The sequence below is a fragment of the Chitinophaga sp. 01L420 genome (assembly GCF_056399985.1).
The window spans coordinates 173,015-288,357 of the sequence record NZ_JBFTSK010000006.1 but is presented as its reverse complement, the minus strand read 5'-3'; the positions used below and the strand labels follow the sequence as shown (position 1 = coordinate 288,357).

Below are 115,343 nucleotides of genomic sequence, written 5' to 3'. Positions count from 1 at the left end.
ATAAAACCTACAAAGGAAGCGCGGAGCCCACATTGAAAGGACTTACGTTTCAGTTTGGGGAAGGAAAGATTGCCGGTTTGCTGGGACCTAACGGAGCAGGTAAAACAACAACTATTTCTATTTTGTGTGGCATTGTACGTGGAGACGGCGGAGAAGTAGTGATTCATGGCTTAAAACAGGATGCTGCACACAGGGAAGCCATTAAGCAGATTATTGGTATTGTTCCGCAGCAAATTGCATTATATCCGCAACTGTCGGCAGTAGAAAACCTCACTTACTTTGGTAACCTGTATGGTTTCAAAGGAAAGGCATTGCAGCAAAAAATTATGCATTACCTGGAGTTGTTTGGATTGGAGAAGAGCGCACATAAAGAGATTCATAAATATTCCGGTGGCATGAAGCGGCGCGCAAATATTATCGCCGCCATATTGCACGACCCCAAATTACTGGTACTGGATGAACCTACCGCAGGTGTAGATGTGCAATCCCGCAGTATGATATTGCAGTTTCTGCGTGACTACAACCGGCAGGGCGCCAGTATCCTGTATACTTCCCACTTGCTGGAAGAAGCACAATCATTATGTGAAGAAGTAGTGATTATGGACGAAGGAAAGATGATTGTACAGGGAAATCCGCTTGCCCTGATTCATGCACATCCGGCATGCAATAACCTGGAAGATGTATTTCTGCATTTTACCGGTAATGCAGTCAGGGATTAGTTGTTAGCGAGCAAGCAGCAGAATGGAATTCCGGAAAAATAGATTAAAAGAACACTAAAAGCTAAAGCAGAGAGCTAAAGGCTATGTTAAGATTACTGGCAACAATTAGGAAAGAATGGCAACTGCTGTTACGTGATAAAACAGGATTAATACTGCTGTTTGTGATGCCACTGGTATTAATCACGGTGATGGCGCTGATCCAGGACGCTCCGTTTAAAGATTACCAGGATATCAAATTTGACATATTAACGGTCGATAATGACCACGGTCGTTTGGGTCGTTATGTAAAAGAAGGGCTTGAATCCGGTGGACAGTTTAATATTATTGATTCGCTGGAAGGCCAGCCGATAACGGCAGAACGGGCCAAGCAGCTGGTGAATGAAGGAAAGTACAAGATCAGTATCATTGTGCCTGCGGGAGCTACGGCTGCTATTGTCAGTAATGCGAACCGTATTGTTAACGACATTTCCCAGCGTATGGGCATGTCGGTATCTTTACCGGTAAAGAAGACCGCTGATTCGCTGAATGTGATCATTTATTTTGATCCTGCGGCCAAGAAAGCATTCAAAGGGGCTATACATCAGGCGTTGGATAATTTTCTTACACAGGTGGAAACAGATATGTTGCTGGACCGCATTAAGCACCAGCTACGTAGTAAAGATTCAACAGCCGCCAGTACAGATACTTTACCGATCCGGCTGCAGGCCGTTGGATTAAAGGAGCATAGCACAGGTACAGGTAAACAGCTGGATGTAATCTCCAATTCTGTGCAGCACAATGTGCCGGCATGGAGCATCTTTGCCATGTTTTTTATCGTAATTCCTATTGCAGGCAATATGATCCGGGAAAGAGAAGACGGTAGTTTATTGCGGATGAAGCTGATACCGGGATCTTACCTGGCTATTCTGGCGGGCAAGATGTTGTTTTTTGTAGGCATTTGCGTGTTGCAGTTTTATGCGATGATGTTGGTGGGTATCTATATATTGCCACAGCTGGACTTACCCAGACTCGTCATGGGACACCATCACGGCGCTACCGTTCTGGTAGCTTCGGGAATAGGACTGGCAGCAACAGCTTACGGTATCCTGATTGGCACGATATTTAAAACGCCTAACCAGGCATTGAACTTCGGGGCGATCTCTATCGTAATATTGTCTGCCATCGGTGGTATATGGATTCCGCTGGAAGTGATGCCAGCCAAGATGCAGTTACTGGGGCATCTATCGCCGCTTAGCTGGGGACTGGATGCTATCAATGACGTATACCTCCGCAATGGGGATATTGATTATGTATGGAAGAATGTGTTGAGATTAATACTCACAGGATTGGCTATGCTGGCCATAGCCGGGTGGGTGGAAAAAAGAAGAATGAACTGATAAATGTTTTCAAAACAATAGTAAAACTGTATTTTTACTCCCCACAAGGGCATTCGCCTGTTGTGAACAACAGGTGATAAACCTACAACATTATGGAAGAATTAAAAAAGAAACTGAAAGAACAAATCATCGAGGCGCTGAATCTTCAGGATACCAAACCGGAAGATATTGATGACAACGCACCATTATTCGGAGATGGACTGGGACTTGACAGTATTGATTCACTGGAATTGATGGTGTTGCTGGAAAGACAGTATCATATCAAAGTAGAAGATCCACGTGAAGGTCGTAAGATCTTACAGTCTGTTCAGTCTATGGCAGAATTTATCGAATCAAAACAACCGGCATAAGTAAACTGGCTGCATGGCGGAAAGAGTGTTTATAACAGGGGTAGGAATGATCACCGCTATTGGTGATAATGTAGCCGGAAATTTATATAACCTGCGGGCACAGCACAGTGGCCTGGGTTATAGCAGTTACATAGATACTATTTACAAAAGCGTGCTTCCGGTAGCGGAAGTAAAGCATCCCAGCGAAGCATTGTTTGCGTTGGCCGGTATTCCGGTGAAGGACGGGTTTACCCGCACTACTTTACTGGGGATGGCTGCTATGCGGGAAGCATTGCAGGATGCTGGTATCACGGATGTACAATCGGCTCCCACCGGTTTTATCAACGCCAGTACAGTAGGCGGGATGTGTGATACGGAGAAGTTATACTTCGATATTATTGACCGCGATAAAACAGGTACTTTTTTACAATATATAGATACCCTGGATTGCGCGGATTGTACGCAACGTATAGCCGACATCGTAGGATTCACAGAACATATTGCCACTATTAGTACCGCGTGTTCTTCTTCTGCCAACGCACTGATGTTTGGTGCACGTATGATTAAGCAGGGCATGCTGCCACGGGTAGTATGCGGAGGTACAGAAGCACTTACCCGCTTTACGCTGAATGGGTTTAACTCCCTGAAAAATGTGGATAAGCAGTTTTGCCGTCCCTTTGATCAGCAACGTACGGGCCTTAATCTGGGTGAGGGCGCTGCCTACCTGGTACTGGAAGGTGAATCTTTTGCAAAGGCCAACAACAGCCGTATTCTGGCGGAACTGAGCGGTTACTGTAATACCAATGAAGCTTTCCATCCTACGTCTCCTTCACCTGAAGGTGATGGCGCCTATGAAGCAATGAAGCTGGCACTCGCTATGAGTGGCAGATCATTGGAGGAGGTAAGCTATGTCAACGTACACGGTACTGCCACGCTGAATAATGATGTTTCTGAAGGGAAGGCACTGGAGCGCCTGTTTGGGGACAAAGTGCCCTTATTCAGCTCTACAAAGCCATTTACAGGGCATACATTGGCGGCAGCTGGTGCAATAGAAGCTATTTATGCTATCTTGGCTATACAACATGGGTTAATATTCCCTAATCTCAATTTCTCCGAAAGAATGGAGGAACTGCGTATCAGCCCGGTAACGGAACTGATAGAGGGACACCCGGTAAATAATGTTATTTCAAACTCATTCGGCTTTGGGGGCAATAATGCTTCCCTGGTGATCAGCAAATATGAAGGGTAACTGTTACATACAAGGAATGGCGGCTATTTCCCCGCAGCTAACTTTCGAGGGGGATATTTTTTCGGCGCCACTGATACATACAGATAGTAACCTGCTTGCCTGTATTGAACCCGACTATAAACCATTTATTCCAGGCAACAGTCTGCGCCGCATGACACGTGTGCTCAAAATAGGGCTGACTGCTGCGCTCAGATGTATACAGGATAGTGGACTGGATACACCTGGTCCTATTGTTACCGGCACCGGTAAAGGCAGTTTACAGGATACCGAGAAGTTCATCAAGGAAATTGTTGAGTACAAAGAAACCGCCTTAAATCCTACTCCATTTATTCAGTCTACCTACAATTCTGTAAATGGGCTTATCGCCCTACAGCAGAAGTGCACTGCCTATAACAATACATTTGTACACCGTGGTTTCTCTTTTGAGAATGCATTACTGGACAGCATGATGCTGATACAGGAAGGTGCTTCTCATACATTGACCGGCGCTTTTGAAGAAATTACAGCGGAGCATTTTTATATTAAGAGCCGTATCGGTTTCTGGAAAGAAGCACCAGTGAACAGCGCGGAGCTGTATCAACATTTGTCTCCCGGTACTATTGCAGGAGAAGGAGCTACTTTTTTTGCCCTCACCGGTACACCATCGTCCCATACTTACGCAGCTATTTCCGGTTTTAAAATGCTGTATAAACCTGCGCCAGGCAAGCTGACTGCTGCCCTGAAAGATTTTAGTGCAGGCGCAGATCTGATTATCACCGGCCGTAATGGCGACAGCCATCATGAGCATTTTTATGAAGAACTGGATAGTTGTTATCCGGGTGTTCCGCAAATATCTTTTAAGCACTTATGTGGTGAGTATGATACTGCGGGTGCTTTTGGTGTATGGCTCGCAGCACAAATAATAAAAGCACAGCAACTGCCACAACAGTGGTTTCCCCAGCTGCAGTCATTGTCTGCGCCTGTTAATTCCATTTTATTTTATAATCATTTTTACGGAGAACAGCATGTAATGCTGCGGTTGGAAAGGGTTTAGTTTTCGCATCTTCTCAGTTCTGCTGCCAGGCACTGCTGCAATTCCTCTACAGTAGGCAGTTGTACGGCATAGGTAGAAATGAACATTTGCTGATCCATTCCTGCCGGAATAGCATATTTGGCTAGTGCTTCATCTTTGTCTCTTTCTGTCACCAACAAAATACCAATGGGCGGGTTATCGCCGGGTTCCGTCATTTCTGCCTTGAAATAATTCAGATAAGTGGTCAGTTGACCTGTATCTGCATAACTGAATTTACCAACCTTCAATTCTATCAGTACATGACATTTCAGGATACGGTGATAAAACACCACATCTACAAAGTAATATTCCTGTCCTATCAGTATTCTTTTCTGTCGCCCTTCGAGGCAAAAGCCATGACCCATTTCGAGCAGGAATTCCTCCAGATGATCCAGTAATTTTTCTTCTACTTTGCTTTCTTTTTCTATTGCTTTTTGAGGAAGATCGAGGAACTCAAAAGCGTATAAGTTTTTAATCAGATCTGCCGGCGTTATAGGACTTTCGGCTGATTGCTGCACTAGTCTGGAAAGTTTTTGTGGGTCGGCGGTAAAGCCCATGCGTTCGAAATAGCCGGTGTGGATCTGACGTTTTAGTTCCCGTAGGCTCCAGTTGCCTTTGATAGATTCTACTTCATAGAAAGTGCGTCGTAATATGTCATCTATGCGTAGAAGCAAGGAGATATGAGAGAGAAGGAAAGGTTATTGACTATTTTTTTTCCTGGCACGCGATTGATTAACAATTGATCACTTGGTGAGGCCCCAATCTTTTTCTTTGAAGATTTTAGTTTATGAGGCATTAACTGATGAATCTTATCTGATTGATTATTAGTTGTTTGTAATTCGTCAGACAGTGTCTGACGAATTCGCATGTTGATTTTTTTCAAATTCGTCAGAGACTTCTTTTCCGACTTGTGGATAATATTGATAAAACTGTCGGCACAATTTTAAATTAGTGGCAGATAGCTTTAAATCAGGCAATCCTTTGGAAATATGCTCCAATAATTGCGTTCCATATTTCGCCCTGTCTACACCATTCTGTTCGTATTCTACAATATAACAACCGATCATCCAGTTACGGATGGTAAGCGAGCGGTTAATAGCTTTGGCGGCTACTTCCTGGAAATGTACATGTGTAGTTTCAATGCTGTTAAGCAGGTGATTAAACTTCATTGTTGATATGGTTTATGTGGTTAATATTTGTTGTAATTGAAGGATGTTAATAAACGTGATATTGATGTTGAATCAATTTTTTCTGATTGCTTAGTGAGGAGAGAAAGAGGTTTATATCACGTAATTGAAGATAGCTAGCAAACGTGTAAACGGGCACGAATTTAACGGTTACAAACAAACATGAATTGTTCATTTTGTTCATTGACAAAATGAGCTGTTCATTATCAATTTAATTGCGCCGTCACTGACGGCGTAATTAAAAATAAAAAGCGGAGATACGAGTTCCGCTCATATCTCCGCTTCCATCATCTTACAAAATTATTTTACTCTATATACCGGATAGCGCATGTATTCCGGTTCTGCATAAGGAGAATTTCTGTATATAAAATTCAGTTGAGCGCTGGCACTATTTGCAAAAGCGGTATCACTTGCCCTCTTCTTATTTAATGAATCCTGTAATTCAGGATGTTGTTGCAGATAAGCGGCGCCGGTATCTTCAAAAACATAAGGAGAATAACCTTCTTTTTGTGCGAGGATGGCATCAAAAAAATTCCAGGCAAAATACGAATCACCAGCAGTAGGTTCCAGTGTTTCTATCAGGAAACGATTGGCCGTTTGATCCATCGGAATGTAAACATCGCCTTTGCGAAAACGGATAGAATCCATGCTGCTGCTCACTTTTATATTGGTGTGCAGGTAATGTTTTTCATATGGTTTGGAATTGGTCTGGAAGTCTGCAATATGATATACTTCTACATACACCGTTGTATCATGTGCTAACGGTTGCAGCTGTACGTTATTATTTTTCAGGAGATGAATAACGGCCCACCAGCCTTGTGGTATAATATACGCGCGTGGTTTCTCCACAAAATTTTCTTCCGTGGCGGTGTTATAAAATTTTATCTGCCTGGTGTAGGGCTTTGTGCGATCGTAGTATAGTCGTGGTAAGCCGGATATGCCGCTGGGCTTGTGTCCTGACTCAAACCCACGAAAGGTGATCAGGCTATATTTATTCATATCAAATTGCCACGATAGTGGAAATGTTTTTTGTGTAATAGCGGTTTGCTTAGCCTGTTCGCGCAGTTGTTTAATCGTTTCGCTGTGTGTGGACGTAAACTGTATGAAGCATTCCATCAGGGCGTAGGTGGCTTTTACGCGTAATGGATAGGGCTTCAGCATATGCGTTTCCGGTACAAATCCAAAGGTATGAAACAGTGTCGTATAGCCGGTAGAGTAGCGGGGAGCATCTGCAAATTCCACCCATCCGCTGTCGGGTGTTTCACCAAAATGATTTACATAAGGAACGAGGTCATAGCCTTTTGTTTTCATGAGGGCATATAATCCGGGTTCAAATGTTTTATTCATGAATTCGCCCATGGCGCCACCGAGTTTATTATGCTGGGTGGTCAGCAGGGTCATGATATGCTGGTAGTCTGCCCCGTTGCTTACGTGGTTATCCACAAATACGTCCGGATCCGTGAGTTGGTAGATTTGCTGGAAGGCGAGGGCATTTTTTGAATCTGTTTTGATGAAGTCGCGGTTAAGGTCCAGGTTCTGGGCGTTTCCGCGGGAGCCAAAGGCATCGGGGCCGTTCTGATCTACCCGGTACCATGGGGAGCGGTTCAGCATGCCGCCGATGTTATATACCGGAATAACGGCAAGAATGATGTTATCGGGGAGTTTGATTTTGCCGAGGGCCAGGTCGCGGAGCATCATCATGCTGGCGTCTATCCCATCAGGTTCTCCCGGGTGGATACCGTTGTTGATGAGGATAATGCGTTTATTCTTTTTATGGAGACTTTTAAAGTCGAAATCCTTTTGAGGGGAGTAGGTCACCAGGTGAAGCGGAAATCCGGCATCTGTGGAACCGATGGCCTCCATATGGATTTGGGGGAAGCGTTTGGCGAGTAGCTGGTAGTATTGAATGACTTCCGGGTAAGTAGCGGTTTCCTGACCGGCTGTCTTTTCGTAGCGGGTAGTAAGGTCCTGGGCGGAAGACAGTAGCGGTAGCAGGCAGGCGAGGAGGATAGCTATTTTTTTCATTATACGAAAGTGAATAGAAAAACAAAAAGCCCTTCCTTTGGGAGGAAGAGCTGTAAATATTGTTACTGAAACAATTAAGCCAACGCTAAAACGCGCTTAGCCAGCTTGCTTTTCAGATTTGCTGCTTTGTTCTTGTGAATAACGTTACGTTTAGCTAATTTATCCAGCATAGAAGCTACCTCTGCTAAATCTTTCTCCGCTGTTGCTTTCTCAGTCACCGCTTTCAGGTCACGGATGGCATTACGAGTAGTTTTACCGTAGTAACGGTTACGCTCATTACGCTTTCTGCTTTGACGTACGTCTTTTTTCGTTGCTTTATGGTTTGCCATTTTTCAAATTTCAAGTTTCGGACGGCAAAGGTAACTATTTCCCATTTAGAAAACAAACTAAATGTAGTTTTTCCGTCGAAGAGCAAATATAAGGGTCTTTCATCACAGATAATCAGTTGATTTTTTCTAATTTTTTCCATCCGGCGTATCAAAAAACGAGCGATATTTGCAATCCCATATATTAATATATTGGGACCAACAGAAAAGTATTTGAACTGAAGATCAGCAAAACTCGTTGTAAATGAAGGACTTCTCATTCGTCACCAACTCACATCCTGCTTACATAGAATCGTTATATCAGGATTTCCGCAAAGATCCCAACTCTGTAGACCCGGATTGGGTTAAATTTTTCGAAGGATTTGATTTTGCAGTATCCAGTGTAAACGGCAACAAGGCGGCAGCATCAGCGCCTGTAGCAGGGGGCAGCACTTCGTTGCCTGTGAGCGACGACCAGTTGGCAAAAGAACTGGGCGTATACCGCCTGATACAGGCGTATCGCAAAAAAGGCCACCTGATTGCTAAAACCAACCCCATTCGTGAAAGAAAAGACAGGAAAGCCAATCTCGATCTGGCCAGCTTTGGATTAGGGGACGCTGATCTCAAAACAGAATTCTTTGCAGGAACTACCATCGGTGTCGGCAAAGCTTCCCTCGAAAAGATTGTTGCCTATCTGACCCAGATTTATGCCAGCTCAGTAGGATTACAATACACTTACATCAATGCCCGCGACAAGGCTAAATGGCTGGAAAAGGAATTTGAGGCAGTAATGACACAACCTTTGTCACTGGAACAGCGCCGCCGCATTTTGCAGAAGCTGAACCAGGGTGTTATTTTCGAAAAATTTCTCCACACAAAATATATCGGGCAAAAGCGTTTTGGTCTGGAAGGTGGTGAATCCACTATTCCGGCACTGGATGCTATCCTTAATGTAGCCGCAGAATATGGTGTACAGGAATCTGTGATTGGAATGGCGCACCGTGGCCGTTTAAACGTACTCGCCAATATCCTGGGTAAAACCTACGAGCAGATCTTCAATGAATTTGAAGGACTGGCCGTACCGGATATGACCATGGGTAGCGGTGATGTGAAATATCACCTTGGTTTCCGTTCCCAGGTAACCACTCCATCCGGCAAGCCGGTAAATCTGCAACTGATGCCTAATCCTTCCCACCTGGAAGTGGTAGATCCGATTGTGATCGGTTTTGCGCGCAGTAAAGCAGATGTAATTTATGACAGCGATTACGACAAAATATTGCCTATCCTCATTCATGGTGATGCTGCCGTAGCCGGTCAGGGCATTGTGTATGAAGTAGAGCAGATGAGCAAACTGAAAGGTTACTACGTAGGTGGTACCATTCACTTTGTGATCAATAACCAGATTGGTTTTACCACTGACTTTGATGATGCACGTTCTTCAGACTACTGTACCAGCGTAGCTTCTATCGTTCAGGCACCGGTATTCCACGTGAATGGCGATGATGCAGAAGCGGTGGTGAAAGTATCACAGCTGGCTGCCCGTTACCGTCAGGAATTCAATGAAGACGTATTCATTGATATGGTTTGTTACCGCAAACATGGCCACAACGAAGGTGATGAACCTAAGTTCACCCAGCCAAGCTTGTATGCATTGATTGAAAAACACGCTAATCCGCGTGAAGTATATACCCAGTTCCTGCTGAATAACGGCGAGTCTGATGCAGCAGCATTGGCGAAGGAAATGGAAAAAGGATTCTGGGATGAATTACAGGCCCGCCTGGATGAAGTAAAACAACATCCGCTGCCGTATGCCAACCAGAAACCGGAACAATGGTGGCAGGCCCTGCGCAAATCTACGCCGCAGGACTTCGAATCTTCCCCGGTAACCGCTATCAAGGAAGAAGATTTCAAACGCCTGTTTGACGGGCTGATGAAATGGCCTGAGAATTTTGTTCCCCTGCGCAAAGTGAGCAAATTACTGCAGGATAAGATCAAGTTGTACCAGGAAGAAGGCAAGGTAGACTGGGCAACCGGTGAACTGTTAGCTTACGCCAGTCTCCTGATCGAAGGCAAAGATGTTAGAATGAGTGGAGAAGATGTAAAACGTGGTACTTTCTCTCATCGCCATGCGGTGTTGTTTGATGAAAATACCAACGAAACTTACAACCGTCTCAGTCATTTCCAGGAGAAACAGGGTAAATTCAGAATTTATAACTCTTTACTGAGTGAATATGGTGTATTGGGTTTTGAATATGGTTATGCCATGGCCAACCCCAACAGCCTGGTATTGTGGGAAGCGCAGTACGGCGACTTTGTAAACGGTGCACAAACAGTGATTGATCAGTATATTACCAGCGCAGAACAGAAATGGACTACGCAGAATGGACTGGTGATGTTATTGCCTCATGGTTATGAAGGTGGTGGACCAGATCACTCCAATGCCCGTCCGGAACGTTTCTTACAGCAATGTGCGGAAGAGAATGTAGTGATCACCAATATTACTACTGCCGCTAACTTCTTCCACGCGTTACGCCGTCAGTTGACCTGGCAGTTCCGCAAACCACTGATTAACTTCTCTCCGAAAGCGAATCTGCGCCATGTGGGTGCTTATTCTACTACGGAAGAATTTACACAGGGAGGATTTAAAGAAGTGCTGGATGATCCATTCATCGATGATGCTTCAGTGGTAAAGAAAGTGTTACTGTGTTCAGGTAAAATGTATTTTGACCTGAGTGACAAGCAAGGTAAAGATGACCGCAAAGATGTGGCCATTGTTCGCCTGGAGCAACTGTATCCGCTGCCAATCAAACAGCTGGAAGCTATTTCTCAGAAGTATAAAGGTGCCACCTTCTTCTGGGTACAGGAAGAGCCGCTGAATATGGGTGCCGCCGCGTTCCTGCAAATGAACCTGAAGCAGATCAATTATGGTGTTATCAGCCGCAATCCAAGTGCGTCTACTGCTACCGGTTATGCGAAAGTACATGCACGTGAGCAGCAACAGATTATTGATACGGCTTTTAACATCTAAAAAAAATAAAAGTATAAACAGAATAACCTGGTTTAACGTTAAGCTAAAGACTAAAAGCTAAAGGCTAACCTGGTATCACCATCAACTGATTAAATATGGTTATCGAAATCAAAGTCCCTACGGTAGGAGAATCTATTAGCGAGGTAACAATTGCAAAGTGGTTGAAGAAAGACGGAGATTATGTGCAGCAGGACGAGGTATTATGTGAAATGGAATCAGAGAAGGCAACCTTCGAACTGAATGCAGAGAAAGCAGGTGTCCTGAAGATTGCTCCGGCAGCTCAGGAAGGCGCTACTTTGAAGATCGGTGATGTAGCCTGCAGCATTGATACAGATGCAGCCGCACCAACCGGTGATGCCGCTCCTGCAGCAGCAGCTCCCGCTGCCCCTGTTGCAGCAACCGCACCGGCAGCTGAAGCAGCACCGGCCGCACCTGCAGTGAACAAAGGGACGATTGAAATGAAAGTGCCTACAGTAGGAGAGTCTATAAGTGAAGTAACACTGGTAAAGTGGATCAGGAATAATGGTGATTATGTAGAGCGTGATGAAGTGGTATGTGAACTGGAATCAGAGAAAGCTACGTTCGAACTGAATGCAGAAGAAGCGGGTGCGCTGATTACTGTAGCAAAAGAAGGAGATACTTTAAAAATAGGCGATGTTGCCTGTAAAATAGATACCAGTGTTGCAAGACCTGCGGGTAAAGCAGCACCGGCAGCCGCTCCGGCTGCTCAGGCATCAAAAGCTACTCCGCAGCCACAACAGGCGCCTGTTACCAGCATCCCGAATGATTTGAAAGCATCTCCGGTAGCAGCAGCAGTGATTGCAGACAAACATGTGGATGCCTCCAGCATCAAAGGTTCCGGTGCACATGGTAAAATCATGAAAGATGATGTACTGGCTGCCCTGCAAAATCCAGGGGTAGCTATTGGTCAGGAAATGTTTACCCGTCAGGAACGCCGCGAAAAGATGAGCAACCTGCGTAAAACTGTTTCCCGCCGCCTCGTGGAAGCCAAAAATACAACGGCTATGCTCACTACCTTCAACGAGGTAGACATGACCGAGATTATGGCGCTGCGTGCCAAATACAAGGAAGTATTCAAGAAACAGCATGAAGTAAATCTTGGCTTTATGAGCTTCTTTACGAAAGCATGCTGCTTTGCATTACAGGAATTCCCGTCTGTAAACGCTTACATCGACGGAGAAGAACTGGTATACCACGACTACTGCGATATCTCTATTGCAGTATCTGCTCCTAAAGGTCTGGTAGTTCCGGTGATCCGTAATGCAGAAAGTCTGGATATGGCAGGTATTGAAAAAGCAGTGGTGGAACTGGCTACCAAAGCCCGTGACAACAAATTGACGATGCCCGAAATGACCGGTGGTACTTTCACGATCACTAATGGTGGCGTATTTGGTTCACTGATGAGTACACCTATCATCAACATTCCGCAATCTGCTATCCTGGGTATGCACAAAATACAGGATCGTCCGATGGCGGTAAATGGTCAGGTAGTGATCCGTCCAATGATGTACCTGGCGCTGAGTTACGATCACCGCATCATTGATGGCCGTGAGTCAGTAAGCTTCCTGGTAAGGGTGAAAGAAATGCTGGAAAATCCTGAACAACTGTTGTTCGGTAAAGATCCACTGAAAGCATTACTGAAATTATAATAGCAACTGGTAATAATATAAAAGAGAAGGCGGAGATGATGATTCATCTCCGCCTTCTCTTTTTTGGATCAGTAATACGTATATATTTTCCATAATTTTTGTACACCCTGTTGTATAGCATACACTTTAGTTACACGACCACAGCGGTCTTTAGTGAAGTTATAACTGGTAACAGCCGTCGGTGATTGATGCAGTAGCAAATGATGACTGGATGATGGCAGGTGCAGACTGGACGCGGCCGGATCATATTGCAGCGCATAGTGTTGATTGATGCTATAAGCATAGAACCATCCGTTGTTATAAGCGGTATATTCCGGATTTAACTCATTGCTGTAAGTGTAATAGTATTTACTTTCTTCCGGCGTATTTGAAGAACGTGCAGAGGTAATGACAGAGTCTGCGTCAGTAGGATGGAGGGTATTGGTGAAATAGGCAATTTCCTTCAATTTCGAACTCCCATTGGAAATAAGCAGCCCCGCTGTTGCTCCGGTGTACCATTGTACATTACGACTGAAAGTATAGGCATAGTTTGTTGCAACAAAAAGCGGAGAAGAGATCCCGGATATAAGACCATTGACAGAACGATATTGGATATCATAAGTACCCACCAGGCCAATCAGACGTACGTTGGTAAGATGATTTTGTACATCGTAGGTCATTATATAGGTGAGGGGGCCGGTACCGTGGCTGTTGTTTTCTATATCAATAATGCTGTCTACCCTGCCTTGCTGATCATATGTGTAACGTCGTTCAAAGCTGAGGGTACTACTGGCAGTATCATATACGGTGACTGTTTTGACCGGCGTGTTGCATACATACTGTGGTGGAATCTTTTTACATGAATAGAAGCAGATAAAGGCATATGCCATTAATAGCATACAGGGATAGCGTAATGCTTTCATAACAGGAACAGTTTAGGAGGTTAAATGAATTGGTGAAAATAACGATGTTAGCTGCTATGTGGTAGCGTCAATATTAGCCCTTATCTTCGCGTATGACCCGTTGGGAAAATTATTTAGCATCAGCAGAGAAAATTATAGGCGCCTACCAGGGCAGCCTGCCATTACATCATTTTCTGAAATCCTTTTTTAAGGAGCATCCCTATATGGGAGGACGCGACCGGCGCTGGATTTCGCAGCTGGTATATCATTATTTCCGTTTAGGACATTGGGGAAAATCACTTCCAATAAGTGAGCGGATAATAACAGGTGCCCTGCTTTGCGAAACAGCGCCGAACGATTTTCTGGCAGCAGTGAGGCCAGCCTGGAATCAGTCCACTACCTTGCCATTAACAGAGAAAACCGCCTTGTTATCTGACGTATTAACGCCCTCATCTATCTTCCCTTTGCTGGAAGATTTATCAGCAGGTATTGATGCTAACGCCTACGCCTACACTATTCTTAAGCAGCCACGTTTGTTTATTCGTGTGCGCAATAACAGGCTGGAGAAAGTATTGCAGTTGCTGGATAAAGCGGCTGTGGTATATGAAGTATTTACGAATAACACTACTGTGGCTTTGCCTAACGGCACCAAGATAGAAGTGATTGTGCCAGAGAAAAGCTGGTATGAAGTACAGGATGCATCGAGTCAGCAAACCGGTGAATTGTTTTTGCCCACAAAGCAGCAGCGTTGGTGGGATTGTTGTGCCGCCAGTGGCGGCAAATCTATTCTCCTGAAAGATCAGCAACCGGGTGTGCAGTTGCTGGTATCAGATGTAAGACGGTCCATCCTCGAAAACCTGCAGCAGCGCTTTGTTGCAGCAGGAGTTAAGAACTATGAAGCACGTGTGGCAGACCTGACAGCAGAAAATTTTCCTGCCAGCATGGGGAGCCAACAATTTGACGGCATTATCCTGGATGCTCCCTGCAGTGGTTCCGGTACCTGGGGGCGTACCCCTGAAAGTATTTCCTTCTTCAAAAGAGAAGAAATAGTGAAGTATCAGCAGTTGCAGAAACGTATAGCCCATAACGTGATACCTTTCTTAAGAAAGGGGGGCGCGTTGATTTATATTACCTGTTCTGTGTTTCGGCAAGAGAATGAAGAAGTGGTGAAGTATATAGAAGAAATCAGTGATTTGCGGCAGGAGAAAGGAGGCGTGATTGCAGGGTATGATAAGGGCGCGGATACGATGTATGCCGTAAGGATGTCGTGATCTTTTTTGACAGTAAGATCATTATTTAAAAGTTAGCAATAAAAATTTTGTCAGCATAAAAAGGGTGCGAAGACTTCCATCTCCTCACCCTTTGCTTTATCTATCTTATGAAATTATTCTTATAACACTATTGGTACCGCGCGTTGAATAATACCGCCGCCAATCACGTCATCGCCTTCGTAAAAAACAGCTGACTGACCAGGAGCAATACCCTTCACACTTTCATAAAAGCTCACTTTTACCTGGCCGTTTTCATTGTACAGATTACTCAGTGCGCCTTTGTCTTTATACCGGATTTTTGTAGTGGCTTCCATTCCTTCTCCAATCGTTTCGTACTTACCCATGTTGATACCACTGACAAACATTTCGCTTTTCTGTAGTTCATCCTCATTACCAAGCACTACCGTATTTGTTTCCGGGATGATCTCCGTTACAAATACTGGGCGTCCAAGGGCAATTTCAAGCCCTTTACGCTGCCCAACTGTATAGAAGGGGTAACCCTTGTGATGACCAACAATAGTGCCATCTGCGAGCACAAAATTGCCTCCGTTGACCCTTTCTTCCAGACCATCCACCTTTCTCTTCAAAAATCCGCGATAATCGTTGTCTGGTACAAAGCAAATTTCATAGCTTTCTGCCTTTTTAGCCAGTTCCGGATACCCGAAATCAAAGGCCATCTGACGGATAGCTGTTTTACGGTAGTTACCCAGAGGAAGCATGGTACGGGCCAATACATCCTGTTGAATACCCCACAGCACGTAGCTCTGATCTTTGGTTTCGTCTACACCTTTACTGATCACGTAACGGCCATTATCGTGCTGACGGATTTGTCCGTAGTGACCGGTAGCAATAAACTCGCAGTCCATAGCATCCGCACGTTTCATCAGTGCGCGCCATTTTATATGTGTATTGCACAACACACAAGGATTGGGTGTACGTCCTGCAATATATTCCTCGACAAAATTATTTATAACAAAATCACCGAATTCATCGCGGATATCCAGCACAAAGTGCGGGAATCCATGATGCACCGCCGCCGCGCGGGCATCGTTAAAAGAATCTAGGTTACAGCAGCCGGTTTCCTTTTTACTGGAACCAGCAGATGCATAATCCCAGGTTTTCATGGTGATACCCACCACTTCATATCCCTGTTCATGCAACATCAGTGCTGTAACAGTACTGTCTATACCACCGCTCATGGCTACCAGCACTTTACCATGCTTGCTCATTTGGAAAAGTTTAAGGATGCAAAATTACTTAAATTCCAGCCAACGGCCATCTATCCTTTATTGATCCTGACAATGAGCGGATTGATTCTGACTATATCATTGATAGCATTTTCTCCTCTTTTTAGCGTTTATTTCCCGAAACACTATAAATTGTTAATTGTGAATTATATATTTATTAGTTTTAGCAACCTTTTAGTATAAAATACACGTGATGCTACCTATATTAAACAAAGAGCTTATATTGAAAAAGCGGGATTCCGGCGTTCATGAAAAAACTTTCTCCTTCCCGGAAAAGATCCTTCAATTTGGTACCGGCGTGCTTTTGCGCGGATTGGTAGACTACCTGGTAGATAACGCCAACAGGCAGGGCATCTACGAAGGACGCATTGTTGTGGTAAAATCTACCGATGGCGACACCTCTGAATTTTCCAGCCAGGACAGCCTGTATACGACCCATATCAAAGGTATTTCCCAGGGAGAACTGGTAGATCAGGTGCTTATTAACGCAGCTATTAGCCGTGTTTTGCAATCGAATGCAAATTGGCAGGAGATTCTGGAGGCTGTGCATCAACCCGCTTTACAGACGATCATTTCCAACACCACGGAAGTAGGGATTCAGTACGTACCGGAAAAAGTAGCTACGGGTGTTCCATCTTCCTACCCGGGTAAATTACTGGCGGTACTATGGGAACGTTTTTCTTACTTTAAAGGAAGTGCCAATACCGGTTTTGTGATTGTACCAACAGAGCTGGTAGTGGACAATGGCCGCTTATTGAAAGACATTGTATTGCAACTGGCGGCCTACAATGAAATGCCCGCTGCATTTACAGACTGGATTCATGCGGATAATTATTTTTGTAACTCACTGGTGGACCGTATCGTGCCGGGCAAACCCCGCAACCTGGCGGAAATAGCCACTAAAGCTGGTTATACTGATCAGTTGTGGATAGAAGTAGAGCCCTATCTCTTATGGGCAATTGAGGGAGGAGAACATGTCCGGGAGGTATTATCTTTTTATAAGGGAGATGACAGAATGCTCATTGCTGACAGTATCACGCCTTTCCGTGAACAGAAGCTCCGGTTACTGAATGGCAGTCATACCGCAGCAGTACCACTGGCTTTCCTGTCCGGTTTGAATACGGTATACGAGTGTATGCAGGACGAATATATGAGTCATTTTTTCCGGTCGGTGGTGCTGGAGGAAATACTGCCTACCATTGCAGATAGTTGTCCCACCGCTACTGCTTTTGCCACAGACGTACTGGATCGTTTCGCCAATCCGTTTATTGCGCATAAGCTCATCAGTATTACTTTCCAGGAAAGTTCCAAGATGAATGCCCGCAATGTGCGCACGCTGATTCGCTACCAGGAGAAGTATCATGCGCTGCCGCCGCACCTGTGCCTGGGATTTGCTGCCATGTTGCTGTTCCTGCGGCCGGCAAGAGAAGAAAACGGCAAGTACTTTGGTAACAGAGGCCAGGAAGAATATGTTATTACAGATGATAATGCGCCCATCTTTGCTGCATGGTGGCGCGATCATACAGATATTCCTGCGATGGTGGCTGGTATTTGCAGCGATCAACGTTTATGGGAAACCGATCTTACCACTATTCCAGGATTTGCAGCGGAAGTAGCAGCTATTTTAGCCTCGCTGAAAAATGAAGGAGTGAAAGTATTTATTCAATCGCAGCTTCAAAAAAAATAGTCATTCGTTATGAAGGAGTTTTTATCCGAAGATTTTTTATTACAAACGGAAACGGCTAAACGATTATATTTTGATTACGCCGCTTCCATGCCGGTAATTGATTATCACAATCACCTGCCCCCAGATGAAATAGCCAGCAACAAAACATTTGAGAACCTGTATGCTATCTGGCTGAAAGGAGATCATTATAAATGGCGTGCCATGCGTGCCAACGGAGTAGCGGAAGAATTCATCACCGGAACGGCAGATGACTATACCAAATTTCGCCACTGGGCAGCCACCGCGCCATATACCATGCGTAATCCGCTGTATCACTGGTCGCACATGGAATTGAAAAATCCATTCGGCGTCACCGATCTGCTGAGTGAAAAGACTGCCGAAAAAATATACCATGACTGTAATGCGCAGTTACCGGGATTATCCACACAAACACTATTGCAGCACTATAAAGTGGATGTGCTGTGCACTACGGATGATCCGGCAGATTCGCTGGAGCATCACCGGACGATTGCGAACAAACCATTTGGTACCCGCGTGCTGCCTACTTTCCGCCCCGACAGGGCGATGGCGGTGGACAATCCTGAGATGTTCAACAATTTTGTGGATAAGTTGTCGGAGGTGCTGCATAAAGACATCAACCGTTTTGATGATCTGCTGGCAGCCCTGCAAAGTCGCCACACTTATTTCCATGAAACAGGTTGCCGCCTGAGTGATCATGGGTTAAACACTTTTTATTTTACGCCCGCGAGCGACAAAGAGCTGGATACTATTTTTAATAATGCCCGTCACCATACGGCTGCCACGCCGCATGAAAATGCCCAGTTTAAAACGGCTGTATTACTGGCTGTCTGCGGCTGGAACCAGGAGAGAGACTGGACACAACAGTTTCATGTGGGTGCTATCCGTAACAATAATTCCCGTTTGCTGCAACGCATAGGCGCTGATGCCGGTGTAGATTCTATTGGCGACTGGAACGTGGCAGAAGCTATGAGTGCTTTTTTTGACGCGCTGGATAAGAAAGATAAGCTGGCAAAGACGGTTGTATATAACCTGAACCCTTCCTATAACGAGGTATTTGCTACCATGGCAGGTAATTTCCAGGATGGTACTATACCTGGTAAAATACAATATGGTTCCGGTTGGTGGTTCCTGGATCAGAAAGATGGAATGGAGAAGCAGATGAATGTTTTGAGTAACATGGGATTACTCAGTCGTTTTGTGGGTATGTTAACAGATTCCAGAAGTTTTCTATCTTATTCCCGACATGAATATTTTCGCCGTATTTTGTGCAACCTGATCGGGAAAGATGTGGAGCAGGGTGAGTTRCCAAATGATCCGGCCTGGTTGGGAAAAATGGTACAGGACATTTGTTACTATAACGCAAAAGCATATTTTGGATTCTAATGAAGCCGGTAAAAGTTATCACATTCGGAGAGATATTATTGCGTCTGTCGCCAGAGCTGGCACAAAACACTGCCGCTATTTATGTGGGTGGTGCGGAAGCTAACGTGGCAGCAGCGCTGGCCAACTGGGGCACAGAAGTAGCCTACATCAGCAAGGTGCCTGAAAATGGATTGTCTAAAGACGTGCTGCAGCAGCTGAGTAACCGTGGCATTCATACCGACAGGGTATTATGGGGCGGTGAGCGCATCGGTATCTACTACCTGGCGCAGGGCAGTGATCTGAAGCACGCAGAAGTTGTATACGATCGGGCATGGTCGGCCTTTAGCCGGATTGTTCCAGGTACAGTGGATTGGGACGCCTTGCTTGGTGATGCTGAGTGGTTTCACTGGAGCGCTATTACGCCTGCATTGAACCCCGATGCGGCAGAGATTTGCAAGGAAGTGTTGCAGGCAGCCACCCGTAAGGGAATGACGATATCTACGGATTTGAATTACCGCAGTAAGTTATGGCAGTATGGAAAGAAGCCGGTAGACATTATGCCGGAGCTGGTACAGTACTGTGATGTGGTCATGGGGAATATCTGGGCAGCCAACAACATGCTGGATACCACATTGGATGCCGCTGCGCTGGAAGCTGATACCAAGGAGGTGTACCTGCAACAGGCAGAGCTGGTGGCCGCTGAAATAACGGAAAGATTTACACGTTGCAAGCGGGTAGCATTTACCTTCCGTTTCAGTGATGCACCCACGCATAACCGCTATTACGCTTTTTATTACAATAACGGACAGATGAGCATTTCACGCGAATACAATACCCACGATGTGGAAGACAGAGTAGGCAGCGGGGATTGTTTTATGGCCGGATTGATACATGCACAGCTACAAGGACTGGATGATCAGCAGATCATTTCCTATGCTGCGGCTGCCGCTTATTCCAAATTTTTTGTGAAGGGAGATTTTAATACTACTTCCGCTGAAGACATTATAAAACTGATATAGTATATGGCACCAAGTCCTGATGTAATTATTGCTGCGTTTGAGCAAACCGGGATTATTCCTGTTTTTTATCACGAAGATGCAGACGTCTGCCTGGCGGTGCTACAAGCGTGTTATGACGGTGGTTTGCGGGTATTTGAGTTTACCAGCAGGGGAGAAAATGCCCGTAAAAATTTCGCTATCCTCCGGGATAAGAAGCTGGCCACTATGCCTGATCTGTACCTGGGCATCGGTACGATTAAAAATGCAGCGGATGCAGCGGTGTATGCCGGTATGGGTGCGGACTTTATTGTTTGCCCGGTGACTGATCCGGAAACAGCTGTTTACTGTCAATCTGAAAATATTTGCTGGATTCCCGGTGCAATGACGCCTACAGAAATTTCCGTGGCGGAGAAAAACGGGGCAAAGCTGGTGAAGCTGTTCCCTGGTAATGTGCTGGGACCGGGTTATGTAAGGGCGATCAAACCTTTATTCCCGCAGGTGAAATTTATGCCAACCGGTGGGGTAGAACCAACCCAGGTAAGCATGGACAGCTGGTTTGATGCAGGGGTGGTTTGTGTGGGAATGGGTTCCAATTTATTATCCAAATCCCTGATTGAAAGTAAGGACTGGAGCGGGCTGAAAGATAAAATAGTGCAAACGTTTGCATTTCTCAAAGTTATGAAGTAACTTTTGCACTCTATAAATTCCAATTAGAATGAATTCCACAACTTTAGGTAAGTATCGCTGGCGGGTATGCGCGCTTTTATTTGTAGCCACAACCATTAACTACATAGACAGACAGATATTGGGGTTACTGAAAACCGATTTATCTACCGAATTTGGCTGGTCAGAGAAAGATTACAGTAACCTGGTGATGGCATTTTCCGCCTCTTATGCCGTGGGCTTGCTTTTCTTTGGTGCATTGGTAGATAAGATTGGTTCCAAACTGGGATATACTGTTTCTGTGGTAGTATGGAGTTTGTCGGCGATGGCGCATGGCCTGGTGCGCACTACATTAGGTTTTGGGGTGGTAAGATCTGTATTGGGCATCAGTGAGGCGGGTAACTTTCCGGCGGCTATTAAAGCCACGGCGGAGTGGTTTCCCAAGAAAGAGCGGGCATTCGCGACAGGGATCTTTAATTCAGGGTCCAATATTGCCGCAGTAGTAGGCCYCCTGATGGTATACTGGCTGGCAAACAATCATGGCTGGAGAAACGCGTTTGTGTGGACAGGCGCCATTGGTTTTATCTGGCTGATATTCTGGTGGTTTCTGTATGAAATTCCCAGCCGGCACAAGAAATTATCTAAAGCAGAATATGATCATATTCATTCTGACCAGGAAGTAGAAGAAGAAAAGCCCAGGCCGGTAAAGTGGATCAAGTTGCTGGGAATCAGACAAACCTGGGCATTTGTGTTTGGTAAATTACTGACCGATCCGGTGTGGTGGTTTTTCCTGTTCTGGTTGCCAGGGTACCTGGAATCTATTTTTCATGTAAACATGAAATCCAGTCTGGGTCTACCTATCATTATCATTTATTCTATTACCAGCTTCGGTAGCATTGGTGGCGGGTGGTTATCTTCTTACCTTATCAAAAGCGGATGGCCGGTTTTCAAAGCGCGTAAAGTGTCTATGTTGATTTTTGCGCTTTGTGTGGTACCGATTGTGCTCATACAGTATTCCAATAACGTATGGCTGGCGATTGCGTTGATCAGTTTAGCAACGGCAGCGCATCAGGCCTGGTCTGCTACTATTTTCACCACAGCTTCCGATATGTTCCCTAAACGTGCTGTCAGTTCTGTTGTGGGTATTGGCGGTATGGCCGGATCTATTGGTGGTACTTTATTTCCAATGTTAATAGGTACCATGCTGAATCATTATAAATTGATTGGTAATATCGGTATTGGCTATAACATTCTTTTTTCCATATGCGCGGTGGCTTACCTGATCGCCTGGGGCGTGATGCATTTATTTGCGCCTAAAATGGAGAGAGTACAATTAGACTGATTAACTGTTGCATCTTATAAATAGAAAACGTCCGGGCAGATGTCCGGACGTTTGTTTTTATTCTTATGAGTATCAAAAATTATTCTTGTTAATATCCTACAGTGAAACGCCTCTCTTCCATGGAATGAAGTCGTCCTGATTCAGTTGTTCTGCTTTTGTATGTACCTCACCACTGGCGGTTTTGATAACATATTCCAGAATTTCTTCTCCCATATCAGCAATACTGTGTTCTCCACTGATAATAGTACCAGTGTTGATGTCGATAATATCTTTCATGCGGGTAGCCAGTTTGGTATTGGTAGCCAGTTTCAAAACAGGCGCAATAGGGTTACCGGTAGGGGTACCCAGGCCTGTGGTAAACAGTACTACGTTAGCACCGGAGCCTACTTCCGCAGAGGTGGATTCTACGTCATTACCTGGTGTGCATAACAGGTTCAGTCCTGGTTTGGTCACATATTCTGTGTAATCCAGTACATCTGTTACGGGAGAGGTGCCGCCTTTTTTAGCTGCTCCGGCAGACTTGATCGCATCGGTAATGAGACCGTCTTTAATATTTCCCGGGGAAGGGTTCATGTAGAAACCTGAACCAACAGACTGGGCCTGACTTTCATACGCGCGCATGATGCGGATAAATTTATCAGAAGTTTCTTCTGTCTGGCAACGGTTAATGAGTTCTTGTTCCACACCGCAGAGTTCCGGAAATTCAGAGAGGATGGAAGTACCACCCAATGCTACCAGTAGGTCGGACGTATGTCCTACCGCCGGGTTGGCAGAAATGCCGGAGAAACCATCAGAACCACCACATTCCAGGCCTATCACCAGTTTGGATAGTGGGCTGGGTTGACGGGTTTGTTTGTTGACTTCCACCAGTGCGAGGAAAGTATCCTTGATGGCGGCAGACAACATAGCAAATTCAGAAGCGCTCTTCTGTTGTTCGTATACCAGCACCGGTTTGTTGAAGTCCGGGTTGAGTTTCTTTAATGATTCCTGCAGAATGGATACCTGTGCATGCTGACAGCCGAGGCTCAGGATAGTAGCACCTGCCACGTTGGAGTGATGGATGTAGCCGGCCAGTAATGCACAGAGTGCGTCTGAATCCTGGCGTGTACCACCGCAACCACCTTCGTGGGTGAGGAACTTAATACCATCTATATTAGGGAATACTACATTTCGTTTGCTCGTTTCCGTTAGGGCACCTGCTTCGTAGTTTTTAATGGCTTCCAGGTCACCGCTTTTGTAAAGAGATACCAGGTCAGTTACCTGCTCATTGTATACTTCGGCAGGAGAAAAACCCAATCCTTTTTCAAAGGCAGTTTTAATCACACTCACATTCCTGTTTTCACAGAATACCAGTGGAATTACCAGCCAGTAGTTACGGGTTCCTACCTGTCCATCTGTACGCTGGTAGCCCATAAAGGTGCGATCTTTCCATTTGGTTACATCGGGCGCCTGCCATTCCTGGGAGCTGTCTTTTTCATGAAATGCGTTGGCATCATGTACTACATTTTCTGTTGTAATACTTTCTCCCTGCAAAATGGTTTTGTTGGCTTTACCCACCAGTACGCCGTACATGGTAATAGGCGCGCCTTCCTGTATATCTGAAATCAGGAATTTATGTTTCGCAGAAATATTTTGCTGAAGTTGAATGTTATGTCCGTTAAATGATATATCGGTTCCCGCTGGTATATCCTGTAGGGCTACCAGCACATTATCGTCAGGATGAATTTGTAAGTAAGCGTTCATGACAGCTAAAGTAGTAAATATGCGCTCGGGCTGATGATACTAAAATGTTAATCCATGATAACATTTTGACTATTTGACAAAACAGCTGAAATCTCGGGTGGTAGCATGTTAGGAATGAATTATAAATTGTTAAATCGCTATTAGCCGGAACAGGCAAACCATTTTACCGGCATATATCAATTCTAAAAATATTTATGCAAACGTTTGTATTATTCGATTTATTCAATAAATTTGATTTCAACAGGCAGCTATAAGGCCTTAAGGTGAACAGTTTTCCAACAATGAAAAATAGATAAATAACTAACTATGAATTAGTTATGTTAATTTAAGACCAACAGGAGCAAATTCCAATTTAGAGAAACAAGAGTGAACAAATGAGCAATCCAGTGAACAAGATTCCATTATTTCATTCAATTTAATGCAAACGTTTACATTAAACACACGTTTATGAAAAAACTGCTAGGGGCTTCACTATGCATATGGGGGATGTGCGTAGTACAGACTGCAATTGCCCAGGAAAAAAAATCAATCAAAGGAACTGTTAAAGATGCACAGGGCGCTACTATTCCCGGCGTAACCGTGGGCATAAAACATACCGCTACCGGTACTGTAACAGGGCCCGATGGTGCATTCCATTTGAACGCATCAGAACAGGACACACTGGTGCTTAGCTTCATCGGATATGATAAAAAAGAAATACCTGTTAATAAACAAACGGACTTAAAAATAAAACTCGATGCCAGCGCTACCAGTTTAAATGAAACCGTGGTAGTAGGTTATGGTGTACAAAAGAAAGTCAACCTTTCTGGCGCTGTTACCAGCGTGAACTTCGACAAAACCATGCAAAGTCGTCCGGTAACGGATCTCAGCACCGCTCTTAGCGGGATGGCGCCGGGCGTAAGCATTTCGCAGGCATCCGGACAACCCGGCCGTGAAAATGCCACCATTCGTGTCAGGGGCGTAGGAACGCTCAACGATGCCAACCCATTCATCCTGGTAGATGGTATTGAAAGTAGCATGAGCGATGTAAACATGGCGGATGTAGAAAGCATTTCAGTATTGAAAGATGCCTCCGCTGCCGCTATCTATGGCTCCCGCGCCTCCAACGGTGTGGTACTCATTACTACCAAAAAAGGGAAGAAAGGCAGAACGTCTGTTTCATACAACGGCTACTATGGCGTACAAAAAGCCACTAAACTATTTGATATGGTAAGTGATTACCCTACCTATATGCAGCTGATGAATCGTGTAGCCGTATCAGATAATCCCGGTAGTGCATTGCCATTTAAACAGGCTACGATCGACTCCTGGAAGAATGCTACCGATAGAACACTGTATCCTAATACAGACTGGATGGGCGTATTGTTCGGGCAAGGACAACTGACAGGGCACACCGTGTCCGTATCCGGTGGATCAGAAAAGACCACCTATTATATGTCGCTCGACTACCTGCATAATGAAGGTATCATGAAAAATACCAGTCAGGACAGGTACATGGTGCGTATGAACGCAGATCATGAGATCAGTAAGAAAATAAAAGTAGGTGCCAACATTGCGCTCACCTGGAAAGATCGCAAGGAGCCACAGGATGTAGGTACTATCCTGGCATATGCAGCCAGTACTACACCCGGCATGACACCGAAAGTAACAGATGCCAGCGGAACCCGCTATGGTGGTCGTAATACAGATGATGAAAACGGACAGCTGGATAACCCGCTGCAATACATCGAAACCTGGTTCCGTCCTAACCGTCAGCAAAGAACTTTCGCCAAAGTATATGGCGAATGGAGCATCATAGATGGCCTGAAATTCCAGCTGAATGGTGCTGCGGATTATTTTAACACGGGACAGAAAAGTTATGCCTATGCCGGCGCAATTCAGAACAGGTGGAACTTCCAGAAAAATGTGATTGCGCAGCAACTGGATCAGCAACCAGCTACCCTGTCTCAACTGGATAGCACCAACCTGCACCTGACCTATTTTGCTACACTGAACTATACCAAAAATTTTGGCGCTGATCATCATTTCAATGTACTGGCAGGTACCAGCCGGGAGTCTGTCAAAGGCACCCTGTTTACCGGCAGCATACAAAACTTCCCTACCAACAATACCTGGGAACTGGGTGCAGGCCTGGAACAACCTAAGGTAGGCGGTACTTCTGATCTCTATACCATTATTTCCTATTTCGGCCGCGTTAACTACGACTATAAGAATAAATACCTGCTGGAAGCGAATCTCCGCAGAGATGGTTCCTCTAAATTCCGTTCCGGATTACAATATGGTACTTATCCTTCGTTCTCCGCAGCATGGCGCTTGTTAGAAGAACCTTTTCTTAAAGATGTTGTGCCAACCTGGGTGAATAATATGAAGGTACGCGCCTCCTGGGGTAAACTGGGTAATGATCGTATTAAGTCATTTTCTTTCATGAACCTGTATTCCTCCGGACAAAACTATTCCTATGGCGGTACTATTGCTGCAGGTTTAGTACCACTCACCATGGCTAATCCGAATATTACCTGGGAAAAAACAACGACTACCAATCTGGGTATAGATGCGAATCTTTTCCAGGATCATTTCAACCTGACATTTGATGTGTTCAAGCGCCGGACTTCTGATGTACTCGTACCACTGCCATTGTCTTCCCTGTATGGTGGTCTTACTGCTCCTTTCCAGAATGTGAGTATTGTGGATAACAAAGGCTGGGAGCTGACGATGGGGTATAATAATAAAGCAGGCGATTTCAGTTACGGTATATCCGGCAACGTTAGTAATATCAATAACAAAGTCGTAAAATTCCGGGGCAATGCCTTTAGTCCAATTGCCGGTGCGGCAGTGATTAAAGAAGGTTGGTCTATTGGTTCTCTCTATGGCTTACAATCAGCTGGTATTTTCCAGAATGATGCTGAAGTGAAAAACTGGGCGGCACAGCGTACCGCGGGTTTAAACAAACCCGGTGATCTTAAGTTTGTAGACATTGATGGAGATAAGGTAGTAAATGGTAACGACCGTGTGAATATGGGTAACACCATTCCAAAATGGTATTTCGGCCTGAATCTGAATGCTGGTTACAAAGGTTTTGACCTGGCGCTTTTATTCCAGGGTGTAGGCGGTGTAAACCGTTACTACCAGGATAACTGGTATACTACCGGTATCCGTTCCGGCCGGGAGATCAATGCTGAGTTCCTGAATGCCTGGACACCGGAAAATCCGAACACGAATATCCCACGTTTAACAGCTGCTGCTAACACGGATAATACGCAGGCCAATACCTTCTGGGTGCAGGATGCTTCTTTTGTTCGCCTGAAAAATATACAGTTGTCCTACACTTTTCCAAAGAGGATGTTTAACAGTACCCTGCAGAGCGTCCGTGTATATGTGAATGCACAGAATGCCTTTACCTGGACCAAATTCAAAGGACTTGATCCGGAAGTAAGTGATTACACCCAGTCAGGCATTCAATACCCTAATGTGCGTGTGATCACCGGCGGCGTGAACGTAATCTTTTAATCGTTAAACTGTAAGAAATGAATAAGATATTAACAGCTATATGTGCATGCAGTTTATTAACGCTGGGTGCCTGTAAGAAAGATTTTCTGAATGTTACTCCTACCGATAAAGTGTCTGATGCCAATTTCTGGCAAACAGAAAAGGATGCGAACGCCGGTGTTACTGCGATATACAATGATCTGCAGAATAATGATATTTATGGTTTGTATGTGTATAACGATGGCTTAACACCTTCGGCTTTTATCTGGGATGATGGGGGCACGGGTTTCGGTCCTGTTGCGAAAGGAAATATGAATCCTTTTACTACTTCGGTAGCCAATAAGTTCAAGGCATTGTACAATGGTATTTACCGTGCTAACCTGGCGCTGGAAAAGTTACCGGGTGTGAACATGAATGCGGCTACCAATCATCGTTTGATAGCAGAAGCTACATTTTTGCGCGCCCTGTATTATTATCAGTTGACAGATTTTTACGGAGATGTACCGTTGGTTACCAAAACGCTGAAGCTGGGAGATCCTTTACCTGGTAAGGAAACAAGGGCCAACCTGCTTAGCTTCATCATAAAGGAAGCGGGTGCTGCTGCCGATTCATTGCCTAAAAGTTATGCTGCTGCATTGGTAGGTCATGCTACGCAGGGCGCTGCCTTAACGCTGAAAGCAAAGGCGCAGTTGCTGGCGAAACAATATGATGCTGCTGCAGCTACCTGTCAAACGATCACCGGACTGGGATACGATCTGTACACTGATTATAAAAACATGTTTGTATCTACCAGTGCAGAAAATAATGTGGAAGTGATTTTTGATGTGCAGTACCTGGCGCCGGGGTTAGGTCAGGGTAGTTTGTTGGATAAACGTCTTTCTACCCGTAGTTCTTTTTCCAGTGGCTGGAGCAATGTGTATGCGTCTGTGAACCTGGTGAATAATTATGAGATGAAAAATGGTAAGGCCATTACAGACGCGGGTTCTGGCTACGATCCAGCCAACCCGTATAGCAACAGGGATCCGCGACTGGATTATACAGTAGTAAGACCGGGTGCCAGCTGGAAAGGTATTCCCTATGCTAATCTGCGCTTAGATAATGCCGCTACCTTTACCGGGTACCTGACCAGGAAGTATGTATTGGAAGTAGATGGTTTTGGTGCAGGGGATTCTCCGCTTAATTTTATAATTTTCCGTTATGCAGATGTGTTGCTGATGCTGGCAGAAGCTCAGAATGAAGCAGCAGGGCCGGATGCCACAGTATATGCCGCCATCAATAAAGTAAGAGCGCGTAAAGGAGTAGAGATGCCGGAGATTCCTGCGGGCAAGTCGAAGGAAGAAATGCGTAATATTATCCGTCACGAGCGTATGATAGAGTTTGCAATGGAAGGCACGTATTATTCGGATATCCGTCGCTGGGGCATTGCTACCCAGTTAATGAATGGACTGGTGGTGACCAATATTGCAGGACAACAGATTGATAAGATTAATTTCGTAAATGCGTTTAATCTATGGCCTATTCCACAGGCAGAAATAGACCTCAACAGTAACCTGGTACAAAATCCTGATTATGCAAAATAAAATGATAGCCTGAACCAATGAAAAATGATCATGCCACGGCTAGTAGTCGTGGCATGTGTTTTTTATCTTACTGAAAATTAATTGTCATATGTACATGAAAGAAATACTTTGTGCAATATTGCTTTTTTCGGGCGTCGGTTTTGCAAACGACTCGCTGGCACAGGAGCAAAAAAAAGATAGGAACTACCTGTACAATGAGTACCAGCGCGGTGGTGGGGAAACTGTCTTCAAAGATCTGGCGCAGTGGAGACAGGAGCGGTTAAAATCCATTGCAGATAAAATGGCGGCCTTGCCGGCGGTGACTAAAGCCACTCTGATAAAAGAAGCGGATAAAGCCATGGCATTTAACTGGCCATCTTTACCTGCTACCTTGTACCTGGAATACAGGGATAATGGTAACCGGATCAATTTTGAAAGTGTACAATCTGAACGCCGTAGGGTATTAACGACCCTGGTAGCGGGGGAACTGGCTGGTGGCAACGGAAAGTATGTACCACAGATCGTAAACGGCTTGTGGTTGATACTGGAAGAAAGCACCTGGGTATTGCCCGCACATGTGGGTGTACAAAAGGCGGGAAGTGGTCTGGCAGATCCTGCGGAACCCATAGTAGACCTGGTGGCAGGAGAAACCGCGGCTACGCTTAGCTGGACGCAATTCCTCTTACATGATCAGCTGGATAAAATTTCACCGATGGTGAACAAGCGGATTAACTATGAATTGCAACATCGTGTTGTGGAACCCTTTCTGAAACGCAACGACTTCTGGTGGATGGGCTGGGCCGGCCGCACCGTGAATAACTGGAACATCTGGATTAATACCAATGTATTACAAACGGCTTTGTTAAGTATAAATGAGACGGATATACGCAATAAGCTGATCGAAAAAGCGATCCGCAGTGCAGATAATTTCGTGAATGGTTATCCCAATGATGGTGGTTGTGACGAAGGACCCACTTACTGGGGGCATGCAGGCGGCAAGTTGATAGAGTTCATCACCTTATTGAACAATGCTTCCGCACATAAACTCAACTGGAGCAACAATGAACTGATTCATCAGATTGGCGCTTATATTTATAAAATGCATGTCGACAGCAGCCGGTTTGTCAACTTTGCGGATGCATCGGCCAGTACGATTCCGCCACCTCATACTGTATATTTATATGGCACTGCTTTCCAGGACCCATTGCTGATCAACTTTGCGGCTTATTTATCCCGCCTGGATAATCCGGATAGCATGAACATAAAAGCACCTTCGCTGGCTTTCTTTATTTACAACCTGGAATGCCGGGATGCCTTACTGGCGACGAAACCGGCAGCACCTTATACCGCTGTAAACTGGTTGCCTGATTTGCAGGTAGTGTCTATACGCTCACAGGCGGGTACTTCCAAAGGGTTATTTTTTGCCGCTTTGGGCGGACATAATGCAGAGAGCCATAATCACAATGATGTAGGCAACTTTGTATTGTATATGGATGGAAAGCCAGCATTGATCGATGTGGGTGTAGGCACTTATACCAAGCAGACTTTCAGTGCGGATCGGTATAAACTGTGGTTTATGCAATCGCAGTGGCATAATTGTCCTACGATCAATGGTGTGCAACAACAGGATGGTCGCCGTTTCCAGGCAAATGACGTTCACTTTGCCAATAACAAGCTAAGCATGGATATAGCGGCTGCTTATCCGGCAGCCGCTATGGTGCAGTCCTGGAAGCGTACTTTCACTTTTGCACCTGCCAAAACCTCGCTGCAACTCGATGAAGCGTATCAGCTGAAAGAATGGAAGGAAGCCTTTCTATTACATTTCATGACCGATTTGCCGGCAGATACCAACACGGTGGGTAAGGTGATCTTAAAGGGGACCACTGCCAACTTAACAATCTCCTATGATCCTGCTTTGTTTGAGGTGATTACAGAAAGACAGGAAGTAACAGATGGCCGCTTATTACCCGTATGGGGAGATCATGTTACCCGTATCAGTCTGAAAGCGCGTAAGCAGTCGCTGAAGGGGCAACATAAAATACAATTTATAATGAGCCGGTAGCCTTTTGTAAATCCCCAAAGGCCGGTCCGGGTGGCCGTTTGTATAACCGAACTCCGGTAAGGGATAAAACATAAGCAGCTGACTGAGTTGCCATTTTTTTAAATAAATGCTTGACTTTTGCAAACGTTTGCATTACATTAGAGCTTTAGCCATAGCTGGGTCATAGCAGCAGTTATTTTAACTACATCAAAGTTATTCTACAGTGGAACGCAGAAACTTTATCAAAATAGCGCCGTTGGCGGGTCTTGCAGGAGCGATGGCTCCAGGCAAAGCACTGGCTGCAGCTGCGAACGGAGGAACAGTGAACAATGCTGCCACGGTGGCCGTACCGGATCGTTCCTATCACGTAAATCTATTGCAACGTATTTCCCGGCCGGTAGTGGAAAACATGAGTAAGGGTACACTGAAGCAAAACATGCCTTTGGAAAAAGGGCCAGGGTATGGTTTGGCAGTAGAAAAGGTGACTTACCTGGAAGCCTTCGGCCGTTGCATTTCAGGGTTAGCGCCCTGGCTGGCATTGCCGGACGATGCAACCGCAGAAGGAAAGCTGCGGAAGCAAATGAGAGAGCAGGTATTGCAGGGAATTGTGAACGGTGTAAATCCGGCTTCACCGGATTACCTGAACTTCCGGACAGAAGCACAACCCCTGGTAGATGCTGCCTATTTGTGTCAGACCTTTATGCGTGCCCCCGAAGCGCTATGGGCGCCACTGGATAACGCTACCAAAGCCAATGTGGTAAAAGAACTGAAGGAGTTAAGACGCATCCGCCCCGCTTACAATAACTGGTTATTATTTGCAGGTATGGTAGAAGCGTTCCTGTTATCTATCGGGGAAGAATGGGAGCCGTTGCGCACCATGGTGGCCACCAAAAAAATACAGGAATGGTATGCCGGTGATGGCTTTTACAGCGATGGACCGCAGTTTTCACTGGATTATTATAATGGCTATGTGATACACCCGATGTTTACCGACATGCTGAAAGTATTAGTAGATAAGCAACAGGGACCTAAAGCAGATTACGATCAGGCGGTGAAACGAATGCAACGTTTTTCCGAACTACAGGAGCGAATGATTGCACCGGATGGTACTTATCCTGCGTTGGGGAGGTCTATGACCTATCGCACAGCTGCTTTTCAGCCGCTGGTTCAACTGGCACTGATGCATCAGCTGCCGGAAGGTATTGCGCCGGCACAGGTTCGTTGTGCGATGACCGCCATTATGAAAAACATTTTTGAAATGGAAGGTACCTTCGATAAACAAGGATGGCTGCAACTCGGTATTTGCGGGCATCAGCCGGAAGTAGCAGACGTCTATACTTCTACCGGCAGCCTGTACATTTGCACCAATGGATTCCTGGCCCTGGGATTACCTGCTACAGATCCTTTCTGGGCAGATCCGGCAGCGGAATGGACGGCGCAGAAAGTATGGTCCGGTAAAACAATAAAGAAAGATTATCACGTTAGCTATTAGCTATTAGCTATTAGCCATTAGCTTTTAGCTGTTAGCAAATGTTGTGTTGATCTTCGCTGCATTTACTAAAAGCTAAAAGCTAAGTGCTAAAAGCTTATTCATTATATTAAAAACACGATAGAATTATATGAGCACCACGTTAGATTCAAGGTACGCCAGCAGTCCTGCGGAAGTGAAACAAATGGATACCGCGCAGTTGAGACAGGCTTTTTTAATAGAAAACATTTTTGAAGCAGATCAGATTACCTGGACGCATTCACATTACGACCGCTATCTTACAGGAGGCGCTATGCCGGTGAAAGGACCGGTAACACTGGTTTCCATCGATCTCCTGAAAGCAGATTATTTTCTGGAAAGAAGAGAACTGGGAATGATCAATGTAGGTGGTGAAGGCATTGTGGAAGTAGACGGAGAGAAATTTGAACTCGCCTACAAAGAAGCGTTATACATCGGTAAAGGTAAACAGCAGGTAGTTTTTTACAGCAAAAATGCGCAAACACCCGCTAAATTTTACCTGAATTCTACGCCGGCACATCATACCTATCCAACACGTAAAGTGTCTAAAAAGGATGGAGATGTAGTGACGCTCGGAACGTTGGAGACTTCCAATCACCGCACCATCAATAAACTGCTGGTGAACAGTGTGCTGGAAACCTGTCAGCTGCAGATGGGCATGACAGAACTGCAACCTGGCAGCGTATGGAATACGATGCCGGCGCATACGCACGACAGAAGAATGGAAGTATATTTTTATTTTGAAGTACCGGAAGGACAGTCGGTATGCCACTTTATGGGCCAGCCACAGGAAACCCGCCACGTGTGGATGCAGAATGAACAGGCTATCATATCGCCACCATGGTCGGTGCACAGCGGTGCCGGTACCAGCAACTATACTTTTATTTGGGGTATGGCTGGTGAAAACCTGGACTATAGTGATATGGATCATTGTAAGATCATAGATTTACGTTAATGAACTGATAATAGCTGCTATCATGATGATGAAAACAATTATCGCAGGAAGCTTGATGGGCTTGTCTTTCCTGCATGCCGGCTTACCGGCGCATGCTACCGGACCTGTTACGGAAAAGCATGCTACTGCTTTCACCGATGCCTATACTGCACAAATAGTGAGGGCTCAAATGGAGAAAGTGGCTTCCTGGCAATGGCGGCATATTGCCGCAAATGGCTGGAACCATGCGCCTACCGACTGGACCAATGGCGCCATGTATGCCGGCATGTTATCGCTGACACAGGTAACGGCCAATCCGTTTTTTACCAACCGCCTGATACAGGTAGGAAAGGACAATAACTGGAACACCGGACCGGATCGTTTTTTTGCAGATGAATATTGTGTTGGCCAATTGTATTCACAATTATACAGTGTGTACGGAGATACGTTGATGGTAGATAAATTCCGCAAACTGGCAGATAGCATCGTTGCTGCGCCACATAACGAATCCCTTGAATGGAAGAATGGTATTCACCACCGCGAGTGGGCCTGGTGTGATGCGCTGTTTATGGGACCTCCGGCACTGGCATACCTCTCTACCGCTACCCGTTATCCACGGTACCTGGAAACCGCCGATAAACTATGGTGGAAAACAACCGAGTATCTGTACAATAAGCAGGATAGTCTGTATTACCGCGATGGCAGCTATATCGGCAAAAAGGAAAAAAATGGTACCAATGTGTATTGGAGTCGTGGTAACGGCTGGGTAATGGGCGGCCTGGTACGCATGCTGGATAACATGCCGGCAAGTTATGCAGGTAAACAACGTTTCCTGGAGTTATATAAACAAATGGCTTACCGTATTGCTGCTTTGCAAACTGCCGATGGTACCTGGCATGCCAGCCTACTGGATCCTGATAACTATCCGGCAAAGGAAACAAGTGGTACCGGTTTTTACGTATATGCGTTAATGTGGGGTATCAATAACGGGGTGTTGCCGGAGAAAGAATTTTTGCCCATCGTGCAAAAGGGTTGGGATGCACTTACCGGTTGCGTGCAACCTAACGGCAAACTGGGTTTTGTGCAGGAAATTGGCGCCGCCCCGGGAAAAGCTACAGCAGATGATACAGAAGTATATGGCGTAGGTGCGTTCCTGTTAGCCGGGTCGGAACTGATAAAATTCGACCTGCGCAAAAATGCGACTGCTGCGGTAGTCATCTCCAATAACACAGGTGTAAACAGGGAAGGCGATATTGTAGAAATTCCTTATGGAGATTTTATACGCAAGGCCAGTAAAGGCGCGCAGAAAAATTTTAAGGTAGTAGATGTAATAGGTGGACAGGAAATCCCTTACCAGCTGCTGTATGAAGGCGGCAAAGCTGCAAAGAAAATATTACTGCAGGTAACAGTACCTGCCGGTGCCAAATTGTATGCAGCCATTGTGGAAGGCACGCCTGCGCCGGTAAAGGCAGGGGCTTATGGTCGGTATGTACCTGAACGTAAAGATGATTACGCCTGGGAAAATGACCGGATGGCTTACCGTATGTACGGCAAAGCGCTGGAACAGGTGCCCAAGGAAATGGCCTTCGGCATTGATGTATGGGCCAAGCGTACCACCGATATGGTGATTGATACCTGGTATAAACTGGATAACTACCACCACGATAATGGACAGGGATTGGATTATTACAGTGTTGGTTTAACACTGGGCGCTGGTGATACCGCACCTTATGGTAAGGATACGATCTATTACCCAAAGAACTATCGTCAGTGGAAAACACTGGATAATGGCCCCTTGCGGACTATTTTTGCTTTAACGTATGACAGCTGGCAGGCCGGTAATACAGCCGTTACCGTTACCAAAACGATTTCACTGGACGCTGGTTCACAGCTGAATAAGATGCAGTTGCAGTATACTTTTAAAGGCAAGGATAGTATTCCGGTAGTAACAGGTATTGTAAAGCGTAAGGAACCAGGTACCGTATTGCTGGATGAAAAGACGGGTGTAATGGGTTACTGGGAGCCTACGCATGGCGAAGATGGCACCATTGGAGTGGGTTGTGTATTTGCACGGGAAGTACCTGGCATGAAAACGGATAACGTACATTTGCTGAGCCCTGGTACAACGGGCAATCAACAGCCATATGTATACTATTTTGGAGCTGCCTGGAACAAGGGAGGCCGGATTACTTCCGCCCCAGAATGGTTTAGCTACCTGGAAACTTTTGCGCAAAAGGTTAAACAGCCTTTAGTCGTAACGATTCAATAATTCTGGAATTCCGGGTGCAGCCATCCGGAATTCTTCCAATATTTATACAATGGATTTATTTCAATTAAAGGGCAAAACAGCCCTGGTAACAGGTTGCAAACGTGGAATAGGAAAGGGTATGGCTGTGGCGCTGGCCGCAGCAGGTGCAGATATCATTGGTGTTTCTGCTTCCCTGGAGCTTAGTGGAAGTGAGGTAGAGCAGGAAGTAAAAGCATTGGGCCGTAATTTTAAGGCGTACCAGTGTGATTTTTCCAACCGGACCGCCTTGTACGCATTTATCAAACAACTGGAACAGGATGTACCGGTAATAGATATATTGATCAACAACGCAGGTACCATCCTTCGCAAACCCGCTGCAGAACACCCTGATGAGTATTGGGATGAAGTGATCAACATCAACCTGAATGCGCAATTTATCCTGACCCGGGAAATTGGCAAAGGAATGATTGCCCGTGGAAGCGGAAAGGTTATCTTTACAGCATCTCTCCTCACCTTCCAGGGAGGTATCAATGTTCCGGGATATGCCGCCAGTAAAGGAGCTGTAGGTTCGCTGGTAAAAGCATTTGCCAACGAATGGGCTTCCAAAGGTGTAAATGTGAACGCCATAGCGCCGGGATATATAGCAACTGATAATACAGCTGCTCTCCGGGCGGATCAGCAGCGTAGCAGCAGCATACTGGATCGTATTCCGGCTGGTCGCTGGGGACAACCGGAAGACTTTGCAGGACCTGCAATATTTCTGGCCTCCAGGGCAGCAGATTATATACATGGCACGATCCTTACCGTGGATGGTGGCTGGATGGGAAGATAACAGAACATTTACAGCTAATAGCCTCTATACATGAGCAAACAACGTACAGAAAAAACAATTGTGGACATTGCGGAAGAGCTGAAACTCTCCGTATCTACCGTTTCACGCGCCCTGAATGACAATCCTAACATCAGCGCACGTACGAAAGATAAAGTGAAGAAGATGGCCCGCAAACTGGGGTATCGTCCCAATGCGCTGGCTGCCGGTTTGAGGAATAATAAAAGCAAAACGATCGGGCTGATAGTACCGCGTATTTCTATGTTTTTTCCTGCGGCTATCAGTACCATCATCCAGAACAAACTACAGGAACATGGTTATAACCTGATCATTTGTCAATCTAATGATTCGTATGATCAGGAAGTAGCGCTGGTAAATACCCTGTATTCTGCCAGGGTAGATGGGCTGGTGGTATCCACTACGCTATATACTACCGACTTTTCTCACTTTGATGTATTTAAGGACAACAATATTCCATTAATATTTTTTGACCGGGTGCCCAAAGATTACAATGTAAAAGTGATCAAGGGAGATGATTACCTGGGGGGACATACAGCTACCACGCACCTCATAGAAAAAGGTTGTAAAGACATTGTACATATATCCGGTCCGCTGACGAGTAATCTGTATGTGGAAAGAGTGGCGGGTTATAAAAATGCTTTGCAGGAACATAAATTGCCATTTAAGAAAACACGCATTTTTTACCATGAACTCACCCGTGAAAATGCATGGCAAACCTGCGAAAAGATTTTCGCGCAGCCACCTTATCCGGATGGTGTTTTTGCTTCCAACGATACCACTGCGATTACCATTATGGAGTACTGCCGTAAAATAAATGTGCGGGTGCCGGAAGACCTGAAAGTAGTAGGCTATTCCAATGATCCGCGTACGGAAATAGTCACCCCACCTGTTACCAGCGTAGACCAATACCCGGCTATGATGGGAGAAAGAGTGGTGGCTGCTTTAATGGAACTGATCAACACTGCGGCTTCCACTGTACCACGTTATTCACAGGAGATAATACCTATTCAACTGATAGCACGCGAATCTTCCGCCGGTACGGCAAAGATCAACGGCAAAAAGAAATGATCATTTTATAATCACGTTATTTATGAAGAAGAACCTGTTCTTTACGGTAATATTATTACCGGTGATGGTTGTGCAATCGTATGCACAATCCGGTAAAGCAGACAAAGCATTGCTGGTAAAAGCAGATGCTACCCTGCAGTTTGCCGCACGTCAGTATAAGTTGATGATGACCCATGTACCGGACAGCCTGTTGCCACGCACCACCAATACCAAAGATGGTAGTCTGATGACTTCCAACTCCACCTGGTGGACTTCCGGTTTTTATCCTGCTACTAACTGGTACCTGTTTGAATACACGAAGGACCCTGCTTTTAAGGCTGAAGCGCTGAAACGCATGGCACTGGTGCAAAAAGAACAGTTTAATACCCACACACATGATCTCGGCTTTATGATGTATTGCCCATTCGGCAACGCATTGCGTATTACCAAAGATCCTGCTTATAAAGCCATTTTGCTCACCAGCGCAAAGTCTTTATCTACCCGCTTTAATCCCACCATTGGCTGCATTAAATCCTGGGATCATGGCACCTGGAAATTCCCTGTGATCATTGATAACATGATGAACCTGGAGTTACTGAACTGGGCTACCCGTGAAAGCGGTGATAAGCAGTTTGAACAGATTGCACGTACACATGCCAATACCACCATGAAACATCATTTCCGTCCGGATTACAGTTCCTATCATGTAATAGATTATGATCCGGCTAATGGGGCCGTATTAGGACGTAAAACGCATCAGGGTGCAGCAGACAGCTCTGCCTGGTCACGTGGTCAGGCATGGGGACTGTATGGTTATACCGTGATGTATCGTGATACAAAAGACAAAGCTTACCTGGAACAAGCCCGTCACATTGCGGAGTATATCCTGAACAATCCAAAAATGCCGGCAGATTTGGTACCTTACTGGGACTATGATGCACCGGGCATTCCTGATGCATTGCGTGATGTTTCTGCTGCTGCGGTGGCAGCATCTGCATTGCTGGAGCTGAGTCGCTATACCGGCAAAACGGAAGGCAAGCGTTACTGGAATGCAGCAGAAACCATGCTGAACAGCTTATGCAGTCCGGCTTACCTGGCTAAAGAAGGAGAGAACAATGATTTTATTTTAATGCATAGTGTGGGATCTTTACCACATAAATCAGAAGTAGATGTACCGTTGACATATGCTGATTATTATTTTGTAGAAGCATTGCTGCGGTACAAACAATGGGCTAAATAAGGCGTTAACAATTATTCCATGGACAGACGATTTTTTATTAAAGCCATCCCCATGGCGGGAGTGGCTGGTACCATCGGTTCGGATAAAGGACTGCTGAAGGCAATGGCGGCTGAAAGCCTGCCAATGGATGCAGTGGATGACAGGAGCTACAATGTAGACCTGCTGATTCGTATATGCCGTCCCGTTATCAGTAAGTTAAGCCAGGGAAAACTAAAGGCTTCTATGCCTACAGAAGTGGCTCCTGATTATGACAAGCCTGTGGATAAAGTTACTTACCTGGAAGCATTTGGCCGAACACTGGCAGGGTTGGCGCCCTGGCTGGAACTGGGACCCGACCAAACCGTGGAAGGCAGTAAGCGTATCGACATGCTGGAAATGACGCGTAAAGCCATTGCCATGGCAGTGGACCCAGCCTCTCCTGATTACATGAACTTCACCGGTAAATTTGATGCGCAACCACTGGTCGATGGCGCTTTCCTGGCCCACGGCCTGATGCGAGCACCCAAAGAACTGTGGGGAACACTGTCGCCCAAAACACAGCAACAGGTAATAGATGCTTTGATCAGCTTGCGCAGCATCAAAGCTTTTACCAATAACTGGGTATTATTTTCTGCTATCATAGAAGCCATGCTGCTGAAATATGGTGCTGCCTGGGATCGTAAGCCGATAGACCTGGCCGTACAGAAGATCATGGAATGGTATAAAGGAGATAGTATGTATGGTGATGGCGCACATTTTCATTACGATTACTACAATTCCTTTGTGATACAACCTATGCTGGTGGACGTGTTGAAAGTAATGGTGGAAAAGAAGGATGAACAAAAAGAAAACTATGAACTGGCGTTGAAACGTATGCAACGCTATAGTGCCATACTGGAAAGACAAATATCTCCAGAGGGTACTTTTCCGGTAGTGGGTCGTTCTATGCCTTACCGTAATGCGGCTTTCCAGGCCCTGGCACAAACTGCACTGGAGAGAAAACTGCCGGAAGATATTTCACCGGCACAGGTAAGGTGTGCACTAACGGCCGTGAATAAACGAATTTTTGATACGCCTGGTACATTCGATAAAAAGGGTTGGTTACAGATCGGTTTCTGCGGACATCAGCCGGAAATTGCTGACGTATATACATCCACCGGAAGTTTGTATTTATGCACTACCGGTTTCCTGGCGCTGGGCTTACCAATGGGAGATCCTTTCTGGATGGGGCCCGCACAGTCATGGACGGCTAAGAAAGCCTGGGCTGGCGCCACCGTGAAGAAGGATCATTCCATCGATTACTGATGCAACATTTCCTTCGCCGTTAATATACCTGGTTCGGCGATGATCGTTTTTAATACAGCGGGAGAAGATATATAACTAAATATATTTTCTGCCGCTGTTTTGTATATGGGATTTCCGTACTGAGAAAGCTCCTGTAACACCCGGCAGGCATCTATGTTTTCACTGAGTACCTCATCTGGCGGCAGATATTTATTATTGTTACTGAAACTATAAAGCGCTTTATTTTTTCCGGTAAAATGTGCGAGCATGTAATTGGCTGTTTCTTTGGCGGCGGTGAGGGAATTTGTATCGCGGCTGAGTTGTGCGTAGTGTAGCAACGCCTGGCAGAGATACAACTGATCCGCTAGTGCTATACTACCGGTGAAAGCCCGGTCATGTACGTAACCACCATCGGGCTGTCTGAATTTTTCCTGGATGGCCTGCAAAATATTTCCGGCGTTATTTAGATAGTTTTTATTTTTTGTGGCGGTATACATATATAAGAAAGCATCTGCGAGTTGCGCATTTTCTTTTGCATAAAAGGTACTGTCAATTCGTGGGATGCCTTGTTGGTAGCGCTCCGCGGCGGACAGCGCAAAATAACCACCTGCATGTTCTCCTGCCTTCAAATCTGCATCCTGTGAATTGTAATACAGTTGTTCATTGCTGTGCAGAAAAGTATCCAGATAGCTGATGATTTTTTGGGCATGCTGTAATGCACTGCTATCTTTTGTTGCAGCATAATATCGGGCATATATTTTTAGGTATCTCGCCTGTATGCTGAGTATTTTTTCAAAATGCGGATGTTTCCAGTCGCCGTTGGTAGAGTATTGGTACACACCACCCCAGGCTGGATCATTGATACGATAAGAACCATGGATAGTGAGGGGTAGCCATTTCTTTAACTGCGGATCCGTATTAAAATGACGCAGGGCATATTCAATCCCATCGTATTCCAGGAAGTGTTGCTGCATATCATAACCACCATCTGCCATATCCAGGTATTCGAAGAAATTTTTCCGTACAAATGTGGCAGTGGCGGCTGACCATTTACCGGGTACAGCTGTATTGATAACGATCTTTTTTTGTGGTCCAATATAACGGTAACCGTTGTACATTTTTTGCAGCAGCGGGAGGAAGTCGGCGGGGCTAAAGTAGCCAGCTTGCTTTAGCAACTCCCTACCATCTTCATGAAATATAATGGTGGCGGGCCAGCCATAGTCCTTGTATTTTGCATAAAGGTCCGGTCTTTTATCCTGGTTGGCTTTTATACAAATGTAGTTTTGGGAGAGATAGCTGATCACTGCCGGATTTTCATAGGTAGAATCATCCATCACATGGCACCAATGACACCAGCTGGCGCCCAGATCCATCAATACCGGCTTATGTTGCTGACTGGCCAGGTCAAAAGCATGCTGATTAAATTCCTGCCACTGAATGGTTTGGCTGTTGGCGGTAAATACGCCAAGGCTGAGAAGTATGACTATGATAAACCTGTTTAACACGGGATCGTTTAACAGGCATATACGGGGTTAGGCGATTTTTGGTTTATTCCTGATGGCCGGTTTTCCCGGGAAACAGCGTTACTGGTTTTTTCCCATCTTCGGTCAACCATTTTTCATATACCAGTCGCACCGGTTCATAATCTTTCGATGTTAAAAACTGTTGCATACGTACATTGTTAGCAAGGGTATATCTCACAATTCTTCGTATGCCCTTCTCTATATAAATACTTTCCAGTTTTTCATTCATCAGTTTGTAAATGCCCTGCCGGCGGAATTCCGCGGCCACATAGCCATCAGATACATAGAGGGTATCGTTGGTGTAATCTTCTATACGACTTTCATCAGCTTCTTCCAGGTAGGCAAAAATGAAGCCTGCAGGTATATCATCTGCATACGCGAGTAGGCAGGTGCCATCGCAGGTTTCCTGGGTTTCTATGACATGTTGCATATAGTTATCCGCAATGCTTTCCCAGGTGGCGGTTTTTAGAAAAAATTCTTTTTCGGAGATATGTAACTGCTGCATCATGCCACTGATAAGGGCGTAATGGTCACGGATTCGTATAGGCTTGATTGTTACCATGAACTAGTTGTGTTAATAAGATAGCGCGGTTGGATGATCTATTATAAATGTCCATCAACGCGTATTACATCTCCCAAAGTATATGCGTAACAGGTAGTGATATTACAGATCACTACCTGTTACATGGTTAATCCGGTTTCACCGGGCTGCCGGTCCAGTTGGTACCTGATTGCAGTTTCTCTCCTTTCATCACCAGTGATAATGGAGCGATGTTTACATCATCACCAATTTCACTATCGTATAAAATGATAGACCTGGCGCCAATGCTGCTTCTCTCGCCTATTTTGATAGCACCTACTTTCATTACACGGTCTTCAAACAGATGTGTTTGCGGTCCGCTGTCTTCATTGAGTACGCTGTCGTTACCTATTTCCACCATATCAAATTCGGTGATGTCTGCGGTGTTCAGCACTACGCGGCGGCCTGTTTTTACGCCGAGTAACCGAAGGAATACAGGCAGCCAGGGCGTGCCTTTCAGGTACTCCAGCAGGAATGGAATAGAGAGTGCTTCGTAGGTAGAGGTGATCATTTCACTGCGCCATACTTTGGACGTCCACATAGGACTCTGTAATGGCCTGTAAATGCCTACAAGTATCCATTTGAGGATGACTGTAAAGACGAATGCCGGAAGGCCCAGGAAAAACAGATAATAGAACGGGAACTGCAAGAGAATCATCCACCAGGGTTTGTCGGTGACCAGGTCATGCGCGTAGGCAATGAAAAGGATACTGCAACAAATCACTATGGTTTCAGGAATGAGTATACGTATGAACTCCACGGTAGCCCTGGCCAGTTTACGTTGTGGCGAAGGATGAGTGGTGAGTTCAGGGGGAAAGAAGTGACTTTCCTGGCGGCGTGGAAGCGCAATGGCGGGAGACCCAAACCAATCGCGTGCATTGCTGCCTGCCAGTTGTTCTTTTGACGGCGGTGTGGATAATACACCGATGAGCATATTTTCCGGCAGTTCATAGCCCTGAGGTATCAGGGCACTGTTGCCTACAAAGCTGGTATTGTGAATGATTGTTTTTTCGAGGATCAGTTGTTGTCCGCGTACATCTGATTCGCCCAGTGTTACCGCATCGGCAATAAAGGCGCCATCGCCTATTTCCAGGAGAGGATGAGTAACACTGCTGGCAGTAGATACTTCTGTGTTCTTACCAATTTTAGCACCCAGTGCACGGAACAGGGAAGAAATATATACGGTAGCAAAAATGGGATGTATTACAATCAGGGATAAAGACATCAGCTGATCGGCAAACCATTTGCGGGCATAAAAAGCGCTGTAAATAGGATAGGTACCGGGTTTGATGCCCCATTGCAATAAGCGGGTCAGCACCACTGTTTGTGTGGTGAATAAAATAATATAGCTCAGTGCCAGTGCCGGCGTAATCACCATGTAGTTAAAGTTATAATCCGGCGCCGCATTATCCATTTGATTAAGGGTAATGATGGTGGGTAATAACGGTAATAATACGGTGAACGGAAATACCAACAGGAACAGGGAAAAGATGATACTGTATTTAGTGCGGGTAGCTTTAGACACATGTAGTGGCTGTGGCAGTTCGCTGATACTTTTGGTGACTTTTAATTCTGCAGGGCTGCCTTGCCATACTTCACCGGTTTTAGCGGTGGTGTTGGCAGACAGGAAGCTGAGGTCCTGTAATTCGCTCCAGGGTTCCATCACCGTATCACCACCAATGATAGCACTGCTGCCTATGTAGGCGTGATCGCCCAGGTGAACGGTACGTAGTTTCAGCAGACCATCTTCTACCCAGGCATTATTGATCACTGCCTGGGAGCTGATACTTACATCGCTGCCAATAGTCACCAGGTCTTCCGCGCCAATAGTAACGGCGCCCAGTTGTGCATCCGGTGCTATTTTTACGCCCAGCATCCGTAGATAAGCGGGATATAAAGGTGTACCATTCAGGAATTGGGAAGGCATGAGGCGCTGGATAGTTTTTACCAGCCACCAACGGAAATAATAGGTGCCCCATACCGGGTAATCGCCTGCTTTCATTTTTCCGATGACCACCCATTTGGTGGTGATGATCAGCGCAGAGAATACAGGTGGCAGCAGGCAGAACATGATCAGTGCAGTGAGGATGGCGTATCCCAGATGACTGGTGGCTTGTTCTACATAATAGTAGCCCAGGTAGGGAAGAAATATCTGCATCGCAAATAATCCGAAGATCACCAGTACGGCTATTGTTTGTGCTGTCCAGCAGCTAAGGTGTCGCCACCAGGGTACCTTATTGAAAACACGGTTTTGTTGTTTGCCTGCCTGTGGTTGGGCTGCCCAAACATTTACCAGTTCCTGTAAGGGGCGGTGTATATAAATATCTTTGAGAGATGCCTGTGGCACATTGGCTTCCCGGCGCAGTCGTGATACCACGGCCGCAGCCAGCAAAGAGTGACCTCCGAGGTCGGTAAAGAAATCCTGTTGCAGGTCAATATTGCGGTCAGGAAATACTTTAGAGAGAATGATTTTTATTTTGTCCTCCAGAGGTGCATTCGGATCGATAGCTTCATGGGTAGTGACCAGCGTAAAGGCAGCCGGTACGGGCAATGCTTTACGGTTTATTTTGCCACTGGGTAAGCGGGGCATGTCGTCCAGTACCTGTATGATACCTGGCACCATGTAGGGGGGTAATACTTTGGCGAGTTTGGCTCTGAGCTGTGATTCGTCAAGAGGTTGGCCATCTCCCTTTACTATATATCCTACCAGTTGATCCTGGTCATTACCATCTTTTTTAACGGCTACTGCGGCGGCTACTACGCCATCCATGCTATGGAGCTGGTTTTCTATTTCTCCCAGTTCTATGCGATAGCCGCGTAATTTGATCTGATCATCGAGGCGGCCCTGGAAATCGATGCTGCCATCGGGTAAGATGATAGCGGCATCGCCGGTACGGTATAAGCGGTTGCCGGGCAGTTCGCTCATAGACGCTGGTTTATCCACGAATTTTTCGCGGGTCAGTTCGGGACGGTCTATATAACCGGCGCCTACGCCGGGACCGGAAATTACCAGTTCACCGCGTTCACCTACGGGCAATATGTCCAGTTTTTCATCTACTACGGCCATGTTGTAATTGGGTAATGGTTGACCGATGGTGATGTAGTCACCGGGTTTCAATGCCGCAAAAGTAGCGCTGACAGTTGTTTCCGTAGGGCCATAACTGTTATAGAAATGGCGGGGAGGCGCTGCCCAGCGGGCCAGCACCTGTGGTGTGCAGGCTTCTCCGCCAGCATTGATCAGGCGCAGGCTGGGGATGTTATCATCCATAATAGCCAACAGACTGGGGACTGCATGGAGTACGGTAATTTTTTCACGGCGTAATACATCTCCCAGTTCATCGATGGCTTTGGCCGTTGTTGCATCGGCTACCCAGAGGGTGGCGCCCACAAAGTAACTAAGCCAGGTTTCTTCGCACCACATATCAAAGGATACAGAGAAGCCCTGGTATACTTTGTCGGTGGCACTTATATTTAAAACGGTTTGTTCTGCTCTGATCAGGTGACATATCTGCCGGTGGCTGATAGGAATACCTTTGGGTTTACCGGTACTGCCGGAAGTATACAGTACATAGGCGAAGTTATCGGGTTGAGGACCTGCACTGAGCTGGAATGTTTCTGTGCTGTCAGGTACAGGTGGTACGGATAATACGGCCGCGTCGAGTTGCAGGGGAACTTCGCTGAAACAGGCCGCTGCCTTTACTTCTGTCAATACACCTTCTACACGTTCTGCAGGCATTTCCCGGTCCAGTGGCACATATGCCGCACCGGCTTTGATGATACCGAGTATCGCTACATGCAGTTCAAGTCCACGTGGCCACCATATACCCACCACACTACCGGGACCTATTCCCCTGGATTGAAGGGAAGCAGCTACTGCATCACTCCAGTGATCCAGTTGTTTATAGGTAAGTGTTTGTTGTTGGAATATCAGCGCGGTGTGATGTGCATGTGCATGCACAGCCTGTGAAAAAATGTCTGCCAGGGTTTCATGGTGGAGCAAATCTGGCTGCTGGGGCCCCTTAACTATACTATAAACATTCATAAGTTCGCGTTCCCGTAGGTTCATTGGTGTTTGGTAAGGCAAAGTTACTGGTAAGAATCGGAGTAGCGGCTTATAATACCCTTAAAAATAATAGGTTGTTTGGGAAAATAAGTGTATAATCTGAGAAGATGCTATGTTTCGTAAAGTCCCGCGAATTGGCGGGAGAAATAGCAGCAGACATACTGGTTCACATCTGGCGAAACAGACAACCGTTACCGGATATAGACCTGAAAGCTTTTACATTGCAGGATGTGATGGTGGCGATGATATTCTGATTAAGCTACCGGCAAAGCGCTTAATGAACCGGAGAAAAAAACAAGTTCTGTTTTCTGTTCGCTAAGAAAACGTTGCCAGCCACCAAATGATAACATTTCTATAACAAACAAACATGACCGCTATGGACGTACTGCAGCAGTTCATGGTCTGGCATCAAACTGCACCCGTAACAGCCGATCGGATAAAATCGTGTAGTCATGCCCGGTATGGCAGTGCATATGAGCATACACCAGCCAACTGCGATGTATTGAATGGGGGCTGTATACAAAGCGAAGCATATAGCTATTCCGCGAATGGCCGGTGGCACCGCAAATTTATGAGAAGCATTAATCCCGGATTCCCTGAAACGTTTGCTCCGCGGGAACTGTTTTATGGTCAGATCGTTTCGGTTATTTTATCCAGTACATTTTCCCAGTAGGCTTTCATGCGGTTTCTGTCGGCTTCGTTTTGCAGATGTTCCTGATGAAAGCTGATGGTTGTTTTTTCTTTAGCGGGAATGACCCTTATCTGCAGCGTAGATGCAGCAGGTTCGTCTTTTCTTTGCCATTTCATACGGATTACTTTGCCTACAGTAACGGTAGATACGCTGATGGTGATACCGGTTTTAGTGGTGTAGGTATCGCCTTTCTGAAATGGGAGATCAGCTTTATCGTCCAGCCAGGAGGCCAGAATGGGTTGTGTGAAGAGCAGTTCCCAGGCCTGGTCCGAAGTGAGGGGAAATGTGCGGCGTATGCCCATTTCCCAGCCTTGTGAGGCTGTTTGCCCAATGGGTGTTTTCGCGGATGTCATGTTTTTTTTGACCAAGATATAAAAAAAGGGAGATATTGGAATATGTAACCTGTTGATACTAAATATTGTTATTGTAAATATTTGTCTCTTATTGAAAACAAGGATATTTATACGTGAAAATGTAAAATATTTTTTTATTTTTAAGTAAGCTTAAACGATTGTGAAGCTGATAACCGTGCAATAACAACAATCAATAAACCGAGTGTATCATCTGAGCAAATAGTTAGTCGGGCAAGAATCTGAGTTAAGAGTAAGTTAGTAAACCAAAATCTGAATACACATGAGTAATTTATTACGCATGCCCAACGGGTATGTTACACTTATCATCTTATTTGTGGCCTTATACCCAGTGTAAAATATTTCCTCGTCTAACCGGGCAGGCGCTTTTCAGTGCGGGTCCTTATTTTCATAAGCAAAAACGGGGCTGTCCTTCACAAGCGGGCAGCCCTTTTTATTTTTGTCTTAGGATCAGGAAGATACGGATCAGGTTGAAAACTTGTGGGATAGTGTAAATTTTTAGCATAAAGGTTATAGTGCAGTAAGCCCCATCATTATAGTCAGCATTACCTTTTCATTATGTAGGCTCCGTTTAGGTTATGCTTAGCACCCGCTTAGTGCATACAGAAGCCCTGCAGCAGAGGTGGACTTGATGCGGGGATGACGTCCGGATGTATAACCGGGATGAAATTGCATCAGCAAATAGATGGAGGTGAGAACCGGCCATAGCAGGGCTGCTTCAGTGCTATGCTGTAGCTGCGGAAAGAGATGTACTATTGAAAGAAAGCAGGTATAAAGGGGTTATTCATCAAAATATCTCCGGGGGCAAAATCGCTTTATTCCAGTTGAATGACAGCTGGATATGCGTGTGTATAGATAAGTTTGGGAAGTAGTTTCGTCCGCTTGGGGTAAGTACGTTTATGAGCATATTTGGGTATCTGTGACGCTGCTACTGCAATAATATCGGCGGCCATGTATTGCCTGTTGCCGGATGGGCCATCCTTGTACTTGGCTCTTACCTGGAAAACCACTACCAGTGAACCCTGCCCGGGTACCTCCAGCGAAACATTTGTTTCCTGGAAAGTGGTATCCGGATTTATCGTTAGCGTAACCGTTTCGCTACCCGCCACCTGACGTGATTTAAAATCAATACGGGTAGCGATCACTTTTACTTCCAGCGCAGCAATACCTTTATACCCGGTGATGGTTTGTGCGGGAATATTTAGTATTCCGTTACTCAAAAGCCGGGGAGCCACCGCAAAGAAACGATCTACGCCGGTATGCTGATTGAAGCGGAAGCCTGTCAGGGCCTCGTGATGATCGCCGGCAGCAATGAGCAGCTTGTTGAGCCGATTGATGTGGCCGCCGTCACAGTGGATATCCAGGTTGCTGTATAAAGCATGACGGATAAAAGCGCCTTTCCTGCTGGCGATGCCAAAGCGCCGGGATGCGCGGCGGGTAGCAGCCGTTTGCTGCACGCTTTGCGGCATGGAGCGCAGGAAGTAGTTGCCATTGCGCTTATACCCAATGAGATTCCCGAATTTTCCCGTAAAAGAAATGACAGACATTTGTTTTGCCATGGGAGATTATTTTGATTACTATAAATATAACATAATTCGGGGAACGTGTTTTCGGGATAGTTCGGGAGGATTTGAGAATGACAAATGCGGCATTTAGCGCATATTGAAAAAAAGATATTCCCCAACTTTTCAACCTGATCCAAGATACTGATGCCTGCTTATTTTCCGGATTTATGTGCTGCTTCCCATCCTATGATGGCATTTTTGCGGGTGCTTCCCCAATGGTATTCCCCGTAGTCGCCGGTGGCTTTTATAACACGATGACAGGGGATGAGAAATGCCACAGGGTTTTGTGCTACTGCGGAGCCTACTGCTCTGGATGCTTTAGGATGACTGATTTCTTCTGCCAGGCGGGAATAGGTGGTGAGGTTCCCCATCGGAATTTTCAGCAGAGCTTCCCATACTTTCAGTTGGAAGTCGGTACCCCGGAGATGCAGTTTTATTTCAGACAGCCGGCTCCAGTCCTGCGTAAAAATATACAGGGTATTTTGCTGGATAAGGTCTACTACCTGGGTAAACTGTGCATGAGGGAATTGTTCTTTCAGTGATAGCAGGGCCGCATCGCGATCGTCTGCAAAGGCCATATGACAAATACCTTTGGGCGTAGATGCTACGATAATATTGCCGAAAGGACTTTCTGCGAAGCTATAATTGATTTGCAGGGCCTTGCCGCCGTTGCGGTATTCGCCGGGTGTCATGCTTTCGATGTTAATAAAGAGGTCGTGCAGGCGCCCGGTTCCGGAAAGGCCTGCTTCAAAGGCTGCATCGAACACGGTAGCTTTTTCTTCTCTGAGTATATTTTTTGCGTAGTCCAGTGTGAGGTATTGCAGAAATTTTTTCGGTGTTACGCCTGCCCACTCTGAAAATACCCGTTGAAAATGAAACGGGCTCATATGTACAGCAGCAGCTACTTCCTGTAAATCAGGCTGTGTCTTAAAATTGCTTTTGATGTAGTCTATTGCCGTTGCAATTTTATCATAATTGTTCATGGCTCTTAATTTTAAAACAAAGGTAGCGGCATGAATGTCGGTAAAAAACCCGGTTATTGCTAAGTAAAGGAAATCATTTACAGGTAGCCGGAAAGATGAAAAGGTACTGAAAACGTATGCATAGTGGATGCGTACCAGTAAAATAGGCAGGGATGAGCTGGCAGCGAAAAATAATCATGGCCCTGGTATGATGTCCTGAAACTATTCTCATTTTAATCTCGAATCCTTTTTTAAACTGGCCCAAACCTCATTCACCCTTTCCGGATTTTTCGTGTCTTCCTGATGTATCAATGAATCATCATGACAGCGAGACTGAAGTTACTGTTACTATTACTGGTAGTTACGCTACCGGCATTTTCTTATGACCATCACTCAGATAGTTTAAAGGCCGCGCGCCAGGGTATTATAAAATTAGTGGTAGCCAGGTTGGAAAGAGATCATTACTCCCCGAAAGAAATCGGTGATGCATATTCGAAGGCCGTATGGAAAAGATTTATCACCGCCATAGATGATTATAAATCTTTGTTTTTGYAGGCAGACATAGCGCAGCTACAAGCCTATGAAACTACGATTGACGACGAGTTGCATCAGGGCGATGTACGTTTTTTTAATGTTGCTTTTGTCTTGTATCAGCAGCGGGTAAAGGAGGCTGCATGGATAGCAGACAGTATATTACAGCAGCCGGTTTCTTTGCGTTCAAAAGAGGAGGTGTTGTTAAACCGCCATGATGCGGCTTATCCTGCCGATGAAAATGAGCGTGTAGCCATCTGGCGTAAACGTCTTACTTATGAAGTGTTGAAGCGGATGATGGAATCGGCCACCGCAGATAGTGTGGGCAAATTGCCATTAGCGCAACAGGAACAATTAGCGAGGGGAAAAGTGCAGCGCTGGTTTAAGCGTTCCTTCAGCAGCTTGCAGGCCGGCACTGCGGAAGACAGCAAGTTTGCCTTGTATGTAAATGCAGTAGTATTTGAAATGGATCCGCATACCGCTTATAATCCACCGGCAGATGCGCGGTTGTTGCAGGAACAGATGGCGCATCGTTATTATGGGCTGGGGATGGAGCTGGATGTGAAGAATGAAGAGATTTTTATCAAGCGGTTAATAAATGGAGGTGCTGCTATACGCAGCGGACTTGTGCATGAGAATGATCACCTGGTGCAGGTAAGCAGCAAAAGCGGCGACATGGTAGAAGTAGCTGGTATGCCATTGAATGATGTGTCACGGCTTATTCGCGGTGACAAAGGTACTACGGTGAAACTGGTATTACGCAAAAGTAATGGCAAAGAAGCAATGGTGGCCATTGAGCGGGGCATCGTGACAGAAGATGAAACTGCTGCGAGAAGTGCGGTGATTCATCAGCAGAACAAGAAGATCGGCTATATTTATTTACCTTCTTTTTATGCTGATTTTGAGAGAAGAGATGGGGTGCATTGTGCAGATGATATCGCGAAGGAAGTAATGCTTTTACAAAAAGCAGAGGTAGATGGCATTGTCATGGACATGCGTAATAACCCTGGTGGCTCATTAGACGAAGTGGTGAAGATGCTGGGACTTTTTCTGCCCCCCGGCCCCAAGGTGCAGTTAAGAAAGAGAGATGGGGTGATGTTATACAATACGGACTCCACACAACCCTGGCTTTACAAAGGGCCTTTAACGGTAATGATCAATGAAAACAGCGCTTCTGCAGCGGAAATTTTTGCAGCAGCGATTCAGGATTATCATCGTGGCATCATCATCGGAAGTGCTTCTTCCTATGGGAAAGGAACGGCGCAGGCTACGCTCCCAATGGGTAAAGCAGGTGATCCTGACAAAGGCATCCCTACCCAGTTGTTTGGCAGCATTGCGTTGACACAACATAAGTTTTACCGGGTGAATGGAGCGTCTACACAACAGAAAGGTGTGATTCCGGATATTCTGTTGCCTGGTGTTACATCTTATATGAAAGTGCAGGAGCGGGATAATGCAACGGCGTTGCCATGGGATACTATTCCTGGTACCCTGTATTCAGATATACAGCGTCCGGAAGTGGACCAGCAGCTGATTACAGCAGGTAACCGTTTATGGAAAGAAGACCGGGTGTTTACCGGTGTATTGGAAAATACTACCTGGATGAAGCAGCACCAGGAGGATCCGGTACCGTTGTCTTATGATGCATTTAAGCAACATCAGCAAAAGCTGCAGGCACATATAGATACGCTGAGTAATATATGGAAACTGCCGCCAGGAAAAAGAATGACATTAACGGGAACGGATATACTGGCAGACAAAGCTTTGCAACAGCGATATGAAAAGTGGATGGAGGCAACAGGCGAAGATGCTTATCTGTTAAAGACAGCAGAGATCATGCAGCAGATGGATAGCCACTTGTGAAAAATGTTTTAGCATGAATGCCGGCTTTTCTGTTCCTTTTTATATTTTGTGGATATAAAATACAAGATCAACCAGTTTTCATGAATAAAAATGTTCGGGGTTATGGCGGAATATGATAATGAAGAGTTGTCGCCCTCCATTGATCCGGCGACCTTTGCCACATTATTCCGCCAGCATTATTCTCACTTATGTACCGTTTCTTTCCGTGTAGTCGGCGATAAGGATACTGCCAAAGATATTGCGCAGGATTTCTTTCTTCACTGCTGGAATAAACGCGCTACGCTGCCAATTGTCAAGAATTTCAGCAGTTATGCATTCCGTGCAGTACGGAATGCATCTTTAAATTATCTCCGGCAGGCGGGGCCGCTTTCTTTTGAGATAGCGGATGTGGAGGACCTGGCAGAGCAACCGGAAGAGGAAGGTTTGCCAAGGGAAGAATTACACAAAAGGCTTTGGGCGATCATTGACCAGCTGCCGGAGCAGCGCCGCATTATTTTTTTGCTCAGCAACCGTGATGGATTGAAGTATACGGAAATTGCGGGGCGGTTGAACATCTCCGTAAATACCGTTAAAACACATATCAGGTTGGCATATCAGATGCTGCGTAAAGAGTGTATCTGGTTGATCCGGGGCCTGTTTTATTTATTTTTTTTGATGAAGTAATCATTATCATTCACCCTTTCTCATAAATGAGTGTCTATAACGTATATGGATATGCCGGAAAAAGATATTAACTGGGATAAACTGCTGCATCAGCTGGAAGAGGGCACCGAAGGCGCGCCTTTGGCGGCCGGTGAAGCAGAGATAGTGCAGCTATCCGGAGCCATACATCCATATCTGCAGGAAGCAGCGGAAGAAGAACGGGAGTTTCCAATGGCAGAAGGATGGGAGCGGTTTCAACGTTCGCTGCCAGCTGCTGAACGGTATAGCGATAAGCCGGTGTTGAAGCGTGTACATTATCTGCGCTGGAGTATCGCCGCAGCAGTGGCGGTACTACTAACGTTTACAGGTATACGTTTTTTTCAATCACAACGGAAAGTGCCGGCCATTGTTAAAGCCAATCTGCCGCCCACTTCAAAAGTACGACTATCATTATCAAATGGTCAGCAGGTGCTATTGGCTAATGGTGAGCAGCAGTTGCAGGAAACAGGTGGTACCACTATTAATGCCAGTGATACTATGATTGTGTATCAGCCCGGAATGGCGGCTGGTGCAGGAACAGAAATGAATATACTGGAGGTGCCACGTGGACATCAGGCCAGGCTTGTATTGGCAGATGGCACACAGGTGTGGGTAAATGCCGATTCCAGGCTGGAATATCCTGCTGCGTTTAACGGAAGCCACCGGGAAGTGAAGATTACCGGGGAAGCTTATTTTGAAGTAGCAAAAAATGCGAAACAGTCCTTTATTGTAAAGGCCAATGAAATGGAGGTGAAAGTACTGGGGACCGCTTTTAACATTAACACCTACGATCATCAGATTCATACAACACTATCAACAGGAAAAGTAAGTGCTACGGTCAGCAATACAGCGGTGGTACTGCTCCCTGGAGAACAGGCCGTTTATAATGCGTCCGCATCTGGACTCAGTAAACGGAAAGTAGATGCCAGAGTGTTTACTGCCTGGAAAGACGGAGATATTTATTTTGAAGAAGCCAGCTTAAAAGAGATTGTCCATAGCCTGGAACGCGAATATGACTATACTATTCACTTTGATGACCCTACCCTGGAGCGCCTGCATTTTACGCTGGATATGCGTAAAACGGGCGCCCTACAGGACATATTGGATAACATCGCCAGTACTACGGGCAAAGTAAAATTCAGAACAGTGAACAGAACAATTATTGTCAGTAAACCAGGAAAAGAATAACAACATAGTAACCAACATTTATCAACCATCGTTGAAACGGTCACGGGATTTCGTATAAGCATGTCCGTTTTATTTTAAAATCGCTGTACAACAATGAACAGATTATTTAAGCTGCCATCAGCCGCAGGGGCTGTGCATGGCGTAGCTATGTCTTTATTGCTGCTGTTGCTATGTATGTCATGCCCGCAATACTTATCTGCTCAGGACTTTCCTGCGCTGGATAAGAAATTTACTTACAAGGCAGTCAGGAAATCATTGCCGGCTGTGTTGAAAGACATTCGTGTTATTACGGGTATACGGTTTACCTATAATGTAGAAGAAATAGAGCAGCAGCCAGCCGTTACAGTAGATGCGAAAGATATGCCACTGCGGGATCTGTTGAAACAGCTGCTGGAAAAAACAAGCCTGACTTATAGCACGGGGCTGGCAGGTATCATCATTTTTCCCCGGGTTGAACCGGAAGTGCAGTCGGTACGGAAGGGTTTTCTGGTGAGCGGACAGGTAACAGACAAGCAGGGCGCGGCGCTGTCCGGCGTAACCGTACAGGCAATAGAATCCAAAGTAGGTACGAATACAACGGAAGATGGAATGTTTTTCCTGGTGGTATTGGAGACAGATAAGTTACGCGTTACCCGCTTAGGTATGAAGCCCATGCTGGTGGGGGTGAAACAGAATGTATTTGCGAAGATTATGATGGATTCTGTTATCCAGGAGATCCGGGAAGTAGTGGTGAATGGTTACCAGGTGATCGATAAGCGTATGTCTACCGCAGCGGTATTTAAACTGGATGCGGCAGACATTATGCAACCGGGACAATCGACGGTGGATAAGATGCTGCAGGGCAAAGTACCCGGACTGATGATTGTGAATAATTCCGGCAGCCCCAATGCAGTTCCTAAAATGAGGATTCGCGGTACCTCTACCTTTATTGGTAATGCCGCGCCGGTGTGGGTAATAGATGGGGTGATCAAAGAAGATCCGGTAGATCTTACGCCTGCGCAGCTGAACGAAGCGATGGGCGGTGCACAGGGAGCCAACTTTGCCATTATAGGCAACGCCGTATCCGGACTGAATCCATATGATATTGAAAGTATGACATTCCTGAAGGATGCTGCTGCTACTGCTGTTTACGGAGTTCGTGCAGCCAATGGCGTTATTGTGATCACCACAAAGAAGGGGAAGAGTGGACCGGCACAGTTGTCTTATAATGGTACGCTTACTTTTCAGGCAAGACCCTCCTATTCCCAGTTTCAGCTGATGAATTCCCGGCAGCGGGTAGATCTTTCCAGGGAATTGCTAAAGGAAGGATTGAAGAATTATAACATCCCAAAGAATGTGGGCTATGAAAGTTTAGTACAAAAGTTTTTGAACAAACAAATTACCCTGGATGAATTGAACGCCGGCACTGCCGCTATGGAATCGATCAATACCGACTGGTTTTCCAGTTTATTCCGTCCTGCCCTGAGTTCCAGCCATTCCCTGAGCCTGACGGGGGGAAATGAGAAAACCAACTATTATACTTCCTTTAATTATGCCAATAACGGAGGTGCAGCAAAAGAGGACGGCAATAAACAATACAGTGTATTGTTGAACCTGCACGGAGTGTTAAGTAAACGTCTCACGATAGATATTGGTGCCAACGCCAGTTACATCAGGTCTTCCGGATACTACAATCTGAATCCTTTCGACTACGCGGTAACGGCCTCCCGTACTATAGATAAAGATCTGCTGACGGATGCAGGTCTTTCAGATGAATTACACAAGCCGCTGACCTACAACTTTGCAAATGAAATAAACCAGAGCACTAATACGGCCACTACTACCAATACGATGTTAACCGCCTCGCTGAACTACCAGGTTTCCCGCGCATGGAAGTGGAACACTTTACTTAGTGGTCAGCTGGGAAGTACCGAAGGAATGCAGGCCGCCTATGACCGCAGTAATATGATATCAGCGATCCGGCGATATGATTTTGGAGAAGCTGTCACTGATAGTATGAGAAAATCATCTCCCCTGCCTTATGGAGGCATCGCCAATATTAATCATGAAAATATGGTAGCGCTGAATATGCGCAATCAGCTGGAGTATAACCGGGCTGTTTTTGGCGCGCGTGACCGGGTATCCATTATGGTGGGGAATGAAATAAAATCATTGCAACGTAAGGGTTTTTCTTCTGTGGAACTGGGTTATTTCCCGGACAGAGGGCAAACTTTTTTCTCTGATGAATATAATGTGGGCGGCAATGCTACCAAAGGATCCACGTATTATCACAAACCTATTATCGTAAATACACTGAATAATAACATGGGTTTTTATGCAGCGGCTACTTATTGTTTAATGGGAAAATACGTATTGAGTGTAACCGGCAGGGCCGATGGTTCCAACCGGTTCGGGCAATATTCCAATCAGCGCTTTTTGCCTAACATGGTATTCTCCGGTAGCTGGGATGCAGGGCGTGAGTCCTGGTTGAGCGATAGCCGTATTATCAGTGGACTGCGCTTTCATGCTTCCTATGGTACACAGGGAAATGTGGTAGACCAGGTAGGACCGGAGCTGATAGCCTCTTATCCTTCATCACCGATAGATCCGGGTAGCGGCGAATATATACTGCATACCAAGAGTCTGGCTTATCCTAACCTGCGCTGGGAGAAAACATACCAGTCAAATGGAGGCGTAGAATTGTCCTTGTTTAACGGCCGTATCATCTTTAACGCAGAAGCCTATATGAAAAAAAGTGTGGACCTGCTGGCGACCAAAGAGCTGCCTTTTGAATATGGTATTAATAATATGGTGGTCAATGCCGGAAATATGACGAACAGCGGCTTTGACCTGTTTTTGCAAGTAGTGCCGCTGCGTACAGATAAGACGGAAATTTCCTGCGACTTCACTTATGCAAAAAATTACAACAACATCGTTAGCAGTCAATACGCAAATCTCTATACTAATTATTTAGCGGGTAACGCATTGATTCCGGGTAAACCGATTAACAGTTTATGGTCATACGCTTATGCGGGGCTGGATCATAATACCGGGATTCCCCGTTTTAGTAATACCGGCACTTTCAAAGGTGCAAATGCTGATCCTGCCAGCTTCCTGGTGTATTCAGGGCGGAAAGATCCGCTTATTACCATGGGCTTTAATCCCCGGGTAAGATATGGTGCTTTTACACTTAACCTGAATATGTACGTGAGCTATGGTAATTATAAACGCCTGAATCCTATTTACGGGAAAGGTATTGATGGTGGAGCGCCGCTTCCATCATGGAATATGCCGGTACTGTTGGCGCAAAGATGGCGTAAGCCGGGTGATGAAGCATTTACAGATGTTCCTGCCTTTGGAGAAGAAAGACATGTGCCGATACCTTCTTTGGAAAGTGGAGAAGATGTATACAAAATGTATGACCTGTCAGATCTGCGGGTGGTTAATGCCAGTTTTCTGCGATGCCGCACTGTGAATATTTTTTACCGGTTGTCGTCTGGCATATGCCGCCAGGCAGGTGTGAAAGGTGTGAATATAGGTGGCGCCATATCTAACCCGTTTACTATTGCCAGCAAAAAATTGCTGGGACAGGATCCTGAAACATTGGGTACAGGATCCACGGCATTGCCGGTTACAAGATCCTATTCTTTCACGCTTAATGTTATGTTCTAATGAAAAGGGTATCAATAACAAGGATCATCTGTATCCTGGTGGCGTTGACAGGAATGGTTTCCTGTAAAAAATTTCTTGCGGAAAAATCACAAACGGATATGACGCCAAAGTCTACTGAAGACTATAGCCAGTTATTATTTGGCGATGGCTATCCTTTGGATAATGTGGTGCTGCAGCCACAGTTGCAGTTTATGGATGATGACGTACAATGTTATAATACGCCTTTGCTCGCTACCAGTCAAAAGGCGGTATTTGGTAATATGCCTGCTTTCACCTGGCAACCTGGTTTCCTGGAAGCAGCTACCCGGAATGGCAGTCCGGATGCTGCGGCTTTCAATTCATGGACGAATTATTATAAACTCATTTTAGGCTGTAATGTGGCCTTGCAGGCTGTTGATGGTAGTATAGGCAGCGATGCCGCCAAAAGATACCTTAAAGGGCAGGCTTTGGGGCTTAGAGCATACTATTATTTCATGCTGGTGAATTTGTATGGTCGTCCTTATAACGACAGTACCACGACTCCGGATAAAAGTTTAGGTGTACCGCTGCGACTGGATGCTAACTTATATGAAACATATCCAACCAGGAATACGGTGGCGGAAGTATACCGGCAGATAAGCCAGGATATAGACAGTGCCTGTATTTTGCTGGATGTAGATAAAATTAATAAAACGGCCTACCGGTTTAATTATATCGCGGCGCATTTCCTGGCATCGCGGGTAGCGTTGTTTATGGAACAGTGGGATAAAGCAGTGGCCCATGCAGGTATGGTGATCCAGTATCATCCGCAGCTGATGGACTTTTCAAATATCAACCTGGAAGAGGGACAATTTATAATGAATACCGTGACAACGGAAAATGTATGGTTGTTTGGTAGCTATGAAGAGCATAAGCCTTACGGATTTAATATGGCGTATGCTTTTTCTGCTTCACTGGCTAAAACCTATGAAGCCGGCGACTTACGGGGCTTCCTGTATTTTGTGGAAGTACCTGATTTTCTAAAGCCGATTTTAGGAATTGATTACAGCCAGCGAAAATTCAATGTGGGCGCAGAGAATGTAAGGGGAACCGCCTGGCGCAGTGCAGAGATGTATCTCAACAGGGCGGAAGCGAATATACAGTTGTATAAGTTATATGGTAAAGCAAAAGCGGGACAACAGGCATTAAGTGACCTGAATACCTTGCGGCAGCACCGTTTTGATCCAGGTGCTTATCAGCCGCTGGAATTAGCTACCGCAGATGTGATGTTGCAGCAGTGCCGCGCTGAACGTCGCCGGGAATTTTTTAGTGAAGAAGGACATCGCTGGTTTGATCTGCGCCGCTATGGTATGCCGGCTATTACGCATGTATTTAAACCTTCCCTGAGTACCGTGGCAGTATATCGCCTGAGAGCGCGTGATCCGCAGTATGTATTACCAATACCGGATGTGGTGTTACAGCGTAACCCGGCATTGGTGCAGAATCCGCAAAGTACCGGTGCAAGATTGCCGGAATAAACCATCACCTTTAATTTATTGCTGTATGCGTATATACTTCCGTTATTTCAGATCTGATATTTTGTGGCTGCTACTACTGCTGACCGGCATTTTTGCCTGTAAGCGGGAAGCAGCACCAACACCTTCCGGTGAAAAATATGGTTACCAGTTACCGCAGGGAAATCATCCGTATGATGATGCGATTGTAGCGTTTTATAAAAAGTATCACTGCTATATTTTATATAAATATACCCCGGTAGATTTTAAGTATGCTATCACTACTTCTCTGAGAGATACCTCCTGGCAGCCGGACCCGGCAGATGTGGAACCGGCATTGAACCTGCTATTAAAGGAATGTTTGCAGTTGTATCCGGATAGTTTTTTACACCAGGTGCTTCCTGACCGGATCCTATTGCCGGCACGGATCGACTCCCTGGTGTCGATTGCAGAATTTGGACAACCGATCGTGTTTAAATATGTGAACAGTGTCGGTTTTGCTACCACCGATTATATGATGGCTTTTGCATGGGCAAATAATAAATTACCACAACAAACACCGGAGCAGTTAAGGATGCTGCGTGGATGGCTGCACCAGTGTTTATGGAAACGCGCCTATAATGCCAGGCAACTGGAAATGCCGGATAGCTTTGCCTTGTATAGTCCGGACTACATAAATATGAATGAAGACGATTTTTATGCAGCCGGCATGGTAGCTCGTATTCATGATGGGCGTACAATGAATAATGCCTATTGCCTTGGCCGGGATTTTACAGATTTCATCGCTGCCATTACCAGTAAGTCGGCCGACGAATGGGAACGTACCCTGCTATCGCCTGCGGTAGATGTAAGCGGATTAATCAAAGTGAAACGGGGTATCATGTTGCGTTATTATAAACGCAAATACGGCATAGATCTGCAGGCTATTGGCAACCGGCCCTGAACTGTTTTTTAAAATTATATTTTATGAGATACCGATTGATTTTATTACTGGCCTGTTTGTATACGCAGGTGGGATCTGCTGCCACAAGGGTTGATTCCGGTGTGGATGTCAGCGTTTCAGTGAATGGGTTGAATATGGTCAGCATCAGTTACCTCGACCGGGTGAATCCAATGTCCGCAGCAAATATGACGGAAGGCTTGAATCTGGCTAACGGTAACGGCAGCTGGAAGGGGAAATTAAAAATCCCATATACACAGGTGATCTATATTAACAACGTACCGGTGTTAGTGCATCCAGGTGATCAGTTATTGGTGAAGATGAGCCGCCGCCCTTTTAATGAACAGTTGGTGAACTGTGAAGATGCGATGATTACCGGTAACCAGTCTGTCCGCTTACAGCTGCTGTACAAGTTAGATAGCCTGTATCGTTTCAGGGATAGTGTTATACTTAGTACCAGTTTTGAAGCGTATAAAAAGATCCTGGAACAGAAGCATGAGCTGGCGATGCGGTTAATTACCAATGCACGTTTAACCGGAAAGGAAGATTTGTCGCTTACCTATTTGTATTTGAAAATGATGAAAATGCGGGTGAAGGGTTATTACGCTTCCCGATATAAAGATGAAAATGTACATGCGGCAAATACGCCCGTATTATTTAAAGCGTGGTTGCAGGAAGATGCGGAAGCAGATCATCCCTATTTGTCTTTAATAGCAGGTGATTCCTATGTATCTGCTTATATAACAGGTTGTGTGCCCGGTGCAGAGGAAGGCCGTATGGTTTACCTGATGGAGCACCTGGTAGGCGATCGTTTGAAGCATATGGTAGCGGGAAATGATGCGGTTAGTACGTTGCGTTATAACGGAGCCAATGAGCACTTTACGGATATCTATGAATTGATACAGCAGAAGGTGAGTCAGCCGGAAATCCGCGCTTATTATGACTCGCTGTATCATGCATATCAACCCCTCAATTTAGGTCACCCGGCATTTGATTTTACCTTAACTGATCTGCAGGGGAAGTCCGTACGATTATCTGACTATAAAGGAAAGATGGTGATCATTGATTTGTGGGCTACCTGGTGTGCCACCTGTGTGGCGGAGCTGCCTAATTTTGAACGTATTGCTGATTCTCTCCAACAGGATAATGCGATTGTATTTGTGTCTATTGCGTGGGATGAAGAAGCTGTATGGAAGAGCTACCTGGATAAACACCCTAAAAGTAATGCTATCAAATTGCGGTTATCTCCTGATGAAAATGATAAAAACATGCAGGAGTTTGTAAAGCATTATCAGCTGACGGGTGTGCCGCGTTACCTGATGATAGACACGGAAGGTAAATTCCTGACTGCTTTTGCACCATTACCTTCTGATCCTGTTTATACCCAGCTGCTGGGTATGTGGATGAAAATGAGAAAATAAATTTTATCTGTAATAATCTTGTTTATGAAAAGAATACTAGCCATGCTGGCAATGGGTGCCGCACTGAATACTTCCGCGCAGAATAAGGTGGTCATCACCGGTACCCTGCCCGATTTACCGAATGATACGATGATGCGTTTGTGGACACCATTCCAGGAAGGATATGACTCAACGGTGATTAAGAACCATAGCTTCACCTTTAATAAAACCCTGACTACCGGTAGTGGTGGCGTGTTTATTATTGGCGTAGGTAGTATTAAAGATGAAAAAAAAGGAACTATTCTTTTCCTTGAACCCGGGGAAGTGAAGATTACCGGGAAAGGTCCTTATTTTCAGAATGCTACTTATAGCGGATCTCCTTTTATTAAAGATTGGGTAGACATCTGTAATACGATACTGGATACATCGGCTGCTTTTTCTGAAAAAAGAAAATTAATTATCAGGCAGGAAGAAGCAGAAAATGTAGGTGATATGCTGACGTCAAATGAACTGCAACCTCAGATAGAAGCGTTTAACAAGCAGCAGTCAGAAGTGGCCAAAGTATGGATCAGTAAGCATCCCAAGTCTTCGGTATCTGCTTACCTCATCGCCAATGTACTGAATAAAACCATGCCTAAAGATGAGTTGCTGGAGCTGTTGGGTAAACAACCACAGAATGTGCAGCGTGCTGCCAGTGCTGTTTTCCTGAAAAAAACAATGGGCATAGGACTGGATATGGGTAGCGTGGCGCCCAACTTCAGCTTACCTGATGTAAATGGTAAAATCATTTCTTTGTCTGATTACAAAGGAAAGTATGTACTGATTGATTTCTGGGCCAGCTGGTGTGGACCCTGTCGTGCACAAAATGCTTCGCTGAAAGCAGCTTACGAAAAATTCAAGGATAAGAACTTTACGATCCTGAGTGTATCTGCAGACGACAAAAAAGAAAAATGGCTGCAGGCAGTGGCGGAAGATAAACAGGCATGGGCACAAGTGTCTGACCTGAGAGCCTCTTTCAGTCCTGTTGCACAAGATTATCATGTAATGGCACTCCCGGTTAATTTCCTGGTTGGACCTGATGGGAAAATTATCGGAATGGGGTACATGAATGAGCGACTGGAACGGAAGCTCAGTGAGTTACTGAAATAATTGTCAGTCAAACATATGCCCCGTATCTGCTTAGATACGGGGCTTTTTCTTTTTATGCACTGATGGCTGTCTGCATTTATTTTATGTAGGTTTACAGGGAGAAAGATCTGCTTATGAAAAAAAGAAGGTGGTTTAAATATATAAAAAGCTGATAGTTAGTTCTTAGAGAAAGGTAAAATTGATTTTCATAAATGGAAATTTAATTATATTCATTATTGCTATGAAATAATTGATTTCTTTTTTATTTTTAAGCAACTGGTAGAAAATATCATTGAAAGGGTTTTTGCGTATTTTCTTTACCGTAGCATGATAGCAACCAATAATCTGAATCTAATTTGTTTACACAACTAAAATCTGATTGACCATCAGCGGTAGTACTTATTTGTAATATCAAATACACTGTTTTTATAATGCATTGCGATCAGTTAATCTGAACGGGAACGGGAGTTCCATGCCAAAATCTGAACCAGTACTGTAGTATTTTTTATAGTCTAACCAACATCTAAATCTAATCTGACATGAGGAAAATTTTACTCGTGCTGGCAGGACTGCTATTGGCAGTAACTTCCCTGCTTGCACAGACTAACCACACTGTTAAAGGAAAAGTAACGGATGAATCAGGGAAAGGATTACCTGGTGTTTCTGTAAGTTTACCCGGAGGTAAAACCGGTACTGTTACTGATTCCAAAGGAGAGTTCTCGCTTTCTGTACCTGCAAATGTGACCTCCCTAAAAGCATCTTTTGTAGGCTATGAATCACAAACGTTGACCATTAATGGTAGCAATGCGGGGAGCATTACTTTGTTACCGGATGCCAAAGCTATTTCGGAAGTGGTAGTAGTAGGTTATGGTACGCAACGTAAAAAAGATGTAACGGGTAGCATTGTTTCTATTAAAGGCAGTGCTGTAGCAGAGCTGGCGGTGCAAAGTTTTGAATCCGGTCTGGGCGGTCGTGCAGCTGGTGTACAAATCACCGTACCCAATGGTATTGTAAACAACCCACCGGTGTTTCGTATCAGGGGGGCTAACTCTATTTCCATGAGTGCTTATCCGCTGATTGTAATTGATGGCGTGCCTACTTTTTCCGGTGATGTGGGTAGTTCCAATGCGCCATTGAATCCATTGGCCAGCGTGAATCCGGCAGACATCGCATCGATTGACATTGCCAAAGATGCTGCAGCTACAGCTATCTACGGTAGCCGTGCCGCCAATGGCGTAGTGTTTATCACTACCCGGAAAGGAAAAGCAGGTCGCCCAAAAGTATCTTATAGTGGTTGGGTAGGTAGTACCAAACCAACGCGGTTACCGGAAGTATTGAACAGTGCACAGTACCTGGAAGTAAAGAATGAAGGATTGAAAAATGCTGGTAGCACAGATGTGTATGTGCCTAATCAGGATGCCAGTGGTAAAACCATCGACACAAAATGGATGGATGTGGTATACCGTGATAAAGCCATTTCACAGAGCCATAGTATAAATGTTTCCGGAGGTACGGAAAATACCAGCTATTATTTTTCCGGCGGCTATACGAAGCAACAAGGTATTCTGAAGAGAAATGAATTTGCACGTAAAAATCTCCTGTTCAATATTGATCAGCAATTAGGCAAGGCATTTACAGTTGGTGCGCGGATCAATTATTCCAATGAACAAAGTCTGATCTTTATCTGCAGGTAAAGCCATTTAGCTGGATGACCCTGAGAACACAATATGGTGCGGATTACATTATGCTGAACAATGATGTTTACCTGAACTATTTATCTGGTGATGCCGTTGCTTCTACCGGTGATGTAACCAGCACCTATTCGCAGTATAAGCGTTGGGTGTGGACCAGCACGATGCAACTGGATCATTCTTTTGGTAAGCATAACCTGAGTTTGCTGCTGGGTTCCGAACAGCAACGTGATGCGCGTGAACGCTATGGACTGCAGCGTCAAAAGCAAATGGATAATTATTTTAACAACAGTGAAGGCGGATGGCTGGTGGATCTCTCCCGGTATTTACTGCGGCGGGAAAACTATTTATTGTCTGCCTTCTCCCGTTTAAATTATAATTACAAGGAAAAATATTACATAAGCGCCAACGTAAGACAAGACCAGTTCTCCGCCTTTGGTCCCAATTACAAGAAAGGTACTTTTTATGGCTTCTCTGCGGGATGGGAAATTACGAAAGAAGCTTTCTGGCAGAATGCAGGATTGGATAATGTATTCAGTGGTTTCAAGATCAGGGCGAGTCATGGTAAGGTAGGTAATTTCGCAGGACTGAATGATTATGATGCGTTATCATTATACAAGCCTTCTCCTTATGGCGGTAATTCTTCTATTTATTTCAACCAGGCGGGTAACCCTAATCTGAACTGGGAAACCAGTAAGAAAACCGATATAGGATTTACTTACGGATTACTGAATAACAGGATCAATGGTGAGTTCTCTTATTACTATAATGACATTAATGGTTTGATCCTGTTTGTACCGCAAATGCCATCCGCCGGTATTCCTATTACAAGTACTACCGCCACCATTGCCACTATTCCCACCAACGTAGGCAGTATGTATAACAGGGGAGTAGAATTCAGCGTGAACGCCGCAGTGATTGATCAAAAAGATTTCTCCTGGAACAGTGCCTTCAACATAGCGTTTAATAAAAATGAAATCACTTCACTCGCAGGCGATATTACCGCTATTCCTTTTGTAACCAGTAGCCTGGAACAAACAAGTATCAATAAGGTAGGGAACCCCGCGAGTATGCTCTATGTGGTGCGTACCGCCGGTGTGGATCCCGCCACAGGCAGGAGGATTTTTATTAATGCTAAAGACGAACAGGTTTATTTCAGCAATTCGGATGCCGTTAAGTATAAATATGCAGATGGCAAAGCAGCACCAGCTATTGGTGTAAAAGATGCGGTGGCGTATAGAAATACCAATCCTAAAGTATTGGGTGGTTTTGAAAATACTTTCCGCTACAAGAATTTTGAACTTAATGTGCTGCTTACCTATCAAACTGGTTTTTATGTGTACTATGGCAGTAATGCAGGTTTAAGGGATCAGCGTTACTGGAACAACAGTACCGATGTATTGAACCGGTGGCAGAAAATAGGTGATCAAACGGATGTGCCGAGGTTAGTAAATGGGGATAACATTTCCAATGGTTCCTCTTTCGCGATTGCGGCCAATGTATTTAAAGGTGATTTTGTAAAATTAAGCACCGTAGGGTTATCGTACAGATTACCGGAAAGCATGGCTAAATCCATTCATCTCACCGGCGCCCATGTGTTTCTGCGTGGACAAAACCTGGCGTTGATCACCAAATATCCCGGACCAGATCCTGAAGTTTCTTCCAATGGTAACAATGCTTCCGGTCAGGGAGTAGATCGTAATACCATCGGTAATGGAAGAACAATTACGGTGGGGCTTAATATTAACTTATAAACTGCAACGAAGATGAGAAAATATTGCATATACATACTAGTCGTAGCTATAGCGGGTTTCAGCGCGTGCCAGAAGGATTTGTTAGACCCGGTGCCTTCCACCGATATTCCTGACTTCAAAGCATTTGAAACAAAAGACCGTATCAACAGTCAATTAAATGGATTGTACTCCGTGATGAAACACGGGAAATTCCTGGGTGGAAAATTTGCCATTGCCAATGAGGTAAGGGGAGAAGATTTTGTGAATGAAAAGGCCAACAATGTGACGCTGAATGCCAGCTGGAGAATGGTGCCTACCGGGGAAGCGCAGGAGGTGAAAGAAATCTGGTCACAGGGATATATCACTATTAATAACGTCAATGTTTTTTTGACGGGCATGAATGCCGTAGGTAACAAAGTAGTAGGCGATTCCATTGCTAAGTTATATGCCGGTGAAGCGAAGTTTGTTCGTGGTGTGAGTTATTTTTCGTTACTGCAGTTATATGCACGTCCACATTGGGATGGCGCTGGAAGTAAACCGGGATTGATTCTTCATGGGGAAGGTCATTCCCAGATAGGCAGTTATGCCAGGGCGCGCAGCACAGTGAATGAAACCTATGCGCAGATCATCAGGGACCTGGATTCCGCAGAAACCTTGTTGCCAAAGCCTGCTGCCGGTTCAATAACTGCCATTACACATGCCAATGCATTTAGTGCTATTGCATTTAAAATCCGGGTATATCTGTTCCTGGAGCAGTATGATAAAGTAATACAGGAAGCGGCTAAACTGGTATCCGCCAACGCGCCGTTCGTTTCACCCGGCGGGCATGCACTGGAAGGCGATATATTCAAAGTGTTTACCACTCCTTACACCTCTAAGGAATCCATCTTTTCCCTGCCCTTCTCCGGGGCTACAGGTGACTTCCCCGGTACACAAACGCAGATTGGCTATTACTTTACACCTTCTTCCAAACCATACACGGGCAACGGTGAGTATTCACTACATCCCAATGGAATTATTTCCGATTCTTCCTGGAAGTCTGCCACCGATGCACGGAGAAATTTCATCCTGGTGTTGGGTGCAAAAAAGTATTGGGTTAAGTTTCCCACTCCCAGTCCTTTTACGGATTTTATTCCGGTTATCAGGTATGCAGAAATACTGCTCGATGTGGCGGAAGCAAGGGTCAGGCAGTTGAATACGGTAGATGCTACTGCAGTAGCCCTGCTGTCTGCTGTAAGACATCGTTCCGATGCCTCTGTTACTTATACTACTGCTGATTTCGCGAACGCAAGTGTGTTGTTGGGCGCCATTACCAAAGAGAAGCATATTGAATTACTGGGTGAGGGGTTCCGTAGTATGGAAGTAACCCGCCTGGGTATTTCCTTCCCTTCAAAAAGCAGTGTAGTACCGGTGATTGAGCCGACAGCTCCACAGTATATCTGGCCTATTTCTTCTGATGAGATGATTTATAACAAACTATGTGTAGATAATTAATTCCGGAGAGCGCTGTAAATAAGAAGCCCCGTTACTAAAAAGTAGCGGGGTTTTGTTTGTTCGCTTATTCATAGGGTACTCTATGTTTTAACTAAATGTTTACCTGCAAAGTTGCAGGCGCTTCAACCTTTAATCGGGCATTTGACTACAAACTAGAAGGATTTGGCTACAGGTATTTTCTTAAACGGGGGGATATTTGCAGTGGATTTGGTTCTACTGAGGAATGGCTATGGCAATTGATCCGGAATTTTTTAATTTTAAATGGAGATTTATGAGGACAGTTTTGATAACAGGGGCTAACAAAGGCATTGGCTTTGAAACAGCCAAACAACTGGCGCAGTTGGGGAATTTCGTTTATATAGGCAGCAGGGACATGAGTACAGGACAAAAGGTAACAGATCAGTTGAAGGCTTCCGGAATAGCGAATGTGGCGGCCATCCAGATCGATGTAACCGATATAGAGACGATCAGAAGGGCAAAGGCTGAATTAGACAGTCAGATCGATTGCCTTGATTTACTAATAAATAATGCCGGTATTTCGGGTGAACAGCAGCAGCGTGTTGCTGATGGCAGTATGGATGCCATTCGTAGTTTATTTGAGACGAATTATTTTGGCGCTATTCAAACTACACAGGTCATCTTGCCGTTATTAAGGAAATCGTCCGCTCCGGCCATCATTAACGTATCGAGTGAGGTAGGGTCTTTAACGATGAACATGTCTGCCGACAGACGTCCCAACTGGGCTAGTTTTTCGGCATACGGATCTTCTAAAACTGCATTGAATGCTTTTACCGTTATGCTGGCCAACGAACTGCGTCCCGAAAATATAATGGTCAATAGCGTTACGCCGGGTTATACTGCGACCGATCTTAATGGATTTAAGGGTTTTAAGACTGTTGCGGAAGGGGCAAAGCCGATTGTACAACTTGCAATGTTAGCAGATCCCACAGTGACAGGCAGGTTCTTCAACGACGGCGGGGAAATTCCCTGGTAGTGGTCCCGGTGTCAGCCGGAATTTGTTTATGTTGCAGAGGGCATTTATATCATTTTCGAATTGCCTGTCAGGGTTAAAAAATTTTGCTCATGGTAAACAATAATGTTCAGCGAATAAAGTCTATTAGTGAATATCATCGCATCCGTGGTTTGGCTGCACCGGAACATCCATTGATTAGTCTGATAGACTATAATAAAATAAAGCATTCGCGGGAGAATAATGACATTAGCTGGGCCTATGATTTTTACTTTATTGCTTTGAAAAGAGGTCTTGACGCCAAAATAAAATACGGACAGCTGGAATATGATTTTGACGAAGGCACGATGTTTTTTATAGCGCCGGGGCAGATATTTAAGATTGAAATTAATCAGGACGCGCCAGGCAAGTCGGGTTGGATGTTGCTGGTCCATCCTGATTTTTTCTGGAATATGCCGCTGGCAAAAAATATAAAGAAATACAAATACTTTGGGTATTCCGTTCGGGAAGCGCTGTTCCTTTCAGAAAAGGAAGAAACAGCTATTTCCGGCATTGTTCAACATATCCGGCAGGAGTATCAATCAAACATCGATAAATTTAGCAGGCAAATTATTGTTTCCCAGATAGAGGTTTTACTCAATTATGCCGACCGGTTCTATCAACGGCAGTTTATTACCCGCGAAGAAGCGAATCACCAGGTGCTTGAAAAGCTGGAAGCACTGCTGGATGATTATTTTGACGACGTCACCCAAAAAGTAGGACTGCCCACTGTCAATTATGTTGCCGAACAACTGAACCTTTCTCCCGATTATATGAGTACTTTACTGAAGGTATCCACCGGGCTTAATACACAGCAGCATATTCATGAAAAGCTGATCGAAAAAGCGAAAGAAAAGTTAACCGGTACGACTTTATCAGTGAGCGAAGTTGCCTACGAGCTGGGATTTGAACACTCACAGTCCTTCAGCAAGCTTTTTAAAGCAAAGACGAATCTTACTCCATTGGCATTCAGGAAATCTTTTTGCTAAAGATGAGGTTATATTTCCCCTATTTTATATGAACATATCAAAGGAAGAAGTTACCAAACTCATTTCTTCTATGACAGGCGCTACTTCAAGTCCACTCGCATCTCTTTGCTGCTGGAAGGTTTTGAAGAATGGTGCATCGAGCAGCAGGTGCTGGACCTCATTGTTTTCATAGATGGCAAAGTGAGTAAAGGTTTTACCATCCGCACCCAGGTTAACGAAGTATTTAATCGCAGGGATATTGAGCTGGCGTAATTCATTAATGGCTACCCTTACATTTTCCTGGTTCTGTTGTGCAAAGCTTGATTTTACGGTGTAAGTTACTTTTACGATTTTCATATGTTAGTTTTTATGTTGTTGATTTTTAGCTGGGAGTAAGAATTAATGATCCTTTTAAGCCGTTCTTCCCTAATAAGACAAAACAGCGCCGCAAAACGTGACAACTTTTCATCTTTTTTTATGCTTCCTTTAAAAAGCTTCCCGGATACGTGGCCGGGCCGGTGAAAAAACGAATAGGGATAACTACAACCTATTGTTCTTTTTTGTAGATTTCGTTTCTGAAGGAAGCATTTATATACTTATTTAAACCCATGGTCATGAAAATCAGGAAAAGTTTTGTAGTAGTGGCGGCACTATTGGCAGCCGGCACGCTATGCTCACTTGCATTACCCCAGGAACCTGAAAAGGCAAAAAATCTGAAAGTACTGCCAAAGGATATCAGCCATGAAGAGCTGATTACCGTAATGCGTGGTTTTAATGCTGCGCTGGGCGTAAAATGTAATTTCTGTCACGAGCCGCGGAAAGACGATCCGAAGAAAATGGATTTCGCCAGCGATGAAAATCCGCACAAAGGAACAGCAAGGGACATGATGAAGATGACCAAACGTATCAACAAGAAGTTCTTCAAGGGGAGCGAAGTAATGGCGGTCAGCTGTTATACCTGCCACCACGGTAATGAAGAACCAAAAACCAAACCGGACCCAGCACCGGAAGCTGCAAAGTAAATTGAAAGGGCCGCTGCAAAGCGGCTTTTTTATTTATTATCGGTGAGGCTCGTTTACGGGCTTCACTTTTTGGGCGATGAAGAAAGAAGATATTCCTTAGGCATACCGTGGTCAACCTGGCTGGAACAATAATTGCAAAGATGCTCAGCGGACAACTGCAAATACCCGTTGAAAGCCGTTTTTATTTTCAAAAAGGTATAGCAGTGCAACGAGGAGAGTGTGGAAAAAAATCCGCAATGCTGCGGCTTTTCTTTCCAGGGTGAGGAAGGGAAATACCTGTGTCTATAAAAGTACCCCATTGTTCAGTTGCTTTTGCCAGGTACTAACCAAAATGGATATATGAAGAGCGTGCAACATCATTATGTAGTAGCTGTAGGTGCATCGGCTGGTGGTCTGGAGGCCATTCAGGAGTTTTTTGATAATATGCCACAAACAGATAACCTGTCTTTTGTCATCATACAACACTTGTCGCCGGATTTTAAAAGTCTGTTAGTAGAACTGGTATCTCGGCATACGCAGATGAAAGTAGTGGAAGCCACTCATAACCAGCCGGTGGTAAAACATTGTATCTATGTGATCCCCAATACAAAACAGATACGAATAGAGAAAAATAAATTAGTACTGTCTGAAAAAACGCATGAGAAAGTGCCTAACAATGCCATTGATGTTTTTTTACACTCGCTGGCAATGGATAAACGTCAACGTGCGGTAGCTGTTATTCTTTCCGGTACCGGCACAGACGGTACACGTGGTATTGTGACGATCAAAGAGCAGGGAGGTATTGTGCTGGTACAGGATCCCAAAACAGCCAAGTTTGATGGCATGCCCAATAGCGCCATTCTTTCCGGTTATGCAGATATTATAGGTACACCGGCAGACCTGGCAGCTGCTATTATCAATGATATCAGGCATCCGGACGTAAATATTTTTAATACCAAAGAACCGGATGAAAAAACATTGAGTCGCATTTTTGAACTGATTTACAAAAATGGCGGCAACGATTTTCATTATTATAAAACACCTACTATTCTGCGGCGCATCAGCAAAAGAATGGTACAACTGGATTTTAAAGACCCTGTGAAGTATGCTGCTTACCTGGAGGAGCATGCAGATGAATGCAAAGAGCTGGCACATGACTTCCTGATTAGCGTTACCCGTTTTTTTCGTGATACAGAGGCCTTTACCTTGCTGGAAAGTAAGGTGATTCCTGAAATTATTTTCGCGAAAGAACCCGATGAACAGCTAAAAGTATGGGTATCTGCCTGTAGTACAGGGGAAGAAGCGTATTCTATTGCCATGCTGATAGATAAAGTGCTGGAGCGGACAGGGAAGCGTTTGGATGTAAAAATATTTGCTTCGGATATCGATGTGGCTAACCTGGAAATTGCGTCACAAGGCGTATATCCGTTAGCGATATCCAATGATATACCGGCAGAAATGCTCAGTAAATATTTTACGATAAAAGGGAAAGGATACGTGGTAGCTCCCCGTTTACGTAAACAGATTGTTTTCGCCAGACATGATATCACAAAGGATCCTCCGTTTATTAAGAACGACCTGGTTACCTGCAGGAATATGCTTATTTATATGAAYAATATACTACAGGAGCGCATCTTCAATACCCTGCAGTTTTCGCTGAACAAGGAAGGCTTTCTTTTTCTGGGGCCGAGCGAAAATCCAGGTTATCCCAAAGGCACTATGTTGCAGATCAGTAATAAGTGGAGGATCTTTAAAAAATTGCAGGACTTAAAGCCCCGGCTCAGCTTCGGAGATACCTTTACTTCCCCCGTCAGTGCAAGAGGAAAGGAAATGTTATCGCGTATAGGTAAACAGTTTGAAACAAAAGTGCAACGCTCCCTGTGGATGGACGCACGTGATGCGCTGACAGATGATCTCGGCTTTATAGCGTTATATATCGATAGGAACTTTGAGGTGAAAGAAACAATGGGCAATTATGATCAGTTGCTTAAGCTACCCAGAAAGGTGTTGAACCTTAACCTGATCCGTATGCTGCCACAGGAGCTTTCCCTGGTGATCAATAAAGAGATTCGCCGGGCTTGGAAAAACAATGAAAAGGTCATTGTTAATAACCTGCGCTACAAAAAGGATGATAAGAGTGGTGTGATTAATTTGTTGATCAATCCTATACTATCAGCAGAAAATGACTACACGCTGGTAACCATTACAAAAGTAGAAATAGCTCCTTCGGTGGAGGTAGTTCCTTATGTAACAGACGGTATTGATCCGGATTATATCAACGGCCTGGAAAGTGAATTGCAGGAAGTAAGAAATAGTCTGCAACTCGCCGTAGAAGATCTGGAAACAGCCAATGAGGAACTGCAAAGCTCCAATGAAGAATTGTTGTCTTCCAACGAAGAGTTACAGAGCTCCAATGAAGAATTACAATCATTGAATGAAGAGCTATACACTTTGAATACAGAGCATCAGCTAAAGATAAAAGAGCTGATAGAGCTGAATGATGACCTGAATAATTATTTCCGGAGTACAGATATCGGGCAGATTTTCCTGGATGACCAGCTGAACATACGCAAGTTTAATCCGGCTTCTGCTTCTATGATCAACTTTATTGAAAGTGATCTGGGGCGGCCTTTTACGCATATCTCGAATAATATCAGGTATGATAAGCTGATGGAAGATATTGAGTATGTGCAGCGAACCAGGCAGGTAGTGGAAAAGGAAGTGCAGCTGAATAAAGGCAGAGAATTGCTCATGCGTATCATGCCTTATATCACCCGCGACGGAAGGCATGCGGGCATCATTCTAACCTTCGTGGATATTACAACTATCGCCAATCTGAATAACATTATACGAAGTGTTTTCAATGCCAGTCAGAGCGCCATTTTTGCTTTGCATACCGTTGAGTCTGAGTCGGGAGTAGTTGATGATTTCATTATTACTACGGTAAACAGGATGGCTTATGATTGGTTTGGTGGGGCACATCAACGGCTCACTGGTAAAAGTTTGAGGAATGATTTGCCGCTGCTGTCTACGCCTGAATTGTTTGAGGAGTATTTACTGGCCATGCAGAATGACAGTATCGTTGACCGGGATGTTTTCCTGCAGGAGAAGAACAGCTGGTATGAGATGACGGCTATAAAAATGCCGGGAGGGCTGGTGGTTACTTTTACAGACGTAACGGATAAGAAACTGGCATTCCAGAAAATAGAGCAAAGCTATAGTGAGCTGAATGAGGTGAAAGAGCATCTTAAATTACTTAACCTGGAGCTGGAAGATAAAGTGCGCGATCGTACCAGGGAGTTGTCGATCAGTGAAGAACGGATTGCCAGCAACATTGCAGAGAAACGTTTCCTGGCAGAGGCCATGCCATTAATGGTTTGGACTTCCGTAGAAGCTGGACAGGTTGATTTTGTAAACAGCCAGTTTGAATACTATACACAACTACTGTATGAAGATGCCATTGGCACCGGTTGGCAAAGAGTGATCTATCCTCCCGATCTGGAGGTGTTGCTGGATACCTGGAAGAAAGCGGCGATAGCGCATACTGACTTTAATTGCGACATAAGAATATTGAGTCATGGGGAGCAATACCGCTGGAATCTGTTGCGGGCCAAGGCCAGAAAAGGAGAGGGCGGGAAATTTTTCAGCTGGGTAATTACCAACATGGATGTTCATGAGCAAAAAGTCATGAACGAGGTGCTGGAGGAAAAGGTGGCAGAACGTACGATGCAATTGCAAAAGAGTAATCTGGACCTGGAATCCAGTAATAATGATCTGCAATTATTTGCTTCGGTGGCGTCTCATGACTTGCAGGAGCCGCTGCGTAAGATCCACATGTTTTCCAAAATGGTCAGGGATAAACATGATACAGAGTTGCCGGAGAGCACTGTATTATATCTCAATAAGATCATGCACGCTGTTAACCGCATGAAATCACTGATGGTCAATATTCTTCATTTTTCTAAATTAACCACGGAGAATGCAGGTTTTGAATGGATAGATCTGAATCAGGTGATGGAGGAGGTGCAGGAAGATTTTGAAATGCTGGTGAAAGAGAAAGATGCGGAGATCATCGTGTCTGATATGCCGGAGTTGATGGCAAACAGGTCCMAGATTCAGCAGGTGTTTCAAAACCTTATTGGTAATTCACTGAAATTTACTTCTCCGGAAACAACACCAAAGATCCATATCAGCGCACAGCGGATTAAAGAGAAGTCCCTGGAGGCAGTGGAGGCGGCAGATGGTAAATGGTACAGATTATCCATTGTAGATAATGGAATTGGTTTTGATGAGCAGTTTAAGTCAAGAATATTCGACCTTTTCCAGCGCCTGAATTCAAAAGACATGTACGAGGGAACCGGTATCGGGTTGGCCATCATTAAAAAAATAGTAGAAAAGCACCAGGGGCTTATTACTGCAGAAAGTAAAGCCGGTGAAGGTGCGAGTTTTCATATCATTTTACCTGAGCAGCAGGAGATTTAAAGCACATTATATGAAGCCATTTAAGAAGATATTACTGGCAGAAGATGACGAAGATGACAGAATGATCTTCGATGATATTGTAGAACAATTGAAAACGGTAAATGATTTTACTTTCAGTGCTGTTGATAACGGGCTTAAAGTCATTCAGTTGCTTGCCCGGCTGGAAACCTCCGCATTGCCGGACCTGATCATTCTTGATCAGAATATGCCGCAGATGAATGGAAAGGAAGCCCTGGGATTACTGAAAGAGGATCCGCGTTTGAAGCATATTCCGGTAGTGATTTATTCTACCTTTAATGACGCCAGGCTGGCGGCTACCTGTTTGGAGATGGGAGCGGACCAGGTGATTACCAAACCCGATTCCTATGAAGGATTTAACGCGGTTATTTCGCAGCTGGTCGGCAAATACCTTTTTGAAAAGGTCCAATAATGCTCTTTTTAGTGTCTTTCATATGTTATTTTTTTAATTTATCAGCATCGGGACGGGAAAAAGAGTATCTTTGCTTCCGTCTGTTGAGTTAAAAGCATAAAGCACAGAAGTATCTATTCTCTCCAGTCCGGAAATCTTTTCTTTACTGCTCTCCTCAATTGTGATAACGCTAAAGATGAAGAAGCGTTATTTTATAATTTATTACATCAGATATATCAACATGTTATTTGAGCAATTAGGGCTTATTGAGCCCATTTTAAAAGCAGTTAAAACCGAAGGCTACACTACGCCTACTCCCATACAGTTACAATCTATTCCTATTGTATTGGAAGGTAAAGACCTGCTCGGATGCGCGCAAACAGGCACCGGTAAAACGGCAGCGTTTGCTATTCCCATTTTACAGTTATTACATAACAGTACGCCGGCCAATCAAGGCTTTAAACATATCCGTACACTGATTCTCACGCCTACCAGGGAACTGGCGGTTCAGATCGATGAAAGCTTTGCCGCCTACGGCAAGCACACCGGCCTGAAGCACGATGTGATTTTTGGTGGAGTACCTCAGCACAGGCAAACCATTGCCCTGCGTAACGGTACCGATATCCTGATCGCTACACCGGGTCGCTTACTGGATCTCATGAACCAGGGCTACATTTACCTGAACCATCTGGAAATATTTGTTTTAGATGAGGCAGATCGTATGCTGGACATGGGCTTTATCAATGATATCAAGAAAGTAATACGGGAACTGCCGCAACAGCGTCAAACCCTGTTCTTTTCTGCTACCATGCCACCAAGCATTGCACAGCTGGCCAATTCCTTACTTTATAAACCAGAAAAAGTAACCATTACGCCGGTAGCTACTACCGCTGAAAGGGTAGAACAGTCGGTTTATTTTGTGAAGAAGAAAGATAAGCAGTCCCTGCTGGATCATCTTTTGAGAGATAAGACCATAGAACGCACCATTGTGTTTACACAAACCAAGCATGGTGCCGACAGGATCGCTAAAAACCTGAAGAAGCGCAATATCAACGCAGATGCGTTGCATGGCGATAAGTCACAGGCTTCCCGTCAGAATACCCTGAACAACTTTAAAAATGGCCACCTGCGTGTGTTGGTAGCTACAGATATTGCTGCCAGAGGTATCGATGTGGACTCACTGGAACACGTGATCAACTATGACTTACCGAATGTTTCTGAAACTTACGTACATCGTATAGGCAGAACCGGTAGAGCAGGTGCCGCAGGTTACGCACTTTCTTTCTGTGATACAGAAGAAAGACCTTTCCTGAACAGCATCAACAAGCTGACCAGGCAAATCATTCCATCTGTGCCCCATCCTTTTGAAGAAGCGGCATTAATGGAAGCCAACAGCGTTAATCCGGATATGCCTAAGGCAGATCCAAGAAGACCTAAACCTAAGAATAGAAGGGGCAGGATCGATAAGAGAGACAGAACTTTCTAGGATTATAGTCATAAGATTTTAAAAGAAGAGCGAAGACAAAAGCAATAGCTGCTTTGGTTTTCGCTTTTCTTTTTTTGATGTCAATGCCGTAAGGGCCCAACATTACATCACTTCCGCTTTGATTTTCCCCGCTTTAATCGCTTTTACGAAGACTGCATAATCTTTCTCTGTCTGGTCTGCATAGGCAACGGCGAACTTGCCTATTGCCTGATCCATCACATCCGCTTTTCCTAAATAGCCGCTGATTATATCTGCAGGCCCTGTTTTAGCATGCGCCCGGGCGAGTACTCTGCCACATAAACCAGCATAAGCGGCCATTACCTCCTTATCGAAATGCTCCACATCAGGGGCTATTTTCCGGTCTCTCAGCTGCCGCAGGTAAAAGTGCCTGTTTTCCAGCCCGGTACTCCAACCCAGGAACATATCACTGGCTGCCTGTACCAGTCGCTGGCCCTGTACGATGCGTTCACCATTATGCTRATATTTACTTTTGCCGGTATAGGCTTCTAATACACTTGGTCTGGCCTCTTTTATCTGCATGAACAAAGGCTCATCTTTCGCATTCATCATCAGCGCAACGAGGCAACGGGTACCTACGCTGCCCACGCCTACTACTTTCAGTGCAATATCTATCACCCTGTACTGGCTGAAAAGGAAGCGCCGGTCGGCTTGCAGGGTATTCATGTAAAAGTTAAGAAATGACTGCACCATCTCTTTCTGTTTCACCAGATCGATCGGGTGATAGATGAGCGGATGCTGGTCCAGGATTTCAAAGCTACCCAATACACTTTGGGTGATTTTATAAAATACTTTTTCGGGAGTGCTTTTTTGTGCTTTGTCCATGGCATCTTTCAGCATGGTTTTTACTTTTTCATTGCGGGCTTTATTAAGGAGGTCCTGCATTTCAAATTTCATGTACCAGAGGTCCAGTGTATTCATCTGGGCGTATTCCGCTATGGCAATTCTATAAGCGCTGGCCATGTCTATGGCCATTTGTTGGGCATCCGTTTCCCGCATATTATTATGCCTGGCAGCCAGTACAAAGCTGGTAGCCAGTCTTTTGATATCCCATTCCCATGTAGCAGGCAATGTTTCATCAAAGTCGTTGGCATCGAAAATGAGGTTACGTTCCGGTGTAGCAAAGCCGCCGAAGTTCATGAGATGGCAGTCACCCATGGCCTGCACAGATAGCTGTGTATGCGGGAGACCGGACAGATCATGTGCCATAATATCTGCTGTTCCCCGGTAAAAAGCAAATGGGGATACACTCATTCTGCCGCAACGAATGGGGATAAGGTCTGGTACCCTGTCGTAGTTGGAGGCGTTGATCGCTTGCAGGATAGTGGGGCGCTTGGACGATAGTTTAAAATCTCCCTGGGAGGCGCGCGGGACTTTATCCCTGATCTTTTTGCCTGGATTATCTGAAATGGTGGCCATAATAATGTAATTAGTATTCAAACGTATGAAGTACACTACTTGTTTTTATTATCACAGAAAGATACGTTTTTCGTGTTTTTTATTGAGACCGATTGCAAAGCAAAGATTTGGTAAATCGGCTTTTTTATTCTAGGTTTGGTTAAGAGACGCAAAAATTTTCTCTATATCAACCAGCACAATATTGAAATGCCATTACAGATTTCATCATTCGTTTTAACGTAATATCAACCATCAAGAAGCAGCACGTCATGAATTAAGCGTTTTTTACGCGATAGAAATTGAGTTCACTTGTCGTTTTACCTGATATTCCATTTACAGTGAAACAAGTACATCATCAACCGGTTGATCTGCAGGAAGTAGCTGCGGGTAGTGAAAAAGCATTCAAAGCTTTGTTTGATCAGTATCGTGGAAGATTATTCTATTACATTTCCCGCTTTATAAAATCAGAACAGGTGGCGGAGGAGCTGGTACTGGACGTATTTATGAAGATATGGACTGGTAGAGATCTCATTTCACAGATCCATAATTTCGATGCCTTTCTTTTCCGTATTGCACATAATAAAAGTATAGACTTCCTGCGTACAGCAGCCAGGGATCCTCGTTTGCAGGAGCTCTTGTATGAGGTGACTGACCTCGCCGGTACAGAAGGAGCAGATACTATGCTGATCGTACATGAGTATGAAGAGAAAGTGCGTACCGCTATTTCCCTGCTGCCACCACAATGCAAAAAAGTATACACGTTAAGTCGTGAAGAAGAACTGTCACATGATCAGATAGCACAACAGCTGCATATTTCGAGGGCAACTGTTAATAATCACATCGTACTCGCCCAACGTTTTATCCGTAACTACCTTGTTAAAGAGATAGATATAGCGATTGTCATCCTCATTATCGGAAAATTTTAACTTTTTTTTATCCTTCATTAGTTATCGTTCCTTTTTTACTCGTCTTACTAACAGGAGAATGCTTTTTACCACAATTATTGCATTATGGATAACGGTCCTGTTCATACGTGGAAGTACCTGTTGGCGCAATATCTTGACAACAGGATTTCAAAGGAGGAGTTAGCGGAACTACTGCGTAAGGCAGGAGAGGAGGAAGATATGGAGATGCTCACCATCGTATTGAAAGAACAATGGGAAGCCTCCAGAGACGTAACAGACCATAGTGGACGGGACTGGGATGCAAAGTTTATCACGATGATGGCCGAGGCCCCGCAAATACAGGACCGTCGACCGGTAAGGAGGCTCCTGAAAATAGCCGTGGCAGCCAGTATCGCTGCCTTGATCGCCATAGGCGGTTATTTCTTCTCTTTTAAAAAAACAACGGCACCACCGTCAATAACGTCAACGACTAAACGCAAAGATATCGCACCCGGGACAACAGGTGGCATTTTGGTATTGGCCAATGGTCAGCAAATTGCACTGGACAGTGCCGGCAATGGATTGCTGGCGCTACAGGGAAGTACCAAAGTGACCAATCGTCAGGGAAAAATCGTTTATAATGCCTCCGGCGGGAATAGTGAACAACTATTTAATACGGTAGTAACCCCAAGAAGCAAACAGTATCAGCTGGTATTGGCTGATGGTAGCAGTGTTTGGTTAAATGCTGCTTCCTCTGTTCGTTTTCCTACTGCCTTTTCCGGCAACGTAAGAAGGGTAGAGATCACAGGGGAAGCCTATTTTGAAGTGGCTCCCCTGTTGCGTAATGGAAAGAAAGTACCTTTTATTGTATCTACCCGCGGCATGGAAGTGCAGGTACTGGGTACACACTTTAACGTGAACGCCTATCCGGACGAACATACTATTAAAACCACCTTGCTGGAAGGCAGCGTCATTGTCACCAAAGGGAATGCAAAACAGCTGCTGAAGCCCGGAGAACAGGCACAGCTGAATCCCGGAAACAATATTGTATTATATAAGGATGTGGACACCGATGGAGAGGTAGCCTGGAAAAATGGATATTTCTCTTTTGATCAGGCCGACCTGAGCAGTGTAATGCGACAAATTGCCCGCTGGTACGATGTGGAAATCGTATACGGAGGCAAGGTGCCGAACCGCCGCTTTGGAGGGGAAATTTCACGTACTTCCAATGTATCACAGGTGTTGAAGATACTGGAAGAGAGCAAAGTACATTTCAGAATAGAAGAAAAAAGGATCATCGTATTGCCATAATAAAAAACCGCCCTGAGGTGAGAGTCAGAGCGGCAAATAGTTCTGGAGAATACTAGTCATAACAATTTGTAGGAACGAATTGCTAATTACCCAACCAAAACCACTACTAAAGTATGAAAAAAATTCTACGTACCGCCTGGTATTTCAGCCGTCGCGTACTGCCCAAAACGCTCCTGTTTATGAAGCTAACAGCCATTCTGATTATGGCCGCCTGTCTGCAGATTAGTGCAAAAGGCTACTCACAGAAAGTCACATTGGCCGAGAAAAATGTACGGCTGGGAAAAGTGTTCCGTGCTATTAAAAAACAAACCGGGTATTCCTTTTTCTTCGATGAATCCTGGATGCGGCAGGCAGACGCCGTAACAATTGATGTGAAAGACGCTTCCCTGGAAACCACGCTGGACATATGTTTTAAAAACCAGCCACTCACCTATACCATTGTTGGCAGCACAGTGGTAGTAAAACAAAAAGAAGAAAGTCAGCAAGACAATATCGACCACGATATGGCCCTGGTAGCCGAAATTAGCGGGGTGATTACCGATATGGATAAACATCCGCTGGCAGGGGTATCTATCAAAATAAAAGGTACCAACAAAGGCACTATCAGTAATTCGAATGGTGAATTTACCCTCCATGCCGAACCCGGTGACGTACTCGAGATCAGTTTTGTAGGATATAAAAAGCAGGAAATAAAAGTAGGAGATAACACCAAACTGTCTGTAAAGCTGGAACTCTCCAGCAGCGGATTGGGTGAAGTGGTAGTAACCGCACTGGGCATCGGTAAAAACGATAAAACAGTAGGTTATGCACTCACTACTGTAAAAGGTGAAGAACTCACCCGTACCAATTCGGTGAACCCGATTACCGCCCTGCAAGGTAAAGTAGCCGGCGTGAATATCAGCGTAATGACGGCGGCCGGCGTGCAAACATCTCCCTTTATCCAGATCAGGGGAGCCAAGGTATTAGGTACACCTGGTAATAACGTGAACCAGCCCATTTTTGTAATAGATGGAAATGTGATTACGAATAACGTATCAGATGCAGATAACGCCGATGCGGGTTCTCAGCTGAAAAACCTGAACCCCGATGATTATGAATCCATCACTGTACTGAAAGGAGCGGCAGCTACCTCTATCTACGGTTCCAGAGGTATCAACGGCGCCATCGTTATTACTACTAAAAAAGCAAAGGCTGGAGACGGATTTTTAATTGAAGTCAATTCTACTTATCAGAAGGAAAGCGTGTATCGGGCACCAATGGATTTACAAAATGTATATGGTCAGGGAGACTATGTAGAAAGAGAAGGTAATTTCAGACCAGATGGCACACAAACCAAAACAGATGCCAGCTGGGGACCTTTGATGGATGGTAGTTTACACCCAGCTGCTTTTAATCCCAAAAAGATGGTGCCTTATTCACCACAACCCAACAACTGGAAAACATTTTACCAGGATGGTAATTACATCAATAATAATATTGCTATCAGCAGCGCTACTGATAAGTTTAACTATCGCCTGTCGTATTCCAACAACTATACCAATGGTTTATTGCCAAACAATGGCATGAAAAGGAACTCTGTTGATTTAAAAATCGGCGCCAAATTAAATAAAGTATTTTCTACCGACTTCGGCATCAGTTATTCCAATACAGAAGCAAAGAACTTCTTCTCCCAGGGTCGTTACTACTATGGCGGGGGACAGAATCTGGCATTTAATACCTACTACCTGCCAAGAAATATAGATTTTGGTGATTGGTATAAAACGTATCGCGCACCAGACAATACACCTGATTATGCGGATACCTACGCTAATCTTGGTGCAGCGGTGAATGCGTTTTCCAGGTTTGATAAGAATAATTATTTCCGTCACGAAAATTCCATACTGGGATACATGCAGCTGAAAGCACAGGTAAACCCCTGGCTGGACCTGTCTGCCAGAGGTAATTTCAACTTCTATAAAATACGTACAGAAGAAAAAGACTATGGTAACGGTACTAATAATACCGGTGGTTATTATTCATCCGGAGGCAGCTATACCAGCGATTACACGTTGCTGTTTATGGCACATGCCACTAAAGATGTCATGAATAAAGACCTGAACATTGACTTCCGTTTATACAATGAAATATATGGAGACAGACTCGGAGAAAGCTACGGAGCCTCCACCAATGGTCAGCTGAGCGTACCCAATGTTTTTTTCCTGGGTAACTCTTCCCTGAATATTCAAAACCAGTATTATTACGGTTCCACCAGTGTTCCGGGTCCCCGATATCCTTCCCAGTTAACGATTGGTGTTGGTGGTATCCTCAACCTGAATTACAAACAATTCCTGAACCTGGAAATCACCGGACGTAACGACTGGAGATCTACCCTGACTTACCCGGTAGCAGCCATCGGCGCGAAGAATAATTATTCTATTTTTTATCCTTCTGCTAACCTCTCTTATTCTTTCTATGATCATTTCGAGAAGAGTATGCCAGGATGGATTTCTTCCGGCAGAGTGCGGGCTTCCCTGGCGTATGTAGGTAACTCCGGTATTGCCGGTGCCTATCAGACAGGTGTTGGTTATTCCCCAGGCACTATCCTCAATCAGAACGGAGCTTCTGTCGGTACTGCCACACAATACAATGCCAACGTAAAACCCAACCTGGACCTGAGAGCGCAGATCTCCCGTACCTGGGAATTTGGTACCAATTTCGGTTTGTTAAAGGACCTGATCAATGTGGATTTTGCCTGGTATAAAACCAATACTTTCCACCAGTTGATTAACCTGGCCGGTGTACCGGAAACAGGTTACAGCCAGGTATTCTTTAACGCCGGTAATATCCAGAACAAAGGATGGGAATTGTTAGTGAACATTTCGCCTATCCGTAGTAAAAACTGGGGATTGGATTTTGCGGTGAACTTAGGACATAATAAGAGTAAGATTATTGAGTTTGGTAATGGTATCAAAGACTGGAACCTCAGTGATAACTATGAAGGCGTAAGTGTGCATGCCTATGAAGGTGGCGACTTTGGTGTGTTAACTACAAATGTGGGCGACTACCTGGCCAGCACCAAGAATGATCCTAAAACAGGATTCCCACTGATTACTTATGGCGGCAGAATTACAAGCCCTGCTGGTCAGTATGACATGGTGAACTATAACCTGGTGCAGTTACCGGGCGGATCTGCAGCACCGAAAATGGGTAAAGTAGAACCAGACTTAACAGGTGGTATAAGTGCTACTGTGAGATATAAAAACTTCAGTTTATTTACACAGGTAGATGGCCGCTTCGGTGGTTATGTATATTCAGAATCTTATGCTTATGCCATGGGACAGGGTACACCAAAAAATTCCCTGCAGTACCGCGACCAGGCTCACGGAGGCGTAGCACGTACCGACCCGCAGTGGAATGGTGGAAAGCCCATGTATGATGGCGTAATTCCAAATGCAGTATTTGATGAGGGACAAATGAGTCCGTTGCAGCCAGCTGTCAGCATTGCCGGCATGACCTTTAAAGAAGCTTATGATAAAGGGCTGGTAGAACCCTTTAAAGCGTCTTTATACTATAATACTTTTTACGGATGGGAAACCAATCTGAATAACAATGGTACTATCAGCAAAAATTCCTGGGTAATGCTGCGTGAAATCACGCTGGGATACCGGTTGCCTGCTGCGATTACCAATTCCATTCATTTGAAGGGAGCCAGGTTAACGTTAACTGCCCGCAATGTTGGTTATTTGTACAGAACACTGACTGGTGGCCAGAATCCGGCGTCTCTGCAAAGTAATGATCCATTCAGACCGTTCATTACCGGTGGGGTACCTTTTTCCCGCAACTATGCAGCAACCCTCCACATTTCTCTGTAAAACAACTAATACATAGACGATGAAAAAGACTAATAAATATATACTGGGATTACTTACCCTCGCTTTGGTAAGTCAGTCATGCAAAAAGACGCTGATAGATATTAACACCAATCCGAATTTACTGCCGGATGTAAATCCGGAGTTCCTCTTCACCGGGGCTACTGTAGATATTGATATCAATGGGCGTGATCGTCCCRCACAAAAGTATGGCGCCACTTTAAGCTATATGCAATATGTGGTACCGGATGCGGTGACTAACAGCAGTCTTTCCGGAAAGTATGCCGATCCTGCCAAGAGCACCGGTCCTAATCCGAATTTCTTTTTTTACGGCGACTACTTCAATTCCACCGGTCGCGATATGCACCGGATCATCGATAAAATCAATTCCCTGCCAGATGCTACCAAGGCTACTTACCAGGGATTAAAAGCGATTTGCTCTATTGTGGATGTATATCATGCGTGGAGAGTAGCGGACATTTTCGGTGCATTACCTTACAGCCAGGCATTCAATGATGCGCAATATCCTTTACCGCAATACGATTATGATTTTAACCTGTATAAAGTGTTTGATCAGCAATTGAAAGATGCGGCTACTTTGTTGAAAAATAATRCGACCAACCAGTTTGCGTTGGGCAACCAGGATTTATTCTATGGTGGCGATTATGGAGAGTGGCTGGGCCTTGCCAATACATTGCGTATTAAGATTGCACAGCGTTATGAAAAACGTGATGCTGCGAATTTAACAGCGGTGCTGAATGATGTGGCGACTAATTTTGCGGGCAAACTGATTGCTCCTTCTTTATCAGATCCTACCAATGATGGATCGTTCGCCATCAATCATACCCGCGACTGGAATAATAATGTGGATGATATCAACGTGATCCTRTTTAATTATAACGCGTCTTTTTCTTTTGTGGAATACCTGAAATCCACGAACGATCCGCGTATTGGATTTATGATCCGGCAAAATGATATGGGCAATAACAGTAACCAGTATCTGACCGTGAAAGTGAATGGGGATGCGGCATCGCAGGCTGCACTGGTATTGCCTGAAAACCAGGTACGTTACTGGGGCAAGCATGCGTCTCCTGCCTCCGCTGGTGATGCTACTTATGGTCCTACGGGTTTAGACAGGAATAAAACATTTACCCTGAAAGATGGTACCACGCAGAATCTGCTCTTCTTATCGGCTATTCAAACCCGTTTGTTTGTGAAGAATGGTGGTTTTGGAGGATTTGATCAGCGTTCCAAGCAAGTCCTGATGCATACGGATGAACCTTATTCCGATGGGTCTACCATTAAAATGAAATCTTTCTTTGTTACGTATGCTGAAACCTGTTTTATGATGGCAGAGATAGCAGAAAAAGGTGGTAATGGCCTGGGCCAAACTGCTTCCCAATGGTTTTACAAAGGCGTACAGGCTTCCTTTAATCAATATCAGGCTTTTGCGGTGGCTACCAAAGTACCGAATGCAGATGCCATTAATATTGGCGCATTTGCCACACCGGCAGGTATTCCTTACAAGGGGCTACCCAGTATTTATTCACAATCCTGGGTGCATTTCTTAATGCAGCCGGATGAAGCATGGGCGATGTGGAAACGTACCGGTTATCCACAGTTCACTGATGTAAGAGCAGGTAATAACGGTAAAATAGGAGATGGATCTTCTATTGCTTACCTGGAAAACTTATGGGACGGGGGTAAGAATTTACTGATTGCCCGCCGTAATAGTCTGAATGTGAGTTCTACGCTTAACCAGGACAATTATAATACAGCGGTGCAAACGATGATAGCAAAAGATCCTGCTTATGGCGCCGGTGCAGCCGATACCAAGGGCAGAATATGGTGGGATAAAAATTAAGTGTAATAGTGGTGAATCCATGTTGGGAGTAGAAGGGCAGGCCTCATGGCCTGCCCTTTGTTTTTTTATTAGGGCAGATGGTTTAAGCCCTGTATGATGAAAGGTTATCTCTGTTTGTTATTAGTGTATATCCTTTACGGTTACGATCCGGCTGATCCCCATCATTGTTCAGAACAATGGCACAAGATAAGATTGTCTGTATGGATTCCACGGGGAAAGTGGCTGTTACGGGCAGGCAACTATTCCTTGCTACTGCAAGCTAAGCGCAGCAGACAGTTTTCTACTTCAGGGGTAATTCCCGGGAAGCCCTGATTTTTATAGCGATTATCATGGATCCTAAGAGATATTAATTATATTTGACATGTAAAAAAATTCTATGAAAAAACTTTTCTGTAATTTTACGCGTAAATACCAGAGAGTCAAATAGCCATAACCCTTAACCGAATCCTTATGGATCAGCCTCATTCTATGGACCAATACTGGCAACAACTGCGTGATATGGGATTTACCGAAGACGCGATAGCCCTGTACAAGCAACAGATGGAACAAGCCATCGAGCATAATAATGACTGGAGCGCACAGATGAACATGTTCGCTGAGAATATAAAGCAGTTTAACCAGATGTTTTCCGGTGATGATGCTGACGTGAATGATATGGATGAAGAGCCGCTTCAGGTGGTGCTAAATCCCAATACACGCCTGGACATAGCACAACAATGGGCAGTTGCCTGCGGGGCAGATATTGCTTTTGTTAACCGTCAATACCTCAACGATATTACCACTGGTTTGGACAAGCACGACTGCCGTGAGCAGTTGTCGGAGTGGTGGGATATAGATAGTACAGAAGAATTACAGGATATGATTGCCTGGTTGCAGGACAGTGGTCACCGCATAGAATACGATATTATATGGCAGGCCATTAATACCGTGTCTATGAAGGAAAGCAAGGCTTTTTTAAGAGAGTATATTGCCACCAACGAACTGGAAGAAGCCGTGGTGATGGAGCGGTTACGTAATACCCGTGATGCGCTGGAATTGTTCCGGGAAAAGAAGCTGATTGATAAAGATCTACAGCCTGATATGCTGATCTGGGATTTTGGCCGTATCATTAATCTGAGCCGTGCCGGCTATGATGCCGGGTATATCACTTATGACCAGGCATTGGAATATATTATGTGGGGGATATCACTTATCAGAAGAACGTATACTTCCTGGAGGCATCTTTCTATTTCGTATCAGTTTGCCCGTTGTGTATGGAATGGCATAGAAATGGGCAGTTTTGAAACACTGCACAATAACATGGAGTACTTGCTGGTAGCGCCGGACAGCCCCTGGAAGGTACTGTCATTCAGCAACACGCAGCAGTTATCTTAATGTTCTGTAATCCTGTTTAGCTCACTGTCTTTCAGGTGCAGCAGAATATGCTGAGGTACCAGTGGGCTGTCGAAGGCCAGGTCTACAGATGTTTTCTCAAAGTCCTTTACTTTCGCCACCCGGTGAAATATTTCATAGAGTGCAATAGGTTCTTCATTAAAGCTCACACAGGTGCTGACAAAGTTCAGTTCATTAATGGCATAGCCGGGTCTTTTCATTTTATCCTCTACATCTTTCAGCCGGCCTATAAAATGACGTTGACGGATAAACGTAGTACTGTTCATGATAATAAATATATAGCTGGCATAAGATGTTATTTTACCATAGTACATATGGTTGTCTTTTCCGGTGCGCTCCACGAGGTATTCATCTCCTGATTTATAAATTTCCAAAGCAGAACGCCAGATACGCTCTGTTGCTTTTTTTCCTGACTTATAAGGCAGGTTGCGGTTATAGCAATACCAGTATCCTACCAGGTGATCCAGTAACTGATGGTTGGTGGTGGCCAGTGGAATATTGATTTTCAGTTCATGAAAAGGGAATATTTCTGTCGCGTTGTTGATAAAGTCGATGTAGCTGTTAAATCCCAGGGCTACTGTTATCACATTGAGTTTGGAGAAATTGGGACTGCTGATAGAAGACAGGGCAGATTGATTTTTAGCGGCTTTTAGTTTCCGGATGATGAGGTGTTCATAGAAATAGTTATCACCAAATAAAGGTGGAGGTGCTCCTAGTTTTTTATGCCGCTGCTGTTTAGCAATAACGGTATTGAATTCTGTCACAATAAAACTCCATTCCGTCTTTGAAACGTCTTCCCAGCTTATCTTTTTAAGGTATTGATGCGCTATGTAATTCATTAAGCGCTCCAGGTTAAGCAATTCTTCCTTACTCATAATAATACGATTATAATACAGATATAAGCCTCCGTAAGATATACAGAATACTTTAGTCTTGCGGCATTAACTGATATTTATATCAACAAAATAAAACAAGAAAATTATGATGAAAAACAATCACTTTGTAGCCTTATCGCCGGGCACGCTGCTATGGCAGCAAATCAGCGATTTCCGGCTGGATGATCCGGATGCAGCGCTTCCCTTTTCCAAAAAGCTGGCCAGGGAAAATAAATGGGATGTAGCTTTTACGCAAAAGGCCATCCAGGAATACAAACGTTTTATTTACCTCTGTTGTATTTCACCTACCGGCGCTTCGCCCTCAGATATAGTAGATAAAGTATGGCACCAGCACTTACTCTACACACAAAATTACTGGGAGGCCTTTTGTGAAAAAACACTCGGAAAAAAAATTCACCACTATCCTTCCTCCGGCGGGCCATCCGAAAAGCAGAAATATATAGCGTGGGAGGAAAGCACCCGGCAACAGTACCGGCAATATTTCGGTGAAGATCCTCCCGCAGCTATCTGGCCCGATCATTCCACTCCCCGATTGTTACCTGCAGTAAAGCGATTATCTCTGTTTCGCAAATATTGGTTAACCTTACTTCTCTTCTTCCTTTCCATCTTTTTATTTCCCGGCTGTAGCAATGCAAGTCTCCCTGGCTTTGTTATCGTTGTGTTACTTGTTTTAGGCTCCTTCGGTGCATTCACAGTGAATAAGGACGATAAAGGCACGAATAAAAAAGATACCGGGGGAGGCAGCAGCTGCAGCAGCGGGAGCAGTTGTGGCAGTAGCTGTGGCAGCAGTTGCGGAAGTGGCTGCGGGGGCGGTTGCGGAGGATGTGGTTCCTGAAAATTTAAAACAATACCATGAAAGAGAAAATGATTGTCCCCACCTGGGGATATGTATTCCTTCTGATCGTTATATTTGTTCCTTTTCTGTACGTATATGCAATGACGGCGCAGTGGAGTCCTTTTACAGTGAAAGGATCCCTATTTTTGCAGTTTTATGGGATTTGTTTAGGCGGCAGTTGTCTGTCAATATTATTACCTCGTTTATTCGATTCTCTGGCTGATTTCTATGTGCCATTGAAATGGTTGTTTATTTTTATGCTGGTTTTAGGATTGGCAAGACTTTGTCAGGGTATTTATCACCACAAGCCGGTGGGGTATCTGGTGTTGATGCTGATAGCAGAATGGGGAGTATGGCAACTGGGAAAAATGAGGTATAATGAAAAGAGATAGACGGATGTCTATCTCTTTAGGAGCTGTAGGGGATTCTCATAGTGTTTACATAGAATAGAATAACATTAGCAGGTAGATATTATTACCCTTCCTTTAATATTAGTTTTTGGAGCAACGCAGGACGAAATATGCTAGGTTTTCTGACCAGATTGGTGTAATATTATTTAATTAGTTTATATAAAGTGACAATGGTAACAACAATGGATGAAAGTATAATGATTGCAAGTTGTTGCGCAACTTCACCCTTGTTTTTTAAATATTTTTAATGCAAAGATCTTTTAGTCACTATTGTATCTGGTTGTAGTTCAAAAGTCAGCATTATAAATTAGCCTGTTAAACTTATTAGATGAAGTGACTCATAAACGCGATGAAAATGCTGTTGTATCCAACATTGTATACTTTAGGGCGTACTGGAAGGGGCTAATAATGTGTAAGTTATAGACTAAAAGTGATATTTGTATAATTATATTATTTTATATGATAAAGAAAATTCGAATTGATAATGTATTTTTATATTACTTGCCTGCTGCGTAGTGTAAAATTTTATATATAAGGGATAAGATGCTAGCTTTTTTTAGAAGTAAGACCAGTGCAAAGCCGCCTGATATCAGCCGAAAATTAATGGAATGGTTTTCATTCTTTTTGTCTGATAAATATTATGCAACCAATATCCGGATATGGTCTCATGTGCTCATGTGGGCTTGTTTGTCTGTGCTGTATGGGCTTATGATGAGTTCCAATTTTACGGTATCTATCAGCGTGAGCATCCTGTTTATGATCAGGAATATCCTGGGAGCCATGTTTTTCTTTTACACGGCATTTTACTTTATCATCCCTAAAGTATTGCTGAAAGGCTATTTTTTCCTGGCACTGTTATGTTTTTGCGGTCCTTTTATTTTCTGGTCTGTTATCAATTATTTGTGCGCGTTGTATGCGGTTAATTTCCTGGTGATAAATGATCCTTCCCTGCGGGATTTTCTGCATCGGGTAGTAGACGCGGGCTGGCTGGATACATTTGCGCCCGATCATATGCTGAAGATTTTCTTTCCGGTGGTGATGACTACTGCGCCGGCGTTGTCATTGAAGCTGATACTGGATGTTATCCGGGGATCTACCCGTACATTGCGGTTGGAACGGGATAACCTGAACCTGGAAGTGAGCTTTCTGCGTTCGCAGCTGAATCCGCATTTCCTGTTCAATACATTGAATAATATTTACTCTTTATCCATCCGGAACGATGCCCTGGCATCGGATCTGATCATGCACTTGTCCGAAATGATGCGTTATACACTGTATGATTCCAATACAGACAAGGTGCCACTGGATATGGAAGCAGAGTTCCTGAAAAACTATGTAGAGCTGGAAAGCGTGCGGTATGGAAAAAATGCCAGCGTCCGGTTTGATTGCGATACAGACCGGATGGGAGAGCGGCAGATAGCCCCGTTGCTGATGTTTCCTTTTGTAGAAAATGCCTTTAAATATTCACATAGCACTAACTCAGATAAATGCTGGATTCATGCCTCCCTCGAAGTGGAGGCGCATCAACTGAAATTTGAAATCTCTAATAGTAAGGGAGAAATGCCCGCTGGTAAAAAAGTACAGGGCGGCATTGGTCTTAGTAATACCCGGAAACGACTTATTCTGTTGTATCCAAATGAGCATACTTTATTTATAGAAAATAATCCCGAATATTACAAAGTTGTCTTGACACTAACGCTGAACTAAAAAATATGGATCAAGTAATTACCTGCCTTGTAGTGGATGATGAGCCCTTTGCAAGAGACCTGATGGAAAATTACATTGGACGGGTTCCCTATCTGCAACCTGTAGCCTTTTGTGAAAATGCTTTTGATGCCATTAATGAATTACAGCGGCAATCTGTTGACCTGCTGTTTTCAGATATACAAATGCCAAATATCAATGGCATAGAAATGATCCGTTCACTCAGCAATCCACCATTTGTTATTTTTACCACCGCTTCAAAAGACCATGCTATTGCGGGCTTTGAACTCGATGCGGTCGATTACCTGGTAAAGCCTATTTCATTTGAAAGATTTCTGAAAGCAGTTAATAAAGCCCGTAATAATATCAGTCAACGGTTGCAACAGTCGTCCGTTGCGGAGCCTGTAAAGCCTAAACCTACACCGTCTAACCACCTTTTTGTAAAAGATAATAATAAGTTAACCAAGGTCCTTTTCGATGATATCTACTACGTGGAAGGGATGAAGGACTATATCAAAATTGTATGTAAAGACAAAAGTATCATTACTTACATGCGCATGAAAGTAATGGAAGATGTATTGCCGCCAGACCAGTTTATGCGCATCCACAAATCTTACATCATCCGGCTGCAGGCTATTAAGTCCATTATGGGAAATACCGTGGAAGTGATCAACGGACAAACCGTTATCATTTCCAAAGCCTCCCGTCAGGACCTCAAACGCTTACTTGGCATTGCTAACTACAATGATGACGATGAGTAACAATCCTACCGCGTAATAGTAGCAGTTGGTCGAAAATAACCGGAATTACGTCTAATAAAATATGTGGTTTAATATCTAAGGGCGAGCTTAGGTGATTGATAGCTGTCGTCAATCATTAAAAAAATATCTTATGTCAAAAATGAATGTGTCTGTAAATAATCGTCCTGCGTTAATGTTAGAGAAACAAATTATTTCAAAAGCTGATGTTTCTACGATTGAAAATATGAGTGCTTCCGATAAATCAGGTGTAAGAATGGCAGATTCAAGTTTTCCCACCATTCCAACTACCTGGGGAGCTTCCCCAGCCGTTTCAGAAGCGTAACCCGCTGGTGCTTACTATTCCTAATTGTTTAACCCTTTGGTATAAAATGCAATACAGATGTGCCATAGTAGATGACGAGCCTCTGGCATTAGACATACTGGAAAGCTATATCCAACGAACTTCCTATTTGAAACTTGTAAAAAAGGCATCAGAGTTAGATACGATCGATAACCTGATCACCGAAAGAAAAGTGGACGTTGTTTTTCTGGATGTTAATTTAAGAGGAAATACAAGAGATATTATAGCGCAGTTCCTTAAAAAGGACTGCGTTTTTATTCTTGTGACCGCTTATTCCAGCCGCGAAGTAGCCTCCCTCTGCTGGAAAGAAAAGAGGGGATACCTCGGTAAACCAGCCAGCTACAAGAAGTTTGTGCATGAAATGGAGAGAGTAATTCCCGGTATCAAAATAGCCGTTACCTGACATCATAAAAAACCTTTTATCTTTATTTAAGCATACTGATCGGGAAATATTCATTTCCCACTAAACTAAGTATGTTTGAATGATATGTCCCTGCTTACTAGTTGCGGCTTTTACCTGCTCAGAATGCCGCTGTTGTCATGTGAAGAAGTACTCCGCTTACACCGAAGGAGTCATAATGATCAGGCGTCTTTTATAGCGGCGATCAGGGAAACGTATACCCGCCCACTGTTGCAGGAAGCTGTTTTCCTGGCCAGTCCGGCCCTGCATGCTGAAATGCTGAAGTGGCTGGCAGAACCGGACAGCCGTCTTAAACTGCCCATGGCCCTCTATCGCTACCTGCTGAGAATGAGTGCCCGCTGTACACCTTACGGATTATTTGCTGGTTGTATGACTGGTTATATTGGTGATTATCCATCGGAATTTTCGTCTGCCGCCGCCAACAACCATCATAAAGTAGCCCGTTTGGACATGGAATACCTGTCTGAGCTGGTGAATGAACTGGTACAACAGCCGGAACTCCGGCAGCAGCTGCGCTTTTATCCAAACAACAGCCTGTATGAAATCGGTTACTCCATCCGCTATTTTGAATACCAGCTACGGGACAAAAAAAGACATTATTTTCTCAGCGCCTTCACACAAAACGATTATATCACAGCCATATTAACCGCCGCCAGGGCAGGTACCCGGATAGATCAACTGGTAGCGGAACTGGGTAAACAGGATATTTCTCCGGAAGAAGCCCTTCCTTTTATTGAATCCCTGATCAGCAACCAGATCCTGGTAACCGGTTTAACGCCGGCTATTACCAGCACAGATAGCCTGTCTGTGCTCATCGGGGAGTTACAGGCCTGCGAACAGCCACCAGCGGGTTTACCCGCCCTGCAGCGCATACAGCAACTACTTCCCCTGCAAACGGCCGGAGTGCAACATTACCTGGAAATTAAAACGCTGCTGGCAGAAAACTTTCCTGCTATCACCGCCAAAGATCCGGTACAGGTAGATCTTTTTTTCCAGCCTGCCACTGCCCATCTTTCCAACCAGGTAATGGATCGGCTACTGCACCGACTGGAGCGGCTTGCGGTACTGGGTACCCGGGGAATGCCTGCCGATCTGCAAACTTTTAAACAACAATTTCTACAACAATACGAGCAACGGGAAATTCCCCTGATGATGGCACTGGACAGCGAATCCGGCATCGGTTATGGGATCGTATCGGGAGATCATTCCAGCTACACTCCGCTGATCGATGATCTTGTAATGCCTGCCGGCAAAAGAAAGGACACCTTTTCCTGGAATGCGCAGGCGAAGTTCGTGTTACAGCAATTCCTGCTGGCGCAACAGCAACAGGCCATGGTTATCCACATTACGGATACAGACCTGGATGCACTGAAGGAGGCCATGGAAGCCCCGGTACTACCGCCTTTTCTTACCCTGTTAGGATCCCTGATCGCTAAGGATGCCGCTGCACTCGATAGTGGCGACTTCCGGTTGTTGCTCCGGTCCTGCAACGGTCCCAACGCCCTGGCACTGCTGGGACGATTTGCTACCAGTAATGAGGCCCTGCAAGCAAAGCTGAAGGAGTTTGTTGCCATGGAACAGGCCCTGGAAAAAGACTGTATCCTGGCAGAAGTGGTGCATTTACCGGAAGGCCGTACCGGTAACGTATTATTACGGCCATCCCTATACGATTATGAAATCCCTTTTCTCGGAAACGGTAGTGTAGCCGCTGAGTTTCAGCTACCCGTCAGTGATTTGTATGTATCAGTACGCAATAACAGGGTGGTATTGCGTTCTGCGCGGCTGGACAGGGAAGTATTGCCCCGGCTCACCAGCGCACATAATTTTACCAGGGGATTATCGGCCTACCGGTTTTTATGTGATTTGCAGCAACAGCAGGCATTGTCCATTCATTGGAACTGGGGGCAGCTGACAGAACAACCATTTCTACCACGGGTCGTATACCAGGAAATTATACTCGAAAGAGCCAGGTGGTATATTTCCCAACAGCGTTTCGAAGCACTGTTACAGCAATATTCTCCGGAGGCGGCCCTGCAGCTGCTGAAAGAGCAGCATCATATGCCGGACCTGGTGTTACTATCTGAAGGAGATAATGATCTGTTGATAGACCTCCGCTGTGTATTCGCCGGAATGTTGTTAACAGATAAACTGAAAAAGGGGAATGTGGTGTTATATGAGCAGTTGTTTAATGAGGATACCCGTTTACAGGCGAATGAAAGCGGTTTTTTCTGTAATGAAGTGATTATACCGATTTGCAATACAGGATACAAGGACACCCCTGTGGTCTGGGAAGGCAGTGTTGATAAGGTTTCACCTGCCAGGGACGCAGTGGGCCTTACAAAACGAAATTTTCCTCCGGGCAGTGAATGGCTATACGTAAAGATTTACTGTGGCACCAAATGGATGGATAAACTATTGGTAAATGAGTTGGAGCCGCTGATAAACCGACTGCAGGCGGCACAGCTAACAGATTATTGGTTCTTTATCCGCTTCCGGGATCCGGACCATCATCTCCGTATCCGTTTTCATTTACCACATTACCGGGATAGCAGTCCTGTTATTATCCAGCAATTGCAGGAGGTGATCGCCCCTTACCTGGAAAATGATATTGTTCAGAAGATACAATTCGACACCTATATAAGGGAACTGGAGCGGTATGGGGCAGATGTAATGGAATTGAGTGAACAATTCTTTTTTCACGACAGTATGGCCGCCGTCCGCTTATTATCGCTGATATCCGGCACGGAAACAAGTGATCGCTGGTTATTGGCCATGAAGGGAGCTGATGACCTGCTGACGCATTTCGGATACGGACCTTTAATGAAACTGGAATTATTCCGGGAGCTGCAACAGCAGTATTTTGCAGAGCATCACGGAGATGCTGCGTTGCTGCGGCAATTGAATAATAAGTACCGCCAACATACACGGCTCATTGCGACGGTATTGGATAATAACGGAAACGATTATACGCTGCCGGCAGCATCGGCGGAAATACTGCATGTGCGCGGTGCGGCCCTGAGAGATCTGGCGGGGAAAGTGACGGCGGTCCGGGCATCTGCAACAGCAGCACTGCTGCCGCATTATCTGCATATGTTCCTGAACAGGATGTTCAGCGCCAATGCCCGGTTGCAAGAGCTGGTGATGTATCATTACCTGATGAAGTACTATGCCTCGAAAGTGGCGAGAGGCTGAGGTAGCCCAGCCACAAATGCCATTTATCCAATATTTACGGATTAAATAAAAACCTTATTATTTTTACAGAACAGGATTTGAAAACCCTCTTATTTCATTGAAACTATAATAGCATGAAAACGAAAATAATTTTGCTGGGGTGCTTGTCTGTCATGACCTTGTTGTCTGCCCGCAGCCTGGCAGGTACTGACGACAGCAGTGCACTGCACCGTCGCATAACAGCTGATCCCGGTAATGCCGGCCTGAAGCTGCCAGCGGGCTTTAAAGTCCAGACAGTGGCAGAAAACCTGGGAGCAGCCCGTCATATCGCAGTAACGCCGCTGGGGGATATCTATGTAAAAGTACAATCTTCAAAACCGGGGAAAGCGATTGCGGTTATACACAATGGCGTTGCGAAATCTTTCGGCACCTACCGGGGTACTGGTATGGTGATTAAAGGAAACTATCTGTATACTTCTTCTGATGAAGAGGTGTATCGTTATAAACTGAATGATAAATACGAAATCATCAACCCGGAACACCCGGACAAGATAGTGACTGGTTTAATCAACCGTCATCAGCACGAGGCCAAGGCATTGACATTGGATAATGATGGCAACATCTATGTAAACATTGGTGCTTACTCTAACTCCTGCCAGGTGCAGGACCGGGCAAAAGGTTCCAAAGGTATAGAAGGCTGTCCTATATTGGATTCTGCAGGCGGCATCTGGCAGTTTAAGGCAGATAAGCTGAACCAGACGTATGGTGACGGCGTGCGTTATGCTACCGGTTTACGTAACGTGGTGGGGCTGGATTGGAATACCTCTCTTAACCAGTTATTTGTAATGCAACATGGCAGAGATGGTTTGTTTGATATGTTCCCGGAATATTACAACCTGGAACAGGGCAATGAATTACCAGCAGAATGTATGTATGCATTGAAGAAAGGTGATAATGCAGGATGGCCTTATATTTATTATGATGGATTCAAGCATAAGAAAATGCTGGCACCTGAATATGGTGGTGATGGTAATAAAACAGGTGGAGAGAATGCGATAGACCCTGTGGTAGCATTTCCGGCGCATATGGCGCCCAACGGACTGTTGTTTTATACTGGTAACCAGTTTCCGGAGAAATATAAGAATGGCGCCTTCRTTGCTTTTCATGGTTCATGGAACCGGCAGAAAGGACAAAAGGGATATTTTGTAGTATTTGTTCCGTTTAAAGATGGCAAGCCCGCCGGCAACTGGGAAGTATTTGCAGATGGCTTTACCGGCATTGACAATATACAATCACCCGGCCAGGCACAGCACCGCCCTTGCGGATTGGCACAGGGCCCTGACGGATCATTGTATGTAACAGATGATGTAAAAGGAACGGTATATAAAATCAGCTATAGCGGTAAATAATATTGTATGAAGAAAGTTATGATGATTGGTGTTGCACTCTGTGCAACACTTTCTTTTTTATCAGCGCAAACGAAACCCGCGAAGAACCAGGCTCAGAGCCAGTCTGTAAGCAGGGGTAAAAAGGTGTATGAGCAATACTGCCTGACCTGTCACCAGGTAGATGGTAGTGGTGTGCCGCACCTGAATCCACCATTGATAAAAACCACTTTTGTATTGGGGAACAAAACCAAACTCGTACAAATTGTTTTGAAAGGGATGCAGTCGTCCGAGCCAATAGATGATGAATATTATTCCAATAATATGCCTCCGCATAATTTCCTGAAAGACCAGGAAATAGCAGATGTATTAACGTATGTGCGTAACAATTTTGGCAATAAGGCCAGTGCAGTTACAGCTACAGAAGTGAAGACCATCCGGGCGAAAAAATAGCTTTTAGCCATTAGCTTTTAGCTGTTAGCAAATGCAACATAATCGTTGTTACCTTTGTTTAAGGCTAAAAGCTAAAAGCTAAAAGCTAAAAGCTAAAAGCTAAAAGCTAAAAGCTAAAAGCTAAAAGCTGTTTATGAAAATTCTCTGGAATTACTTAAAGCCACACAAGTGGTTGGTCGTTTGGTCTTTATTGCTTGCAGGAATCAGCCAGATCCTGGTGATGACGGATCCATTAATATTCGGAAAAATCATTGATGATTATGCAGGCAAGACCGGGAGTAAGTCAGAGCCGGAATTGGTGAAAGGGGTGCTGTTCTGGTTGGGAATTGCAGTGGTCATTGCCTTACTGGCCCGTTTGGCGAAATCCTTCCAGGAATATGTGTTGCGACTGGTGGTGCAGAAATTTGGGATGCAGGTATTCAACGATGGCCTGAAACAAACGCTCCGCTTATCATTTGAGGAGTATGAAGAACAACGGAGCGGTGAAACTCTCGCCGTATTGCAAAAAGTAAGAACAGATACCGAACGTTTTATCACCGCGTTTATCAACATCCTGTTTACCTCCGTGGTGGGGATGGGATTTTTAATCTGGTATGCTATCACCAAGCATTGGGCGTTGATACCGGTATTTGTGGTAGGGATTATTTTTTTAGGTGGGCTCACCGGCTTGCTCAGCAAAAAAATGAAGACCGTGCAGCGTGCTATTAACCGGGAGACGCTGCAACTTTCCGGTGCTATTACAGAGTCGCTGCGCAATATAGAATTAGTCAAAAGCCTTGGACTTACCTTCCCTGAAATAAGGCGTTTAAAAACTTTTACCAAAGAAATATATGACCTGGAAATGGAGAAAACCAAACAGGTAAGAACCCTTTCCTTTTTACAGGGCACCACGCTCAACGTGCTGAAACAGTCTATCCTGTTTATTTTGCTCTGGCTCATTTTCCGCAATATTTTAACGACAGGAGAACTGATCACCATGCAGTTCATCACCACGGCTATATTTGTGCCGTTGCAGGATCTGGGGAATATCATTATTCAATACCGGGAAGCAGAAGCCTCTTTATATTTATTTCATAAACTGATGCAACGCCCTGTGGAAGAGCGTCCGCTGGAGCCTGTGGAAATCGGGGATTTGCAGCAGCTACGGTTTGAAAACGTAGTATTCCGGCATAAAACGGCTACCTCCAATGCGCTGGATGGTATTTCTTTTTCTGTGGAAACTGGCGATACTATTGCTTTTGTGGGGCCATCCGGATCTGGTAAATCTACCCTGGTGAAATTGCTGGTAGGCTTATATAAGCCGGTATCAGGAGAAATATATTACAATGATGTACCTACCGCGGATATCCGGTTTAATGCGTTGAGAAGACAGATCGGTTTTGTAACACAGGACACGCAGCTATTTGCAGGCACTATCAAAGAAAACCTGTTGTTTGTAAAGTCAGATGCTACGGATGAAGAAGTGTTGGAAGCGCTGTCCAAGGCATCCTGTAATGCTTTGCTGGCACGTTCTGCAAAAGGAATTTATACGAAGCTGGGAGAAGGTGGGGTGAAATTATCGGGTGGGGAAAAACAACGTATTTCCATTGCGCGGGCGTTGATCCGGCGACCTCGCTTACTTATTTTTGATGAAGCCACTTCCGCACTGGACTCTATTACAGAGGAAGCAATTACAGATACCGTAAGAAGTATTTCTGCATTGCGGGAACAGATTACAGTATTGATTGCACATCGTTTATCTACGATAATGCACGCCGACCGGATCATTGTGCTGGAAAAAGGCAAGATTGCAGAAACCGGCACACATGAGGAGCTGGTAGAGCATAAGGGGCTTTATTATGCGATGTGGCGTCAACAGATTGGTGAAAGAAGGTCAGATGAATTATTGRCCAAAGAAGAAAAGGAGGCGTCCGACCCTGATGATGCAGAGTGGGACGCGCTGTAACGGTTGACTATATTGTAAGATGTGGGAAGTGTATGTATGATACTACAGGATGATTACTGCGAGACACGTTTATATACATACTCTATGGCCAGGTATTCTTTGCCTGAAGGGAGTGTCCAGTATTGATGCATCACATCGCGATCGGGTCCTTCTATGCTAAAAGTACGGCGTTGTTTCGCCATCTGTCCTGCGGTTTCTTTACCTATCATTGCGGGAACAGGAAATGCAGACAGGTAGGTTGTCATCTCTTTCCCATTAGCAATTTTTCCATCAAAGCTTGTTTCAAACATCATGATGGGGAATCGTGTGTCCATAACGATATATTCCCAGCGCTGGTTGATTTTGTTGAAGCTGAGATAGGTAATGCGGCTGAAGGGTGGTGTATTTTTCCCGGGCAATGGTTCCATTATTTCCTGGAGGAAGTTGCCAACAAATTGCCGCGTTACTTTGAAGGTACCCAGTGGGATGGGGGCTGCGCCTGGTTTGGGCCATATGCGCATGTCTACTTCGTAATGGCCGGCCATCGGCTTCAGCCAGTCGTATTCCGGGCCGGTAGCCGCGGTAATGTCGAGGTTGGGATCGTTTTTTTCCTGGGCAGTGATATGGCCGGAAAAGAACAAAAATAAGATGATAAAGAGAGCGGCAATTTTTTGATGCATGTGCAGGGTTTTCATCCTTGAATTTAAGTAATAGTGCGTTGCTCTTTTAATTTTTTTTCAGAAGATGTGGTGACAACCTGTTGCGCTGTGAGATGGATAGCACCGGGAGATAATCTGAGCTGCAGTTGGGGCCCATGTAACGATCATCTCCCTGTAGTAAAATTATATTAGTAAAATAAGTATGTATATTGGCCTTGAAAAAAGTATATCAATGAAACACTTCACGCTCCTGCAATGGGCTATAGCCGGCCTGTTTTTGAGTACCTGTCTGCTGGCTTGTGAACAGACACCCACTAAAAAGAAAGTGCCAGTAGATACTGTACAAGTTGAAAAGCCCATAGCAGCAGCGCTTCCGGAGAGTCCCTGCACCTATGATAACGAAGTATCTACGCTGGGTATCGGGCTGGTGATAGCTCCCAGGAAATTTGAAGTGTTTAATGATAGCTTGTTAAAGGAGAGATGGACTATAGGTGATATGTCAGCTGAAGATACGAGCCTGGCACGTGTGTGCCCGAAATTTTTTAAGCCAGACTATGGCATCATGCATTTTGTTTGTGTAGGAAAGACTGCACAATCGTATCGTATCTTAATCAACTACAAAGAAGTTAAATATCTCCCGAAAACAACCTCCTATGTATTTAAAACCTGGGAAGCGTATCTCCTGCAATCCTTTGGCGTAAAGCGTCTGGTGAATCCAAAAGAAGAGAATGTTAATGTGCAACCGCTGAAAACAGCGCCAGACGAGGCCGCAGATACTTTGTCTGTGCCAGCCGGACAGGAGCTGTTTTGCCCGGTACAACTACAGGGAGACTGGCTACAGGTAAAGTATGACTGCTTTTATAATGAAGCCGACAACCCGCATGAAGGCATGCCTTGTGATCAATACATTTCCCAATGTAAAACACCGCTTACCGGCTGGCTGAGATGGCGCAAAGGGGAGCGCCTGCTCATTGATATTTTCCTGATGCCATAAGGTGGGAAAAGAAAGATTGTCTTTTAAATCCTATTTAAACTTATATTTTTGTGCTCCAATTAGCGCAACAGCAGGCTATTTAAAAACAAATCCGTGAGTAAAAAATATTATATTATTGATTTCGATAGCACCTTTACACAGGTGGAAGCATTAGATGAACTGGCGCGCATTTCATTGCAGGAGCACCCGGACAGGGAACAGATCTATAAAAAAATAGAAGACCTGACCAATCAGGCGATGGATGGTAAATTGTCTTTCCGGGAAAGTCTGGCGGCAAGAGTGCAGTTACTGGAAGCCAACAAAGATCACCTGAAGCAGCTGGTGAAACATTTAAAGAAGCAGGTATCCACGTCTTTTTCAAGAAATAAGAACTTTTTCAAACATCATGCAGATGATGTGTTGATTGTGTCTGGTGGGTTCAAAGAGTTTATTACACCGGTGGTATTGCCCTTTCATATAAAAAAAGAAAATATTTACGCCAATACTTTTGTGTTTAATGCCGAAGGGAAAATAGTAGGGTATGATGAAAACAACCCACTGTCGAATGAAGGCGGCAAAGTGAAACTGCTGAAGGAGCTGCAACTACAGGGCGAAATACATGGCATTGGTGATGGGTATTCCGATTTCCAGTTGAAGGAATTTGGTATGATCAAGAAGTTTTATGCCTTTACAGAGAATATAGAACGCAAATCGGTTACTGAAAAGGCAGATCATATTACGCCTAGCCTGGATGAATTCCTGTATGTGAATAACCTGCCTTCGGCCATTTCCTACCCGAAAAACCGTATTCATTGCCTGGTAATTGGTGACGTACCGGAAATTGGGGTGAAGTACCTGAAGAAAGATGGCTTTACCGTGAAACATGCTATCACGTTGGAAGATAAGCAGCTGAAAGATGCCGGGATTATTTTGCTGGGTAATAAAGAATCTATTTCAGCGGAAAAACTCAGCAAGGCTACCAAGTTAAAAGTCATTGGCTACCTGGGTAACAGTAAAAAATATATTCCGCAGGATGCCTGTACGGATATGGGCGTCGTGATTTTCGACAATATCAAAAAGCCGGAATCTGTAGCCAAAAGAATCGCTAAGTTTATTAACAGCGGAGATGCCTTCAAGAGCAGTAATTTTCCCAATATTCAGTTACCTGAAGTAAAGAACGGGCACCGCTTTGTTCATATTCACCGCAATGTGCCGGGGATTATGGCAAGGGTAAACCAGGTGCTGGCAGATCGTGAAATTAATATTGTGTCTCAATTCCTGATGACGAATGAGCGGATTGGTTATGTGATTACCGACATTAGCGTGGAATACGATAAAAAGGTATTAAAGGACCTGAAACATATTAAGGATACGATTAGTTTCCGCGTATTGTATTGAGGATATTTTTGATTTATCATAAAAAGGGCTTGCTCGCAGAGCAGGCCCTTTTTATGATAAATCATTTTGGATAGTTAGTCCATCTATCTAAGGCTGTTATTTATTGTCAAATTTAGGAGTAAATCTGTTACTGTCTCCCGGTAGTTGACATTGTTTGGATATATTTGACTACCGCATTCACCGGACAAAATTATGAGCATATGAAAGCATTGACCTTTTCGAGCTTTGGTACTTCAGATGTATTGGAATATAAAGAAGTAGCCGACCCTGTTTTGCGGCCGGGGGAGTTGCTCGTAGAAATGAAAGCCATCGGGCTGAATTTTGCGGATATCTACCGCAGAAAGGGAACTTATCATTTAAAAGGCGAACCGCCATACATTGCAGGTTATGAAGGGGCAGGCATCGTGGCTGACAACAATGATTTACCCGGTTTTAAGAAGGGCGACCGGGTAGCGTTTGCCGATGTTCCTTTTGCTAATGCAACATTGGTGGCCGTGCCGGTTACACACGCTATTCCATTACCGGAAGATATTAGTTTTGATACCGCCGCAGCGGTATTGCTACAAGGCCTGACTGCACATTACCTGGCGACAGACAGTCATAAAACACAGCCGGGAGAAACTGCCTTGATACACGCCGCTGCCGGCGGGGTGGGGCAGTTATTGACACAGATATGTAAACTGCTAGGGGCGCATGTGATTGGGTTAACTTCTTCCGCCATCAAAAAAGAGATCGCGCTTTTACAAGGTGCTGATGTAGTACTTTTATATGGAGAAGACTGGAAACAGGCCGTTCTTGAAAGTTGCCCCGCGGGTGTAGATGTGGTATATGACAGTGTCGGCAGCACGCTGGAAGAAAGTTTCAGCGTAACAAAAATTTGCGGACAGGTGGTGTTTTTTGGAATGTCTGGTGGTAACCCGCCACTGGTGGATCCGGCGATGCTGATGGACACCTCTAAAACGATTACCGGTGGTGATTTGTGGAACTATTTAACTTCCGGTGACGAAAGAATAAAGAGGGCACATCAACTGTTTGAATGGATCCGGACGAGGCAGTTACAGGTGGCCACGCCTGCCACGTTTAAATTATCGGATGGAAAAGCCGCGCATGATTTTTTAGAAAGCCGCAGGAGTACCGGCAAGATATTATTGATTCCCTAGTTTATTTTTTTTATCACCTGTCGGGGCAGGCATTTCGGGGTTTGTTTTGCTGCACAGCAGGACATTTTCCGGCTAATAGAAAAAGCCCCCACGGCTTCCGTGAGGGCTGGAAAACAAACGGAACAACTATCTTTTGCTGATATCACACAGCATATCAGAATGGATGTTTAATCCAATGTTGGTTAAATTATAGAGGTGTTCACTGCCCACCAGGAATACGATCTCACAGATTTCCCGCTCAGAAAAATAACGTGCCATCCGGGCAAAGGTATCGGGGTCCGCTTTTTTTTCTTTTGTCAGCACCGTCACATAGTCCAGTACTRCCCGTTCAGCGGCTGTGAAAAGGGGACTGCTGTTATAGTGCTGCAGTGCATCAAATTTGGCTTCATTCATAGATGCTTTAATTGCACTCATACGGGCAGCATCTATGCAGAAAAGACAAATGTTTAAGCGGGCTACCTGTTCGCGTATCAGCATAGCCGTTTCCTTTGGCAGCACCAGCTTCTTATCCAGCTGGGAAACCTTCCCGTAGAACATGCCAAATGCGGCAGGCAGCCGGGCGGAATGCACTTTCAGTGGCATCAGCACTTTACCAAACTGTTTGCGGGTAAAGAAATATGCAATTTTCATCATCAGCCCTGCGGGCTTTTCTATGGGAGAAAGAAAAGTATCCATTGTATGGTGTTTTAAGTTGTTATACACCCTTATAAGGACTGACCTGTTAAAAATAGGACAGGTCCCGGAAAAAAAATTTCGGGACCTGGGTGAATACCTTTTATATCTGTATTATTTAATCTTATACCGCCATCCTGCATAGAACATCCGCCCCGTAACCGGCCCCCATACCAATGAAGCATCGAAGTAAGGACTGAAAGGCTGGTTAGCTGCAATGATGGCGTCCGGTTGTATGAAGTTGGAGAGATTCTCTCCCCCAACATAAAAATCCATCGGATGTTTCTTGCCAACCGTTTTCGTGATCTGTGCATTCATCAGTACGTAATCATTGGAATAGGAAGGTCTTTGATAGGCCAACGGATTTTCGCCGGTATCAGGGAGTCTTTTCCTGCCATTGTAGTTAACGGTATAGTCAAACTTCCAGCCACTGATGGCATAGGCTACATTGGCAAAAGCGCGGTGGCTGCTGGTAAATGGTTTCTCCATCAACTTACCGCTATAGGTGGTTTTTACATCGAAGTAACGGTAGGCCAAACGAACGTCTAATTTTTTGAACGGCTCCATGGTTACTTCTGCCTGTAAACTGTTGGAATAAGATTTTCCATCCAGGTTGTAGAACTTTACCTGTCTGGGGTTTTCCAGGTCTGCTACTACCTGGTTACTGAAGTCGTTCCGGAAAAAGTCAACGCTCAGGAGGGCATCGCGTTGGAATAATTTAAATTTCTGATCTACGCTTATACCTTTATTCCAGGCTACTTCCGGGTTAAGACCATATGCTTTGCCTGCTGCTGCGCCTATAATATTTACTTGTCTGGAGCTGACAAATACACTGGTATTCTCTGCAAAAATATTGGCGGTTCGTTGTCCTCTGCCGGCGCTCAGGCGGATAGTAGTTCCGGTAACCGGCTCATAGCGTACATTCAGACGAGGGGTTACAAAAAAGCCGAATAAGTTGTTATGATCACCGCGGATACCGGCCACAATGCCTATTTTCTCTGAAGGACTGTAAGTATATTCGAAGAACGCTCCTGGTACAATCTCTGTTCTTTTGTAAATATCCAGTTTGAAATCTTCTTTATAATTATCATACAAAAAACTAAACCCTGTTCTGAACTGATGGGTAGTGTTGTTGATGATAGATTGATAAATCAGGTTACCGTAGAAGTTCTGTTGTTTTGCATGATAGGTAGTGGTGCCGAAGTAAGCATCCTGCGAATGACTGATACCGGATAACTGCAGGCCAATACTTTTATATTTCTTTTGAGGAAACACATACCCGATTTTTCCGAAGGCCTCATATCTTTCAGTGTTCATACCTAATCCATAGTAGGAGGTTCCGTATTTATCTGTAGATGGATTGAAATCTGTTTGACCGCCGGTACGTTTATCAATTAATGCTTTTACGCCAAATTGCACGAGGAAACCTTTTGAATCATCATATTTCCAGCGGTTTATGGCGCTGAACTGATTGCCGGTAGGGATATCCCGGAAGCCGTCTTTATTGGCATCGAGTTTTTTATTATTGATAAAATCATCATGCAGCAGTAAACCGGTGGACCATTTCTTCCCGACTTTTTGGGAAAGGTTTAGGTTGAGGTCTGTCTTACCAAAATCATTTACATACATATTGGCGAAGAGCTGTTCACTATTTTCCGGCTTTTTTAATTCTACATTGATCTGTCCGGCAATGCTCTCATAGCCGTTTGCAACAGATCCCATGCCTTTGGTAAGCTGAATGGATTCTATCCAGGGGCCGGCAATAGCGTTTAAACCGAGTGGGGTAGCGAGGCCTCTGGGACCCGGAAGATTTTCTACTGTTAGCTGGGTATAAGTACCTGATAATCCCAGTAACTGAATTTGTTTGGAACCGGTTACCGCATCGTTGTAAGCTACATCTACAGAAGGATTGGTTTCAAAGCTTTCACTCAGATTACAGCAGGCAGCTTTGAATAATTCTTTGTCTGTCATTACCTGTGTGCGGATAGGATTGAGAGACGAGATATAGGTAGAATACTGCCGGTCGGTGATTTTCACTTCTGCCAGACGAATCCCGGAGGCGAGTATAATTTTCAGTTCTTCTTTGTTGGTAACGGTAATGGTATCGGGGCGATAGCCGGTATAGGTAACTACCAGGCGGCTGCTGTTACCATCGTGTTTAATATGAAACACACCAGTAGCATCTGTGACCACACCCCGGCTGGTGCCCTGCCAAACAACGCTTGCTCCCGGCAGTGGCGTAAATCCACCTTTCTTGTCTTCTTCCATCACTACACCTTTGATGGTGATGTCTTTGCTTAAAGTTTGGAGGGTATCCTGTCTGGCATCGTGTATCATTTGTTCCATTTCACGATAGTGGCAGCAGGCGGGCAATTCATTATACACATCTGTTTTTGCCTGTTGGTGATCCAGGTCGTGGCCTACCCCGAGGATGCGGTGTTGAATTTTATCCAGGGATGTTTTGGCAGTATTGTAACGCAGCGTTAACAGCTTAGTGTCCACATCCCATACGGCATTGCTGACACCTTTCCCCTGCACTGCGGTTTCTATACGGTGTTTGCATTGTTCGCAGGCACCAGATACCTTGAAAGTAATGGTGGTATCTGCGTTTACCTGGGCATAGGAGGAAATAGTAGTAAAAAGTAATAACAGGGAGAAGATAAATCCGGATGCTTTCATATCAGTTATATTAATGACGATCCTGATCCCGATGGGGACCAGCGTTCATTTTTCGTAAATAATTTTATGAGGAGATTACCTGTAACAGGTGGGTGCTGATACGAGAGTAGTATCAGTTATACAGAAAGGCATCAGATAAGGAAAGTACAATGACGCAGATAGAGCCGGCATGGTGTAAGTATAGGCGGCGCATGTGTTTGTGGCAGCATGTTCACTATCATCTGTACGGGCTGCCGGTATCCGCCTCCCCATTGCTGAGGGAGCATAGCCACTACCGACAGGGTATGAAATATACTATCGGAAGGTTGTTGGTCGTTGGTGATTTTAAATGTTTTGTGTTCGTCTTTGCAGCATTTTTTTCCGGAAGACTTTTCAATGCCGCAGTTATCGCAATGCTTTTTATTCTCATGTCCCCATCCCCAGTTGCTGACTTTGCCCATGCAGTAATGTACGTGCACCGTAGCCCCGGTGGATACACCAAGGTAGAGGAATAGTAATATGAGCGTAACGAGCTTTTTCATGTTGACGATGTAAAACTAGGTGGTTTTTTCAATTACATTGTTACATAATTATGAGATCATTTATATAATTACGATTATTCGAAAAAGGCCGTTAATTCAGCTACTGTTTGTTTTGCCGTTCTGCCAACGCCAATGAGTGTGGCAGAAGCAAAGCCCGTCCATGAGCCATAGCCCATGAGCCACAGGCCACTGATGGCTGTAGCCCGCGTACCCTGTGTGTTAATTCTGCCGTCTGACTGTATAATACCTAGTGGTTTCAGATGATCCAGAGCGGGTTTATAGCCGGTGCAGAAAATGACGCTATCGGCAGGCTCCTTCCATCCACTGTTCCAGCCAAGCCCTTCCTCATAAAAATGATCGAATGTGGGAAGTGCATTTTCGTAAACGCCTCTTTCGCGTGCTTCTTTTACAGCAGGGACCACGACTATCTTGCCAATAGAAAGCCGTTGATAGTCTTTGCCTTGTTTTTGAGCCTCATACTGTTGCGTGGCGGCATCAAACAAGTATTTACCGTCTATGTCATCCGGTAAAAATTCTGGCGGTTTTCGGGTAACCCATACAGTGGTAGCTACTTTGGATACTTCTGCCAGAATCTGTGCCCCGGAGTTGCCTTCTCCTACTATGACTACACGTTGGCCGGCGAAAGGCCCGGGTTCATTGTATTGTGCCGCATGAATCAGTGTACCGCGGAAAGTATCTCTGTCGGGAATATCCGGTGTAAAAGGATTCGTGTAAATGCCGGTAGCACTGACGACAGTTTTCGAAAAATAATCTCCTGCAGTAGTTGTTAATACAAACTGGTCTCCTTGTTTGGTTACTGCTGTTACTTTTACGGGTCTTACTACCGGGAATTTGTACCGGGCTTCATATTCCTGCAGGTAATTAATCGTTTCCAAACGGGAGGGATAATAATGCTGACCACCGGGCATTAAAACACCTGGGAGAGAACTCCATAGTGCAGGCGAAAATAGTGTGAGTGATTTCCAGGTGTGTTGCCAGGCGCCACCGGGGTTGATTTCATTATCGAGGAGCAGGTAGTTAAGGTTGGTTCTGCGGAGAAAGTAAGCTGCTGAAAGTGCAGCCTGTCCTCCGCCAATGATGATCACATCGTATATAGTGCTGTTTGCTGCTATCATATCGCTGATGTATTATATCTTCTGGTGAAGGTATAAAGCTTTCTCGGAATGTGCTAAAATTGATCATTCTGAGTCTTGTTTTTTTTGAGTGGGTTGTACCTTTGCTGTAAATATTTCTTTTATGAGTGAAAAGGATTATAATGCTTTAATGGAATTGGCCGAGCGAAAACTGAAAGAAAAGGTTTCTGTTGAAGAGGCCCTGCAATCCTTTATTAGGGCAGGGATCCTTGATGAAAATGGCAACTACACCAAGCCATATGAGTGCCTCAAAGTAACTCCTATCTCCTGAATTAGCAATCAATTTTATGTATGATGTTAAGCTCAATTTAATCATTGGCTTTCATGGCTGCGATGCAGCGGTGAGCTGCTATCGCATCGCTGATGTATTATGTTTTCCTGTGAAGGTCTAAAGCAATGGGAAACCGAATAAATTTTGTGTTTAAAATTAAGTTACGTGAGAATTTTCTTTGTTAGGCCAATGATTTTCTGACGCTGTTCCATTAGCGCTGTTAATGCTGCAAATATGCTTACTGTGTACTGATGGGTCTAAATAGTTTTCGATAATAGTTTTCATCTCCCATATATCCATTCATTTGCCTTTCTATATCAGCGCGAGGGTATTGCATGTTTTGCAAAGTTTGGTTCCATTTGTTGATAAGTGCGTTTTTATCTTCGATTCGTTTAACTATTATTGAGTCTTTCTTATTATATTGAAGATGTTGTTCTTGCCAGATGTTGTAGTTATAGATAATTTTTTGGGCGCGTTCATTAAGTGAGTCTCTATCCCTTTTTAGAATAGTGTTAGTTTTTAGGCATGACTTGTACTGGCTTTTATAGTATGAAATACTATCTGTCTGATTGGATAGTTGATGGTTGAAATTCTTAGTTTGTTGATTGGTTTCAGAAACGGTTATTGGTTGTTTTAGCTGTTCTTGTAAATTAAGGTTAGCATCCTTCAGTTTTTTGTTATCCGCCTGCAAGACAGTGATCTCTCTTTCAAACTCGGCGGTCCTGCTTTTCAGTTCAAGATTAGGTATCCAGGAGGTTTGCTTCGTAAGGAAATATAGGAACGATCCGATATTTGCTTTATTAATAGCGGGTGGTGGCTTCTCTTTTTTTGTATCATTTTCATATGCCCTCATCGCCAATTCTTTAGTTGCAACCTGAAATCCCAGTGCATGAATATATATGAGCATAGCATTGGGAATAACGAGCATCCATAGCATTTTTGTTTTTTTTCCTCTGGAGCCAGTCACTTTATAAATGGCCAGGCAAAGGCAGCTGATAGTGCTAATAATTAAAACAAGTAAGGAGTGCAAGACAGGGTTGTGGATGGGCATGAAGCAAATGAGATCGAAAAAAATTGTTGTCATCCAACAGCATAAAGCCGCCCCGCTTATTGTCTTTAATGTTTTGAGCGTTATCCACTCTTGAGGGATTGCTGGAATATTATTATTCTCAGGCATAAATATGGGGTTGATTAATTAAATAACCAGATAAGGAAGTAATTTAATTAAAAACTTTAAATATTTAGAACTGATTATTATAATCTTTTAATTCTGAATGGTTTAGCTACTGAATAAAAGCAAATTTTGTAATAGATGAATTACCTGGAATTTAAAAGGCCATTCCCTGTAAACTCCTCCCCCTTAACTATTAAACTGCCTGAGATGATGGTCCGAATGCTTATACGCAAAATACCCAATCTGCTCTTTCGTCATCTTTCCAAAAAAGGGATGTATAAAACCCAGGTTTGAAAAGTATGCATGTCCTTCCATCAAGGAGATCCATTTCTTTTTTTCTGCTGCCAGGTCTCCACTGAGTTCTGTCACGATCACTTCCGGGCTGGCAGACGCCTTTTTCATCATAGGGCGGTCATCTTTCACTGAACTTTTCAGCGCCAGTCGGCCAAATATGCGACCAATGAAAGAGCGTTTACATATGATGTCGCCATTTATCATTTCTTCCCACATCCTGCAATGCTTTACCATCTGGTAAACATTCATCTGACCCCATTGGGCAACGTTGTTTTTGTTCAGGGAGTTGATCCTGCTTATTAATTCATCCCTGGTGGCCTGTTCAAATATCGTTTTCATATTGCGGATGTTTTGGTACAAAGAACCGCTATGAACAGGACTTTCATTTCTCTAAAATTGCTGTTTTTTGGAAATAATGCAGGGAAATGCCGGACGGCGCCACCTGGAAGACCACATAACTGGCATTAACGGCCCCAAACAGCCCCTCATTTCCTCCCCGGGGGCATCTCATTATTACCAAATTGTTAACCCCGAAATCTGACTAGGAATATCTTCTTCCTGGAACGTACTCTCTCTGTAAACACCCAAAGCAGGGATATGGATAAACAACTACTTGAAAAGTATTTTAAAGGAGATTGCACAGAACAGGAGGCCTCGGCTGTTGAAGCATGGCTTTCCGGGGCTGACACTCCCTTGCTGGACGAGTTTATGATGGAGAAGTGGGAGGAGGCAAATGAACCAGTAGTAATGAAGCCTAAGGTACATCGGCTCTGGTATGCGGCGGCAGCTGCCGTATTGGGCGCTATCGCTATGGTCACCTTCTTCTGGCAACACCATCCTCCTCAACGCCCGGTGGCGGTGAAGTGGGATACCCTCCGTAACAAAACCAATAATATACAGTTGTTCACCATGGCAGATGGTAGTGAAGTATGGTTGAATACGCATTCTTCTCTCATTTGTCAGCAGGACTATAATAAAACGCGCAGAGAGCTGTGGCTGAATGGAGAAGCCTATTTCAAAGTAACAAAAGATGATCAGCGTCCATTCCTAGTACATACCGGTAATCTTACCACTACCGTGCTGGGAACTGTTTTTAACATCGCTACCGCTAATAAGGCAGACGGCAGTATACAGGTAAGCTTACTGGAAGGAAAGGTGGCCGTTAGCACGCAGGATAATTTCAATAAAATATTGTTACCCGGACAGATGTTACAGTATGTAGATGGAAAAGATCCGCAGCTGCTGTCTTTCGCAAGTAACGAAGTGTTGGACTGGAAGAAAGGAAAGATTCATTTCGATAACACCATGCTGGCAGATGCGTTGGCAAAGTTACAACAGCGCTATGGTTGCAACATTGTACTGGAAGAAAAGCAATTGGGTAAAAAGAAGATTTCCGGAGAATTCAGCCGGGATATGTCATTAGAAAGAATATTATCAACACTGGAATATGTGCATAACATTTCGTTTACCCGGGTGGATGATAGTACGTTCCACGTACGTAGGAAATAGTTAACAATGACAATTTTTTCACGGACCTGCGGGATAGGTTCTATCATTTAAATCAACATAAAAATAAAGTACAGCCTTATGCAAAAATCTACAAATGGATTTTGTACAGGAAGAAGTGTGTCTTGTCATGTGACCTTTCTGTTAGTTTTATTCACAAGCTTGTCGCCATTGATCGCCATGGCGCAGTCTTATAAATCTCTTACCGATAAAGTACAGTTACAGTTAAGCAGAACGAATGCGGAGAAAGTAGTGAAGTCGTTACAACAACAAACCCATTATACATTCATCTATGACCCGGAATACCTGCAGCAGTGCGAATTGAATGATATTAGATTTTCCGGAACCCCATTGGGTGAAGTATTAAATTATATAGATAATAATGCACCAATTGATATTGAGCTGACGAAAGACAATGCGATTACCTTACGTAAAGGAAGCAGCCCAAAAGCTGCCGGCAGAAGTGGCGGGCGCATCACCGGGAAAGTGGTAGACAATAAGAATGAACCATTACCAGGTGTAACAGTGGCGGTTCTTGGGGGACAAGGCGCTGTGACCAATGTAGATGGTACTTATGATATAGCCTTGCCAGCAGGAGTTTATAGTCTTACGTTCAGTTATGTTTCTTTTGAAACACGTAAAATAACAGAAATTGCGGTAAAAGATAATGGTGCAACACCACTGAATATAGTATTGAAAAGCAACAGTTCCAGGCTGAAAGAAGTAACCGTAACCGGCAACTATCGTAAAGCATCTATAGAAGGATTGTACGCCATACAAAAGAACAATGCAGCCATTACCGATGGTATCAGTGCCGAGCAGATTGCACGTACACCGGATAAGAATATTGGAGAAGTATTAAAGCGGGTGAGTGGACTTTCTACTATTGATAACAAGTATGTGGTAGTACGTGGTCTTAGCGAACGTTATAACCAGGCGGTGCTGAATGGCCAGGTAATGCCCAGTACAGAGTTGAACAGGAAGAATTTCAGCTTTGATATTATTCCTTCCAATATCGTAGAGAACATCACGGTGGTGAAAACAATCACACCGGACCGTAGTGCGGAGTTTGGAGGAGGTCTGGTAGAAGTGAATACGCTGGATATTCCAACTAACAATTTTCTGAATGTAGCCGTAGGCGCCAGCTATAATGATAAAACAGTAGGAAAGGACTTTTTGTCTTTGCCCCTGAGTGGGAATGAATATCGTGGTAGTGTGAGTGACCATCGGAATTTGATGGGGTCTCTGGATTGGAAAGACAGGGATGATGTAGTTAAAAAATACGAACTGGTGGGTAAGGAAGGATCATCATTCAGTAATAACTGGGGTGTTACTAAATTCAAAGCACCAGTTTCTCCTAATTACCAGGCATCGTTTGGCCATGTGTTTAGAGCAGGTAATGGCCAGCAATGGGGAGTAGTGGCCTCTGCGAGTTACAGGAATACATTGGCAACGCAGGATGCGATACTGGGCCGCGATGGATTTAAGGAATCGCCTAATGATGCCGATCCTCAGCAATTTAAGGGGCAGCGCTATGGATTTGCTACCAATATTGGCGGCCTGCTTGGTGTAGGTTATAGAAATGAAAGGAATCGTATTGGCTTTCAATCTATGTATCTGCGTACATTGGATCAGCAGCTGATTTTCGGAAAAGGCCAGAACGGAAAGTTTGGCTCTGATAATACACTGGCCTTGTTTGATCTTGCTATGCAAACAACATTGTGGCAAAATCAGCTGAAAGGGGAACATTCGCTGGGACGTAGCGGGGTGAAGTTAAAATGGTCAGGTAGTTACCTGAAACTCGACAGGCAAAAGCCCGATAATCACCAGATGTTTGCTGACTATAAGCAACCAGAAGGCGCAGGCTTGAACGAATATAATATTTCCAGCGCGGGAAGCAGTGCTGCTGAAGGTGCTTTGCGCTGGTGGAGCCGTGCATTGGAGAATAATTTCAACTGGGATGTGGCTGTGTCAGTACCTTTTAAATTCAGTGCAGGTAATGTAGGGCTGGATAATACATTTAAGGGTGGTTATGCAGGCTGGAACAAAGACCGGTTATTTTTTGTGGTGAATACCAATTCAAAGTTTGAGAACAAGGACGGAAATTATTTTCCACTTGCCGGCGCGTTTACATCAGAGCACAATACAACGGTAGCAATGAGTGGCTTCGGCGATAACTTTAAACGGAGATCAGCTTCTTTGCATGCCTTATTCGCTATGATGGATAACAGGATTGGCAATAAATTCAGATTGGTTTGGGGCGTAAGGGCGGAGTATTACAACTTGAATAAAGTAAATGATAACCTCGATTCTATATTCGCTAGTTTCAAACAGGAGCCTGGAAAAGAATATGACTATTCTGCACTGTTAAACAGAGAGCCTAACTGGCGATTTTTCCCTTCAGCGAATCTAACCTATTCACTGACGCCTGCAATGAATCTTCGGTTGGCTTACTCTGAAAGTATCATACGGCCTGATTTGCGGGAGTTATCCGTATTCCGGGAGTATGACTTTGAACTAGGTGGAGAGTATTTCGCACAAATTGTAAGATCTACTACTATCAAACATATTGACCTGCGTTATGAATGGTATCCTGGTCCTGGTGAAATCATATCTGCATCGTTGTTCTACAAAGATCTTTCTTATCCTATGGAGA

General features: G+C 44.7%; 86 protein-coding genes (2 of these 86 running past the window's edge). 63 read left to right on the top strand and 23 right to left on the bottom strand.

The genetic code is table 11. The features are described from left to right. The 5 genes from AC1DP6_RS08580 to AC1DP6_RS08560 form a co-directional block, all read left to right on the top strand. A protein-coding gene (locus AC1DP6_RS08580) for an ABC transporter ATP-binding protein (RefSeq protein ID WP_477054463.1) crosses the window boundary here: on the top strand, positions 1–719 show its 3' portion. Its footprint begins 31 nt before the window's first position; 719 of the gene's 750 nt are visible here — the last part of the coding sequence; its start codon lies beyond the left edge, outside the window; the stop codon is at positions 717–719. 83 nt (positions 720–802) lie between these two features. Further along, the gene (locus tag AC1DP6_RS08575) at positions 803–2,095 is read left to right on the top strand and encodes an ABC transporter permease (protein ID WP_477054462.1); all 1,293 of its coding nucleotides are present in this window, start codon (positions 803–805) and stop codon (positions 2,093–2,095) included. 92 nt (positions 2,096–2,187) lie between these two features. Then, entirely contained in the window at positions 2,188–2,445 is a 258-nt protein-coding gene (locus tag AC1DP6_RS08570) for a phosphopantetheine-binding protein (protein WP_441573737.1), read from the top strand. Between the two features lie 13 nt (positions 2,446–2,458). Continuing rightward, a complete protein-coding gene (locus tag AC1DP6_RS08565) occupies positions 2,459–3,673 on the top strand; it encodes a beta-ketoacyl-[acyl-carrier-protein] synthase family protein (protein ID WP_477054461.1) in 1,215 nt (404 codons plus the stop codon). A 16-nt stretch (positions 3,674–3,689) separates the two neighbouring features. Continuing rightward, positions 3,690–4,706 carry a beta-ketoacyl synthase chain length factor gene (locus AC1DP6_RS08560; protein ID WP_477054460.1) on the top strand — a complete coding sequence of 339 codons (1,017 nt, stop codon included), beginning with the start codon at positions 3,690–3,692 and terminating at the stop codon, positions 4,704–4,706. Here AC1DP6_RS08560 and AC1DP6_RS08555 read toward each other — a convergent pair. The 4 genes from AC1DP6_RS08555 to rpsT form a co-directional block, all read right to left on the bottom strand. Further along, positions 4,703–5,398 carry a PDDEXK nuclease domain-containing protein gene (locus AC1DP6_RS08555; protein WP_477054459.1) on the bottom strand — a complete coding sequence of 232 codons (696 nt, stop codon included), beginning with the start codon at positions 5,396–5,398 and terminating at the stop codon, positions 4,703–4,705. The two genes, AC1DP6_RS08560 and AC1DP6_RS08555, sit on opposite strands and share 4 nt — an antisense overlap. A 168-nt stretch (positions 5,399–5,566) precedes the next feature. Next, positions 5,567–5,893: a DUF1016 N-terminal domain-containing protein gene (locus tag AC1DP6_RS08550; RefSeq protein WP_477054458.1), complete on the bottom strand. Its 327-nt coding sequence runs from the start codon at positions 5,891–5,893 to the stop codon at positions 5,567–5,569. A 318-nt stretch (positions 5,894–6,211) separates the two neighbouring features. Continuing rightward, positions 6,212–7,936: a M14 family metallopeptidase gene (locus tag AC1DP6_RS08545; RefSeq protein WP_477054457.1), complete on the bottom strand. Its 1,725-nt coding sequence runs from the start codon at positions 7,934–7,936 to the stop codon at positions 6,212–6,214. Positions 7,937–8,010: 74 nt separating this feature from the next. Then, complete coding sequence (gene rpsT / locus AC1DP6_RS08540; RefSeq protein WP_331968888.1) at positions 8,011–8,265, bottom strand: 30S ribosomal protein S20; 255 nt, start codon at positions 8,263–8,265, stop codon at positions 8,011–8,013. A gap of 241 nt (positions 8,266–8,506) precedes the next feature. Here rpsT and AC1DP6_RS08535 point away from each other — a divergent pair, with 241 nt between their 5' ends. Both AC1DP6_RS08535 and odhB read left to right on the top strand, forming a co-directional pair. Continuing rightward, positions 8,507–11,269: a 2-oxoglutarate dehydrogenase E1 component gene (locus AC1DP6_RS08535; protein ID WP_477022951.1), complete on the top strand. Its 2,763-nt coding sequence runs from the start codon at positions 8,507–8,509 to the stop codon at positions 11,267–11,269. Between the two features lie 95 nt (positions 11,270–11,364). Further along, positions 11,365–12,939, top strand: coding sequence for a 2-oxoglutarate dehydrogenase complex dihydrolipoyllysine-residue succinyltransferase (gene odhB, locus AC1DP6_RS08530; protein WP_477054456.1), 1,575 nt, complete (start codon positions 11,365–11,367; stop codon positions 12,937–12,939). Between the two features lie 68 nt (positions 12,940–13,007). Here the strand turns inward: odhB and AC1DP6_RS08525 are convergent, their stop codons facing one another. After that, complete coding sequence (locus tag AC1DP6_RS08525; protein WP_477054455.1) at positions 13,008–13,841, bottom strand: hypothetical protein; 834 nt, start codon at positions 13,839–13,841, stop codon at positions 13,008–13,010. Positions 13,842–13,933: 92 nt separating this feature from the next. On the opposite strand from AC1DP6_RS08525, the gene AC1DP6_RS08520 reads away from it, so the two are divergent. Next, on the top strand, positions 13,934–15,091 hold the full coding sequence (locus AC1DP6_RS08520) for an RsmB/NOP family class I SAM-dependent RNA methyltransferase (RefSeq protein ID WP_477054454.1): 1,158 nt from the start codon (positions 13,934–13,936) through the stop codon (positions 15,089–15,091). Positions 15,092–15,210: 119 nt separating this feature from the next. Here the strand turns inward: AC1DP6_RS08520 and mnmA are convergent, their stop codons facing one another. Next, a complete protein-coding gene (mnmA, locus tag AC1DP6_RS08515) occupies positions 15,211–16,320 on the bottom strand; it encodes a tRNA 2-thiouridine(34) synthase MnmA (protein ID WP_477022948.1) in 1,110 nt (369 codons plus the stop codon). 211 nt (positions 16,321–16,531) lie between these two features. On the opposite strand from mnmA, the gene AC1DP6_RS08510 reads away from it, so the two are divergent. Genes AC1DP6_RS08510 through AC1DP6_RS08490 form a run of 5 tightly spaced genes read left to right on the top strand, consistent with a single transcriptional unit; the run spans position 16,532 to position 22,411 of the window. Next, on the top strand, positions 16,532–18,025 hold the full coding sequence (locus AC1DP6_RS08510) for a tagaturonate reductase (RefSeq protein ID WP_477054453.1): 1,494 nt from the start codon (positions 16,532–16,534) through the stop codon (positions 18,023–18,025). Positions 18,026–18,034: 9 nt separating this feature from the next. Next, positions 18,035–19,429 (top strand): glucuronate isomerase, encoded by a 1,395-nt coding sequence (gene uxaC, locus AC1DP6_RS08505; RefSeq protein WP_477054452.1) that lies wholly within the window; start codon positions 18,035–18,037, stop codon positions 19,427–19,429. Further along, complete coding sequence (locus AC1DP6_RS08500) at positions 19,429–20,427, top strand: PfkB family carbohydrate kinase (RefSeq protein ID WP_477054451.1); 999 nt, start codon at positions 19,429–19,431, stop codon at positions 20,425–20,427. Before uxaC ends, AC1DP6_RS08500 begins: the two co-directional genes overlap by 1 nt. A 3-nt stretch (positions 20,428–20,430) precedes the next feature. Further along, positions 20,431–21,093, top strand: coding sequence for a beta/alpha barrel domain-containing protein (locus AC1DP6_RS08495; RefSeq protein ID WP_477054450.1), 663 nt, complete (start codon positions 20,431–20,433; stop codon positions 21,091–21,093). 28 nt (positions 21,094–21,121) lie between these two features. Further along, entirely contained in the window at positions 21,122–22,411 is a 1,290-nt protein-coding gene (locus AC1DP6_RS08490; protein WP_477054449.1) for an MFS transporter, read from the top strand. A 96-nt stretch (positions 22,412–22,507) separates the two neighbouring features. Here AC1DP6_RS08490 and AC1DP6_RS08485 read toward each other — a convergent pair whose 3' ends face one another. Next, complete coding sequence (locus AC1DP6_RS08485) at positions 22,508–24,154, bottom strand: UxaA family hydrolase (RefSeq protein ID WP_477054448.1); 1,647 nt, start codon at positions 24,152–24,154, stop codon at positions 22,508–22,510. 447 nt (positions 24,155–24,601) lie between these two features. Here AC1DP6_RS08485 and AC1DP6_RS08480 point away from each other — a divergent pair, with 447 nt between their 5' ends. The 10 genes from AC1DP6_RS08480 to AC1DP6_RS08435 all read left to right on the top strand — a co-directional run bounded on the left by AC1DP6_RS08480 (position 24,602) and on the right by AC1DP6_RS08435 (position 40,350). Then, a complete protein-coding gene (locus AC1DP6_RS08480) occupies positions 24,602–27,661 on the top strand; it encodes a SusC/RagA family TonB-linked outer membrane protein (protein ID WP_477054447.1) in 3,060 nt (1,019 codons plus the stop codon). 17 nt (positions 27,662–27,678) lie between these two features. Next, positions 27,679–29,220, top strand: coding sequence for a RagB/SusD family nutrient uptake outer membrane protein (locus tag AC1DP6_RS08475; RefSeq protein WP_477054446.1), 1,542 nt, complete (start codon positions 27,679–27,681; stop codon positions 29,218–29,220). Positions 29,221–29,314: 94 nt separating this feature from the next. Next, the gene (locus tag AC1DP6_RS08470; RefSeq protein WP_477054445.1) at positions 29,315–31,261 is read left to right on the top strand and encodes a heparinase II/III domain-containing protein; all 1,947 of its coding nucleotides are present in this window, start codon (positions 29,315–29,317) and stop codon (positions 31,259–31,261) included. Between the two features lie 202 nt (positions 31,262–31,463). Continuing rightward, positions 31,464–32,732, top strand: a complete 1,269-nt coding sequence (locus tag AC1DP6_RS08465; RefSeq protein ID WP_477054444.1) for a DUF2264 domain-containing protein — start codon at positions 31,464–31,466, stop codon at positions 32,730–32,732. Positions 32,733–32,859: 127 nt separating this feature from the next. Beyond that, entirely contained in the window at positions 32,860–33,702 is an 843-nt protein-coding gene (kduI, locus tag AC1DP6_RS08460; protein WP_477054443.1) for a 5-dehydro-4-deoxy-D-glucuronate isomerase, read from the top strand. Positions 33,703–33,724: 22 nt separating this feature from the next. Next, positions 33,725–35,950: a glycoside hydrolase family 88 protein gene (locus AC1DP6_RS08455; protein ID WP_477054442.1), complete on the top strand. Its 2,226-nt coding sequence runs from the start codon at positions 33,725–33,727 to the stop codon at positions 35,948–35,950. Between the two features lie 49 nt (positions 35,951–35,999). Next, entirely contained in the window at positions 36,000–36,761 is a 762-nt protein-coding gene (locus tag AC1DP6_RS08450) for an SDR family oxidoreductase (RefSeq protein ID WP_477054441.1), read from the top strand. 30 nt (positions 36,762–36,791) lie between these two features. Then, on the top strand, positions 36,792–37,847 hold the full coding sequence (locus tag AC1DP6_RS08445) for a LacI family DNA-binding transcriptional regulator (protein ID WP_477054440.1): 1,056 nt from the start codon (positions 36,792–36,794) through the stop codon (positions 37,845–37,847). A gap of 22 nt (positions 37,848–37,869) precedes the next feature. Further along, entirely contained in the window at positions 37,870–39,066 is a 1,197-nt protein-coding gene (locus AC1DP6_RS08440) for a glucuronyl hydrolase (protein WP_477054439.1), read from the top strand. 18 nt (positions 39,067–39,084) lie between these two features. Then, positions 39,085–40,350: a DUF2264 domain-containing protein gene (locus AC1DP6_RS08435; protein WP_477054438.1), complete on the top strand. Its 1,266-nt coding sequence runs from the start codon at positions 39,085–39,087 to the stop codon at positions 40,348–40,350. Here AC1DP6_RS08435 and AC1DP6_RS08430 read toward each other — a convergent pair. The 3 genes from AC1DP6_RS08430 to AC1DP6_RS08420 all read right to left on the bottom strand — a co-directional run bounded on the left by AC1DP6_RS08430 (position 40,344) and on the right by AC1DP6_RS08420 (position 46,498). After that, positions 40,344–41,834, bottom strand: a complete 1,491-nt coding sequence (locus AC1DP6_RS08430; protein ID WP_477054437.1) for a DUF255 domain-containing protein — start codon at positions 41,832–41,834, stop codon at positions 40,344–40,346. The two genes, AC1DP6_RS08435 and AC1DP6_RS08430, sit on opposite strands and share 7 nt — an antisense overlap. A gap of 43 nt (positions 41,835–41,877) precedes the next feature. Next, complete coding sequence (locus AC1DP6_RS08425) at positions 41,878–42,414, bottom strand: GNAT family N-acetyltransferase (protein WP_477054436.1); 537 nt, start codon at positions 42,412–42,414, stop codon at positions 41,878–41,880. Between the two features lie 127 nt (positions 42,415–42,541). Next, the gene (locus AC1DP6_RS08420; protein ID WP_477054435.1) at positions 42,542–46,498 is read right to left on the bottom strand and encodes a Pls/PosA family non-ribosomal peptide synthetase; all 3,957 of its coding nucleotides are present in this window, start codon (positions 46,496–46,498) and stop codon (positions 42,542–42,544) included. Positions 46,499–46,602: 104 nt separating this feature from the next. Here AC1DP6_RS08420 and AC1DP6_RS08415 point away from each other — a divergent pair, with 104 nt between their 5' ends. Continuing rightward, a complete protein-coding gene (locus AC1DP6_RS08415) occupies positions 46,603–46,749 on the top strand; it encodes a hypothetical protein (protein WP_477054434.1) in 147 nt (48 codons plus the stop codon). Between the two features lie 113 nt (positions 46,750–46,862). Then, on the top strand, positions 46,863–47,168 hold the full coding sequence (locus AC1DP6_RS08410) for a hypothetical protein (RefSeq protein WP_477054433.1): 306 nt from the start codon (positions 46,863–46,865) through the stop codon (positions 47,166–47,168). On the opposite strand, the gene AC1DP6_RS08405 is transcribed toward AC1DP6_RS08410, so the two are convergent. The 3 genes from AC1DP6_RS08405 to AC1DP6_RS08395 all read right to left on the bottom strand — a co-directional run bounded on the left by AC1DP6_RS08405 (position 47,126) and on the right by AC1DP6_RS08395 (position 50,105). Beyond that, positions 47,126–47,539: an SRPBCC domain-containing protein gene (locus AC1DP6_RS08405; RefSeq protein ID WP_477054432.1), complete on the bottom strand. Its 414-nt coding sequence runs from the start codon at positions 47,537–47,539 to the stop codon at positions 47,126–47,128. The genes AC1DP6_RS08410 and AC1DP6_RS08405 overlap by 43 nt on opposite strands. Before the next feature lie 833 nt (positions 47,540–48,372). Then, positions 48,373–49,116 carry a hypothetical protein gene (locus tag AC1DP6_RS08400; RefSeq protein WP_477054431.1) on the bottom strand — a complete coding sequence of 248 codons (744 nt, stop codon included), beginning with the start codon at positions 49,114–49,116 and terminating at the stop codon, positions 48,373–48,375. Positions 49,117–49,274: 158 nt separating this feature from the next. Next, positions 49,275–50,105, bottom strand: coding sequence for a bifunctional transcriptional activator/DNA repair enzyme AdaA (locus tag AC1DP6_RS08395; RefSeq protein WP_477022926.1), 831 nt, complete (start codon positions 50,103–50,105; stop codon positions 49,275–49,277). Between the two features lie 300 nt (positions 50,106–50,405). Between AC1DP6_RS08395 and AC1DP6_RS08390 the strand changes: the two genes are divergently transcribed. The 13 genes from AC1DP6_RS08390 to AC1DP6_RS08330 all read left to right on the top strand — a co-directional run bounded on the left by AC1DP6_RS08390 (position 50,406) and on the right by AC1DP6_RS08330 (position 69,854). Beyond that, positions 50,406–52,478, top strand: coding sequence for a carboxy terminal-processing peptidase (locus AC1DP6_RS08390; protein ID WP_477054430.1), 2,073 nt, complete (start codon positions 50,406–50,408; stop codon positions 52,476–52,478). 102 nt (positions 52,479–52,580) lie between these two features. Beyond that, positions 52,581–53,141, top strand: coding sequence for an RNA polymerase sigma-70 factor (locus AC1DP6_RS08385; RefSeq protein WP_477054429.1), 561 nt, complete (start codon positions 52,581–52,583; stop codon positions 53,139–53,141). 51 nt (positions 53,142–53,192) lie between these two features. Next, the gene (locus AC1DP6_RS08380; RefSeq protein WP_477054428.1) at positions 53,193–54,347 is read left to right on the top strand and encodes a FecR family protein; all 1,155 of its coding nucleotides are present in this window, start codon (positions 53,193–53,195) and stop codon (positions 54,345–54,347) included. A gap of 93 nt (positions 54,348–54,440) precedes the next feature. After that, on the top strand, positions 54,441–57,998 hold the full coding sequence (locus AC1DP6_RS08375; protein WP_477054427.1) for a SusC/RagA family TonB-linked outer membrane protein: 3,558 nt from the start codon (positions 54,441–54,443) through the stop codon (positions 57,996–57,998). Next, positions 57,998–59,494 (top strand): RagB/SusD family nutrient uptake outer membrane protein, encoded by a 1,497-nt coding sequence (locus tag AC1DP6_RS08370; RefSeq protein ID WP_477054426.1) that lies wholly within the window; start codon positions 57,998–58,000, stop codon positions 59,492–59,494. Before AC1DP6_RS08375 ends, AC1DP6_RS08370 begins: the two co-directional genes overlap by 1 nt. A gap of 25 nt (positions 59,495–59,519) precedes the next feature. After that, complete coding sequence (locus tag AC1DP6_RS08365; RefSeq protein ID WP_477054425.1) at positions 59,520–60,413, top strand: hypothetical protein; 894 nt, start codon at positions 59,520–59,522, stop codon at positions 60,411–60,413. 23 nt (positions 60,414–60,436) lie between these two features. Continuing rightward, on the top strand, positions 60,437–61,831 hold the full coding sequence (locus AC1DP6_RS08360) for a TlpA family protein disulfide reductase (RefSeq protein ID WP_477054424.1): 1,395 nt from the start codon (positions 60,437–60,439) through the stop codon (positions 61,829–61,831). Between the two features lie 24 nt (positions 61,832–61,855). After that, positions 61,856–62,959: a redoxin domain-containing protein gene (locus AC1DP6_RS08355; RefSeq protein WP_477054423.1), complete on the top strand. Its 1,104-nt coding sequence runs from the start codon at positions 61,856–61,858 to the stop codon at positions 62,957–62,959. A 518-nt stretch (positions 62,960–63,477) separates the two neighbouring features. Further along, positions 63,478–64,632, top strand: coding sequence for a SusC/RagA family TonB-linked outer membrane protein (locus AC1DP6_RS08350; RefSeq protein ID WP_477054422.1), 1,155 nt, complete (start codon positions 63,478–63,480; stop codon positions 64,630–64,632). 14 nt (positions 64,633–64,646) lie between these two features. Then, positions 64,647–66,383, top strand: coding sequence for a TonB-dependent receptor domain-containing protein (locus AC1DP6_RS08345; protein ID WP_477054421.1), 1,737 nt, complete (start codon positions 64,647–64,649; stop codon positions 66,381–66,383). Between the two features lie 12 nt (positions 66,384–66,395). Continuing rightward, positions 66,396–67,856 carry a RagB/SusD family nutrient uptake outer membrane protein gene (locus AC1DP6_RS08340; protein ID WP_477054420.1) on the top strand — a complete coding sequence of 487 codons (1,461 nt, stop codon included), beginning with the start codon at positions 66,396–66,398 and terminating at the stop codon, positions 67,854–67,856. A gap of 271 nt (positions 67,857–68,127) precedes the next feature. Then, entirely contained in the window at positions 68,128–68,850 is a 723-nt protein-coding gene (locus tag AC1DP6_RS08335) for an SDR family oxidoreductase (RefSeq protein ID WP_477054419.1), read from the top strand. A gap of 89 nt (positions 68,851–68,939) precedes the next feature. After that, positions 68,940–69,854, top strand: coding sequence for a helix-turn-helix domain-containing protein (locus tag AC1DP6_RS08330; protein ID WP_477054418.1), 915 nt, complete (start codon positions 68,940–68,942; stop codon positions 69,852–69,854). Positions 69,855–69,878: 24 nt separating this feature from the next. Here the strand turns inward: AC1DP6_RS08330 and AC1DP6_RS08325 are convergent, their stop codons facing one another. Continuing rightward, on the bottom strand, positions 69,879–70,190 hold the full coding sequence (locus tag AC1DP6_RS08325) for a hypothetical protein (protein WP_477054417.1): 312 nt from the start codon (positions 70,188–70,190) through the stop codon (positions 69,879–69,881). A gap of 257 nt (positions 70,191–70,447) precedes the next feature. Between AC1DP6_RS08325 and AC1DP6_RS08320 the strand changes: the two genes are divergently transcribed. From AC1DP6_RS08320 to AC1DP6_RS08305, 4 genes are all read left to right on the top strand, one after another. Then, the gene (locus AC1DP6_RS08320; protein ID WP_441573783.1) at positions 70,448–70,855 is read left to right on the top strand and encodes a c-type cytochrome; all 408 of its coding nucleotides are present in this window, start codon (positions 70,448–70,450) and stop codon (positions 70,853–70,855) included. A 339-nt stretch (positions 70,856–71,194) separates the two neighbouring features. Next, positions 71,195–75,316 (top strand): chemotaxis protein CheB, encoded by a 4,122-nt coding sequence (locus tag AC1DP6_RS08315; protein ID WP_477054416.1) that lies wholly within the window; start codon positions 71,195–71,197, stop codon positions 75,314–75,316. Positions 75,317–75,326: 10 nt separating this feature from the next. Continuing rightward, a complete protein-coding gene (locus AC1DP6_RS08310; RefSeq protein ID WP_477054415.1) occupies positions 75,327–75,746 on the top strand; it encodes a response regulator in 420 nt (139 codons plus the stop codon). 175 nt (positions 75,747–75,921) lie between these two features. Beyond that, a complete protein-coding gene (locus tag AC1DP6_RS08305) occupies positions 75,922–77,211 on the top strand; it encodes a DEAD/DEAH box helicase (RefSeq protein ID WP_477054414.1) in 1,290 nt (429 codons plus the stop codon). A gap of 102 nt (positions 77,212–77,313) precedes the next feature. Here the strand turns inward: AC1DP6_RS08305 and AC1DP6_RS08300 are convergent, their stop codons facing one another. Beyond that, positions 77,314–78,648: a DUF2252 domain-containing protein gene (locus tag AC1DP6_RS08300; protein ID WP_477054413.1), complete on the bottom strand. Its 1,335-nt coding sequence runs from the start codon at positions 78,646–78,648 to the stop codon at positions 77,314–77,316. A gap of 317 nt (positions 78,649–78,965) precedes the next feature. Between AC1DP6_RS08300 and AC1DP6_RS08295 the strand changes: the two genes are divergently transcribed. The 5 genes from AC1DP6_RS08295 to AC1DP6_RS08275 all read left to right on the top strand — a co-directional run bounded on the left by AC1DP6_RS08295 (position 78,966) and on the right by AC1DP6_RS08275 (position 87,908). Beyond that, complete coding sequence (locus tag AC1DP6_RS08295; protein ID WP_441573788.1) at positions 78,966–79,553, top strand: RNA polymerase sigma-70 factor; 588 nt, start codon at positions 78,966–78,968, stop codon at positions 79,551–79,553. Positions 79,554–79,637: 84 nt separating this feature from the next. Next, positions 79,638–80,822, top strand: a complete 1,185-nt coding sequence (locus tag AC1DP6_RS08290) for a FecR family protein (protein WP_477054412.1) — start codon at positions 79,638–79,640, stop codon at positions 80,820–80,822. A 113-nt stretch (positions 80,823–80,935) separates the two neighbouring features. Then, positions 80,936–84,673, top strand: a complete 3,738-nt coding sequence (locus tag AC1DP6_RS08285; RefSeq protein WP_477054411.1) for a SusC/RagA family TonB-linked outer membrane protein — start codon at positions 80,936–80,938, stop codon at positions 84,671–84,673. A 19-nt stretch (positions 84,674–84,692) separates the two neighbouring features. Next, positions 84,693–86,534: a SusD/RagB family nutrient-binding outer membrane lipoprotein gene (locus tag AC1DP6_RS08280; RefSeq protein ID WP_477054410.1), complete on the top strand. Its 1,842-nt coding sequence runs from the start codon at positions 84,693–84,695 to the stop codon at positions 86,532–86,534. A gap of 450 nt (positions 86,535–86,984) precedes the next feature. Beyond that, entirely contained in the window at positions 86,985–87,908 is a 924-nt protein-coding gene (locus AC1DP6_RS08275) for a DUF1266 domain-containing protein (protein ID WP_477054409.1), read from the top strand. Here AC1DP6_RS08275 and AC1DP6_RS08270 read toward each other — a convergent pair. Further along, positions 87,905–88,801, bottom strand: a complete 897-nt coding sequence (locus tag AC1DP6_RS08270) for a hypothetical protein (RefSeq protein WP_477054408.1) — start codon at positions 88,799–88,801, stop codon at positions 87,905–87,907. The genes AC1DP6_RS08275 and AC1DP6_RS08270 overlap by 4 nt on opposite strands. Before the next feature lie 106 nt (positions 88,802–88,907). Between AC1DP6_RS08270 and AC1DP6_RS08265 the strand changes: the two genes are divergently transcribed. From AC1DP6_RS08265 to AC1DP6_RS08220, 10 genes are all read left to right on the top strand, one after another. After that, entirely contained in the window at positions 88,908–89,657 is a 750-nt protein-coding gene (locus tag AC1DP6_RS08265) for a glycine-rich domain-containing protein (RefSeq protein ID WP_477054407.1), read from the top strand. A 17-nt stretch (positions 89,658–89,674) separates the two neighbouring features. Beyond that, positions 89,675–90,049 (top strand): hypothetical protein, encoded by a 375-nt coding sequence (locus AC1DP6_RS08260; protein ID WP_477054406.1) that lies wholly within the window; start codon positions 89,675–89,677, stop codon positions 90,047–90,049. Positions 90,050–90,670: 621 nt separating this feature from the next. Then, positions 90,671–91,774 (top strand): sensor histidine kinase, encoded by a 1,104-nt coding sequence (locus AC1DP6_RS08255; RefSeq protein WP_477054405.1) that lies wholly within the window; start codon positions 90,671–90,673, stop codon positions 91,772–91,774. 5 nt (positions 91,775–91,779) lie between these two features. Beyond that, positions 91,780–92,532, top strand: coding sequence for a LytR/AlgR family response regulator transcription factor (locus AC1DP6_RS08250; protein ID WP_477054404.1), 753 nt, complete (start codon positions 91,780–91,782; stop codon positions 92,530–92,532). Positions 92,533–92,662: 130 nt separating this feature from the next. Continuing rightward, positions 92,663–92,854 carry a hypothetical protein gene (locus AC1DP6_RS08245; RefSeq protein WP_477054403.1) on the top strand — a complete coding sequence of 64 codons (192 nt, stop codon included), beginning with the start codon at positions 92,663–92,665 and terminating at the stop codon, positions 92,852–92,854. Between the two features lie 46 nt (positions 92,855–92,900). Beyond that, entirely contained in the window at positions 92,901–93,275 is a 375-nt protein-coding gene (locus AC1DP6_RS08240) for a response regulator (RefSeq protein ID WP_477022898.1), read from the top strand. 84 nt (positions 93,276–93,359) lie between these two features. Next, positions 93,360–96,485, top strand: coding sequence for a lantibiotic dehydratase (locus AC1DP6_RS08235; RefSeq protein WP_477054402.1), 3,126 nt, complete (start codon positions 93,360–93,362; stop codon positions 96,483–96,485). Between the two features lie 113 nt (positions 96,486–96,598). Then, positions 96,599–97,873: a PQQ-dependent sugar dehydrogenase gene (locus tag AC1DP6_RS08230; protein ID WP_477054401.1), complete on the top strand. Its 1,275-nt coding sequence runs from the start codon at positions 96,599–96,601 to the stop codon at positions 97,871–97,873. Positions 97,874–97,879: 6 nt separating this feature from the next. After that, the gene (locus tag AC1DP6_RS08225) at positions 97,880–98,302 is read left to right on the top strand and encodes a c-type cytochrome (RefSeq protein WP_477054400.1); all 423 of its coding nucleotides are present in this window, start codon (positions 97,880–97,882) and stop codon (positions 98,300–98,302) included. A 133-nt stretch (positions 98,303–98,435) separates the two neighbouring features. Then, complete coding sequence (locus AC1DP6_RS08220; protein ID WP_477054399.1) at positions 98,436–100,247, top strand: ABC transporter ATP-binding protein; 1,812 nt, start codon at positions 98,436–98,438, stop codon at positions 100,245–100,247. Between the two features lie 53 nt (positions 100,248–100,300). Here AC1DP6_RS08220 and AC1DP6_RS08215 read toward each other — a convergent pair whose 3' ends face one another. After that, complete coding sequence (locus tag AC1DP6_RS08215) at positions 100,301–100,906, bottom strand: DUF1579 family protein (RefSeq protein WP_477054398.1); 606 nt, start codon at positions 100,904–100,906, stop codon at positions 100,301–100,303. A 211-nt stretch (positions 100,907–101,117) separates the two neighbouring features. Between AC1DP6_RS08215 and AC1DP6_RS08210 the strand changes: the two genes are divergently transcribed. The 3 genes from AC1DP6_RS08210 to AC1DP6_RS08200 all read left to right on the top strand — a co-directional run bounded on the left by AC1DP6_RS08210 (position 101,118) and on the right by AC1DP6_RS08200 (position 104,416). Then, positions 101,118–101,879 (top strand): hypothetical protein, encoded by a 762-nt coding sequence (locus tag AC1DP6_RS08210; protein ID WP_477054397.1) that lies wholly within the window; start codon positions 101,118–101,120, stop codon positions 101,877–101,879. A 93-nt stretch (positions 101,880–101,972) separates the two neighbouring features. Continuing rightward, positions 101,973–103,256, top strand: a complete 1,284-nt coding sequence (locus AC1DP6_RS08205) for an HAD-IB family phosphatase (RefSeq protein ID WP_477054396.1) — start codon at positions 101,973–101,975, stop codon at positions 103,254–103,256. A 200-nt stretch (positions 103,257–103,456) separates the two neighbouring features. Then, positions 103,457–104,416 carry a quinone oxidoreductase family protein gene (locus AC1DP6_RS08200; protein ID WP_477054395.1) on the top strand — a complete coding sequence of 320 codons (960 nt, stop codon included), beginning with the start codon at positions 103,457–103,459 and terminating at the stop codon, positions 104,414–104,416. A gap of 126 nt (positions 104,417–104,542) precedes the next feature. Here the strand turns inward: AC1DP6_RS08200 and AC1DP6_RS08195 are convergent, their stop codons facing one another. The 4 genes from AC1DP6_RS08195 to AC1DP6_RS08180 form a co-directional block, all read right to left on the bottom strand. Then, positions 104,543–105,091, bottom strand: coding sequence for a carboxymuconolactone decarboxylase family protein (locus AC1DP6_RS08195; RefSeq protein WP_477054394.1), 549 nt, complete (start codon positions 105,089–105,091; stop codon positions 104,543–104,545). Between the two features lie 111 nt (positions 105,092–105,202). Then, positions 105,203–107,767, bottom strand: a complete 2,565-nt coding sequence (locus AC1DP6_RS08190; RefSeq protein ID WP_477054393.1) for a TonB-dependent receptor domain-containing protein — start codon at positions 107,765–107,767, stop codon at positions 105,203–105,205. Positions 107,768–107,898: 131 nt separating this feature from the next. Next, the gene (locus AC1DP6_RS08185) at positions 107,899–108,288 is read right to left on the bottom strand and encodes an HYC_CC_PP family protein (RefSeq protein WP_477054392.1); all 390 of its coding nucleotides are present in this window, start codon (positions 108,286–108,288) and stop codon (positions 107,899–107,901) included. A 74-nt stretch (positions 108,289–108,362) separates the two neighbouring features. Continuing rightward, positions 108,363–109,424, bottom strand: coding sequence for an ArsO family NAD(P)H-dependent flavin-containing monooxygenase (locus AC1DP6_RS08180; RefSeq protein WP_477054391.1), 1,062 nt, complete (start codon positions 109,422–109,424; stop codon positions 108,363–108,365). Positions 109,425–109,545: 121 nt separating this feature from the next. Between AC1DP6_RS08180 and AC1DP6_RS08175 the strand changes: the two genes are divergently transcribed. Then, a complete protein-coding gene (locus AC1DP6_RS08175) occupies positions 109,546–109,713 on the top strand; it encodes a hypothetical protein (RefSeq protein WP_477054390.1) in 168 nt (55 codons plus the stop codon). Positions 109,714–109,951: 238 nt separating this feature from the next. On the opposite strand, the gene AC1DP6_RS08170 is transcribed toward AC1DP6_RS08175, so the two are convergent. Both AC1DP6_RS08170 and AC1DP6_RS08165 read right to left on the bottom strand, forming a co-directional pair. Then, positions 109,952–110,890 (bottom strand): hypothetical protein, encoded by a 939-nt coding sequence (locus AC1DP6_RS08170; RefSeq protein ID WP_477054389.1) that lies wholly within the window; start codon positions 110,888–110,890, stop codon positions 109,952–109,954. A gap of 183 nt (positions 110,891–111,073) precedes the next feature. Further along, positions 111,074–111,520, bottom strand: a complete 447-nt coding sequence (locus AC1DP6_RS08165) for a DUF1569 domain-containing protein (RefSeq protein ID WP_477054388.1) — start codon at positions 111,518–111,520, stop codon at positions 111,074–111,076. Between the two features lie 258 nt (positions 111,521–111,778). On the opposite strand from AC1DP6_RS08165, the gene AC1DP6_RS08160 reads away from it, so the two are divergent. Together AC1DP6_RS08160 and AC1DP6_RS08155 are read left to right on the top strand one after the other, a co-directional pair. After that, on the top strand, positions 111,779–112,690 hold the full coding sequence (locus tag AC1DP6_RS08160) for a FecR family protein (RefSeq protein ID WP_477054387.1): 912 nt from the start codon (positions 111,779–111,781) through the stop codon (positions 112,688–112,690). A gap of 78 nt (positions 112,691–112,768) precedes the next feature. Next, on the top strand, positions 112,769–115,343 hold the 5' portion of the coding sequence (locus AC1DP6_RS08155; RefSeq protein WP_477054386.1) for a TonB-dependent receptor domain-containing protein. Its footprint extends 653 nt past the window's final position; 2,575 of the gene's 3,228 nt are visible here — the first part of the coding sequence; the start codon lies at positions 112,769–112,771; its stop codon lies off the right edge, out of view.

Excerpts from the sequence above, each read along its gene's own strand:
- AC1DP6_RS08400 (WP_477054431.1), bottom strand. The coding sequence starts at position 49,116 with ATGGCAAAACAAATGTCTGTCATTTCTTTTACGGGAAAATTCGGGAAT.
- AC1DP6_RS08165 (WP_477054388.1), bottom strand. The coding sequence starts at position 111,520 with ATGAAAACGATATTTGAACAGGCCACCAGGGATGAATTAATAAGCAGG.
- AC1DP6_RS08350 (WP_477054422.1), top strand. The coding sequence starts at position 63,478 with ATGAGGAAAATTTTACTCGTGCTGGCAGGACTGCTATTGGCAGTAACT.
- AC1DP6_RS08175 (WP_477054390.1), top strand. The coding sequence starts at position 109,546 with ATGAGTGAAAAGGATTATAATGCTTTAATGGAATTGGCCGAGCGAAAA.
- AC1DP6_RS08355 (WP_477054423.1), top strand. The coding sequence starts at position 61,856 with ATGAAAAGAATACTAGCCATGCTGGCAATGGGTGCCGCACTGAATACT.
- kduI (WP_477054443.1), top strand. The coding sequence starts at position 32,860 with ATGAGCACCACGTTAGATTCAAGGTACGCCAGCAGTCCTGCGGAAGTG.
- AC1DP6_RS08380 (WP_477054428.1), top strand. The coding sequence starts at position 53,193 with ATGCCGGAAAAAGATATTAACTGGGATAAACTGCTGCATCAGCTGGAA.
- AC1DP6_RS08550 (WP_477054458.1), bottom strand. The coding sequence starts at position 5,893 with ATGAAGTTTAATCACCTGCTTAACAGCATTGAAACTACACATGTACAT.
- AC1DP6_RS08470 (WP_477054445.1), top strand. The coding sequence starts at position 29,315 with ATGAAAGAAATACTTTGTGCAATATTGCTTTTTTCGGGCGTCGGTTTT.
- AC1DP6_RS08520 (WP_477054454.1), top strand. The coding sequence starts at position 13,934 with ATGACCCGTTGGGAAAATTATTTAGCATCAGCAGAGAAAATTATAGGC.
- AC1DP6_RS08265 (WP_477054407.1), top strand. The coding sequence starts at position 88,908 with ATGATGAAAAACAATCACTTTGTAGCCTTATCGCCGGGCACGCTGCTA.
- AC1DP6_RS08575 (WP_477054462.1), top strand. The coding sequence starts at position 803 with ATGTTAAGATTACTGGCAACAATTAGGAAAGAATGGCAACTGCTGTTA.
- AC1DP6_RS08270 (WP_477054408.1), bottom strand. The coding sequence starts at position 88,801 with ATGAGTAAGGAAGAATTGCTTAACCTGGAGCGCTTAATGAATTACATA.
- AC1DP6_RS08485 (WP_477054448.1), bottom strand. The coding sequence starts at position 24,154 with ATGAACGCTTACTTACAAATTCATCCTGACGATAATGTGCTGGTAGCC.
- AC1DP6_RS08340 (WP_477054420.1), top strand. The coding sequence starts at position 66,396 with ATGAGAAAATATTGCATATACATACTAGTCGTAGCTATAGCGGGTTTC.
- AC1DP6_RS08385 (WP_477054429.1), top strand. The coding sequence starts at position 52,581 with ATGGCGGAATATGATAATGAAGAGTTGTCGCCCTCCATTGATCCGGCG.
- AC1DP6_RS08210 (WP_477054397.1), top strand. The coding sequence starts at position 101,118 with ATGAAACACTTCACGCTCCTGCAATGGGCTATAGCCGGCCTGTTTTTG.
- AC1DP6_RS08310 (WP_477054415.1), top strand. The coding sequence starts at position 75,327 with ATGAAGCCATTTAAGAAGATATTACTGGCAGAAGATGACGAAGATGAC.
- odhB (WP_477054456.1), top strand. The coding sequence starts at position 11,365 with ATGGTTATCGAAATCAAAGTCCCTACGGTAGGAGAATCTATTAGCGAG.
- AC1DP6_RS08415 (WP_477054434.1), top strand. The coding sequence starts at position 46,603 with ATGCTATGTTTCGTAAAGTCCCGCGAATTGGCGGGAGAAATAGCAGCA.
- AC1DP6_RS08445 (WP_477054440.1), top strand. The coding sequence starts at position 36,792 with ATGAGCAAACAACGTACAGAAAAAACAATTGTGGACATTGCGGAAGAG.
- AC1DP6_RS08360 (WP_477054424.1), top strand. The coding sequence starts at position 60,437 with ATGAGATACCGATTGATTTTATTACTGGCCTGTTTGTATACGCAGGTG.
- AC1DP6_RS08375 (WP_477054427.1), top strand. The coding sequence starts at position 54,441 with ATGAACAGATTATTTAAGCTGCCATCAGCCGCAGGGGCTGTGCATGGC.
- AC1DP6_RS08250 (WP_477054404.1), top strand. The coding sequence starts at position 91,780 with ATGGATCAAGTAATTACCTGCCTTGTAGTGGATGATGAGCCCTTTGCA.
- AC1DP6_RS08225 (WP_477054400.1), top strand. The coding sequence starts at position 97,880 with ATGAAGAAAGTTATGATGATTGGTGTTGCACTCTGTGCAACACTTTCT.
- AC1DP6_RS08190 (WP_477054393.1), bottom strand. The coding sequence starts at position 107,767 with ATGAAAGCATCCGGATTTATCTTCTCCCTGTTATTACTTTTTACTACT.
- AC1DP6_RS08570 (WP_441573737.1), top strand. The coding sequence starts at position 2,188 with ATGGAAGAATTAAAAAAGAAACTGAAAGAACAAATCATCGAGGCGCTG.
- AC1DP6_RS08290 (WP_477054412.1), top strand. The coding sequence starts at position 79,638 with ATGGATAACGGTCCTGTTCATACGTGGAAGTACCTGTTGGCGCAATAT.
- AC1DP6_RS08370 (WP_477054426.1), top strand. The coding sequence starts at position 57,998 with ATGAAAAGGGTATCAATAACAAGGATCATCTGTATCCTGGTGGCGTTG.
- AC1DP6_RS08565 (WP_477054461.1), top strand. The coding sequence starts at position 2,459 with ATGGCGGAAAGAGTGTTTATAACAGGGGTAGGAATGATCACCGCTATT.
- AC1DP6_RS08525 (WP_477054455.1), bottom strand. The coding sequence starts at position 13,841 with ATGAAAGCATTACGCTATCCCTGTATGCTATTAATGGCATATGCCTTT.
- AC1DP6_RS08200 (WP_477054395.1), top strand. The coding sequence starts at position 103,457 with ATGAAAGCATTGACCTTTTCGAGCTTTGGTACTTCAGATGTATTGGAA.
- AC1DP6_RS08255 (WP_477054405.1), top strand. The coding sequence starts at position 90,671 with ATGGAATGGTTTTCATTCTTTTTGTCTGATAAATATTATGCAACCAAT.
- AC1DP6_RS08185 (WP_477054392.1), bottom strand. The coding sequence starts at position 108,288 with ATGAAAAAGCTCGTTACGCTCATATTACTATTCCTCTACCTTGGTGTA.
- AC1DP6_RS08345 (WP_477054421.1), top strand. The coding sequence starts at position 64,647 with ATGACCCTGAGAACACAATATGGTGCGGATTACATTATGCTGAACAAT.
- AC1DP6_RS08320 (WP_441573783.1), top strand. The coding sequence starts at position 70,448 with ATGAAAATCAGGAAAAGTTTTGTAGTAGTGGCGGCACTATTGGCAGCC.
- AC1DP6_RS08325 (WP_477054417.1), bottom strand. The coding sequence starts at position 70,190 with ATGAAAATCGTAAAAGTAACTTACACCGTAAAATCAAGCTTTGCACAA.
- AC1DP6_RS08395 (WP_477022926.1), bottom strand. The coding sequence starts at position 50,105 with ATGAACAATTATGATAAAATTGCAACGGCAATAGACTACATCAAAAGC.
- AC1DP6_RS08305 (WP_477054414.1), top strand. The coding sequence starts at position 75,922 with ATGAAGAAGCGTTATTTTATAATTTATTACATCAGATATATCAACATG.
- AC1DP6_RS08170 (WP_477054389.1), bottom strand. The coding sequence starts at position 110,890 with ATGCCTGAGAATAATAATATTCCAGCAATCCCTCAAGAGTGGATAACG.
- AC1DP6_RS08245 (WP_477054403.1), top strand. The coding sequence starts at position 92,663 with ATGTCAAAAATGAATGTGTCTGTAAATAATCGTCCTGCGTTAATGTTA.
- rpsT (WP_331968888.1), bottom strand. The coding sequence starts at position 8,265 with ATGGCAAACCATAAAGCAACGAAAAAAGACGTACGTCAAAGCAGAAAG.
- AC1DP6_RS08260 (WP_477054406.1), top strand. The coding sequence starts at position 89,675 with ATGAAAGAGAAAATGATTGTCCCCACCTGGGGATATGTATTCCTTCTG.
- AC1DP6_RS08480 (WP_477054447.1), top strand. The coding sequence starts at position 24,602 with ATGAAAAAACTGCTAGGGGCTTCACTATGCATATGGGGGATGTGCGTA.
- AC1DP6_RS08420 (WP_477054435.1), bottom strand. The coding sequence starts at position 46,498 with ATGAACCTACGGGAACGCGAACTTATGAATGTTTATAGTATAGTTAAG.
- AC1DP6_RS08455 (WP_477054442.1), top strand. The coding sequence starts at position 33,725 with ATGATGATGAAAACAATTATCGCAGGAAGCTTGATGGGCTTGTCTTTC.
- AC1DP6_RS08275 (WP_477054409.1), top strand. The coding sequence starts at position 86,985 with ATGGATCAGCCTCATTCTATGGACCAATACTGGCAACAACTGCGTGAT.
- AC1DP6_RS08215 (WP_477054398.1), bottom strand. The coding sequence starts at position 100,906 with ATGCATCAAAAAATTGCCGCTCTCTTTATCATCTTATTTTTGTTCTTT.
- AC1DP6_RS08475 (WP_477054446.1), top strand. The coding sequence starts at position 27,679 with ATGAATAAGATATTAACAGCTATATGTGCATGCAGTTTATTAACGCTG.
- AC1DP6_RS08560 (WP_477054460.1), top strand. The coding sequence starts at position 3,690 with ATGGCGGCTATTTCCCCGCAGCTAACTTTCGAGGGGGATATTTTTTCG.
- AC1DP6_RS08405 (WP_477054432.1), bottom strand. The coding sequence starts at position 47,539 with ATGACATCCGCGAAAACACCCATTGGGCAAACAGCCTCACAAGGCTGG.
- AC1DP6_RS08510 (WP_477054453.1), top strand. The coding sequence starts at position 16,532 with ATGCTACCTATATTAAACAAAGAGCTTATATTGAAAAAGCGGGATTCC.
- AC1DP6_RS08180 (WP_477054391.1), bottom strand. The coding sequence starts at position 109,424 with ATGATAGCAGCAAACAGCACTATATACGATGTGATCATCATTGGCGGA.
- mnmA (WP_477022948.1), bottom strand. The coding sequence starts at position 16,320 with ATGAGCAAGCATGGTAAAGTGCTGGTAGCCATGAGCGGTGGTATAGAC.
- AC1DP6_RS08335 (WP_477054419.1), top strand. The coding sequence starts at position 68,128 with ATGAGGACAGTTTTGATAACAGGGGCTAACAAAGGCATTGGCTTTGAA.
- AC1DP6_RS08450 (WP_477054441.1), top strand. The coding sequence starts at position 36,000 with ATGGATTTATTTCAATTAAAGGGCAAAACAGCCCTGGTAACAGGTTGC.
- AC1DP6_RS08495 (WP_477054450.1), top strand. The coding sequence starts at position 20,431 with ATGGCACCAAGTCCTGATGTAATTATTGCTGCGTTTGAGCAAACCGGG.
- AC1DP6_RS08285 (WP_477054411.1), top strand. The coding sequence starts at position 80,936 with ATGAAAAAAATTCTACGTACCGCCTGGTATTTCAGCCGTCGCGTACTG.
- AC1DP6_RS08365 (WP_477054425.1), top strand. The coding sequence starts at position 59,520 with ATGCGTATATACTTCCGTTATTTCAGATCTGATATTTTGTGGCTGCTA.
- AC1DP6_RS08410 (WP_477054433.1), top strand. The coding sequence starts at position 46,863 with ATGACCGCTATGGACGTACTGCAGCAGTTCATGGTCTGGCATCAAACT.
- AC1DP6_RS08235 (WP_477054402.1), top strand. The coding sequence starts at position 93,360 with ATGTCCCTGCTTACTAGTTGCGGCTTTTACCTGCTCAGAATGCCGCTG.
- AC1DP6_RS08500 (WP_477054451.1), top strand. The coding sequence starts at position 19,429 with ATGAAGCCGGTAAAAGTTATCACATTCGGAGAGATATTATTGCGTCTG.
- AC1DP6_RS08535 (WP_477022951.1), top strand. The coding sequence starts at position 8,507 with ATGAAGGACTTCTCATTCGTCACCAACTCACATCCTGCTTACATAGAA.
- AC1DP6_RS08440 (WP_477054439.1), top strand. The coding sequence starts at position 37,870 with ATGAAGAAGAACCTGTTCTTTACGGTAATATTATTACCGGTGATGGTT.
- AC1DP6_RS08425 (WP_477054436.1), bottom strand. The coding sequence starts at position 42,414 with ATGGTAACAATCAAGCCTATACGAATCCGTGACCATTACGCCCTTATC.
- AC1DP6_RS08160 (WP_477054387.1), top strand. The coding sequence starts at position 111,779 with ATGGATAAACAACTACTTGAAAAGTATTTTAAAGGAGATTGCACAGAA.
- AC1DP6_RS08240 (WP_477022898.1), top strand. The coding sequence starts at position 92,901 with ATGCAATACAGATGTGCCATAGTAGATGACGAGCCTCTGGCATTAGAC.
- AC1DP6_RS08545 (WP_477054457.1), bottom strand. The coding sequence starts at position 7,936 with ATGAAAAAAATAGCTATCCTCCTCGCCTGCCTGCTACCGCTACTGTCT.
- AC1DP6_RS08435 (WP_477054438.1), top strand. The coding sequence starts at position 39,085 with ATGGACAGACGATTTTTTATTAAAGCCATCCCCATGGCGGGAGTGGCT.
- AC1DP6_RS08330 (WP_477054418.1), top strand. The coding sequence starts at position 68,940 with ATGGTAAACAATAATGTTCAGCGAATAAAGTCTATTAGTGAATATCAT.